The sequence below is a fragment of the Aeromonas sp. 84A genome (assembly GCF_051919345.1).
GTDB classification, from domain to species: Bacteria; Pseudomonadota; Gammaproteobacteria; order Enterobacterales; family Aeromonadaceae; genus Aeromonas; species Aeromonas veronii.
Window position 1 is genome coordinate 4530001 of record NZ_JBQBEW010000001.1, and the last position, 115343, is coordinate 4645343.

At 58.4% G+C, this 115343-nt stretch carries 103 protein-coding genes, 6 tRNA genes and 1 riboswitch (2 of these 110 only partly in view); of the genes, 43 read left to right on the top strand and 66 right to left on the bottom strand.

Annotated elements, in window-relative coordinates:
* Both rapA and rluA read left to right on the top strand, forming a co-directional pair.
* On the top strand, nucleotides 1–2013 hold the 3' portion of the coding sequence (gene rapA, locus ACTG20_RS20570; RefSeq protein WP_194494480.1) for an RNA polymerase-associated protein RapA. The gene continues 855 nt to the left of window position 1, outside the view; the window shows 2013 of its 2868 coding nt (coding positions 856–2868); its start codon lies off the left edge, out of view; it ends in the stop codon at nucleotides 2011–2013.
* Nucleotides 2014–2128: 115 nt separating this feature from the next.
* Complete coding sequence (gene rluA / locus ACTG20_RS20575; protein ID WP_194494481.1) at nucleotides 2129–2785, top strand: bifunctional tRNA pseudouridine(32) synthase/23S rRNA pseudouridine(746) synthase RluA; 657 nt, start codon at nucleotides 2129–2131, stop codon at nucleotides 2783–2785.
* A gap of 72 nt (nucleotides 2786–2857) precedes the next feature.
* Here rluA and ACTG20_RS20580 read toward each other — a convergent pair whose 3' ends face one another.
* The 5 genes from ACTG20_RS20580 to treR all read right to left on the bottom strand — a co-directional run bounded on the left by ACTG20_RS20580 (nucleotide 2858) and on the right by treR (nucleotide 8068).
* Nucleotides 2858–3046, bottom strand: a complete 189-nt coding sequence (locus ACTG20_RS20580) for a hypothetical protein (RefSeq protein ID WP_005336040.1) — start codon at nucleotides 3044–3046, stop codon at nucleotides 2858–2860.
* Between the two features lie 120 nt (nucleotides 3047–3166).
* Nucleotides 3167–3766 carry a sugar O-acetyltransferase gene (locus tag ACTG20_RS20585; RefSeq protein WP_194494482.1) on the bottom strand — a complete coding sequence of 200 codons (600 nt, stop codon included), beginning with the start codon at nucleotides 3764–3766 and terminating at the stop codon, nucleotides 3167–3169.
* A 3-nt stretch (nucleotides 3767–3769) separates the two neighbouring features.
* On the bottom strand, nucleotides 3770–5431 hold the full coding sequence (gene treC / locus ACTG20_RS20590; protein ID WP_439987377.1) for an alpha,alpha-phosphotrehalase: 1662 nt from the start codon (nucleotides 5429–5431) through the stop codon (nucleotides 3770–3772).
* A gap of 66 nt (nucleotides 5432–5497) precedes the next feature.
* The gene (treB, locus tag ACTG20_RS20595) at nucleotides 5498–6928 is read right to left on the bottom strand and encodes a PTS trehalose transporter subunit IIBC (RefSeq protein ID WP_058059860.1); all 1431 of its coding nucleotides are present in this window, start codon (nucleotides 6926–6928) and stop codon (nucleotides 5498–5500) included.
* A gap of 192 nt (nucleotides 6929–7120) precedes the next feature.
* Complete coding sequence (treR, locus tag ACTG20_RS20600; RefSeq protein WP_194494484.1) at nucleotides 7121–8068, bottom strand: trehalose operon repressor TreR; 948 nt, start codon at nucleotides 8066–8068, stop codon at nucleotides 7121–7123.
* 137 nt (nucleotides 8069–8205) lie between these two features.
* Between treR and ACTG20_RS20605 the strand changes: the two genes are divergently transcribed.
* The 7 genes from ACTG20_RS20605 (at nucleotide 8206) to pbpG (ending at nucleotide 13911) form a co-directional block, all read left to right on the top strand.
* Complete coding sequence (locus ACTG20_RS20605) at nucleotides 8206–9156, top strand: AEC family transporter (RefSeq protein ID WP_194494485.1); 951 nt, start codon at nucleotides 8206–8208, stop codon at nucleotides 9154–9156.
* A 164-nt stretch (nucleotides 9157–9320) separates the two neighbouring features.
* A complete protein-coding gene (locus ACTG20_RS20610; protein WP_005357810.1) occupies nucleotides 9321–9515 on the top strand; it encodes a heavy-metal-associated domain-containing protein in 195 nt (64 codons plus the stop codon).
* Between the two features lie 130 nt (nucleotides 9516–9645).
* Nucleotides 9646–10704: an L-asparaginase 2 gene (gene ansB, locus ACTG20_RS20615; protein ID WP_194494486.1), complete on the top strand. Its 1059-nt coding sequence runs from the start codon at nucleotides 9646–9648 to the stop codon at nucleotides 10702–10704.
* A gap of 17 nt (nucleotides 10705–10721) precedes the next feature.
* Nucleotides 10722–10985, top strand: coding sequence for a hypothetical protein (locus ACTG20_RS20620; RefSeq protein WP_194494487.1), 264 nt, complete (start codon nucleotides 10722–10724; stop codon nucleotides 10983–10985).
* Nucleotides 10948–12240 (top strand): hemolysin family protein, encoded by a 1293-nt coding sequence (locus tag ACTG20_RS20625; RefSeq protein WP_194494488.1) that lies wholly within the window; start codon nucleotides 10948–10950, stop codon nucleotides 12238–12240. Before ACTG20_RS20620 ends, ACTG20_RS20625 begins: the two co-directional genes overlap by 38 nt.
* Nucleotides 12241–12258: 18 nt before the next feature.
* Complete coding sequence (locus ACTG20_RS20630; RefSeq protein ID WP_194494489.1) at nucleotides 12259–12924, top strand: DedA family protein; 666 nt, start codon at nucleotides 12259–12261, stop codon at nucleotides 12922–12924.
* 159 nt (nucleotides 12925–13083) lie between these two features.
* On the top strand, nucleotides 13084–13911 hold the full coding sequence (gene pbpG / locus ACTG20_RS20635) for a D-alanyl-D-alanine endopeptidase (protein WP_194494490.1): 828 nt from the start codon (nucleotides 13084–13086) through the stop codon (nucleotides 13909–13911).
* A 343-nt stretch (nucleotides 13912–14254) separates the two neighbouring features.
* Here pbpG and ACTG20_RS20640 read toward each other — a convergent pair.
* The 12 genes from ACTG20_RS20640 to pncC form a co-directional block, all read right to left on the bottom strand.
* Nucleotides 14255–14331 (bottom strand) — tRNA-Arg (locus tag ACTG20_RS20640).
* A gap of 28 nt (nucleotides 14332–14359) precedes the next feature.
* Nucleotides 14360–14436 (bottom strand) — tRNA-Arg (locus ACTG20_RS20645).
* A gap of 28 nt (nucleotides 14437–14464) precedes the next feature.
* Nucleotides 14465–14541: transfer RNA gene (locus ACTG20_RS20650), tRNA-Arg, on the bottom strand.
* A 28-nt stretch (nucleotides 14542–14569) separates the two neighbouring features.
* Nucleotides 14570–14646 (bottom strand) — tRNA-Arg (locus ACTG20_RS20655).
* A 100-nt stretch (nucleotides 14647–14746) separates the two neighbouring features.
* Nucleotides 14747–14823, bottom strand: a tRNA-Arg gene (locus ACTG20_RS20660).
* 3 nt (nucleotides 14824–14826) lie between these two features.
* A tRNA-Ser gene (locus ACTG20_RS20665) sits at nucleotides 14827–14919 on the bottom strand.
* A gap of 213 nt (nucleotides 14920–15132) precedes the next feature.
* Nucleotides 15133–15321, bottom strand: coding sequence for a carbon storage regulator CsrA (gene csrA / locus ACTG20_RS20670; protein WP_005336053.1), 189 nt, complete (start codon nucleotides 15319–15321; stop codon nucleotides 15133–15135).
* Nucleotides 15322–15424: 103 nt separating this feature from the next.
* Nucleotides 15425–16663, bottom strand: coding sequence for an aspartate kinase (locus tag ACTG20_RS20675; RefSeq protein ID WP_194494491.1), 1239 nt, complete (start codon nucleotides 16661–16663; stop codon nucleotides 15425–15427).
* Between the two features lie 16 nt (nucleotides 16664–16679).
* On the bottom strand, nucleotides 16680–19304 hold the full coding sequence (gene alaS, locus ACTG20_RS20680) for an alanine--tRNA ligase (protein ID WP_005336056.1): 2625 nt from the start codon (nucleotides 19302–19304) through the stop codon (nucleotides 16680–16682).
* A gap of 294 nt (nucleotides 19305–19598) precedes the next feature.
* Nucleotides 19599–20108: a regulatory protein RecX gene (locus ACTG20_RS20685; RefSeq protein WP_139742581.1), complete on the bottom strand. Its 510-nt coding sequence runs from the start codon at nucleotides 20106–20108 to the stop codon at nucleotides 19599–19601.
* Nucleotides 20109–20152: 44 nt separating this feature from the next.
* Entirely contained in the window at nucleotides 20153–21217 is a 1065-nt protein-coding gene (gene recA, locus ACTG20_RS20690; RefSeq protein ID WP_005348744.1) for a recombinase RecA, read from the bottom strand.
* 80 nt (nucleotides 21218–21297) lie between these two features.
* Entirely contained in the window at nucleotides 21298–21789 is a 492-nt protein-coding gene (gene pncC / locus ACTG20_RS20695) for a nicotinamide-nucleotide amidase (RefSeq protein ID WP_088868355.1), read from the bottom strand.
* A gap of 250 nt (nucleotides 21790–22039) precedes the next feature.
* On the opposite strand from pncC, the gene mutS reads away from it, so the two are divergent.
* Nucleotides 22040–24631, top strand: a complete 2592-nt coding sequence (gene mutS, locus ACTG20_RS20700; RefSeq protein ID WP_376787902.1) for a DNA mismatch repair protein MutS — start codon at nucleotides 22040–22042, stop codon at nucleotides 24629–24631.
* A 90-nt stretch (nucleotides 24632–24721) separates the two neighbouring features.
* Here mutS and ACTG20_RS20705 read toward each other — a convergent pair whose 3' ends face one another.
* The 4 genes from ACTG20_RS20705 to ACTG20_RS20720 form a co-directional block, all read right to left on the bottom strand.
* Entirely contained in the window at nucleotides 24722–25585 is an 864-nt protein-coding gene (locus tag ACTG20_RS20705; RefSeq protein WP_194494492.1) for a patatin-like phospholipase family protein, read from the bottom strand.
* Nucleotides 25586–25862: 277 nt separating this feature from the next.
* Nucleotides 25863–26762: a hypothetical protein gene (locus tag ACTG20_RS20710; protein WP_058058661.1), complete on the bottom strand. Its 900-nt coding sequence runs from the start codon at nucleotides 26760–26762 to the stop codon at nucleotides 25863–25865.
* Nucleotides 26763–26836: 74 nt separating this feature from the next.
* A complete protein-coding gene (locus ACTG20_RS20715; RefSeq protein WP_005341581.1) occupies nucleotides 26837–27526 on the bottom strand; it encodes an LrgB family protein in 690 nt (229 codons plus the stop codon).
* A complete protein-coding gene (locus tag ACTG20_RS20720; RefSeq protein ID WP_040069042.1) occupies nucleotides 27519–27920 on the bottom strand; it encodes a CidA/LrgA family protein in 402 nt (133 codons plus the stop codon). The genes ACTG20_RS20715 and ACTG20_RS20720 overlap by 8 nt, the downstream gene beginning before the upstream one ends.
* 134 nt (nucleotides 27921–28054) lie before the next feature.
* Here ACTG20_RS20720 and ACTG20_RS20725 point away from each other — a divergent pair, with 134 nt between their 5' ends.
* A complete protein-coding gene (locus ACTG20_RS20725) occupies nucleotides 28055–28939 on the top strand; it encodes a LysR family transcriptional regulator (protein ID WP_194494493.1) in 885 nt (294 codons plus the stop codon).
* Here ACTG20_RS20725 and ACTG20_RS20730 read toward each other — a convergent pair.
* Both ACTG20_RS20730 and ybaK read right to left on the bottom strand, forming a co-directional pair.
* A complete protein-coding gene (locus ACTG20_RS20730; protein ID WP_194494494.1) occupies nucleotides 28933–29817 on the bottom strand; it encodes an ABC transporter substrate-binding protein in 885 nt (294 codons plus the stop codon). The genes ACTG20_RS20725 and ACTG20_RS20730 overlap by 7 nt on opposite strands.
* A gap of 183 nt (nucleotides 29818–30000) precedes the next feature.
* On the bottom strand, nucleotides 30001–30465 hold the full coding sequence (gene ybaK, locus ACTG20_RS20735) for a Cys-tRNA(Pro) deacylase (RefSeq protein WP_005336092.1): 465 nt from the start codon (nucleotides 30463–30465) through the stop codon (nucleotides 30001–30003).
* 215 nt (nucleotides 30466–30680) lie between these two features.
* Between ybaK and ACTG20_RS20740 the strand changes: the two genes are divergently transcribed.
* The 3 genes from ACTG20_RS20740 (at nucleotide 30681) to ACTG20_RS20750 (ending at nucleotide 33275) form a co-directional block, all read left to right on the top strand.
* Nucleotides 30681–31109 carry a GNAT family N-acetyltransferase gene (locus ACTG20_RS20740; RefSeq protein WP_194494495.1) on the top strand — a complete coding sequence of 143 codons (429 nt, stop codon included), beginning with the start codon at nucleotides 30681–30683 and terminating at the stop codon, nucleotides 31107–31109.
* The gene (locus tag ACTG20_RS20745) at nucleotides 31109–31651 is read left to right on the top strand and encodes a GNAT family N-acetyltransferase (protein ID WP_194494496.1); all 543 of its coding nucleotides are present in this window, start codon (nucleotides 31109–31111) and stop codon (nucleotides 31649–31651) included. Before ACTG20_RS20740 ends, ACTG20_RS20745 begins: the two co-directional genes overlap by 1 nt.
* 688 nt (nucleotides 31652–32339) lie before the next feature.
* Complete coding sequence (locus ACTG20_RS20750) at nucleotides 32340–33275, top strand: FRG domain-containing protein (protein WP_440008075.1); 936 nt, start codon at nucleotides 32340–32342, stop codon at nucleotides 33273–33275.
* A gap of 736 nt (nucleotides 33276–34011) precedes the next feature.
* Here ACTG20_RS20750 and thiH read toward each other — a convergent pair.
* The 9 genes from thiH to ACTG20_RS20795 form a co-directional block, all read right to left on the bottom strand.
* Complete coding sequence (gene thiH / locus ACTG20_RS20755; protein ID WP_194494509.1) at nucleotides 34012–35232, bottom strand: 2-iminoacetate synthase ThiH; 1221 nt, start codon at nucleotides 35230–35232, stop codon at nucleotides 34012–34014.
* A gap of 20 nt (nucleotides 35233–35252) precedes the next feature.
* Nucleotides 35253–36020 (bottom strand): thiazole synthase, encoded by a 768-nt coding sequence (locus tag ACTG20_RS20760; protein ID WP_194494497.1) that lies wholly within the window; start codon nucleotides 36018–36020, stop codon nucleotides 35253–35255.
* A 1-nt stretch (nucleotide 36021) separates the two neighbouring features.
* The gene (thiS, locus tag ACTG20_RS20765; protein WP_194494498.1) at nucleotides 36022–36228 is read right to left on the bottom strand and encodes a sulfur carrier protein ThiS; all 207 of its coding nucleotides are present in this window, start codon (nucleotides 36226–36228) and stop codon (nucleotides 36022–36024) included.
* Nucleotides 36225–37001 (bottom strand): HesA/MoeB/ThiF family protein, encoded by a 777-nt coding sequence (locus ACTG20_RS20770; RefSeq protein WP_194494499.1) that lies wholly within the window; start codon nucleotides 36999–37001, stop codon nucleotides 36225–36227. Before ACTG20_RS20770 ends, thiS begins: the two co-directional genes overlap by 4 nt.
* A complete protein-coding gene (thiE, locus tag ACTG20_RS20775; protein WP_439987380.1) occupies nucleotides 36991–38598 on the bottom strand; it encodes a thiamine phosphate synthase in 1608 nt (535 codons plus the stop codon). Before thiE ends, ACTG20_RS20770 begins: the two co-directional genes overlap by 11 nt.
* A complete protein-coding gene (gene thiC / locus ACTG20_RS20780) occupies nucleotides 38595–40586 on the bottom strand; it encodes a phosphomethylpyrimidine synthase ThiC (RefSeq protein ID WP_111900301.1) in 1992 nt (663 codons plus the stop codon). Before thiC ends, thiE begins: the two co-directional genes overlap by 4 nt.
* 280 nt (nucleotides 40587–40866) lie before the next feature.
* Nucleotides 40867–40979, bottom strand: a riboswitch (TPP riboswitch).
* A 270-nt stretch (nucleotides 40980–41249) separates the two neighbouring features.
* A complete protein-coding gene (gene aerA, locus ACTG20_RS20785) occupies nucleotides 41250–42713 on the bottom strand; it encodes an aerolysin AerA (RefSeq protein ID WP_194494510.1) in 1464 nt (487 codons plus the stop codon).
* A 260-nt stretch (nucleotides 42714–42973) separates the two neighbouring features.
* Nucleotides 42974–43459, bottom strand: coding sequence for a hypothetical protein (locus ACTG20_RS20790; protein WP_194494501.1), 486 nt, complete (start codon nucleotides 43457–43459; stop codon nucleotides 42974–42976).
* Nucleotides 43460–43545: 86 nt separating this feature from the next.
* Complete coding sequence (locus tag ACTG20_RS20795; protein WP_005340092.1) at nucleotides 43546–43968, bottom strand: hypothetical protein; 423 nt, start codon at nucleotides 43966–43968, stop codon at nucleotides 43546–43548.
* A gap of 88 nt (nucleotides 43969–44056) precedes the next feature.
* Here ACTG20_RS20795 and ACTG20_RS20800 point away from each other — a divergent pair, with 88 nt between their 5' ends.
* Together ACTG20_RS20800 and ACTG20_RS20805 are read left to right on the top strand one after the other, a co-directional pair.
* The gene (locus ACTG20_RS20800) at nucleotides 44057–44725 is read left to right on the top strand and encodes a response regulator transcription factor (RefSeq protein ID WP_194494502.1); all 669 of its coding nucleotides are present in this window, start codon (nucleotides 44057–44059) and stop codon (nucleotides 44723–44725) included.
* A complete protein-coding gene (locus ACTG20_RS20805) occupies nucleotides 44722–45966 on the top strand; it encodes a sensor histidine kinase (protein ID WP_019446510.1) in 1245 nt (414 codons plus the stop codon). The genes ACTG20_RS20800 and ACTG20_RS20805 overlap by 4 nt, the downstream gene beginning before the upstream one ends.
* Nucleotides 45967–46061: 95 nt before the next feature.
* Here ACTG20_RS20805 and rimK read toward each other — a convergent pair whose 3' ends face one another.
* Nucleotides 46062–46958 (bottom strand): 30S ribosomal protein S6--L-glutamate ligase, encoded by an 897-nt coding sequence (gene rimK / locus ACTG20_RS20810; RefSeq protein WP_005340088.1) that lies wholly within the window; start codon nucleotides 46956–46958, stop codon nucleotides 46062–46064.
* A gap of 231 nt (nucleotides 46959–47189) precedes the next feature.
* A complete protein-coding gene (metH, locus tag ACTG20_RS20815; RefSeq protein ID WP_439987866.1) occupies nucleotides 47190–50885 on the bottom strand; it encodes a methionine synthase in 3696 nt (1231 codons plus the stop codon).
* Between the two features lie 216 nt (nucleotides 50886–51101).
* Between metH and ACTG20_RS20820 the strand changes: the two genes are divergently transcribed.
* From ACTG20_RS20820 to ACTG20_RS20915, 20 genes are all read left to right on the top strand, one after another.
* On the top strand, nucleotides 51102–52379 hold the full coding sequence (locus ACTG20_RS20820; RefSeq protein WP_194494504.1) for a cation:proton antiporter: 1278 nt from the start codon (nucleotides 51102–51104) through the stop codon (nucleotides 52377–52379).
* 506 nt (nucleotides 52380–52885) lie between these two features.
* Nucleotides 52886–53062, top strand: a complete 177-nt coding sequence (locus tag ACTG20_RS20825) for a hypothetical protein (protein ID WP_005340085.1) — start codon at nucleotides 52886–52888, stop codon at nucleotides 53060–53062.
* A gap of 154 nt (nucleotides 53063–53216) precedes the next feature.
* On the top strand, nucleotides 53217–54338 hold the full coding sequence (locus tag ACTG20_RS20830; protein WP_234915260.1) for a tyrosine-type recombinase/integrase: 1122 nt from the start codon (nucleotides 53217–53219) through the stop codon (nucleotides 54336–54338).
* A 168-nt stretch (nucleotides 54339–54506) separates the two neighbouring features.
* Nucleotides 54507–55322: a DUF6387 family protein gene (locus ACTG20_RS20835; protein ID WP_155728536.1), complete on the top strand. Its 816-nt coding sequence runs from the start codon at nucleotides 54507–54509 to the stop codon at nucleotides 55320–55322.
* A gap of 132 nt (nucleotides 55323–55454) precedes the next feature.
* Nucleotides 55455–55640, top strand: coding sequence for a helix-turn-helix transcriptional regulator (locus ACTG20_RS20840; protein WP_081050801.1), 186 nt, complete (start codon nucleotides 55455–55457; stop codon nucleotides 55638–55640).
* Nucleotides 55640–55864, top strand: coding sequence for a helix-turn-helix transcriptional regulator (locus tag ACTG20_RS20845; RefSeq protein ID WP_158508560.1), 225 nt, complete (start codon nucleotides 55640–55642; stop codon nucleotides 55862–55864). Before ACTG20_RS20840 ends, ACTG20_RS20845 begins: the two co-directional genes overlap by 1 nt.
* 276 nt (nucleotides 55865–56140) lie before the next feature.
* Nucleotides 56141–56611 carry a YagK/YfjJ domain-containing protein gene (locus ACTG20_RS20850; RefSeq protein WP_234915261.1) on the top strand — a complete coding sequence of 157 codons (471 nt, stop codon included), beginning with the start codon at nucleotides 56141–56143 and terminating at the stop codon, nucleotides 56609–56611.
* Between the two features lie 75 nt (nucleotides 56612–56686).
* Nucleotides 56687–57001: a hypothetical protein gene (locus ACTG20_RS20855; protein ID WP_194494506.1), complete on the top strand. Its 315-nt coding sequence runs from the start codon at nucleotides 56687–56689 to the stop codon at nucleotides 56999–57001.
* Complete coding sequence (locus tag ACTG20_RS20860) at nucleotides 56925–57524, top strand: hypothetical protein (RefSeq protein WP_194494507.1); 600 nt, start codon at nucleotides 56925–56927, stop codon at nucleotides 57522–57524. The genes ACTG20_RS20855 and ACTG20_RS20860 overlap by 77 nt, the downstream gene beginning before the upstream one ends.
* A 63-nt stretch (nucleotides 57525–57587) precedes the next feature.
* Nucleotides 57588–58750, top strand: a protein-coding gene (locus tag ACTG20_RS20865; RefSeq protein WP_194494941.1) for an IS3 family transposase whose coding sequence is annotated in 2 segments (ribosomal slippage) — nucleotides 57588–57843 and nucleotides 57843–58750 — 1164 coding nt in all. Because the reading frame shifts where the segments join, the coding sequence is not laid out codon by codon here.
* Between the two features lie 7 nt (nucleotides 58751–58757).
* Nucleotides 58758–59156 (top strand): hypothetical protein, encoded by a 399-nt coding sequence (locus ACTG20_RS20870; protein ID WP_439987381.1) that lies wholly within the window; start codon nucleotides 58758–58760, stop codon nucleotides 59154–59156.
* A 190-nt stretch (nucleotides 59157–59346) separates the two neighbouring features.
* On the top strand, nucleotides 59347–60285 hold the full coding sequence (locus tag ACTG20_RS20875) for a restriction endonuclease (protein WP_194494889.1): 939 nt from the start codon (nucleotides 59347–59349) through the stop codon (nucleotides 60283–60285).
* Between the two features lie 5 nt (nucleotides 60286–60290).
* Nucleotides 60291–63695 (top strand): DEAD/DEAH box helicase family protein, encoded by a 3405-nt coding sequence (locus tag ACTG20_RS20880; RefSeq protein ID WP_194494890.1) that lies wholly within the window; start codon nucleotides 60291–60293, stop codon nucleotides 63693–63695.
* A 160-nt stretch (nucleotides 63696–63855) separates the two neighbouring features.
* The gene (locus ACTG20_RS20885; protein WP_194494891.1) at nucleotides 63856–65496 is read left to right on the top strand and encodes a type I restriction-modification system subunit M; all 1641 of its coding nucleotides are present in this window, start codon (nucleotides 63856–63858) and stop codon (nucleotides 65494–65496) included.
* Nucleotides 65493–66695, top strand: coding sequence for a restriction endonuclease subunit S (locus ACTG20_RS20890; RefSeq protein WP_194494892.1), 1203 nt, complete (start codon nucleotides 65493–65495; stop codon nucleotides 66693–66695). The genes ACTG20_RS20885 and ACTG20_RS20890 overlap by 4 nt, the downstream gene beginning before the upstream one ends.
* 18 nt (nucleotides 66696–66713) lie before the next feature.
* Complete coding sequence (locus ACTG20_RS20895) at nucleotides 66714–68186, top strand: AAA family ATPase (protein ID WP_194494893.1); 1473 nt, start codon at nucleotides 66714–66716, stop codon at nucleotides 68184–68186.
* The gene (locus ACTG20_RS20900; RefSeq protein WP_194494894.1) at nucleotides 68186–68911 is read left to right on the top strand and encodes a hypothetical protein; all 726 of its coding nucleotides are present in this window, start codon (nucleotides 68186–68188) and stop codon (nucleotides 68909–68911) included. The genes ACTG20_RS20895 and ACTG20_RS20900 overlap by 1 nt, the downstream gene beginning before the upstream one ends.
* A 762-nt stretch (nucleotides 68912–69673) precedes the next feature.
* A complete protein-coding gene (locus ACTG20_RS20905) occupies nucleotides 69674–71218 on the top strand; it encodes a hypothetical protein (protein ID WP_194494895.1) in 1545 nt (514 codons plus the stop codon).
* Between the two features lie 158 nt (nucleotides 71219–71376).
* A protein-coding gene (locus tag ACTG20_RS20910; RefSeq protein ID WP_226327130.1) for an IS3 family transposase occupies nucleotides 71377–72539 on the top strand; the annotation gives its coding sequence in 2 pieces (ribosomal slippage) (nucleotides 71377–71632 and nucleotides 71632–72539; 1164 coding nt in all).
* A gap of 174 nt (nucleotides 72540–72713) precedes the next feature.
* Nucleotides 72714–72956: a helix-turn-helix domain-containing protein gene (locus tag ACTG20_RS20915; protein WP_194494896.1), complete on the top strand. Its 243-nt coding sequence runs from the start codon at nucleotides 72714–72716 to the stop codon at nucleotides 72954–72956.
* Between the two features lie 321 nt (nucleotides 72957–73277).
* On the opposite strand, the gene ACTG20_RS20920 is transcribed toward ACTG20_RS20915, so the two are convergent.
* The gene (locus tag ACTG20_RS20920; RefSeq protein ID WP_194494897.1) at nucleotides 73278–73775 is read right to left on the bottom strand and encodes a GNAT family N-acetyltransferase; all 498 of its coding nucleotides are present in this window, start codon (nucleotides 73773–73775) and stop codon (nucleotides 73278–73280) included.
* A gap of 128 nt (nucleotides 73776–73903) precedes the next feature.
* Nucleotides 73904–74725: an HDOD domain-containing protein gene (locus ACTG20_RS20925; protein WP_005357745.1), complete on the bottom strand. Its 822-nt coding sequence runs from the start codon at nucleotides 74723–74725 to the stop codon at nucleotides 73904–73906.
* Between the two features lie 169 nt (nucleotides 74726–74894).
* On the opposite strand from ACTG20_RS20925, the gene ACTG20_RS20930 reads away from it, so the two are divergent.
* Complete coding sequence (locus ACTG20_RS20930) at nucleotides 74895–75161, top strand: hypothetical protein (protein ID WP_005348674.1); 267 nt, start codon at nucleotides 74895–74897, stop codon at nucleotides 75159–75161.
* Nucleotides 75162–75233: 72 nt separating this feature from the next.
* Here ACTG20_RS20930 and aphA read toward each other — a convergent pair whose 3' ends face one another.
* Entirely contained in the window at nucleotides 75234–75953 is a 720-nt protein-coding gene (gene aphA / locus ACTG20_RS20935) for an acid phosphatase AphA (protein ID WP_005342927.1), read from the bottom strand.
* Between the two features lie 106 nt (nucleotides 75954–76059).
* Nucleotides 76060–76734, bottom strand: coding sequence for an adenine nucleotide alpha hydrolase (locus ACTG20_RS20940; protein ID WP_194494937.1), 675 nt, complete (start codon nucleotides 76732–76734; stop codon nucleotides 76060–76062).
* Between the two features lie 166 nt (nucleotides 76735–76900).
* Between ACTG20_RS20940 and ACTG20_RS20945 the strand changes: the two genes are divergently transcribed.
* The 3 genes from ACTG20_RS20945 (at nucleotide 76901) to ACTG20_RS20955 (ending at nucleotide 79444) form a co-directional block, all read left to right on the top strand.
* Nucleotides 76901–78220, top strand: coding sequence for an MFS transporter (locus tag ACTG20_RS20945; RefSeq protein WP_439987384.1), 1320 nt, complete (start codon nucleotides 76901–76903; stop codon nucleotides 78218–78220).
* Nucleotides 78221–78358: 138 nt separating this feature from the next.
* Nucleotides 78359–79081: a MarC family NAAT transporter gene (locus tag ACTG20_RS20950; RefSeq protein WP_164537829.1), complete on the top strand. Its 723-nt coding sequence runs from the start codon at nucleotides 78359–78361 to the stop codon at nucleotides 79079–79081.
* A 159-nt stretch (nucleotides 79082–79240) separates the two neighbouring features.
* Nucleotides 79241–79444, top strand: coding sequence for a hypothetical protein (locus ACTG20_RS20955; protein WP_005340062.1), 204 nt, complete (start codon nucleotides 79241–79243; stop codon nucleotides 79442–79444).
* A gap of 131 nt (nucleotides 79445–79575) precedes the next feature.
* Here the strand turns inward: ACTG20_RS20955 and tldD are convergent, their stop codons facing one another.
* The 27 genes from tldD to ACTG20_RS21090 all read right to left on the bottom strand — a co-directional run bounded on the left by tldD (nucleotide 79576) and on the right by ACTG20_RS21090 (nucleotide 109069).
* Nucleotides 79576–81024 carry a metalloprotease TldD gene (gene tldD, locus ACTG20_RS20960; RefSeq protein WP_026035085.1) on the bottom strand — a complete coding sequence of 483 codons (1449 nt, stop codon included), beginning with the start codon at nucleotides 81022–81024 and terminating at the stop codon, nucleotides 79576–79578.
* Between the two features lie 133 nt (nucleotides 81025–81157).
* Entirely contained in the window at nucleotides 81158–81991 is an 834-nt protein-coding gene (locus tag ACTG20_RS20965) for a carbon-nitrogen hydrolase family protein (RefSeq protein ID WP_194494899.1), read from the bottom strand.
* 19 nt (nucleotides 81992–82010) lie between these two features.
* Nucleotides 82011–82598 (bottom strand): nucleotidyltransferase domain-containing protein, encoded by a 588-nt coding sequence (locus ACTG20_RS20970; protein WP_194494900.1) that lies wholly within the window; start codon nucleotides 82596–82598, stop codon nucleotides 82011–82013.
* On the bottom strand, nucleotides 82595–82927 hold the full coding sequence (locus ACTG20_RS20975) for a Dabb family protein (protein ID WP_194494901.1): 333 nt from the start codon (nucleotides 82925–82927) through the stop codon (nucleotides 82595–82597). The genes ACTG20_RS20970 and ACTG20_RS20975 overlap by 4 nt, the downstream gene beginning before the upstream one ends.
* Before the next feature lie 34 nt (nucleotides 82928–82961).
* A complete protein-coding gene (locus tag ACTG20_RS20980) occupies nucleotides 82962–86855 on the bottom strand; it encodes a YhdP family protein (RefSeq protein ID WP_194494902.1) in 3894 nt (1297 codons plus the stop codon).
* Nucleotides 86856–88325, bottom strand: coding sequence for a ribonuclease G (rng, locus tag ACTG20_RS20985; RefSeq protein WP_005340056.1), 1470 nt, complete (start codon nucleotides 88323–88325; stop codon nucleotides 86856–86858).
* A gap of 95 nt (nucleotides 88326–88420) precedes the next feature.
* Nucleotides 88421–89008, bottom strand: a complete 588-nt coding sequence (locus ACTG20_RS20990) for a Maf family protein (RefSeq protein WP_005340055.1) — start codon at nucleotides 89006–89008, stop codon at nucleotides 88421–88423.
* Between the two features lie 2 nt (nucleotides 89009–89010).
* Nucleotides 89011–89496 (bottom strand): rod shape-determining protein MreD, encoded by a 486-nt coding sequence (gene mreD, locus ACTG20_RS20995; protein ID WP_005340054.1) that lies wholly within the window; start codon nucleotides 89494–89496, stop codon nucleotides 89011–89013.
* Nucleotides 89496–90386, bottom strand: coding sequence for a rod shape-determining protein MreC (gene mreC / locus ACTG20_RS21000; protein ID WP_005340053.1), 891 nt, complete (start codon nucleotides 90384–90386; stop codon nucleotides 89496–89498). Before mreC ends, mreD begins: the two co-directional genes overlap by 1 nt.
* A gap of 42 nt (nucleotides 90387–90428) precedes the next feature.
* A complete protein-coding gene (locus tag ACTG20_RS21005; protein ID WP_005340051.1) occupies nucleotides 90429–91469 on the bottom strand; it encodes a rod shape-determining protein in 1041 nt (346 codons plus the stop codon).
* A gap of 204 nt (nucleotides 91470–91673) precedes the next feature.
* Nucleotides 91674–95474 (bottom strand): DUF6701 domain-containing protein, encoded by a 3801-nt coding sequence (locus ACTG20_RS21010; RefSeq protein ID WP_234915286.1) that lies wholly within the window; start codon nucleotides 95472–95474, stop codon nucleotides 91674–91676.
* Nucleotides 95474–95899: an MSHA biogenesis protein MshP gene (locus ACTG20_RS21015; protein ID WP_194494903.1), complete on the bottom strand. Its 426-nt coding sequence runs from the start codon at nucleotides 95897–95899 to the stop codon at nucleotides 95474–95476. Before ACTG20_RS21015 ends, ACTG20_RS21010 begins: the two co-directional genes overlap by 1 nt.
* A gap of 37 nt (nucleotides 95900–95936) precedes the next feature.
* Nucleotides 95937–96866 carry a type II secretion system protein gene (locus ACTG20_RS21020; protein WP_194494904.1) on the bottom strand — a complete coding sequence of 310 codons (930 nt, stop codon included), beginning with the start codon at nucleotides 96864–96866 and terminating at the stop codon, nucleotides 95937–95939.
* Nucleotides 96866–97426 carry a prepilin-type N-terminal cleavage/methylation domain-containing protein gene (locus ACTG20_RS21025; protein ID WP_194494905.1) on the bottom strand — a complete coding sequence of 187 codons (561 nt, stop codon included), beginning with the start codon at nucleotides 97424–97426 and terminating at the stop codon, nucleotides 96866–96868. The genes ACTG20_RS21020 and ACTG20_RS21025 overlap by 1 nt, the downstream gene beginning before the upstream one ends.
* Nucleotides 97413–97901, bottom strand: coding sequence for a prepilin-type N-terminal cleavage/methylation domain-containing protein (locus tag ACTG20_RS21030; RefSeq protein WP_139735893.1), 489 nt, complete (start codon nucleotides 97899–97901; stop codon nucleotides 97413–97415). Before ACTG20_RS21030 ends, ACTG20_RS21025 begins: the two co-directional genes overlap by 14 nt.
* 60 nt (nucleotides 97902–97961) lie before the next feature.
* The gene (locus ACTG20_RS21035; RefSeq protein WP_100654690.1) at nucleotides 97962–98435 is read right to left on the bottom strand and encodes a prepilin-type N-terminal cleavage/methylation domain-containing protein; all 474 of its coding nucleotides are present in this window, start codon (nucleotides 98433–98435) and stop codon (nucleotides 97962–97964) included.
* A 14-nt stretch (nucleotides 98436–98449) separates the two neighbouring features.
* Nucleotides 98450–99121: a prepilin-type N-terminal cleavage/methylation domain-containing protein gene (locus ACTG20_RS21040; RefSeq protein WP_194494906.1), complete on the bottom strand. Its 672-nt coding sequence runs from the start codon at nucleotides 99119–99121 to the stop codon at nucleotides 98450–98452.
* A 77-nt stretch (nucleotides 99122–99198) separates the two neighbouring features.
* Entirely contained in the window at nucleotides 99199–99660 is a 462-nt protein-coding gene (locus tag ACTG20_RS21045; RefSeq protein ID WP_194494907.1) for a hypothetical protein, read from the bottom strand.
* Nucleotides 99661–99737: 77 nt separating this feature from the next.
* Nucleotides 99738–100958: a type II secretion system F family protein gene (locus ACTG20_RS21050; protein WP_194494908.1), complete on the bottom strand. Its 1221-nt coding sequence runs from the start codon at nucleotides 100956–100958 to the stop codon at nucleotides 99738–99740.
* A 3-nt stretch (nucleotides 100959–100961) separates the two neighbouring features.
* Nucleotides 100962–102671, bottom strand: coding sequence for an MSHA fimbrial ATPase MshE (gene mshE / locus ACTG20_RS21055; protein ID WP_005340025.1), 1710 nt, complete (start codon nucleotides 102669–102671; stop codon nucleotides 100962–100964).
* Between the two features lie 74 nt (nucleotides 102672–102745).
* On the bottom strand, nucleotides 102746–103825 hold the full coding sequence (locus ACTG20_RS21060; RefSeq protein ID WP_194494909.1) for a tetratricopeptide repeat protein: 1080 nt from the start codon (nucleotides 103823–103825) through the stop codon (nucleotides 102746–102748).
* Nucleotides 103822–104712: an MSHA fimbrial biogenesis protein MshM gene (gene mshM / locus ACTG20_RS21065; protein WP_194494910.1), complete on the bottom strand. Its 891-nt coding sequence runs from the start codon at nucleotides 104710–104712 to the stop codon at nucleotides 103822–103824. The genes ACTG20_RS21060 and mshM overlap by 4 nt, the downstream gene beginning before the upstream one ends.
* Nucleotides 104713–104804: 92 nt before the next feature.
* Nucleotides 104805–106472: a pilus (MSHA type) biogenesis protein MshL gene (gene mshL / locus ACTG20_RS21070; protein ID WP_043826241.1), complete on the bottom strand. Its 1668-nt coding sequence runs from the start codon at nucleotides 106470–106472 to the stop codon at nucleotides 104805–104807.
* Between the two features lie 70 nt (nucleotides 106473–106542).
* On the bottom strand, nucleotides 106543–106872 hold the full coding sequence (locus ACTG20_RS21075; protein ID WP_005342886.1) for a SctD/MshK family protein: 330 nt from the start codon (nucleotides 106870–106872) through the stop codon (nucleotides 106543–106545).
* Nucleotides 106865–107512 carry an MSHA biogenesis protein MshJ gene (locus tag ACTG20_RS21080; RefSeq protein WP_144715980.1) on the bottom strand — a complete coding sequence of 216 codons (648 nt, stop codon included), beginning with the start codon at nucleotides 107510–107512 and terminating at the stop codon, nucleotides 106865–106867. The genes ACTG20_RS21075 and ACTG20_RS21080 overlap by 8 nt, the downstream gene beginning before the upstream one ends.
* Nucleotides 107512–108105 (bottom strand): PilN domain-containing protein, encoded by a 594-nt coding sequence (locus ACTG20_RS21085; RefSeq protein WP_005348605.1) that lies wholly within the window; start codon nucleotides 108103–108105, stop codon nucleotides 107512–107514. Before ACTG20_RS21085 ends, ACTG20_RS21080 begins: the two co-directional genes overlap by 1 nt.
* 100 nt (nucleotides 108106–108205) lie before the next feature.
* Nucleotides 108206–109069, bottom strand: coding sequence for an MSHA biogenesis protein MshI (locus ACTG20_RS21090; protein ID WP_167565636.1), 864 nt, complete (start codon nucleotides 109067–109069; stop codon nucleotides 108206–108208).
* 87 nt (nucleotides 109070–109156) lie between these two features.
* Here ACTG20_RS21090 and ACTG20_RS21095 point away from each other — a divergent pair, with 87 nt between their 5' ends.
* Nucleotides 109157–110080, top strand: a complete 924-nt coding sequence (locus tag ACTG20_RS21095; RefSeq protein WP_194494911.1) for a 1-aminocyclopropane-1-carboxylate deaminase/D-cysteine desulfhydrase — start codon at nucleotides 109157–109159, stop codon at nucleotides 110078–110080.
* Between the two features lie 76 nt (nucleotides 110081–110156).
* On the opposite strand, the gene ACTG20_RS21100 is transcribed toward ACTG20_RS21095, so the two are convergent.
* Complete coding sequence (locus tag ACTG20_RS21100; RefSeq protein WP_042081406.1) at nucleotides 110157–112085, bottom strand: EAL domain-containing protein; 1929 nt, start codon at nucleotides 112083–112085, stop codon at nucleotides 110157–110159.
* A 504-nt stretch (nucleotides 112086–112589) separates the two neighbouring features.
* On the opposite strand from ACTG20_RS21100, the gene ACTG20_RS21105 reads away from it, so the two are divergent.
* On the top strand, nucleotides 112590–114116 hold the full coding sequence (locus tag ACTG20_RS21105; protein WP_439987387.1) for an EAL domain-containing protein: 1527 nt from the start codon (nucleotides 112590–112592) through the stop codon (nucleotides 114114–114116).
* Between the two features lie 306 nt (nucleotides 114117–114422).
* Nucleotides 114423–115343 carry the 5' portion of a calcium:proton antiporter gene (locus tag ACTG20_RS21110; RefSeq protein ID WP_040069504.1) on the top strand. The gene runs 177 nt beyond the window's last position, so 921 of the gene's 1098 nt are visible here — the first part of the coding sequence; the start codon lies at nucleotides 114423–114425; its stop codon lies off the right edge, out of view.

A 115343-nucleotide genomic window follows, 5' to 3' on the forward strand; every position in this document is an offset into this window, starting at 1 on the left:
TGGAGTGAAGAGGCGCCGAGCCGGGCCTATGAGATGGTGGAAGCGCTGGCCGAACAGGTGCCGGGCGTGCTGCTGCTGACTGCGACCCCGGATCAGCTGGGACACCAGAGCCACTTTGCCCGTCTGCGCCTGCTCGATCCCGAGCGTTTCTACGACTACGAGGCCTTCCTCGCCGAGGAGCAGGCCTATGGTCAGGTCGCCAGCGCAGCGCAAGAGCTGCTGGATGGCGAGACCCTGAGCGATGAAGCCAGACAGACCCTCGCCAGCCAGCTGGAAGGGTTGGACTTGAGCGATGCCGCCGCCCGCCAGCAGGCGGTCGCCAAGCTGCTGGACCAGCATGGCACCGGCCGGGTGCTGTTCCGCAACAGCCGCGCCAATATTCAGGGCTTCCCCGAGCGTCACCTCAACGTCTACCCCATGCCGCTGCCGGAGCAGTACAAGACTGCCATCAAGGTGATGGGCATGATGGGTGGCAACGGTGGCGAGCTGCAGACCCGCGCCCTGCGCTACCTCTATCCCGAGAAGATCTTCCAGCAGTTCGAAGGCGACAACGCCACCTGGACCCAGTTCGACCCACGCGTTGAATGGTTGCTGGAGCTGCTGCTCTCTGCCCGTCAGCAGAAGGTGCTGGTGATCTGCTCCGAAGCAGCGACCGCCATCGCGCTGGAAGAGGCGCTGCGTACCCGTGAAGGGATCCGTGGTGCCGTGTTCCACGAAGGGATGTCGATCCTTGAGCGGGACAAGGCCTCCGCCTATTTCGCCCAGCAAGAGGGTGGCGCCCAGGTGCTGCTCTGCTCCGAGATCGGCTCAGAAGGGCGCAACTTCCAGTTTGCCAGCCATCTGGTGCTGTTCGATCTGCCCCTCAACCCGGACCTGCTGGAGCAACGTATCGGCCGACTGGATCGTATCGGTCAGCAGAATACCGTCGAGATCCACGTTCCCTACCTGGAAGGGACTGCCCAGCGCGCCCTGCAGCTCTGGTATCACGATGGTCTGGACGCGTTCGAGCAGACCTGCCCGACAGCTCGCCCGGTATTCGAAGCGGTACGTGAGGAGCTATTCGAACTGCTGGCCGCCAACACCGGCGATCAGGCAGCCCTCGAGGCCCTGCTGGTAAAGACCCGCGAACTGCACGAGCCGCTCAAGGCCCGACTGGAGCAGGGTCGCGATCGCCTGCTGGAGATCCACTCCAGCGGTGGCGCCGCCGCCCAGCAGCTGGTCGACAAGCTGGCCGCCGAAGATGACGACACCGGCATGATCTCCTTTGCTCTCAAGATGTTCGACGAGATCGGCGTCAATCAGGATGACCGTGGCGAGAACGCGCTGGTGCTGACCCCCGGGGATCACATGCTGGTCTCCAGCTTCCCGGGCCTGCCGCAAGACGGCATGACCATCACCTTCGATCGCAACACAGCCCTGTCGCGGGATGACATGGCGCTGCTCTCCTGGGATCACCCCATGATGCGCGGCGGTATCGACCTGATCCTGGGCTCCGAGATCGGTGCCACCTCGGTCGCACTGCTCAAGAACAAGGCGCTGCCCATCGGCTCCATCCTGCTTGAGCTGATCTTCGTTGCCGAGTCTGCGGCCCATCCCCAGCTCTACCGCTTCATGCCGCCGACGCCGATCCGTCTGCTGATGGACAAGAACGGCCAGAATCTGGGTGAGAAAGTGGCGTTCGATGCCTTCAACCGCCAGCTGACGCCAGTCAATCGCCACCTCGGCAGCAAGCTCGTGACAGCATCCCAGCCGGTGATCCACGGTCTGATTGGCAAGGGGCAAGCCATTGCCGAAGAGCTGAAAGCCGGGATTGTCGACAAGGCCCGCGCCCAGATGGCGCAGACCCTGCAGCAGGATCTGGATCGTCTGGAAGCGCTCAAGGCAGTCAACCCGAACGTGCGCGACAGCGAACTGGATTATCTGCGCAATCTGCAGGCAGAATTGCACCACCTGATCGATCAGACCCAACTCAAGCTGGATGCCATCCGCTTTATCGTGGTCACCCATAACTGACAAGGTACCGACCGACAGCGGCCAGACCCAGCTCAAACTGGATACCCAAGGCCGCTTTGTCGTGGTTACCCATAACTGATGGGGGCTTGCCCCCACCTTCTGATGCGAGACATTTATGTTTGAATACTCACCGCCTCTGGAACCCTGGCTCGATATCCTGTTCAAGGACAAGGACATCATGGTGGTCAACAAGCCCACTGGCCTGCTAAGCGTCCCCGGGCGCGGCCCCGAGAATGAAGACAGCGTCCTGCATCGGGTAAAACAGCAGCACCCCAAGGCGGCGGCAGCTCATCGCCTCGACATGTCCACCACTGGCGTCATTGTCATTCCCCTCAATCCCAACTCTCATCGGGAGCTGAGCCGACAATTTCGCGAGCGGGAGACCGAGAAGCACTACCTCGCCTGGGTGTGGGGTGAGCCGGAAGCAGAGTCGGGACAGGTTGACCTGCCGCTCTGCGTCGACTGGCCCAACCGCCCGAAACAGAAGGTGGATCACGAGGAGGGGCGTCACGCTCTGACCCTGTGGGAAAAACTGAAAGTGGAGAACGGCAACAGCCTGATCAAGCTGACCCCCATCACAGGTCGCTCACACCAGTTGCGCGTCCATATGCTGGAGCTGGGGCATCCGATCCTGGGTGACAACCTCTATGCTCATCCGGATGCGCTGGCGGCGGCACCCCATCTCTACCTGCATGCTGCCATGCTGACCATCAGTCACCCCCGTAGCGGCGAGCGGATAACCTTCGAGGCGCCAGCCCCCTTCCCGCTCTGAGCGGAAGAGGCTCGCGCCAAATTGCAGAGATAAAAAAGCCCCCATCGCGAGATGGGGGCTTTTTCATTAGGGTCAGACGCGAATATCGATCTTGCTTCCCAAAGAAGCGCTGGCCGATGTCGGTGCAACCGGCGCTGATTGCGCTGCGTTTTGCAGCAGCTTCAGCGCAGCTTCGCCCTCTTGGGTCTGCTGTTTCTTGGCCAGACTGGCCGTCATCAGAGCAGAACCAAACGACGCATTTGCAGAACTTGATATATCCATAGGGTTCCTCCTGCACTCAACAGTATCGACCAAGCGGCCCCGAACATAAGCACTGAATGCAAAACAATCTGAAAGTCGCTTTGCTATCAATCAGATAGCAATAGCATTCATGGCCCCTATTCACCGCTGGATGACGCCTTCCAGCTCCTGTGCCGTCATCGGCCGAAGCACCTTGCAAGGGTTGCCAGCCGCCACCACGTTGGCGGGCACATCTTTGGTCACCACCGAACCGGCACCGATGACGCTGTTGTCACCGATGGTGACGCCGGGGCAGATGACGACGCTGCCGCCAATCCAGACGTTGTGACCGATCCGCACCGGCTTGCCGAACTCGACACCCTTGATACGTGGCACCACCGCCACCGGGTGAGCGGCGGTGTAGATCTGCACCCCGGGCGCCAGCAGCACGTTGTCGCCGATATGCACCTCGCAGACGTCGAGGATGGTGCAGCCTACGTTGGCGTAGAAGTTCTCGCCGACGAAGATGTTGGCACCATAGTCGCAGAAGAATGGCGGATTGATGGCACACTCCTGGCCGCGGCCACCGAGCAGGTCGTGCAACAAAGCATCCCGCGCCGGTTTCTCCTGCCAGCTGGTGTTGAAGGTGTGATAGAGCCTTCGGCAGCGCTCACGTGCCGCTTTGAGCTCGGGATCGCCCGCGTCATAAGGCTCCCCCGCCACCATCTTCTGCCACTCGGCACCGCGCACCACTTTCGTCATCGCCTACTCCATCAGCCAGATCAGGGATTCATAAGGGCGCAACATACCCGATTGCGGTTGGGCCGGGCTATCGGGGTAGTTGCCGAGCAGCAGCCGACCTTGCCCGCTTTGCAGCTCGGCAGGCAAGGCAAACTCCACCGGCTCGCCGTAGAAGTTGCTCACCACCAGCAGGGTCTGACCGTTGGCACGGCGGGCATAGGCCCAGATCTGCGGGTGCCCCGTCAGCAGCTCCTGATAATCCCCCTGGGTGAAGATGGAGTGCGCCTTGCGAAGGGCGATGAGATCCCGATAGTGCCAGAACACCGAGTTCTGGTCGGCCAGCGCCGCCTCGGCGTTGATCTCGGGATAGTTGGCGGCAGGCTTGAGCCAGGGCGTCCCGCTGGTGAAACCTGCATTGGCCGCAGCGCTCCACTGCATCGGGGTACGCGAGTTGTCACGGGACTTGGCACCCAGAATCGCGAGGATCTCGGCCTCGCTCATCCCTTCCGCCTGCTTGATGGCGAAGATATTGCGGCTCTCCACATCCTGATAGTCATCGATGCGCTGATAGCCGGGGTTTGTCATGCCGATCTCCTCCCCCTGATAGATGTAAGGGGTGCCTTGCAGGCCGTGCAGCGTGCTGGCCAGCATCTTGGCGGCTACAACTCTATGCTCGCCCTCATCGCCGAAACGGGAGACGATGCGCGGCTGATCGTGGTTGCACCAGAACAGCGCCGACCACCCCTTGCCATGCATGCCGCTCTGCCAGTGGTTGAAGATGCGCTTGAGTTCGAGGAAATCGAACGGCGCCTTGGTCCACTTGTCGCCGTTGGGGTAATCCACCTTCAGATGGTGGAAGTTGAACACCATGGAGAGCTCGGAGCCATCGAGGGCGCCATAGCGCTGGCAGTGCTCCAGCGAAGTAGAGGACATCTCCCCCACCGTCATGGCGCCGACAGGAGCAAACACGTCGCGGCTCACGTCCTGCAAAAATTCGTGGATGCGCGGCCCATCGGTATAGAAACGGCGGCCATCGCCAATCTCGTCGTTCGGGAACGCCTGCTCCTTGGAGATAAGGTTGATGACGTCGAGGCGGAAACCGTCCACCCCCTTCTTGGCCCAGAAGTGGATGATGTTTTTGACCTCGGCGCGCACCGCCGGATTTTCCCAGTTGAGATCCGCCTGCTCACGGGCAAACAGGTGCAGGTAGTACTGGCCGGTGGCTGCATCCAGCTCCCATGCACTGCCACCAAACTTGGATTGCCAGTTGTTGGGCACGCCGCCATCCACCGGATCGCGCCAGATGTAGTAGTCGCGGTAGGGGCTGTTATTGTTCCCCAGTGCCGACTTGAACCAGGCGTGCTCGGTGGAGGTGTGGTTGACCACGATATCCATCACAATGCGGATATCGCGCGCGTGGGCGGCGGCCAGCAGCGCCTCGAAATCTGCCATGGTGCCGTAGGCGGGGTCGATGGCAAGGTAGTCGGCGATGTCGTAGCCGTTGTCCACCTGCGGAGAAACATAAACCGGGGTCAGCCAGAGGGCATCGACGCCCAAGGTCTTGAGATAGTCGAGGCGGGCCATGATCCCCTTGAGATCGCCGGTGCCACGGGCAGCGGAATCCTGAAAGCTCTTGGGGTAAATCTGGTAAATCACGGCACTCTGCCACCAGGGTGTTTGGCTCATGGGTCTTTCTCTTGTCTCGAATATGAAATGGAGAGGGCGACCCGCGGGTCGCCCTGATAATCAGTGTCAGGCGCTGGCTTGGGCCAACTTGCCAGCGGCTTGCTGGCGCTTGTAGACCAGCAAGGTCAGCACCACCGGCACCACGATGGCGACCAGCATGGCGATGGCGAACACCGCCCAGTATTGCGGCTGGATGGAGAGGATGCCCGGCAGGCCGCCTACCCCGATGCCGTTGGCCATCACCCCGGCGAAACCGCAGATGAGGGCGGCAAGGCTGGACCCCACCATGGCGCACAACATGGGGAACTTGTACTTGAGGTTGATACCGTACATGGCCGGTTCGGTCACCCCGAGGTAGGCGGAAATGGCGGCAGGTACCGAGATCTCCCGCTCGTTCTCCTTGCGGCTAATCAGAATGATGCCGACGACCGCAGACGCCTGGGCGATGTTGGAGAGGGCGATCAGCGGCCAAATCGGGGTGCCACCCATGCTCTGCATCAACTGCAGATCCACCGCGTTGGTGGTGTGGTGGATACCGGTAATGACCAGCGGCGCGTAGAGGAAACCGAACAGGGCAGCACCGATGGGAGCGAAGGAGCCGGTCATGGCAGCCTTGGCCGCGAAACCGACGCCATCACCAATCCAGCGACCGAACGGGCCGATAAAGGCGTGGGCCACGATCACTGCCAGCAGCAGCGAGACAAACGGCACAATCACCAGATAGAGGTAAGCCGGAATGATCCGCTTGAGGTTGGTCTCAACCCAGGCGAGGAAGACACCCGCCAGCAGCGCCGGAATGACCTGGGCCTGATAACCCACCTTCTGGATCACGAACAGGCCGAAGTCCCACACCTCCGGGGTCTGCTGACCGATGCCGTAGGCGTTCATCAACTGCGGCGACACCAGCGTGATACCGAGCACGATACCCAAGATCTCGGAGCCGCCCATCTTCTTAACTGCAGACCAGCAGACACCTACCGGCAGGAAGTGGAAAATCGCCTCGCCCAGCAGCCAAAGGAAGGCGTGTACCTGAGCCCAGAACTGGCTGATCTCGGTGAGGGTGTGAGTGCCATCGTCAAACATCTTGATGTCGCCGATGACGTTGCGAAAGCCCAGGATCAGACCGCCGGTGATGATGGCAGGCAGCAACGGTACGAAGATCTCCGCCAGATGGGAGATGCCCCGCTCCAGCGGGTTCATGTTCTGGCGAGCCGCCTGCTTGGCGGTCTCCTTGCTGCCACCGCTGACGCCGAGCTGCTCGGTCAGCGCCTTGTACCACTGCTCTACCTCGTTGCCGATCACCACCTGGAACTGACCGCCCTGGGTGAAGCTTCCCTTCACCGCCGGGATGGTTTCGATGGCCTTGCTGTCGGCCTTGGCCGGATCGTTCAGGACGAAGCGCAACCGGGTCAGGCAGTGGCTGACAGTGGCGATGTTCTCCTTGCCGCCGATCTTGTCGATCAGGGTGGCAAGCTGCTGTGCGTTGATCTTGGACATGGGTCTTCCCTCTGTGACGCCATTGAATAGTGGTCTGTATCGCCCTTTTGAGCCAGTCTGTCGGCCGGAGCGTTTTTGGTATCGTTCCCATTTAGCATGCCGACAATCTTGCCAGATCGAAATGGGAACGTTCCCAATTCGTGGCGAGCGTCACAAAAAGCGCACTTTTTGTTCAGTCGGAAGTGATGGGGCTCACAGGGTTCGACAGGGGGCGATTGTCACCTGCGGGGGTTTCTCCTGCTCAATCTGGCCGAGCAGCTGACGCGCCGCCTGCTCCCCCGCCCCCTTGTAACCCAAATCGAGACTGAGGGCGTTGGGGAAGAGGAAACTGAGCATGGGGTTGTTGCCAAGGCCGGTCACCAGCACCTCGCTACGCCCTTGTTCTTGCAGATATTTTGCCGCACCGATGGCGAGGGTGTCGCTGGCGCAGACCAACGCCTGGGTGGAGGGGGTCAGCAGCTCGGCCGCCAGCCGATAGCCGCTCTGCAGGCTGAGATCACCGAGGGCGCTGCGCGGGCGCAACCCTTGCTCTGCGCAGTAAGCGAGATAGGCGTCGAGGCGGCGCTGGCCGGTGGTGAGATCCGAGGCATCCACCCCCAGATAGGCGATGTCGCGGGCGCCACGGCTTGCCAGTTGCGCCAGCATGGTGCGCACCGCACCGACGTCGTCAAAGCAGACCGAGGAGAAACCGGGATATTCACGAGCGACCAGCACCAGCTTCTCTTTCAGCGGCGTCATGGCGGCATAGTCCAAGTCATTGAAGGCGAACAGGATGATGCCATCCACTCCGCGCCGCTCCAGCACCGCCAGATGCTCCTGTACCTTGGCGGGGGAGAACTTGCTCTCCATCAGCACAGCATCATAGCCGCGCTGGTAGAGGGTCTCCAGCATGCCGCGCACCGCCTGATTCTCCGAGCTGGAGTCGAGCCGCGAGACGATGATCCCCACCACCTGCTGGCTCTGGCTGCGCATGGCCCGCGCCGATTTGCTCGGCACAAAGCCGTGCTCGGCGATGATCTGCTCCACCCGCTCGCGGGTCTCCTGCTTCACCTTGGGATCCTGATTGAGCACCCGGGAGACGGTCGACTTGCCGACGCCACTCAGTCTGGCGATATCGAGGATGGTCAGTTTCTTGTCCATGAATTGGCTCACAGGAGGCTAGGCGGTGGAATTGCCCACATTGTTGTGATTAACCCCTGTGAATACAAGCCCATGGCGTTAGAATGCCCTTTTTGCCCCGCCGTCAGGGTGTGTGGGCACAGCACAGGATGCCCATCATGGATCTGCTGGCCAGTCTGCTCTTCTCCCTCTCCATCACAGGCCCCATCTGCGTGGTGCTGCTGCTCGGCATCTTGCTCAAGCGGTTGGGGCTGCTGCCGGATCCCTTTACCGAATCCGCCTCGCGACTGGTGTTTCAGGTCACCCTGCCCGCTCTGCTCTTTCTCAGTATTCTGGGTACCAACTTCGCCACCATGCCGAGCCTCTGGTTTATCGGCTATGGCCTGCTCGCCACCGTTATCAGCTATCTGGTGCTGGAGCTGCTGGCCGGACGTTTTATCGAGGAGCAGCGGCTGCGCGGCATCTTCGTGCAGGGGAGCTTTCGCGGCAACAGCGCCATTATCGGGCTCGCCTATGTGCAGAACGCCTACGGCCACGAGGGGTTGGGGGCGGCGGCCTTCTATGTCGGCGCGGTGACCGTGCTCTACAACATTCTCGCGGTGATCACCCTCACCCGCAGTCTCGGCGGTGCCACCGGCATTCGCCCCATTCTGCTCGGCATCATCAAGAATCCGTTGATCATCGCCATTGTGGCGGCGCTGCCCTTTACCCTGCTCGGTATCAAGATGCCGCAACTGCTGCTCACCACCGGCAGCTACTTCGCCAACATGACGTTGCCGCTGGCGCTGCTCTGCACCGGCGCCTCTCTCAGCCTCGATGCCCTGCGTGGTGGTGCAGCCATTGCGGGCTGGGCCAGCATCATGCGGCTCTGTCTCATTCCGGCTGCGTTCACTCTGGGGGCGACCCTGCTCGGCTTCAGCCATCTGGAGCTGGGCATTCTGTTTCTCATCAGCGCTACCCCGACTGCCGCCGCCAGCTATGTGATGACCCGTGCCATGGGGGGCGACAGCGTGCTGGCCGCAAACATCATCGCCACCACCACCCTCGGTTCGCTGGTCACTACCAGCCTCGGGGCAACTCTGATGAATTATCTCGGTCTTATGTACTGACCCTGCCCGAGAAAACTGCCAACCTCATCGCCACCACGAACCTTGGCTCCCATACACCGGCAGGGAGCCATCCTGATGAACTATCTGGGTCTTATGTACTGACGGCTTGACCTTGCCGGAGGCGGCAGCTTTAGGCTGGCGCTCATCAACAGAGGAGATATCCCATGACCATCGAACTCACAGTGTCCGGCATGTCCTGTGGTGGCTGCGCCGCCAGTCTGCAAAAAGCGCTGCTGGCCCAGCCTGCGGTCACCACCGCAACCGTCGATTTCGCCAGCAGCAAGGCCGTCATTGAGAGCGAGCTGAGCAAGGCCGAGCTGATCGCCCTGATCGAAGCCAAGGGTTTCTCTGCGAGTTAAATTATCTCCATAGAGGTATAAAACAGGTTAAAAATCTGTACTCACCTGTCTTTTGGTGAGTTTTATCACAGACCCGGGTTATTAAACGGGCAAACTTGCTGCGATTATTCCAACCACAAGGATTTGCAGCATGACCCTACCGATCCGCAAGACCCTGCTCGCCGCCGTCGTCGGCCTGACCCTCTCCCCCATGGCAATGGCCCTGCCCAACGTCCATATTCTGGCAACCGGCGGCACCATTGCCGGAGCTGGCCAGTCCGCTACCCAGTCCAACTACGAGGCTGGCAAGGTGGCCATCGAAACCCTGATCGCCGCCGTGCCCGAGATGAAGAACGTGGCCGATGTGCAGGGTGAGCAGGTGGTGAAGATCGGCTCCCAAGACATGAACGACGAGGTGTGGCTCAAGCTGGCCAAACGGGTCAACGAGCTGCTGGCCAAGGATGATGTGGATGGCATTGTCATCACCCACGGCACCGACACAATGGAAGAGACCGCCTACTTCCTCAATCTGACCGTCAAGAGCGACAAGCCGGTGGTACTGGTTGGCGCCATGCGCCCCTCCACCGCCATGAGTGCTGATGGCCCGCTCAACCTCTACAACGCCGTGGTGACCGCCTCCGACCCCACCTCCAAGGGACGTGGCGTCATGGTGGCGATGAACGACACCGTGCTCGATGCCCGCGACGTCACCAAGACCAACACCACAGGCGTGCAGACCTTTGCCTCCCCCAACTTTGGCCCGCTGGGTTACATCCACAACGGCAAGATCGACTATCAGCGCAGCCCGGCCCGTCTGCACACCAGCAAGACGCCGTTTGACGTGAGCAAGCTCGACAAGCTGCCGCAAGTGGGCATCGTCTACAGCTACGCCAACGCCACCGACTTGCCGGCCAAGGCGATGGTGGATGCCAAGTTCGACGGCATCGTCAGCGCCGGGGTGGGCAACGGCAACCTCTACCACACCCTGTTCGATACCCTGGCCAAGGCGAGCAAGGACGGTATCCGTGTCGTGCGCTCCGCCCGCGTACCGACCGGCGCCACCACCCTGGATGCCGAGATCGATGATGCCAAGTACGGCTTCGTGGCCTCCGGCACTCTCAACCCGCAGAAAGCGCGGGTGCTGCTGATGCTCTCCCTGACCCAGAGCAAGGATCCGGCCCAGATCCAGCGCTGGTTCCAACAGTTCTGATAACGGTTGTCTGAACCATGACAAGCAAGGGCGGGACTTCCCGCCCTTTTCCCTCCTGCAATGCTGCCTCGCCCATTACGCCGTTTGGCGTGGTCATCCTTCCCTTTTCCGGCCATCTTTTTCAGCCATCCCAGAGCGCGGTCATCAAATTAGCGAGCCGGATCACCCGCTTTCACAAGCGCATCGCCGCCAAATTCATTACACTGCCAGCGATCTTATCCACTCAAGGAGTGCTGTTGCTGTATGGAAATATTGATCCTGCTGGGATTGATTTTGCTTAATGGCGTCTTCGCCATGTCAGAAATCGCCATCGTCACCGCACGCAAGGCTCGCCTCGGCAAGCTTGCCTCTGAAGGCAACCGCTCCGCCGCCATTGCCCTCAAACTGGGCGAAGACCCGACCCATTTTCTCTCTGCCGTCCAAATCGGCATTACCAGCATAGGTCTGCTCAACGGTATCTACGGCGAATCCCTGCTGGCCCAGCCCTTCTCCCTCTGGTTGCAGGAGTGGGGACTCCCGGCCAAGAGCAGTGGCCTGATCGCCACCATCACCGTGGTGGTGGTGGTTACTTACCTCTCCATCGTGGTGGGGGAGCTGGTGCCCAAGCGGCTCGGCCAGCTCAATGCCGAGCGCATCGCCTGTCTGGTGGCCCGCCCCATGCACTGGCTCGCCACCCTGACCCGCCCCTTCGTCTGGCTGCTGTCGGCCTCCACCAATGCCAGCCTGCGGCTGCTGCGGGTCAACCAGAACGGCAGCGCCAACGTCACCGAGGAGGAGATCCACGCCATGCTGGTGGAAGGATCGGAAGCCGGAGTGATCGAGGATCATGAACACACCATGCTGCGCAACGTCTTCCGTCTCGACGAGCGCAGCCTCTCCTCCCTGATGGTGCCGCGCAGCGATATCCGCTATCTGGATCTGGCACTGCCGCTGGAGACCAACCTGCAGCGACTGGTGGAGTATCGCCACAGCTATTTTCCGGTCTGCGACGGCAACCTGTCAGAATTGGTGGGTATCATCAATGTCAGCAAGGTGCTGCACGCCTATATCAAGGGGGAGCCCATCGATCTGGCTGCCCTGACCCAGGAGGGCAGCCTGCTGCCCGAGACCCTCAACGGCGTTGAGCTGCTCAACCACTTCCGCACCCACAGCGAACAGATGGCGCTGGTGGTGGACGAATATGGCGAGTTGCAGGGACTGGTCACCCAGCAGGATCTGCTGGAGGCGCTGGCGGGGGATTTCCAGCAGGAGGATGGCGAGGACAACTGGGCCTTCCGGCGCGCCGACGGCAGCTGGCTGCTCGATGGCCTGATCCCGCTGCCGGAGTTGAAGGACTGTCTGGAGTTGGTTCGTCTGCCAGAAGAAGAAAAACATCACTATCACACCCTCGGAGGGCTTATCATGCTGCTCCTTGGTCGTGTTCCACAAACCGGAGACCTGGTGACACTGGAACAGTGGCAACTGGAAATTGTTGACATGGATGGCCTGCGCATCGACAAGGTGCTCGCCATGCCCTTGACCGATCAACCCAGCTAACCTGTGGAGTTTGCAAGTATGGAGCAGTTTTACCAACTGGCTCACGCCTTTATGAATCACGATCTGAACACACTTTCCGATCCCAAGATGGCCTTCATGATCTGTGGTGTGATTCTGACGTTTCTGGTACTGGAAAACGGATTCATCCCTACCGCCTTTCTGCCCGGTGACAGCCTGCTGATCCTCACCGGCGTGCTCATCTATCAGGATGTATTGTCTCTCGGGGTGATCCCGCTGTTGATCATGGCTACCTTTGTCGGCACCTGGCTCGGTTACATGCAGGGGCGCTTCCTTGGCCACACCCAGCTCTACCATCGGCTGATGTCCCACGTGGAAGAGCGACACCAGCAGAAGGTCTACCACCTGCTGGACAAGTACGGGATCATCACCCTGATCACCGCGCGCTATATCGCCTTCGTGCGCACCGCCTACCCCTACATCGTCGGTGCCACCGAGCTGCCCCAGGGGCGCTTTCTCATCGTCAATCTGATCAGCTCCATCATGTGGATCTGCCCGCTGGTCGGGTTTGGTTACTACCTGAGCCACACCAAGCTGGCCGCCGAATACCAGACCCAGTTCTTCAATATCATCATCTATCTGCCGGTGGCCCTGCTGCTGGGTGGCATGGTGGCGCTGGTCTGGCGCTGGATCAGCAAACGCAGGGCTTCGCAGCCGCGGGATTGACCCCTCGCCCAACGCCCGACCCGAAAGCCCTCGCCAGAGGGCTTTTTTGATCGCCAATTTCGCGCAAATAGCAGAAATAGTCCCGCTCGGCCCTTGTAAAGCCGGGGTAAAAATGAGTGAATCTAGCGCCTTTTTTTGGATGGGAACGGAGTCGGTTGTATGTGGTGTCGGATTCGCGCAGCAGCGCTGGTTGTCGGGTTGATGGGAATGCTGGGATTGCCTGCGGTCAACGCGGCACCCAACCCAGCCAAACTGGAAGTACGCTCGAGCAGCGCCCTGGTCGTGGATGTAAAAACGGGCAAGACGCTCTACCAGAAGAATGCCACCAAGGTGCGTCCCATCGCCTCTCTCACCAAGCTGATGACAGCGCTGGTGGTGCTGGATGCCAAGCAGAATCTCAACCAGACCATTACGGTCGACAAGAACGATCTGGATCGGGTCAAACACACTCACTCCCGCATCCGCATGGGCACCAAGGTGACCCGCCGCGACGCCCTGCATCTGGCGCTGATGTCCTCCGAAAACCGGATGGCCTCGGCACTGGCGCGTCACTATCCGGGCGGTCGCAGCGCCTTCGTGCGGGCCATGAACAACAAGGCCAGACAGCTGGGTATGCGAAATACCCACTTCTACGACTCCACCGGCCTCTCCACCCGCAACGTCTCCACCGCCCAGGATCTCGGCAAGCTGGCCGCCGCCGCCTATCGTCAGCCGCTGATCCGTCAGTTCACTCAGGATGAGAACCGGGAGATGCGCTTCAGCGCCCCCGCCTACAGCCTGATGTTCAACAACACCAACCCGCTGGTGAAAAACCCGGATTGGGACGTACGCCTCTCCAAGACCGGCTTCACTGACGAAGCGGGGCGCTGTCTGGTAATGCGCGCCAAACCGGACAGCCGCGAGCTTGCCATCGTGCTGCTCAACTCGGTGGGCAAACGCACCCCTATAGGCGATGCCAACCGCATTCGCAAATGGCTGAAAAGCTGAGTAAATATCTCGACACAAAAGGATGCTGCGGCATCCTTTTTTATTGCCTGCAGAACGCCTCTGCAGGCCTTGCAGGATGTTGATGAGCGAACCCTTAGTGATGGCTGCGCGGCATCTGCCGTTACAACAGCAGGCATACAAGGCGCCTATAGATGAGGCAAAGGGTGGTGAGGCGGGGCAACGATCAGAAGAACTGTGCGCAATCACAGAAAGGGGAAGAAATAAGGACAAGAACAGCCAGGTAAACGGGCGATCCACCCGCAACAGCGCACGGGGATCCGCACCAAAAAGTTAAATATCGCCCATAAAAAAACAGCCCCGACCGAAGTCGAGGCTGTCTGTATGGTGCGCCCGAGAGGATTCGAACCTCTGACCACCTGGTTCGTAGCCAGGTACTCTATCCAGCTGAGCTACGGGCGCTCATAAACTTTTGGTACTGCTTGAAATATGGTGCGCCCGAGAGGATTCGAACCTCTGACCACCTGGTTCGTAGCCAGGTACTCTATCCAGCTGAGCTACGGGCGCTCATAAACTTTTGGTACTGCTTGAAATATGGTGCGCCCGAGAGGATTCGAACCTCTGACCACCTGGTTCGTAGCCAGGTACTCTATCCAGCTGAGCTACGGGCGCTCACAAACTTTTGGTACTGCTTGAAATATGGTGCGCCCGAGAGGATTCGAACCTCTGACCACCTGGTTCGTAGCCAGGTACTCTATCCAGCTGAGCTACGGGCGCCCTGTTTTAAAACGATAAAAAAAGCTTACTTATCAGTAAGCCTTTTCCAAAGTGTCGACTTGCTGATGGTCAACACATGACTCTTGCTTGAGTCGTAATATGGTGCGCCCGAGAGGATTCGAACCTCTGACCACCTGGTTCGTAGCCAGGTACTCTATCCAGCTGAGCTACGGGCGCAAATGGCGGAGAAGGGGGGATTCGAACCCCCGATGCGGGTATAAGCCGCATACTCCCTTAGCAGGGGAGCGCCTTCAGCCTCTCGGCCACCTCTCCGTTTGCGGGGCTGATAATACTTCACAGGGATTTTTAGTCAAACACTTTTTTGGAGAAAAAAGTGCGTTCGCTCAGCATTTGGTCAAAGCGTGGAATATTCAAACAATATCGGCACTTATCCCGCAGTTTCGCGCCCTGCAGGGCGATTTTAGGGGGCCGGAAAAACAAAAGGCGACACATGAGGTGTCGCCTTGTCACAGCCATGAAAGTGGCTTAGAAGCCCGGTTGGCCCGGAACTTTCTCGGCCTGGATGCGCTGGTAGATCTCTTCGCGGTGTACGGAGACCTCTTTCGGCGCGTTAACACCGATACGGACCTGGTTGCCTTTAACGCCCAGTACGGTGACAGTCACTTCATCACCAATCATCAGGGTTTCCCCAACACGACGAGTCAAAATAAGCATTCGCTTGCTCCTGTATCCTGTTTTGTTTTTATATCGATATGCGACATTATCTAACAAAGATACCGATATGGTAAATGGTTGAAACTAAATCAATCAGAGATTGTTAGCCCAAGGGCTGCTCTTGCGGTGCCTGATCCAACCCGAAAGCCGCGTGCAGGGCTCGCACCGCCAGTTCCAGATACTTCTCGTCAATCACCACAGAGATTTTGATTTCAGAGGTCGAGATCAACTGCATGTTGATCCCCTCCTCGCCCAATACCTTGAACATGGTGCGCGCAACACCGGGATGGTTCCACATGCCGACACCGACAATGGAGACCTTGGCAATCTCGCCATTTCCCTGCACGCAGGAGGCGCCAAGTTCGGTGGCGGTCTCCTCCAGCAGTGCCCGGGCGCGGCGATAGTCGTCACGATTCACCGTGAAGGTGAAGTCGGCTGTGCCATCTCCCAGGGTGTTCTGCACAATCATGTCGACATCAATGTTGGCGTCGCTGATCGGATTCAGGATCTGCGCGGCAACGGTCGGTCTGTCCGGCACGCCCAGAATGGTCAGGCTGGCCTCGTTGCGGTTAAAAGCGATCCCGGATACCAGGGGAGCTTCCATCCTATCACCTCCATATGTGATTAAGGTTCCCTCTCCATCGATAAAGCTCGACAGCACCCGCAGCGGGACGCGGTACTTGCCCGCAAACTCCACCGAGCGGATCTGCAGCACCTTGGCGCCAAGACTGGCCATCTCCAGCATCTCCTCGAAGGTGATGGTGTCGAGACGACGCGCCTTGGGTTCGATGCGCGGATCCGTGGTGTATACCCCATCCACATCGGTAAAGATCTGGCACTCATCGGCCTTGATGGCCGCCGCCACGGCAACCGCCGTGGTATCCGAACCGCCGCGGCCCAGCGTCGTGATGGCGTTATGCTCGTCACGGCCCTGGAAACCGGCGATCACCACCACCTTGCCCGCAGCCAGTTCGGAATGAACCAGCTCGGTGTCGATGTGGGTGATGCGCGCCTTGCCATAGGCGGAATCGGTGTGAATCCGTACCTGATCACCGGTCATTGAGACCGCAGGACAACCGCGTTTGTTCAACGCGATCGCCAGCAGCGCTATGGTGACCTGCTCACCGGTGGAGACCAGTACATCCATCTCCCGCCGGTTGGCATCAGGATCCAGTTGCTGGGCCATGCCCAGCAACCGGTTGGTTTCGCCCGACATGGCGGAGACAACCACCACCACGTCGTGTCCCTGGGCGCGGGTCTGCTCTACCCGCTCAGCTACCGCCTCGATCCGCTCCAGTGTGCCGACCGAGGTGCCGCCGTACTTCTGTACATAGAGTGCCACAGATCACCTCGCCCGATTACAGGCGCTCTTCCAGCCAGGAGTGAACGGATTGCAGCGCTGCCGGCACCGCCTCAGGCTGGGTACCACCCGCCTGTGCCATGTCCGGACGGCCACCGCCCTTGCCACCCACCTGCTGGGCAACCAGATTGACCAGCTCACCGGCCTTGACCTTGCCGGTCAGGTCGTTGGTGACACCCGCGATCAGGTTGACCTTGCCATCGGCACAGGTGGCCAGCAGCACGACACCGGACTTCATCTGGTTCTTCAGCTCGTCCAGCATGCCGCGCAGGGATTTCGGATCGGCCCCTTCCAGCGCTGCAACCAGCACCTTCTGACCGTTGATCTCGATTACCTGGCCTAGCAGGTCGTTACCGGCCTGAGCGGCCAGCTTGGCCTTAAGCTGCTCCAGCTCGCGCTCCATCATCTTGGCCTTGTCCAGCATCTGGCGAACCTTGTCGGCGATGCAGAACTGGTCACCTTTCACCAGAGCGGCAGCCTCTTCGATCTGCTCGCCAACCTGATGCATGAAGTCGATGGCCGCTTTGCCGGTCACCGCTTCGATACGGCGCACGCCAGCTGCGATGCCGCTCTCGGCGATGATCTTGAAGAAGCCGATATCACCGGTGCGCTTGGCGTGAGTACCGCCGCACAGCTCGGTGGAGTAGTCGCCCATGCGCACGACACGCACGTCGTCTTCATATTTTTCACCAAACAGCGCCATGGCGCCGGCGGACTTGGCCGCTTCCAGATCCATCAGCTGGGTGGTGATTTCATGGTTGGCGCGGATCTGGTTGTTTACCAGCTCCTCGACCCGGCGAATGGTCGCCATGGTCAGCCCCTCGAAGTGGGAGAAGTCAAAGCGCATGCGCTCGGCCCCAACCAGAGAACCTTTCTGGGTGACATGCTCGCCCAGTGCCTGACGCAGGGCAGCGTGCAGCAGGTGAGTCACGGAGTGGTTCAGGGCGATGGCCTGACGACGGTCAGCATCCACCACGGCCTCGACCTCGGCCCCTTTCTCCAGAGTTCCCAACTCCATGTAACCCTTGTGGATGATCGCCTTGCCCGCTTTCAGGGTGTCGGTCACGGCAAAGATACCGTCATCCACTTTCAGGGTACCGCTGTCGCCGATCTGGCCGCCGGACTCGGCGTAGAAGGGAGTCTCTTCCAGCACGATGACCGCTTCGTCACCGGCGATAAGACCGCTCACCTCTTCTACACCCTTGTAGATACCGACCACGCGGGTACGCTCGGTCAGGGTCTTGTAACCAGTGAAGGGGGTCTCGAAGTCGAGCTTGAGCATCTCGTTGTAGTTCACACCGAAGCTAGAGGCCTCTTTGGCGCGAGCACGCTGCTTTTCCATCTCGGCCTTGAAGCCCTCTTCGTCGATGCCGATCTCGCGCTCGCGCACCACGTCGGCAGTCAGGTCGGCCGGGAAGCCGTAAGTGTCGTAGAGCTTGAACACCACTTCGCCCGGAATAACCTTGGCATCACCCAGGTTGGCCAGAGCGTCTTCCAGCAGCAGCAGACCGCGATCCAGGGTGCGGACGAACTGCTCCTCTTCGATGCGCAGCACGCGCTCGACCAGCGGCAGCTGGGCGATCAGCTCGGCAGCGACATCCTTCATCTGCACTGCCAGCTCGGCAGCCAGTTTGTAGAAGAAGACATCGGTCGCGCCCAGCTTGCGACCGTGACGCACGGCGCGGCGGATGATGCGACGCAGCACATAGCCACGACCTTCGTTGGAGGGCATCACGCCATCTGCCACCAGGAAGGCGCAGGAGCGGATGTGGTCAGCGATGACGCGCAGGGACTGGTTGCTCAGATCGGTGGTGCCGACAATCTCGGCCGCTTTCTTGATCAGCGCCTGGAAGATGTCGATTTCGTAGTTGGAATGGACACCCTGCATGATGGCGGAGATACGCTCCAGACCCATGCCGGTATCTACGGACGGACGTGGCAGCGGCTCCATGGTGCCGTCAGCCTGACGGTTGAACTGCATGAAGACCACGTTCCAGATCTCGATGAAACGGTCACCATCCTCTTCCGGTGAGCCGGGACGACCGCCCCAGATGTGATCGCCGTGATCATAGAAGATCTCGGTGCAGGGACCGCACGGGCCGGTATCGCCCATGGCCCAGAAGTTGTCGGAAGCGTAAGGGGCACCCTTGTTGTCACCGATGCGGACGATGCGATCGGCCGGGACACCGACCTCTTTTTCCCAGATATCGAAAGCTTCATCGTCAGTCGCGTAGACGGTCACCAGCAGGCGATCTTTCGGCAACTGCAGCACCTCGGTCAGGAAGCCCCATGCAAACTTGATGGCATCCTGTTTGAAGTAGTCGCCGAAGCTGAAGTTGCCCAGCATTTCGAAGAAGGTGTGGTGACGAGCGGTATAGCCGACGTTTTCCAGATCGTTGTGCTTACCACCGGCACGCACGCAACGCTGGGAAGTCGTCGCGCGATTGTAGGCACGCTTGTCTGCGCCAAGGAACACGTCCTTGAACTGGTTCATACCCGCGTTGGTAAACAACAGGGTCGGGTCGTTATGCGGTACCAGCGAGCTGGAGGAGACAACCTGGTGCCCCTGGGAACGGAAATACTCGAGAAACGCAGCGCGAATCTCTGACGTGGACATATACATGGAAAATCCTGCTTGATTCGAATACGGACTTTTAACCGCATTAATGTAAGTTTTCTGCGGGGTAAAGTAAAACGGACAGGGCCGCCACGGGCGAAAAAGCGCACATAAACGGGCCAGATAAGAGCGCCGCAGCCCACAGTGGCTTTTTTCACTGTCGAGAGGCAAAAAGCAGCGCATAAAGAGGGATGATATAAACAAAAGGCCGCTTTTTCGGGATTGTGCGCGCAAGCTACTGAACGGGAAGGAAAAACCTGCCGCAAGGAGAGGTGAAACGACGTTTGCCACGCAGTGGCGTTACTCTTCCCGCTCCTGCAGGGCAGAGATGGCATAACGGGCCTGATCCTGGGTAAAGCCGCGCCCCAGCAGATACTTGAGCCACTTCATCCGCAGCTTGAAATCCGCCAGATCGGCCACCCGGGCGCGCCGTTCGAGCAGGGCAAACGCCAGTTCGAACCAGTCCAGCTCCGGCTGATCGAATGCGGCATCAATCTGCATATCGTCGAGCCCCTTGCGGCGCAGATCGAAGCGGATCTTGATGGGGCCATGGCCCTTGGCGGCACCGGCCCGTACAGCCATACCACCGTAACGTTCGTCATTGACCCAGTTGTAACCGCGGCAGTAGTCGACCACCGCCTCGATCACCTCTTCATTGAAACCCTGCTGGCGCAGCCGGTTGGCCAGCTCCGACTCGGCACTCTCGCGGCGGGCCAGACTGCGCATGGCAAAGGCGCGGGCAGCGGTAAGCTGCTCTGCAAAGGTCGGTTCGGCAGGCTCGACCGGTTCGGTAACGGATTCATCAACCATCATAAATAACAAGGCCGGGTATCTACCCGGCCTTCCTTTGTTCCTTATTCGAACTCTTGTTCGCTTTCGGCATCGAACTCGTCTGCCTCAACCGGTGCTGCCTTGTCATCGACTGGCACGGCACCGGAGAGCAGCAGCTCGCGCAGGCGAGCTTCCACTTCGCCAGCCATCACCTTGTTCTCGGCGAACAGCTTCATCACGTTGGCCTTGCCCTGACCGATCTTCTCGCCGTTGTAGCTGTACCAGGCACCGGCCTTGTCGATCAGCTTGTGCTTGACACCGAGATCCACCAGCTCGCCCTCTTTGGAGATACCGGCGCCGTAGAAGATCTGGAATTCAGCCTGCTTGAAGGGCGGGGCCACCTTGTTCTTGACCACTTTGACGCGGGTCTCGTTACCGACCACTTCGTCGCCTTCCTTGATGGCGCCGATACGACGGATATCCAGACGCACGGAGGCGTAGAACTTGAGCGCGTTACCACCAGTGGTGGTCTCCGGGCTACCGAACATGACGCCGATCTTCATCCGGATCTGGTTGATGAAGATGCACAGGCAGTTGGCGTTCTTGATGTTGGCGGTCAGCTTGCGCAGTGCCTGGGACATCAGACGGGCCTGCAGACCAACGTGGGAGTCACCCATCTCCCCTTCGATTTCCGCTTTCGGGGTCAGGGCTGCCACGGAGTCGACGATGATGACGTCAACCGCGTTGGAGCGAACCAACATGTCGCAGATCTCCAGCGCCTGTTCACCGGTATCCGGCTGAGAGATGAGCAGGTCGTCGACGTTGACGCCCAGCTTGGCAGCATAGATAGGGTCGAGGGCGTGTTCCGCATCGACGAAGGCACAGGTTTTGCCCTTCTTCTGGGCTTCGGCGATCACCTGCAGGGTGAGGGTAGTTTTACCGGAAGATTCCGGGCCGTAGATTTCGACGATACGGCCACACGGCAGACCGCCGATCCCCAGCGCCACGTCCAGCGAGAGGGAACCGGTAGAGATGGCTTCGATATCCATGGTCTTGCTGTCGCCCAGACGCATGATGGAACCTTTGCCGAACTGCTTTTCAATCTGACCCAGCGCAGCCGCCAGTGCCTTCTGTTTGTTCTGATCCATGCCAATCTCCGCTGGAAATCGTGAGTAAGAAGTGAAGTTGGGCTAAGTATACTGTCTATTCATACAGTATCAAGCCCAATTTATCTGAGCAGGGCCAACAGACCCGACAAGGCCTGTCTCACCGCCTGCTGGCGCACCTGCCGGCGATCCCCGTCGAAGCGGGCGAGCAGGGAGTGGTGACGGCCATTGCGGTCGGCCCAGGCAAACCAGACGGTGCCGACCGGCTTGCCTTCGGTGGCGCCGCCGGGGCCGGCAATGCCACTGATAGCAACGCTGATGGAGGCAGACGAGTGGGCCAGCGCGCCGCGGGCCATCTCCAGCACCACAGCTTCGCTCACTGCACCGTGCTGTTCAAGGCTCTCGCTGCTCACCCCCAACATCTGCTGCTTGGCCTCGTTGGTGTAGGTGACAAATCCGCGATCGAACCAGCCGGAGCTGCCCGCGATGTCGGTGATGGCGCTGGCCACCCCGCCGCCGGTGCAGGATTCGGCGGTCGTCGCCAGCCAGCCCCGCTGACCGAGGGCCCGCCCCAGCTCGATGGCAAGGTGCTCTATCTCTGCATCCAGTTTCATCACGACTCCTTCTGATCCGCTCAAGAGGCACATTATGCGATCCCGCTAGCGCCGCCCGCAACCACGGCTGACCGCCCTTGCCTGCCGCAATGTGAGGTGCCGCACCTGTGTCATGCCTTCAATAGCGCAGAGCAGCTGCGCCCGGAACACCCGCTCCCCCGTCGCGGCGCTTATGTGTAGAATGGCGCCATCAAGCTCAAGGCTCATCACCGCAGACACTGGCCCGCAGAGGCCCCTTCTGGAACAGAACATGACCGCACAACACCAAGCCAGCGGCGCCACAAGCTCCGCTTCCGGCGCCAATCTGAGCGCCCACACGCCCATGATGCAGCAGTACCTTGGCCTCAAGGCCGAGAACCCGGAGATCCTGCTGTTCTACCGGATGGGCGACTTCTACGAGCTGTTCTATGACGATGCCCGCAAGGCCTCCCAACTGCTCGACATCTCCCTGACCAAGCGCGGCCAGTCGGCTGGCAGCCCCATCCCGATGGCGGGGGTGCCCTATCACGCCATCGAAGGGTATCTGGCCAAGCTGGTGCAGCTCGGCGAATCCGCCGCCATCTGCGAACAGGTGGGGGATCCCGCCACCAGCAAGGGGCCGGTCGAGCGCAAGGTCATTCGCATCATCACCCCGGGCACCGTCTCCGACGAGGCGCTGCTCAGCGAGCGCCAAGACAACCTGATCGCCGCCGTCTACCACGATGGCCGCCGCTTCGGCTATGGCACCATGGACATCGGCTCCGGCCGCTTCTTCATCAACCAGTTCGAGAAAGAAGAGACCCTGCTGGCTGAGCTGCAGCGCACCAATCCGGCCGAACTGCTCTACCCGGAATCGTTCGAATTCCTGCACCATATCGAGGGTCGCCGCGGCCTGCGTCGCCGCCCGGAGTGGGAGTTCGAGCTGGGCACCGCTCGCAAGCTGCTCTGCCAGCAGTTCGGCACCCAGGATCTGGTGGGATTTGGCGTCGACAAGAGCGAGACCGCCCTGTGCGCAGCTGGCTGCCTGATGCAGTATGTGAAAGATACCCAGCGCACCGCCCTGCCCCACATCCGCAACGTGCGCCTCGAGCAGCCGGATCACGCCGTCATCATGGATGCCGCCACCCGCCGCAATCTGGAGCTTACCCAGAACCTGGCCGGTGGCTATGAAAATACCCTGGCCGAGGTGCTGGATCGCACCGCTACCCCCATGGGCAGCCGCCTGCTCAAGCGCTGGATCCACCAGCCGATCCGCGATCGGGTGATCCTGAAAGGTCGCCAGAGCACCATCAAGGAGCTCATCGAGCAGAACCTCTATGACGAGCTGGGCAACCTGCTGCGTCAGGTGGGGGATGTGGAGCGGGTGCTGGCTCGTTTGGCCCTGCGCTCGGCCCGCCCGCGCGACCTCACCCGCCTGCGTCAGGCCTTCGCCCAGCTGCCCGAGTTGCAGCGTCTGCTGGCGGACAACGAACACGAAGCGGTACAACAGCTGGCCGAGCGGGCCAGCACCTTCCCCGAGCTGCTCGACCTGCTGGAGCGCGCGGTGATGGAGGTGCCGCCGGTGCTGATCCGCGATGGTGGTGTCATCCGTGATGGCTTCAATCAGGAGCTGGACGAGCTACGGGATCTCGCCAACGGCGCCACCGCCAGCCTCGCCCGCATCGAAGAGCGGGAAAAACTGCTGACCGGCATCAACACCCTCAAGGTGGGTTACAACAAGGTGCACGGCTTCTATATCGAGGTGAGCCGCGCCAACAGCCATCTGGTGCCGGCCCACTACATCCGCCGTCAAACCCTCAAGAACAACGAACGCTACATCATCGATGAGCTGAAGAAATACGAGGACAAGGTACTCACCGCCCAGTCCCAGGCGCTGGCGCTGGAGAAACGGCTCTACGAAGAGCTGCTCGATACTCTGCTGCCCCACCTCGGCGATCTGCAGGATTCCGCCGCCGCACTGGCGGAGCTGGACGTGCTGGCCAACCTGGCCGAGCGGGCCGAGACCCTCGACTATCGCTGCCCGACCCTCATCGATGAGGATCAGATCCTGATCGAAGCGGGCCGCCATCCGGTGGTTGAGCAGGTGATGACAGATCCCTTTATCGCCAACCCTATCCGGCTGGAGCGGGAGCGGCGGATGCTGATCATCACGGGTCCCAACATGGGCGGTAAATCGACCTACATGCGCCAGACCGCGCTGATCGTGCTGCTGGCCCATATCGGCGCCTTCGTGCCCGCCGACAGCGCCCGCATCGGCCCCATCGACCGCATCTTCACCCGCATCGGAGCGTCAGACGATCTCGCCTCCGGCCGCTCCACCTTTATGGTGGAGATGACCGAGACCGCCAACATCCTCAACAACGCCACCGCCCGCAGTCTGGTGCTGATGGACGAAATTGGCCGCGGCACCAGCACCTACGACGGCCTCTCGCTGGCGTGGGCCTGTGCCGAACAGCTAGCGAGCAAGATTGGCGCCTACACCCTGTTCGCTACCCACTACTTCGAGCTGACCCGCTTGCCCGAGCTGATGAGCGGGCTGGCCAACGTCCACCTCGATGCGGTGGAGCACGGCGACACCATCGCCTTTATGCACGCAGTGCAGGAAGGGGCGGCCAGCCGCTCCTACGGTCTGCAAGTGGCAGCGTTGGCCGGGGTGCCGAAATCGGTGATCCAGCAGGCCCGCCACAAACTGCATGAGCTGGAGAGTGCCACTCCGGTCGCCGCTGGTGAAAACCGCCCGGCTCCGGTGACTCTCGCCCCGCAGTCTCATCCGGTGGTGGAAGAGCTGGAAGCGGTGCGCCCCGACGAGCTCACTCCCCGTCAGGCGCTGGACCTGCTCTATCGCCTCAAGCAGATGCTGTAAGCACTGGCTGCCGTGCAAGCATGCAAAAGGGGAACCGCGAGGTTCCCCTTTTTATATTCAGCGCATCATATTCAGCACCTAGCAAACCAGTCAGGCCACCGCTCGCGCCTCTCCACTGGCCCGTAACAGACTCTGGCGCCCCTGCCAGTAACCCTGCAGATAGCCGGACTCCAGCTTGACCGGATCCTGGGTAAAACGGGAAACCATGAAATCGGCCGGTGGCGCGATCACCTCGATGTCGCAATCGGCAGGGGGATTGGCGATGAAATCGAGTGCTCGGTTGTAGGCGCGATCCCGCTCCAGCATGGCTTGTGCCAGTGCAGGCTGGGTTTTCAGCAAGGCTTTGACCATCCAGCAGAAACGGGCCGGCTTCTTGCGATATCCCCAGGGTTCCGACAGCACCACCGTCATCCGCCGCGCCCCGCGCCGATAGGCCTCTATCACCGGAATGGAGTCGCTGATGCCGCCATCGGCCATCGGGCGACCATCGACGCAGGGGGTATCGTGCTGCACCACCGGCAGAGCGCAGGTAGCGGTCAGCACCTCATCCATGTTGTCGGGCCGCACCGGCAGATAGATGGCCTTGCCGCTCGCCACATCGGTCGCCACCGCGTAAAAGGGAATGCCGCGGGCGCAGAAGGTCTCGAGATCGAGCGGGAAGCGATGGCGACTGGCTTGCCACAGCCAGCAGATGTCCACCAGATCGCCCCCTTTGACGAAACGCAGGGGATCGAGAAACCGGGAGCTGCAAGCCAGCTCGGTGATGATGTGGTGACTGCGGCGCGGCTGCTCGCTTAGATAAGAGACCAGATTGGTGGCACCGGCCGAGACGCCCATGACGAAATCGAACGGGTAGTGGTGACTTTCGACAAACACATCGAGCACGCCGCTGGCAAAGATGCCGCGCATCGCGCCCCCTTCGACAATCAGGGCGCAAGGGTGGGGATTAAACATAACAAGGCTCCGTCAGCTGTAATACCTGCCGGGATCGATCCCGGCCCAGTGATGGACGCCTTCATGCAGAACATCAAGACGCCGCAGCAGGACGATTCAAGCCACTTGCGCAAGCCAGAAGCAGTGCAAGGGCAAACCTGAACCGTGAAGCGACCACCAGTATATGCAGCTCACCAACCTTCAAAAAATGAATTTAAATAATAAAAAACATGCCTTGTTGGCATGATTTAGCACATCGGCAGAGACGGCCCTTTATCCGGGAACAGCACCATCAGGATCAAGGCAGCCCGGGCCCGAACGTCCCGTCGACGGGGTTGTAGTGGTAGGCCCGATAATCAAAGTCCACCTTATCCAAGCGCGGATTGGCCAACTCGAACAACAGGCGCTTGGGGAGCTGCGCCTGCTCGAGGGAAGGTTTGAAGTGGCGCAGCCAGAGCTGTTGCAGCGAGCCATCCCGCCACGCCAGCTTGAGCCCGACCGAGAGGCGGCGGATGGCGGCCTGATTATCCTTGTGGGTGTAGAAGAGGTGGAGGAAGGGATAGTGCAGCGCCACTCGCCGATCCACGGTGAGACCGGGCAGATCACTGTGCTGTTCCTGCTCGATAAAGAGCTCGTTGGCACCGCGGCAGAAGAGGTCGATGCGACCGCGAGCCACCAGCTTGAACAGCCGCTCGTAACCATCGATCTCCTGCACCTTGAATCCCCCATGACGCAGGATCTCCGCATCCTGCCAGCCACGGCCCTGCCCGTGCAAAAACTGCTGCAGCTCGGTCAGGGTATTGACCCTTGCCACCGCATCGGCCTGCTGCGGACTGACAAAACAGATGCGATAACCGAGGATGCCCAGCTCCACCGGAAAACGGACGTAATCCAGCGCTTCGCTCTCCGCGGCCGGACGCAGACTGTCGGCCACAAACAGGTTGGGGTATTGCTGAGTCTGCACAATCTGTCGCATCCGGATACGGTTCATCGGTGGCGCGGTTCGCAGCTCGTAGTCACCGAAGCTATCGCGGGTCTTCTCCAGCGCCAGCTGCAACAGATCGCGAAAATAGAGGGTACGCAAGTCCCGATCGCTCTCGGGGCTGATATGAGTGATGACGTCGCTCGCCCGCAGGGGGGCGGCAAGGAGGGAAAGACTGCACAGCAGCAAGCAGGAAGCGAGGTGATGAAAGGTCATACTGCTCATCCCGGAAATACAGGCTCACTAGAGTGTAGCGCCGGGACGAGCCGCCTTCTAAAGGGAAGCCCGGCCTACCAGAACATCCGGCCCAGCAGGGGCGCCAGCAGCACGGTCACCATACCGGCGATCATCATCACCATGCTTGAGACCACTCCCTCCTCATTACCCATCTGATAAGCCCTGGCAGTACCGGCACCGTGGGCCGAGGCGCCAAACCCCGCCCCCTTGCCGAGGCGACTGCGAATGGCCAGCACGGTGAGCACGCTCTCCCCCACCGCCATGCCGATGACACCGGTCAGCACAACAAACAGCGCAGTGAGATCGCTCTGACCACCGATGGCGCGGGTCGCCTCCACCGCAAACGGCGTGGTGATGGATCGCATCGCCAGACTGCGTTGCAACATGTCGGAGAGATCCAGCCAGCGGGCCAGCAGCACGGTACTCCCCACCGCCATGATGACCGATGCGACCACCCCTACCGACAGCGACAACCAGTGGCGACGAATGAGCTGGCGGTTCTCGTAGACCGGCACCGCGAAGGCGACGGTGGCGGGGCCCAGCAGCCAGAGCAGCCAGTGGGATTCCGCCATGTAATCCTGATAGGGGATGTGGAACAGCAGCACCACGGCCACCAGCAGGGTCGGCGCCAGCAGCAGCGGCATCAGCGGCAGAATGCGTTTCTTGCCGTAGAGCCATTTGCTGGCGTAGTAGAAAAGCAGGGTAAGGGCGAAACAGATCAGCCCGAGCAGGGTATCAGACATGACGACGACTCCGGCGGGCCAGTTTCAGTTCAAGGCGGTAGACCCGGTCTACCACCAGCGCGGTAGTGCCGAGCACTAACGTAGTGCTCACCAGCAGCACCACCATGATGCGCCACCCCTCTTGCAGCAGCAGATCCTGATAGTTGACCACCGCCACCACGGCGGGCACGAAGAAGAGCAGCATCTCGGCCAGCAGCCAGCGAGCACCCGCGCTGAACCACTCGGCCTTAACCACCCCGAGCAGGATGCAGGCCAGCAGCAACAGCATGCCGGTGAGGTTGGCGGGCAGCGGCAGATGGAGGGTACGCACCGCGGTATCGGCCAGCAGCCAGATGGCTGCCAGCAACACAATCTGGAAGGGAGTCTGTAACCAGCGCAAGCAGAGGGCTTTCATGATCATCGTCTTTCTGTGAACCGGCTCACAGTATAGGGTTGAGCAAAACCTGCCAGAAATGAATTAAAATTATCGAATTCATGCCGCATAGGCATACTTTATCCCACACCCGCCAACACGAGTCGAGAGAGTCCATGGATATTCGCGCCCTGCGCTATTTTGTCGAACTGGTGCGGGAAAAAAGCTTCACCCGCGCCTCTGAAAAGCTGTTTGTCACCCAGCCAACCATCAGCAAGATGATCCGCAATATCGAAGAGGAGCTGGGCCAGCCCCTGCTCAACCGGGAAGGGCGCCGCTTCACCCTGACTGACAGCGGCCAGGTGCTGTTCAACCGTGCCCAGACCATCTTGGCGGAGATGCAGCAGCTGGAGGCCGAACTGGCGGATCTGCAGAGCCTGCAACATGGTCGCCTCACCCTCGGCATTCCCCCCATGGTGGGTCACGTCTATGCGGACCTGATCCGCGCCTACCGCAGCCGCTATCCCAAGGTGGAGCTGACCCTGGTGGAGTACGGCGGTCGCCGCATCGAACAGGCGGTGCTGGAGGGGGAGCTGGATCTCGCCATCACCATGCTGCCGACCAAAGAGGGGGGGGCCCTCAGCGCGCTGGAGCTGGATCAATACCCGATCCGGGTAGTGTTGCCTGATCAACCCCGCTGGCATGGCGAGGCGCCGCTGCGGCTGGAGTCCCTGCAGGAGGAGCCCTTCCTGCTCTATACCCGGGCGTTTACCCTGAGCGAGCGGTTGGAGCAGGCGTGTCAGGAGGCGGGCTTTGTGCCACAGGTGGCGGCGCGCAGCAGCCAGTGGGATTTTCTCACCGCCATGGTACGCAGCGGCATGGGGGTCGCCTTCTTGCCGGAGCCGGTCTGCAACCGGCTGACCCCGGATGGTCTGGTGCTGCGGCCGCTGGAGCCCGAATTGAGCTGGCGACTCGGGGTGATCTGGCCGAGCGAGCGCTATCTGTCGCGCACCGCCGAAGCCTGGCTGGCCCTCTGCCGCCAGCGGCAGGCACCTCAGTAATCGCCGAAGCGATCGGTCTGCGGATTGTAGAAGTAGGGGCGGTAATCGAAGCTGATCCCGTCGAGGAAGGGATTATCCAGCCGCAACAGTCGGCGCTGGGAGAGCTTGGCAAAGGCGATGGCCGGGCCAAAGCTCTTGCGCCACAGCGCCTGTAGCGAGCCATCCTGCCACGCCAGCTGCAACCCCCGCTCGACCCGCTGCAGCGCCTCGCGATTGTTGGGATTGGTGTAGAAAACCCGTGGCAGCGGGTAGTAGATCAATAGCGCGTCATCCACCAGCAGATCCGTCATTTCCTTGTGGGTAAGCTGCTCGCTGCGCAGCTCGCTCACCCCACGGCAAAAGAGATCGAAGCGGCCCCGCGCCACCATTTTGAACAGCTTTTCGTACCCCTCCACTTCCACCACCTCCATCCCGGCGTAGCGCAGGATATCCACATCCAGCCACCCCTTGCCCTGACCAAAGGTGAACTGCCGCAGCCCCTTGAGGTCGGTCACTTTGCTCACCGCCGCCTTTTGCTGCGGGCTGACAAAACAGATGCGGTAGCTGACGATCCCCAGATGGATGGGAAAACGGACATAGGCGAGCCCCAGATCCTCGCGGGTGCTGCTGTAGCTGTCCATTACAAAGAGGTTGGGATAGCTGTCGAGCTGCATGCTGACCCGCTCGCGCGCCTTGGTCATGGGCGGCGCAGGCTCCAGCAGATAGTCGCCAAACTGGTCGCGGGTCTTGTCGAGGGCGAGCCGCAACAACTCCCGATCATAAGTGGTGCGCGGGTCCCGCTCGCTCTCCGGGCTGATATGGGTAAACCGGGTGGCCGCCTTTCCGGTCAGCGACAACATACAGAACAGAGCTGCGGCCAGCAGATGCAGGGATGACATAAACCGCGCCTTGGCTGAAAGGGTACTTTCAGTGTAGCCCTGAGCGTGGGTGCCCAACCATGGCGCGGCCTGTGCGAGGATAAGCAACACGACAAACAGGGGGACGCGGGCAGATATCCTCACGAGACACATCGCCCTCGGGCCACCACAGGCCCGGAGGGCAGGTTCACACCGTGCCCGGCACTACTCTTCGCCGATGGGAGCGGCGATCCACTTCATCAGCGTCAGCATATCCTGCGGCGCCACCCCTACCGAGAGACCGCGCTTGCCGCCGCTCACCAGGATCTCGTCAAACTGCAGCGCCGACTCGTCGAGCACAGTGGGCAGCAGTTTCTTCTGGGCCAGCGGGCTGATGCCGCCCACCTTGTAGCCAGTCAGCTTCTCCGCTTCCGCCGGTTTCATCATCTCCACCTTCTTGAGACCAGTCGCCTTGGCCAGCTGCTTCAGACTGCACATGCCGGATGAGGGAACGATGGCCACCACCGCCTGCTTGTCGTGATGGGCAACCAGAGTCTTGAACACCTGCGCCTCCGGCAACCCGAGCTGGGTCGCGGCATGCTTGCCGAAATCATCGTGGGCTTCGCACTCATAGGGGTAGAGCTTGTGGGGGATTTTGAGCTTCTTCAGCAGGTTGATGGCAGGAGTCATGATGGTTGCCTTGAATCGAATCGCATAAAAACAAGGCCAAACAGTCTGCGCCTCACTCTGGGGTGATGCAAGGGGGATGGAAGTTGCAAGGGCCATTGACTGGCCGCCATACCATGCACGCTTGGTGGCGAGCGACCAGAGCACTTGACCAGACAGAGTCCAAACGGGTATTGCTTTAACCCTTTGCCGCCACAACCCATACCGCAGGAGCCCATATGCAACTCACCCCACCCCAACCGCCTCAGGACGATGATGTTGAAGCGCTGCGCATTGGCCTGACGGGCTACAACGTAAGCCAGGCAGGCCCTCAACTGTACGAACTTCGGCGCGAGCGGATCGCCAGCTTTATCAAGGATAAAGAGGGCAGGGTACACGGCGGCATCATCGCCGATATCAAGTGGGGCTGGCTGCACGTCGACTGGCTCTGGATCGACGAAAGCATCCGCCGCGACGGCTGGGGCGGCCGCCTGCTCGGCGCCATGGAGCAGTACGCCCAAAGCAAAGGCATCAGCAACTACCATCTGGAAACCACCAGCTTTCAGGCCCTCCCCTTCTACCAGAAGCAGGGCTACGAAGTCTTTGGCCAGCTGCCCGATATGCCGCCGGGGCATATCAGTTACTTCCTGAAAAAGCAGGATAAGTGATGACTCTCCCGCGCCTTGCCAATGCCAATATCGTGATCCGCCCGTTCGAAGCGGACGATGCCGACGAGTTTGTCCGCGCGGCCCACGAATCGATCGAGACGGTCGGTAAATGGATGAGCTGGTGCTCCCATTCATTTACTCGGGAGAGCGCGCTGGAGTGGTTTACCAGCTGCGAGCAGGATTGTGCGGCGAGACGCGCCTTTGACATGGGCATCTTCTGCGCCACCACCGGCCAGCTCTTGGGTGGCGCAGGAATCAACCAGCTGTCGCCCCATCATCGCTACGGCAATATTGGCTATTGGGTACGCCAATCCCGCCAAGGATTCGGTATAGCCCGACAGGCGGTCGCCCTGTTGCGTGACTTTGGCTTTCAGCAGTTGGGTCTATTTCGGCTGGAGATCGTGATGGGGGTTGGCAACACCGCCAGCGAAGCCGTCGCCATCTCCGCCGGGGCTACCTTTGAGTGCCGGGCAAGAAACCGCATCTTCCTACATGGTCAGCCTCTTGATGCGAATATCTATTCTCTTACGCCATCAAACTAAATCCTGTGCAGATTAATCCAAAGCACAGGGTCAATTATCACCGCGGTCTCCCTGAAAATACCTCACACAAGCTGATCGTCGGCTCTGCAAGGGTTGAGTTACCATATTCTTGTTGTGCCAAGAGAATGCGTGCTCTGTAGCATCTCACACTTTTAACAAAAAAAGATTCATATAGCCCTCCATAGATCGTACCCTGATAAGTGACTTAAAAACTACTCAAACATGAAAACTTTACGATTCCATTTCAAAAGATAGCGAAAAAATTATGTTCAACTTTATTATGAGCGTTGAGTCACCAACATGGAATATGCATTATGATATGCATGGCTCGTCATCTTTCCCCTTATCTAGGTTTCTAGAGTCCACTCAAACAGACATTACAAACAGACTGTATCCAATAACTGAAAATTCATTATCATTCGTTGAAAACCTTCCAGCTTTATTCATGACTGAAATGGAATCGGAACTGAGTGAAGAGGGAACTAAAAACTTCGTCAAAGTTAGAGTGGGAAAGATTTTCAATCTTAAAATTGAAGATTGAGATATCACTTTCAGCTTCGAAATAGAAAACGACTTTGGCAAAGTATACATTGAGTCTGCAAAAACTTATGAGAAAATATTAGGAACAGGTTCTTTTGGGCTACACAGAACCCATTGGTCCGTTAAAGATAAAGGGCTGTCAGATGTTTTGAATGAACTGGGATTAGAAGAACTCAAGTCTAATTTAGAAATTATTCCTCCTCCACCAGTACAAACCTCAAATACAATCTTCGTAGATAGTGTAGAATCATTTCTCAGTATCGTTTTCTCTACACAAGAAGATGACAACAACGATGATTTATCCGAAGTTTTCTATCGAGGTCACTCTAATTCCAATTATAAGTTAGAGCCATCACTCTTCAGGAAAAACAGAGATGGAATTTATCGATACCTCTCGAATGAAGATAAGATGACAAGAGAGTTGTTAACGGTACAAGCTGCTGAATTTCTATCCGACAAGTACATGCTAGATAAATTAGTTAGAATGCAACATTATGGTTTACCGACACGACTACTGGACGTTACATCGAACCCACTTGTTGCATTGTATTTTGCTTGTTCTGAAGAACATAAAGACAAAGATGGCTGTGATATAGATGGACAAGTAATAATATTAAGAACAGGAAAAGAAAACATTAAGTTCTTTGACTCTGACACAGTGAGCTGTATATCTAACCTTGCACTTCTTGCTACCCCTATGAAAGATGCTCTGAATACAGCGATGTTACCAAATGAATTTAATGAATCCCCCCCTTGCTCTCAGTTGGTTCATCTAATAAAAGATGAGAAGTCATATTTCGAAAACAAAATAAATCCTAATGACATTGAAAAAATACTACTTGTTAAAGGACGGATTTTAAACGACAGGATCTCTTCCCAGTCAGGTTCATTTCTTATATTTGGTCATAACTCCATTCTCCCCGAGACAGGTTTGAGCAACATTGCCATACAGAAAATAAATATAAGAAACAAAGAGGTCATATTAAAACAATTAAACAAGCTAAACATAAACGAGAGCACTGTATACCCTGGAATAGAAAAGGCAGCCAAGGAAATTGCCAAAAAATATGATGAAAAATATTAAGACAAATGATGCATGTGTTATTAATCATGTTGTAGCCATAATATATTTAACCTCTACATTTACTACCGCAGTGCATTACGCTTCGCTTATTATTCCTACAGTTTCCTTGACGTGACGGTGGGCACAATCTTGATTCCTCCTCCAATCCGCCGAGGGGAAGGTGCAAGGTAAGGAGCGCCATCAGGGATGATGGCGCAGACGCAGCCAGCACAGGGATGTGCCGTCTGCGGCGGTCCGTCCGACCTTGCACCTAACCCGAGGGAAACCGCGTAGCGGTCGGGTTGGCGGGGGTGGCCGCTCGATTGGTGACTTTTCTTTGGCCACACAAAGAAAAGTTACTCGCCCAAGCCCGAAGGGCGGGCAAAACCCCTTCGAGGCCAACAGCCTCGCGTCCTGCTCGGCGCAGCCGAGCCATCCATCAGACACACCACAAAGCGGACGATTACGCCTGACGGCTAATCGACCCTACAACTGCTCGCATAGATACGCTCTGCCCTGCATAGCGGCAACCGGCCCATCCATTAACCCCAAATCGGCCACTGCTTATGGTCGCAATGACCCATTCGATAAGCTGAGCAGCAGCCACGATTTTTGCACTGGCGAAACGATATCAAGAATCATCGTCACACCAACGAAACAATCCTGTTGGAGCAAACAAAGCAAAGCGGCAAGCAGTGGTGGGGATCAGCCCCTCCGATCTGCTTGCCGCTGTCTGTTACCACAGGTGTAAACGTCGTTAACGACCCAAAAATGGCTCCCAATCTTTAAACACCGGCTGCAACCCCGCCTGCCGCACGGCGGCGGCCACTTCCCCCACCGGGCGATCGTCGTGGATGGCGAACTGCTCCAGCTCCTCTTTATCCCCCTCGGCATAGCCCCCCGGCTGGGTGCGCGACTCGGCAGACATCTGGGTGATGCCAAGGCGCACCGCGCCGTTGCGAAAGGTGGCCGACTCGCGTGTCGAGAGCGACAAGTCCAGCGTGGGCGAGAAGAGGCGCCAGGCACAGATAAGCTGGGCCAATTGGCGATCCGACATGATGACGGCAGGCTCCAGCCCGCCGGTGCAGGGGCGCAGGCGCGGGAAGGAGAGCGAGTAGCGGCTCTGCCAGTGGTGGCGCTCAAGCCAGCTCAGATGCTCGGCGACAAAGTAGCTGTCGGCGCGCCAGTCCGAAGAGAGGCCGATGAGCGCCCCCAACCCTATCTTGTCGATACCGGCGCGGCCCAGCCGATCCGGCGTCGCGAGGCGCCATGCGATGTCCCGCTTGTTGCCGCGCAGGTGGTGGCGGGCGTAGGTGGGGGCGTGGTAGGTCTCCTGATAGACCATGACGGCGTCGAGGCCGAGGCTTTTCAGCTCGGCATATTCGGCCTGCGAGAGGGGCTGCACCTCCATCCCCACCGTGCTGAAGTGGCGGCGGATGATGGGCAACACCTGCCGAAAATAGGCGAGCCCCACCTTGTGCTCGTGCTCGCCGGTCACCAGCAGCACGCTGTCAAAACCACGCGCCTTGATGGCCAGACACTCTCGCTCAATCTCCTCTGCATTCAAAGTCTTGCGCTTGAGGCGGTTGCTCATGGAGAAGCCGCAGTAGGTGCAGTCGTTGGCACAGAGGTTCGACAGATAGAGCGGCACATAGAAGCCGATGGTGTTGCCAAAACGCTGGCGGGTCAGCCGCTCGGCCTCGGCCGCCATCTGTGGCAGGTACGCCTCGGCGGCTGGGGAGATCAGCGCCATAAAATCGGTCAGAGTGCGGCGGGGTGAACCCAGCGCCCGCGCTACATCGGCGGCGGTCTTGGCGCGGATCTGCATGCCGATATCGTCCCACTCCAGCTCCTGCCATCGGTCGAGAAAGGTAGGCCCCTTAGCCCTCACCCCCGGCGCCCTCACCCCCAGCCCCTCTCCCAGAGGGAGAGGGGGGCAAACCTCTGGCTGCCCTTGGGGCAAGGGGGAGATGTTCATGATCGCCCCTGTTTCATGACTCATAACGCCCCCAGAAAATCGGTGAGCGGGCTGGAGGCTTGCGCCTGCAGGGCACGGGCGCCGAGACCGGCTTCATAGGCGCTGCGACCGGCGGTGCAGGCCAGTGCAAAGGCGCGGCCCATGGCGACCGGGTCGCCGCTCACCGCGATGGCGGTGTTGACCAGCACGGCATCGGCCCCTAGTTCAAAGGCGGCAGCGGCGTGGCTCGGCGCACCTATGCCCGCATCCACCACCACCGGCACATTGGCCTGCTCGACGATGATGGAGAGAAACTCCCGGGTCACCAGCCCCTGATTGGAACCGATGGGCGCGCCAAGCGGCATCACGGCGGCGCAGCCCACCTCTTCAAGCCGCTTGCAGAGCACGGGGTCGGCGCCACAGTAGGGCAGCACCACAAAGCCCTCTTTCACCAGCTGCTCGGCGGCTTTCAGCGTCTCGATGGGATCGGGCAAGAGGTAACGAGGATCGGGGTGGATCTCCAGCTTCAGCCAGTTCGTCCCCAGCGCCTCGCGGGCGAGATGGGCGGCAAACACCGCCTCGGCGGCGGTCTTGGCGCCGGAGGTGTTGGGCAGCAGCTTGACCCCGAGCTGCAGCAAGGGACTCAGGATATCGTCGTGGGCCTTGCCCGGTTCGAGCCGCTTGATGGCCATGGTGACCAGCTGGGAGCCACTCGCCTCGATGGCGGCGGCCATCAGATCCGGACGGGCAAACTTGCCGGTGCCGGTAAAGAGACGCGATGAGAAGGAGTGATCGGCAATTTTCAGCATGTCAGCCTCCCGCAATGGCGGTAAAGAGGTGAATTTCGTCCCCGTCATTGAGACGGGTCTCGGCCCAGCGGCCACGGGGCAGCACGGCGCCGTTAAGGGCCACCGCCACTCCCTGTGGATTAACTTCTTGCGCCGCCAGCAGGTCGGCCACACTCTGCCCTGCCGCCAGCGGCTGGGCTTTATCGTTGAGTCGAATGGTCAAGGTCATGGGGTGATCTCCTTGTTCAAGCCACAAACCGGGCAATCGGGATCGGGGGCCAGAGTGAGGGTCTGCCACTGATGGGTCAAAGCATCGAAGCGGCGCAATGTGCCAGCGACCGGACTCGGTATCCCGAGCAGCAGTTTCAATGCCTCCAGCGCCTGCAAGGAGCCCATCACCCCGACCAGCGGACCGGTGACGCCGCTGGTCTCGCAGCTCTGGCTCACCTTGGTATCCAGCGGATAGAGGCAGGCGTAGCAGGCGTGCTCACTGCTGGTGCGCGCCATCAGCTGCCCCTGCCACCCCACTGCGGCGGCGGAGATCCAGGGCTTGCCCTGAGCCACGCAGGCGGCGTTGATGGCATGGCGGGTGGCGAGGTTGTCGCAGCAGTCGATCACCAGATCCACCTCGGCCACAAACTCCGGCAGGCTGGCGGCATCGAGCCGCTGGTTGATGGCAATCAGCTCCACCAGCGGGTTGTGGGCAGCCAGGCGCTCGCGGGCCAGCTCGGCCTTGGAGTGGTTGACCGCCTCGCTATCGAACAGGATCTGGCGCGGCAAGTTGCTGGAGTCGACCGTGTCGCCATCGGCCAGCCACAAGGTGCCCACCCCGGCCCCGGCCAGATAGAGGGCCAGCGGCGAGCCGAGCCCGCCAAGGCCAACGATCAGCACGGACTTATCTTTCAGCCGTGCCTGCCCTTCTTCACCCACTTCCGCCAGCATCAGCTGGCGGCCGTATCTCAGGTACTCTTTGTCACTAAGAGACGCCTCATCAGAGTGCATGTTCCACCTCCCTTATGGCAGTGGCCGAGCTCGGCTCATCCCCTGCCCCCACGGCCGCCAGCAGCCGCTCGGTCGCCCCCTGCCAGTCGTCGCTGGCAGTGATGGCCGAGACCAGCGCGATACTGCCGACCCCGCTTGCCTTGACCGCCGCCACCCGCTCCTCGCTGATGCCACCGATGGCCACCGTCGGCCACTCCGCCATCAGGGCGCGGTAGCGATGCAGCCGCACCAGCCCCTGCGGACGCGAAGGCATCGCCTTGGTGTTGGTCGGGAAGATATGGCCCAGCGCGATATAGGAGGGGGCCAGCTCGCGGGCCCGCATCAGCTCGAAGTAGCCGTGGGTGGAGATGCCAAGGCGCAGTCCGGCGGCCTGAATGGTGGCAAGATCGGCGGTCTCCATATCCTCCTGACCCAGATGCACGCCCCAGGCACCCGCCTCGATGGCCTGCTGCCAGTAGTCGTTGATAAAGAGTCGTGCCCCATGGCGGCGACCGAGCGCTACCGCATCGCGAATGGCCGGTGCTACCTGAGCGGCGGGCAGATTCTTGATCCGCAGCTGGATGGTCTTGACCCCCTGCCCCAGCAGGCGGCGCAGCCACTTGACCGAGTCCACCACCGGATAGAGACCGAGGCTGTGTTCAGTCGGCGCGAAGGGGCCCTGCGGCAGGCGGGCGCTGCTTGTCTCATAAAGCCCGAAGCGGCGATCGAGGGTTGAACCCGCCAATACGGCGCGGGGGAAGTGAGCCAGATCGGCGGGCCAGCCGAGATGGGCGATGGGCCCCGGGCCTGCCCCTACTCCTTGCGCCACAGCCAGCCCCTGTTGCAAGTAGGCGCGAGCGAGGGTGATGGCGTCCTCCACCGGATAATCCTGCGCCACCACGGCGGCGATGGCGCTGGCGTAACAGCAGCCGGTGCCATGGCCGTGGCGGGTATTCAGGCGCGGCGCGGCGAGCCAAAATTCACGCTGCTCATCCTGGTAGTAGTCGAGACAGAGATCGCCGCTCCACTCCAGATGCCCCCCCTTCACTAGCACGGCGCGGGCACCGAGTTCGCGCAGACGGCGGGCGGCGAGGCGCACCAGCACAGGGCTGGTCGCGGGAATGCCGGTCAGGGCTTCCAGTTCGGGGCCGTTGGGGGTGATCAAGGAGAGGCGCGGCAATAGCTGTTCGCGCACCGCCTCCAGCATATTGGGCTCCGCCATCGGGGTGCCGCTGCTGGCGATGGCCACCGGGTCGTAGACCACGAAGGGAGCCTCTATGGCCGCCAGTCGACGGGCCAGCACCTCGACGTGAAGCCGGGTCGGCAGCAGACCGATCTTGATGGCGGCGGGCGGCAGATCGACGCCGAGGGCGTCGATCTGGGCGGTGAAGGTCTGCATCAGCACGGGGTCGACCATCTTCACCGCCACCGAGTTCTGGGCGGTAATGGCAGAGATGACGGAGCAGCCGTGCACGCCAAGATCGTGCAATGTGTGCAAGTCGGCCTGAATGCCGGCGCCGCCGCCGGAGTCGGAACCGGCGATGGTCCAGACAACTGGGCGGGAGTCGGTCACGGGCGACAGGTCGACGGGGCTGACAGCCCCGCTTGCGCTGCTCACGCCTCCTCCCCTGCGGCCTGTTTCAGCGCCGCTGCCTGATGGTAGATCTCGCCGCCAGTCTCCTTGAAGGTCTCGGCCATGCGAGCCATGCCGCTCTCCACCTGAGCCACCACCTGCTCCTGCTGGCCATCCATGCCGACCAGCTTGATCTCCACCGCTTCAAGCTTGGCTGCGTAGTCGCGCACGTCCTGGGTGATCTTCATGGAGCAGAACTTGGGCCCGCACATGGAGCAGAAGTGGGCCACCTTGCCGGACTCCTGCGGCAGGGTCTCGTCGTGGTAGGCACGAGCGGTATCGGGATCCAGCGCCAGATTGAACTGATCCTCCCAGCGAAACTCGAAGCGCGCCTTGGACATGGCGTTGTCGCGGATCTGGGCACCCGGGTGCCCCTTGGCCAGATCGGCGGCGTGAGCGGCGATCTTGTAGGTAATCAGCCCCTGCTTCACATCCTCCTTGTTGGGCAGCCCCAGATGCTCCTTGGGGGTGACGTAGCAGAGCATGGCGCAGCCATACCAGCCGATGAGCGCGGCACCGATGCCGGAGGTGAAGTGATCGTAACCCGGCGCGATGTCGGTGGTGAGCGGGCCCAGCGTATAGAAGGGCGCCTCGTGGCAGTGCTCTAGCTGCTCGGTCATGTTGCGCTCGATCATGTGCATCGGCACATGACCCGGCCCCTCGATCATCACCTGTACGTCGTACTCCCACGCGATTTTGGTCAGCTCGCCCAGTGTGCGCAGCTCGGCGAACTGGGCCTCGTCGTTGGCGTCATAGACGGAGCCCGGACGCAGACCGTCGCCCAGCGACAGGGCAACGTCATAGGCGGCGCAGATCTCGCAGATTTCGCGGAAGTGCTGATAGAGGAAGTTCTCTTTATGGTGGGAGAGGCACCACTTGGCCATGATGCTGCCACCGCGCGACACGATGCCGGTGAGGCGCTTGGCGGTCATCGGCACGAAGCGCAGCAGGACGCCGGCATGGATGGTGAAGTAGTCCACCCCCTGCTCGGCTTGTTCGAGCAGGGTGTCGCGGAACAGCTCCCAGGTGAGGTCTTCGGCGATGCCGTTGGTCTTCTCCAGCGCCTGATAGATGGGCACGGTACCGATGGGCACAGGGCTGTTGCGCAGGATCCACTCGCGGGTCTCGTGGATGTAGCGGCCGGTGGAGAGATCCATCACGGTGTCAGCGCCCCAGCGGGTCGACCAGACCAGCTTCTCCACCTCCTCTTCGATGCTGGAGGTGACCGCCGAGTTGCCGATGTTGGCGTTGATCTTCACCAGAAAATTGCGGCCGATGATCATCGGCTCCGCTTCCGGGTGGTTGATGTTGCTGGGGATGATGGCGCGACCGGCGGCCACCTCATCGCGCACAAATTCGGGGGTGATGTTCTGGGGCAAACGGGCACCGAAATCGCGGCCCGGATGCTGGGTGCGCAGGAGCTCGGAGCGCACCCGCTCGCGCCCCATGTTCTCGCGAATGGCGATAAATTCCATCTCAGGGGTGACGATACCGGCCCGGGCGTAGTGGAGCTGGGTGACCCGGCGACCCGGCTTGGCGCGGCGCGGCTTTGGCAAGTGCTCGAAGCGCAGGTGATCCAGCCCCTCGTCGGCCAGCCGTTCCTGAGTGAAGGTGGAGCTGAGCCCCGGCAGTTCGTCGGTGTCATCGCGCTCCAGCACCCAGTTCTCCCGCAGGCGCGGCAGGCCACGGCGCACGTCGATGGCGACCCCCTCCTCCCCGTAACGGCCCGAGGTGTCGTAGACCGGGATCGGTTCGTTGGGTTCGAACTTGGGATCGTCTTTGGTGCCGCCGACGAAGGTATCGGCCAGCTGGATCTCCCGCAGGGGAACACGAATATCGGCGCGGGAGCCTTCGATAAAGATGCGGCGGGAGTTGGGGTGAGCCATCCCCTTGAGGCTGTCGATAAAGGCCTGAGCGCTGGAGCGCTGCTCGCGGCGGCTGGATTTGGTGGTATCAGATACAGAAGTAGACATAGCAAAACTCACATTAACTGGTTGAAGTTATGGGTGTTTGCTTGTCTGGAGTTCGAGGAGAAGATGAACTTGCGGCGGGGTGTTTATCTCGGGAGGGAGTGCGTGCGGGATGGATCTCCGCGCTGCTGTTCTGCCACTTCCCGCTCTCTGCACGCTGTGGGCAAGGCGCCCCACGTGCAGGAAAACCGGACGGGACAGACTCCCTCCTGTGCGCCCTGACCCATCAAGGGTGAGCCCTTCGATGAGCAGAAGAGGCTTGTTCCTCCTCCGGCGCGGTAACCCGCAAGTTACCCTTGTTCCCTTCGCAGGTTTTAACCTGATCAGGTTCCACGGATCCCGAATTAACGGTCTCAGCTTCGCGTCGTTCGACGGTCAGCACTCCGACAAGATGGCGCCAGTATAAGGGGGAAAATCTAAAGCACAAGCCGTTAACAATCTGGCCAACACGCCTCTTGCAACAAATGAGTGAACGATGCTCGCTCACGGGGCCACCCCAAACAGAGGTCAAACCTGCGTTGGCATCACCTTGGCACACCACAGGTTCCCGCTGTGCTCACTCAGGGACAAGAGGAGAAAAAGAGGGAAAATCGAGGGGCGCAGGGCAAGTGCATCGTCTTGCGCGGAACAGAAACAGGCCCCTATGAAAGGGGCCTGCGAGGGAGGTTATTGAACCGGAACTATGGTCAGGGATACGTTGCCAAACCCTTCGTTAGCAAGCGCCTCGCTGTCCAGATCCACACCGGTAAGCGCCACCTCATCGGCAGAGGCACTGCGCAACTGGGCAGACTTCGCGGAACGGGTCTGGGGCTGACCGATTTCGATATCGCCGGCAAACTGGCTCTCGGCATAGAAGTCACCGGTCACCGCCGAACGGATCGGGCGCAGCACACGACCCAGGTTATTCTGCATGGTCGACAAACCATACTCACTGATGGTCCAGTTCCAGTCCCACCACTTCACTTCACCCGGGATATAACGCTTGTCCCACTGGTAGCGAATGCTGCTTGCCTTGTCGCGGAACGGGCCGACGGCAAAGGTGTGCTCCCAGGTCGGACGATTCTCCGGATGGGTATACCAGGCATTGCCGCCCCAACGCAGGAAGCCCTTCATGGTCAGGTCATAATTGACCTCGGCCTTGAACTCGTAGGGGTAGGAGATGTTGGACTTGTAGAGGGCAACCCGCACCGGCAGGCTGGAGTGAGGCGGCACCGTGGGGCGTGCTTCAACCGAGACGGTCTCGGTCGTCGAGCCCCCTTTCTGGGAGGCCCAGCTCTGGCTCGCCGCGATCTCGATGGCCAGTTCGGTTTCCCCCACCAGCGGCCACTGAAACTTGTTCTTGGTGGTCACCTTCTCGCTCAGGCTGTAGGTGTCGGTCTTCGACCAGTTGGTGGCCTTGTCGTACTTCAGGGTCACCACCACCTGCTGGGGCAGATCCGTGTAGTTGGTCGCATTGGCCGTGATGGTCTTGACCAGCTGCTTGCCGCTCTCGGTGACCTGACCATGGCTGAAGGAGTCGGGTTCCAGGGTATATGAGAAGTTGCTTACCTTGATGGAGCTCTTCTCCCCGCAACGATATCCGGAGCAGCCGCCGTCATTATTTCCCTTTATCAACCAGCCATCGCCAACCCGGGTAACATCCATATCTTCCCCGACATAGGGGCTATGATTTCCACCCACCCAGGCGTATCCCAAATAATGGGCGAGATAACTGACTGGCTTGATAAAATAATCATTGTCGTGGACAAGCCGCCATTGCACATCGACCTCATCACCCGCCGGAATATTCCAGTCAGAGAGTGTTGGTATTTCTCCGGAAACCGGTGAATTGGGATAGCACCAGGTTTCTCCGGCAGTGCCCTGTTTGATTTCGCCATTATATCCCGACCCCATAATCACCCAGCGATCAGCCAGCCCGGTGATCTGCCACTGCCCCATGCGGCTGACCAGATTACCCTTGATACTCATGGCTTCATCGCGGGTCAGAGGACGGTAACCACTGGCACAGACGCCCGTGCCAAGCCCCGCCCACTTGACCTGATCAGGGTAGACAGGTTCAGCCGCCTGCACCTGAGCGAGCATCAATGAAGACGCCAAAAACGCCAGATTGGCGGTAATTATTCTATTCATCATTTATCCCTCTTTCAGACATACGATAATTGTTATTGTGTAGAAATATCCTTTTTCATTTGACAGGTATGGACTCCGACAAAACCTGACACAAATAAAATAAACCACCAAAAAACATCCATGACAAACAAAATAATGGTGGTATAAGAAAATAATTAGAGCGATGACTTTATTGAGGAATAAATCATAAATATTGTGGCAGCCATTATTTAATGGCTGCCACAATATGGTGAAACCATATTAAATAAGAAGATGCTGAATTACTCTTCCGGATTGATCACTTCAATTCCCTGCAATATTCCATCCGCCGAACGGATCAATACCAGCTCGCTCCCGGCATGCAGATCGGCGGCCGAACCGTTGACCCAGCGCACCTGTGGATTGAGTCGCACAGTGCCCAGGGTAGCCAGCGTGAGCTGCCGATCATCAAAGGATTGCAGGCGATCTTGCGCCCGCTGCCAGGGCTGATTGGCCAGCGGAGCTCTGGCGGCCAGCAGCTCAATGCGGGTGGCAACGCCATCAGCCACCAGCAGAGCGAGCTGGTCGCCGGGTTTGAGTGGCTGCGGCCAAATCTCCCCCTGCCGCCAGACGGCGGCACTGCCCTGCTCCACTTCGGCCCCCTGAAATTGCAGGCGGATGCCGTCGCTGTGCTCCAGCTCCACCAGCCACAATTCGTCGGCTCCCGCCTGCGCCGCCCAGAGCGGCACACCCAGCATCCATGCACACCACTTTCTCGATTGTTCCATCTTCGTTCGTCCCTGAACAAAAAGCCCATGCTGGACAAGCATGGGCTTCATTCGGGAGCATTTCTAATCGGAACGCAGAGATCGGATCAGTCATCCTCGCGGCAGCGGCTCAGGCGCATGCCGTCAAACTTGCACTCCAGCTCGAGCCAGCGCCCTTCGAATGGCGCCAGACTGTTGTCCGAGGTGGTGTAGCCCCAGATCCGCCCCCCTTCGACCGGCCCTTCCAGATCCATCTCGTCCTTGTCATCTTCGTCGAGGGCTTCGACCTTGCGTACATAGCGCACTCCGTTCTCCACCACCCCCTTCATCTCGACCCAGGTACCGCCGAGGTCATCCTCGTTGAGCCAATCCTTGAAACGAGTCTGGTCGTCGATCACGAACGGCATGCCGTTGACCATCAACTGGCCAAGCTGCCAGGTGGTGCGGCCGGTCAGTTTGAATTCGGTCGCCTGTGCGGTGCCAAGTGGCAACAAGATCAGCAACAGGAGGGCGCAGAGAGACTTCTTCATCAGGGATCCTCGGGGTTACACTGGCAAACAGGATGCCGAATCCGGTGTGAAAAGAGCGTGAAACGCTCGCCAACCAGGAGAGCAAAGCATGAAGATTTTGGTAGTGGAAGACAATCCTCAGGTGGCGGAAACCATCATGGATTATCTGGAGCTGGCCGGTCACCGCCTCGATTGTGCCTATCACGGTCAGGCGGCGCTGCAACTGCTGGAGGATCAGCGTTTCGACGTCATCATCATGGATGTGATGATGCCGCGCCTCGATGGCCTCAGCACGGTGGCGCGCCTGCGCGAGCAGGGGATTGCCACTCCCGTACTGTTTCTCACCGCCCGCGACAGCCTGGAAGACAAGCTGGCAGGCTTCAAGGCGGGAGGGGATGACTATCTGGTCAAGCCGTTCGCCATGGAGGAGCTGGAGGTGCGGCTGCAAGCCCTCAGTCTGCGCGGCCCGCGCGGCGATGTGGGGGTCATCAGCTTTGGCGATCTGACGGTCGATGTCGCCAGCGGCCGCGCCACCCGCGCCGGTGAGCCCCTCAAGCTCGGCAAGATCCCGTTCCAAATCCTCGCGCTGCTGGCTCGCCGCGCCCCCGCCATCGTCAGCCGTCAGGAGGTGCTCGACACCGTCTGGGGCGATGAGGAGCCCGACTCCGATGCCCTGCGCAGCCACATTTACGCCCTGCGCAACGCGCTGGACAAACCCTTCCCCACACCCATGCTGGAGACCCTGCACGGTCAGGGCTACCGACTGGTGAGCGCATGAGCCTGCCGAGCCTGCGTCGCCGCCTGATCATGGCGCTCGGCGGCGCCGGGGTGGTGCTGCTGATCCTGCTCTCCGGCTTGATGCTGGTGGCCGAAGACAAGATGGAGGAGCTGAGCCTGCGCCACTGGCTGGAAGCCGAAGTAACCCGCTATAGCGATGACTGGCTGCGACTCGGCCCGGCCGCCGCTGCCCCGAGCCCCAGACAGTTCTCCAGCTACTGGACCGAGGCGGGCCGCCTGCCGAAATGGCTGAAGCCCTACCAGACCCCCGGCTTTTTCGAGCACCAGCTGGGCAAGGAGGACAAACACTTTCTGGTGGCCCGTCACCCCTCCGGCGAGGGACTGCTCTATCTGGTGTTCAACGACGACGCCGACGACTACCTGGACCCCTACGAAGACAAGCTGCATCTGGCCACCCGACTGATCGGGGTGACCCTGCTGCTGGGCTGCCTCGGCTTCGGCATCTGGCTGGTACGCCATATCACAGGGCCGCTGCAACGGCTGCAACAGAGGGTCGCCCACCTCACCCCGGATCAGGCGGATTTCGAACCCGACGCCCCCTGGCAGGAGCTGCGGGACATCGAGCTGGCGCTGCTAGCCGGCAAGCAGGAGGTGAGCGCCGTATTCGCTCGCGAGCAGGAGTTCAGTCGCTTCGCCAGCCACGAGCTACGCACCCCCAACATGGTGATCCAGGGCTCGGCGGCCCTGCTCGGCAAGGTGACGGATCTGCCCGCACCGGCCGCACGCGCCACCACCCGCATCCGCGCCGCCGCCGACGAGATGGCGCTGCTCACCGAGACCTTCCTGCTACTGGGCCGCAAGGAGGCTGTGGAGCGACCACTGCAACAGGTGACCCCACTGATCCGTCAGGAGCTGGCCCGCCTCGCTCCGCTGTTGCAGCGGGAGGCACTCGATATCCGGCTTAATCTGGACGAGAGCAGCGAAGTAAATGCCCCCCTCTCCCTGCTCGCCATTGCCCTCGGCAACCTGCTGAAAAATGCCCTGAGCTATGCCGAGGGACATATCGACATCGAGCTGTGCGGCCCGATGCTCACCATCAGCAACCCGACGGCGGCGGCGCCGGATCAGATCCTCGGCTACGGCTGTGGCCTCACCATCATCCAGCGCATCTGCGAGAAGCTGGGCTGGCAGATCGATACCCGGCTGGAGGATGGCGTATTCAGCGCCCGGCTGGCGATGATCACTGCCGAACAGTTCCCTCTCCCTTTGGGAGAGGGTTAGGGTGAGAGCGCAGTGGCACCGCCAACCCACCAGCCAGATAGCAACAAGGCGCCCGAGGGCGCCCTGTTTTTATCTGGCAGATGCAAGCCTGAGGCTCACTCCGCCGGTTTGTTCTTGCGGCTCGCCTTGAGTTCGAGGAACTCGATGATCTTGCCGGCCACATCTTTGCCGGAAGCCGCCTCCACCCCCTGCAGACCGGGAGAGGAGTTGACCTCCAGCACCAGCGGGCCGCGGGCACTGCGCAGGATATCCACCCCCGCCACATCCAGCCCCATGATCTTGGCGGCCTGCACCGCGGTTGCGCGCTCTTCCGGGGTGATCTTGATCGCCTCGGCGGTACCGCCACGGTGCAGGTTGGAGCGAAACTCCCCCGGCTGGGCCTGACGGCGCATGGCGGCAACCACCTTGCCGTTGACCACCAGACAGCGGATATCGGCGCCATTGGCCTCGCGGATATACTCCTGCACCAGAATGTTGTTGTTGGTCTGGATGAAGGCTTCGATCACGCTCTCGGCGGCTTTCTGGGTCTCGCAGAGCACCACGCCAATCCCCTGGGTTCCCTCCAGCAGTTTCACCACCAGCGGCGCCCCGCCCACCATGGTGATGAGGTCGGGCACGTCGTGGGTGCTGTGGGCATAGCCGGTGATGGGCAGGCCGATACCGTGGCGGGAGAGCAGCTGCATCGCCCGCAGCTTGTCGCGGGAACGGCTGATGGCCACCGAGCTGTTGAGGGCCATGGTGTTCATCATCTCGAACTGGCGCAGCACGGCGGTGCCGTAGGCGGTGATGCTGGCCCCGATCCGCGGGATCACGGCGTCATAGCTTCCCAGCTCCCCACCCTCGTAGTGAATGGAGGGGTTGTGGGAAGCGATATTCATATAGCAGCGCAGGGTGTCGAGCACCTCTACCTGATGACCGCGCGCCTGTGCCACCTCGACCAGACGGCGGGTGGAGTAGTTTTTCGGCTCACGGGATAAAATGGCGATCTTCATGACAATTCCGCTAGAAGGCTGTGCCTGGGCAGGATGGGGCGGGAGAGTATAAGGTGCCACAGCGCCAAGACAACGCCAATTGTTTATCCTGACAACAAGACAAACCACACCAAACCGCACGCTACCACATCACTGTGACCAACAGGTTAAACGGCGGCTCTGCGCAGGTTGTTCAACCCGTGCAAGGATGCCGCCGTTTCTCGTTAAAGATCAACCGGTGTCACGCGGGAGTCAGTTCAGGTTTGGCCCCAGCCAGCGCTCGGCCTCGGCCAGCGTCATCCCCTTGCGAACGGCGTAATCTTCCACCTGATCTTGCTGGATCTGCGCCACCGCGAAGTATTTGCTCTCGGGATGGGAGAAGTACCAGCCCGACACCGCCGCCCCCGGCCACATGGCGTAGGATTCGGTGAGCTGCATGCCGATAGCCTGCTCCACCTCCAGCAGTTCCCAGATGCTCCCCTTCTCGGTGTGCTCCGGGCAGGCCGGATAACCGGGGGCCGGGCGGATACCCTGATAGTTCTCGCGAATGAGCTCCTCGTTGCTGAGGGCCTCGTCCGGGGCATAACCCCAGTGCACCTTGCGCACCTGTTCGTGCAGGTACTCGGCAAAGGCCTCGGCCAGACGGTCGCACACCGCCTGAATAAGGATGGCGTTGTAGTCATCGTGCTGCGCCTTGTAGGCCTTGGCGATGGCCTCCTCACCGATACCGCCGGTCACCGCGAAGGCGCCGATCCAGTCGGGCTTGCCGCTCTCTTTCGGCGCCACATAGTCCGCCAGACAGTAGTTGGGGAAGCCCTGCTTCTCGCTCTGCTGGCGCAGATGATGCAGCACCTTGCGCACTTCGCTGCGCGACTCGTCGCTGTAGACCTCGATGCTGTCCCCTACCGCGTTGGCCGGGAACAGGCCGACCACCCCGGCGCAGCGCACGCTCTGATCTTTTTCCAGCTGGTCCAGCATGGCGTTGGCGTCGGCAAACAGCTTGGTCGCCTCCTCGCCGATGATCTCGTCCTCGAGGATGCGCGGGAATTTGCCCGCCAGCTCCCAGCTGAGGAAGAACGGTGTCCAGTCGATGTAGGGGCGCAACACCGAAATGGGCACATCTTCGAACTTCTGCACCCCGAGCTCGTTGGGCTTCGGCGGCTGGTAGCCAACCCAGTCCAGCTGATGCCGGTTAGCGCGGGCATGGGCCAGACTGACCGGGCGGGAGCGCGGCTGCTTGCGGGCATGCTGATCCCGGGCGATCTCGTACTCCTTGTCGATGCGGGCGACAAACGCCTCCTTGAGATCCGGACTAAGCAGGCTCTGGGCCACCCCGACCGCACGGGAGGCGTTGGAGACATAGACCACGGGCTCCGAGTAGTTCTGTTCGATCTTCACCGCAGTGTGCGCCTTGGAGGTGGTAGCACCGCCGATCAGCAGCGGCAGCTTGAAGCCCTGACGCTCCATCTCTTTGGCCACGTGCACCATCTCGTCCAGCGACGGGGTGATGAGACCCGACAGCCCGATGATATCGGCGCCGACCTCCCGCGCAGTCTTGAGAATCATCTCGCAGGAGACCATGACCCCGAGGTCGACAATCTCGAAGTTGTTGCACTGCAGCACCACCCCGACGATGTTCTTGCCGATGTCGTGCACATCACCCTTGACGGTGGCCAGCACGATTTTGCCATTGCTGGAGCCGCCCGATTTTTCCGCCTCGATATAGGGCTGCAGATAGGCCACAGCCCGCTTCATCACCCGCGCCGATTTCACCACCTGCGGCAGGAACATCTTGCCCGCCCCGAACAGGTCGCCGACCACGTTCATGCCATCCATCAGCGGCCCTTCGATGACATGCAGCGGCTTCTCGGCGCCAGCGCGCGCCTCTTCGGTATCCTCTTCGATAAAGTCGGTGATCCCCTTGACCAGTGCGTGCTCCAGCCGCTTGCCCACCGGCCAGCTGCGCCACTCCTGATCCCGCGGATCCTCAGCCTGTGCACCGGCACCGCGATACTTCTCGGCGATGGCCAGCAGCTCCTCGGTGGCGTTGTCATTGAGGTTGAGCACCACCGCCTCGACCTTCTCTTTCAGCTCCGCCGGAATGTCTTCATAGATGGCGAGCTGACCGGCGTTGACGATCCCCATATCCATACCGTTCTTGATGGCGTGGTAGAGGAAGACGGCGTGAATGGCTTCCCGCACCGGCTCGTTGCCACGAAACGAAAACGAGACGTTGGAGACGCCGCCGGAGATCATGGCGTGGGGCAGGTGCGTTTTGATGTCCTTCACCGCCTCGATGAAGTCCACCGCGTAGTTGTTGTGCTCATCGATGCCGGTCGCCACCGCGAAGATGTTGGGGTCGAAGATGATGTCTTCCGGCGGGAAACCGACCTGATCCACCAGGATCCGGTAGGCACGCTGGCAGATCTCGAACTTGCGGGCGCGGGTATCGGCCTGACCCGCTTCATCGAACGCCATCACGATGACGGCTGCGCCGTAGCGGCGCAGCAGTTTAGCCTGCTGAATGAACTTCTCCTCCCCCTCTTTCATGGAGATGGAGTTGACCACCGGCTTGCCCTGCACGCACTTGAGGCCCGCTTCCAGCACCTCCCACTTGGAGGAGTCGATCATCACAGGCACCCGGGCGATATCCGGCTCACCGGCGATGAGGTTGAGGAAGCGCACCATGGCCGCTTCGGCGTCCAGCATCCCCTCGTCCATGTTGATGTCGATGATCTGGGCGCCGTTCTCTACCTGCTGCTTGGCAACATCGAGCGCCTCGTCGTAGAGCCCCTCCTTGATCAGCCGCTTGAACTTGGCTGAACCGGTAACGTTGGTGCGCTCCCCCACGTTCACGAACATGGACTCGGGGGTGATGATCAGCGGCTCGAGACCCGACAGGCGGCAGGCTACCGGCAGCTCGGGCAGCACGCGCGGCTTGATGCCCGCCACGGCGTCGGCCATGGCGCGGATATGGGTCGGGGTGGTGCCGCAGCAGCCACCGACCAAGTTGAGGAAGCCGCTTTGGGCCCACTCGCGGATATGCTCCGCCATCTCGACGGCATCGAGATCGTACTCGCCAAACGCATTGGGCAGACCGGCGTTGGGGTGGGCGCTGACGCAGGATTCGCTGATGCGAGACAGCTCCTCCACATATTGGCGCAGCTCATCGGGCCCCAACGCACAGTTGAGGCCGAACGACACCGGCTTTACGTGACGCAGCGAGTGGTAGAAGGCTTCGGTGGTCTGACCGGAGAGGGTTCGGCCGGAGGCATCGGTAATGGTGCCGGAGATCATCACCGGCAGGCTGTAACCCAGCTCCTCGAACACCCCTTCCACCGCGAAGGCGGCCGCCTTGGCGTTGAGGGTATCGAAGATGGTCTCGATCAGAATGATGTCGGCGCCACCCTCGATCAGGGCATGGGTCGATTCGGTGTAGGCGGCCACCAGCTGGTCATAGGTGACGTTGCGCTTGCCGGGATCGTTCACATCCGGCGAGATGGAGGCGGTGCGGTTGGTGGGGCCCAACACCCCTGCTACAAAACGCGGCTTGGCGGGGTCTTTTGCCGTCCACTCGTCTGCCACGGCGCGAGCCAGACGGGCGGCTTCACGGTTGATCTCGGCGGAAAACTCTTCCATCTCGTAATCGGCCATGGCGATGCGAGTGGCGTTGAAGGTGTTGGTCTCGAGAATGTCGGCCCCGGCAGCACAATACTGCTCGTGGATCTCGCGGATCACCGCCGGACGGGTCAGCACCAGCAGATCGTTGTTGCCCTTGATGTCGGTATGCCAGTCGGCAAACCGCTCACCCCGATAATCGGCCTCCCCCAGCTTGTAGCCCTGGATCATGGTGCCCATGGCCCCGTCGATGATCAGGATCCGCTCCCTGAGGCAGGCTTCCAGCTTCTTTGTTACGTCCGACTGCTTGCTCGGCTCTCTGCTCGACATTACGTTCGACACCGCGTGTTCCTCTTACATCCATGCAACTGCGTAAACAGCATCCTAACAGCAAACAAATAAAATGGAAATCTAGCCGTCTATCAGTCCAAACACACCACCATATACTCATTTATGGGTAATGAGTAACATAGGGCCCGAGAGTAACCTATGCCCGTCCTGCATAGGGATACGTGCTTGCTGTCTACCAACGAGAAAAAAATAACTATGAGCGTCTACTACACACTCTGTTTTCTGGCAGCGTTGGCGATTTTTATCGCCTTTGCCAACCAGTATGTTGTGAAGATCCAGACCACCATCGCCATTACTGCGGGCTCCATGCTGATCTCCGCACTGCTGGTGCTGTTTGGCAAACTGGGCTGGTTCAATCTGGAACCTCTGGCCGTCAAGACCATGGAGAGCATCGACTTCCAGAACTTCCTGCTGAAAGGGATTCTGGGCTTCCTGCTGTTCGCCGGTGGTCTTGGCATCAACCTCAAGGCGTTGCGTAGCCAGAAGTGGGAGATCACTATTCTCTCTATCGTGGCCACCCTGCTTTCGACCTTCCTTATCGGCTACGGCTTCTGGTTTATCGCCAAGCTGCTGGGCTGGGAGTTGCCGCTGGTCTACTGCATGCTGTTCGGTGCGCTGATCTCCCCCACTGACCCGATTGCCGTACTGGCCATCGTCAAGAAGATGAAAGCGCCACCCCAGATTGCCATCCAGATCGAAGGGGAATCCCTTTTCAACGACGGTGTTGGCCTCGTCATCTTCGCTACCGTGTTTGCCGTCGCCTTTGGCGGTGTCGAGCCCACCTTCGGTAGCGTGGCCGGTCTGTTCCTGCACGAAGCCCTCGGTGGCATCCTGTTCGGCGCCGTGCTGGGCCTCATCGCCCACGTGATGATCAGCGCCACCGATGACGGTTCATTGGAGCTGCTGCTGACCCTCTGCATCCCGACTGCCGGCTTCGCCTTTGCCAACATGATCGGCGTCTCCGGCGCACTGGCCATGGTGGTCACCGGCATCATGATCGGCAACTGGACCCGTCACTCCGGCTTCTCCGAGCAGAGCAGCCATCACCTGGATCACTTCTGGGAGTTGATGGACCAGTTCCTCAACGCCCTGCTGTTCCTGCTGATCGGTCTGGCGCTGGTACTGCTGGATCTCGCCTGGCGTGACTGGATCCTGCTGGTCATCGCGGTGCCGCTCTGCCTGGGTGCCCGCTTTATCAGCGTGTCGCTGCCCTATGTGGCTTTCCGCCGATTCCGCAATTACAACACCTTCTCGGTGCGGATCCTCACCTGGGGTGGCCTGCGCGGTGGTCTGGCGATGGCGATGGCACTGGCACTCCCCTCCGGCGTCATGATGATCCCGGAACATGGCGTTGACCTGCGTCAGGTCATCCTGGTGATGACCTACTCGGTGGTGATGTTCTCCATCGTGGTGCAAGGCATGACCATCACCCCGATGATCACGGCTGCCAAGAAGGCCTGTGGCGACTACTGAGTCGGCCCACTGTGCTGATTGCAGAATGAGAGAGGGCTCCCGTCGGGAGCCCTCTTGTTATGGCGGATAGTTGCGAATATTTGCTGCTGATAGCGCCTTGATTACACAGAGGAAAAGCGTACTGACTTCAACATCGGCAAATTATTGTTTGCTTTTTATTCATTTCGAGGAGAGAATGCGCGTCGGCTAGTTAATCAGCCCTGTTTATGTTTACCCTGCAATGCTTCACCTCACGATGAATCCTGCCAGTACCCGCATAACCTTCTTCTGATTTACTCGCCTTGAGAACCGTCAGGCTGTCTGCCTGCGTTGCCCGGCTCTCACGGTGCAGACCCGATCTGCCCACCCAATTTGATTTATGCATCAGCATATTCCTTGAAAGTGCAGACGCCCCTTAACCGGGCTGGGTATTCCTGCGCGCTTGTCGTTCACCCAATCGACCGCGCCCATTGACCTGACATTTGCCAATACAAGGAGCAAACACTTAATTTATATAGAGAAATACCATGATGAAAGCAGTACAAACACACAAGCCCCTGCGTCGCAGCAAGCCCATCAACCTGCCTGTGCAAGAGCACGACAATGATGCGTTTCTGATCCAGTTCAGCACCCGCTTCAGCGGCGGTTTCGCCATCTCCTGTGATGGTATCGCTGGCGAGTTCTCCATCGAAGACCTCAACTGACGTTTCACCTCGTCCAAAGAAAACCCGCCTTGCCTCCTAAAGCCCCATGATATATAAGGCCCAGTGAGAATCATCGTCCTATCTTGTGATGGGTTGTGATATCAGTTAGGGATACATATGTGGGGTTTTTTATGGGGTTTAGTGGGGTTTTGAAATGGCACTAGGGATCACCTCGCTCAGAAAAATGCTTGGCACCAAGCATGATGGCTCCAAGCCAATCCGGAAGGTTGACCGCGGAGATGGGTTAAATGCGTTCTGGCATCCGAGCGGAAAGGTAAGCTTTGTCTTTCGCTATCGCTTCGATGGCAAAAATCTGGAAGTCACCCTGGGGAAGTTCACCAACAACAACGCAGGGATCGACCTTGAAGAAGCTCGTCGAAAGACAGAACAGTGCAAAGGATGGTTAGCCGCAGGCCACAATCCAGCACTGATGCTCAAACTGGCCAAAGAAGAACGGCTAAAACCAGTGACGGTAAAAGATGCGATTTGTTACTGGCTTGATAACTACGCTGCCCAGAACAGGAAGAACGCCCCAAAAATCAGGCAACTGTTCCAAAAGTGGCTCTTTCCCAAGATAGGCGATCTCCCCCTAGTCGATTGTGAAGCCAGACACTGGCTGGTGGTCTTTGATGCATGCAACAAGCAGGCGCCTGTTTCTGCTGGCATGCTCTTCCAGATCTCAAAACAAGCACTGAAGTATTGCCGTGTTCGGCGCTACGCATTCTCTGACGCACTCAATGACCTGACCATTGCGGATGTAGGTAAACGAGGTGGGAAAAAGGATCGTGTTCTAAGCCTCACGGAAATCCACACTCTCATGGAGTGGATAAAAAGCCCCTCCTCCAACTCCTACTATCGTGCACTATCGCTCTTGCTACTGACTTTTGGCGCGAGAACGGGAGAAGTACGGGAATCTCATATCACGGAGTGGGACTTGTCCGCTGGGATATGGACTGTTCCAATCGAACACTCAAAAACAAATCACAAGATTGTTCGCGCCATACCAGAACAGATCAAACCAGTGATAGCCGAACTAATCGCTCAAGCGAAACAGAACAAAACCCACTATCTCCTCGGCTCGCTGAAGAAACTGAATACTGTGTCCACCTATGGCCATAAATTATCCGTGCGGCTTGGTCACACCCCCTTTTGGACCTTTCACGACCTGCGACGCTCTCTAGCCACCCATCTCACTGCAGCAGGCATTGCGCCCCATGTTATCGAGATCATCTCGGGCCATAGCCTTATAAGGTGTAATGAGCCACTACATCCATGATCATCGCCTGTCAGAACAGAAAGTTGCGCTGGAACTATGGCAGTCAATGATCTGGGATTGTCCCACCTGCGATAATGTCACCCCCCTTCGCCATGCAGGTAGACAATAATCAACTGTATGTAAATCCAACAACTTTTTATCGCACTATTTATATTCAAGGGCTCATCCATGGCGACAAGAAAAGAACGAACCCGCCCCCCCCCAACTTGGTTCAAACTAGATTCATACGCGGTTTTACTGGAAGTAACGAACAACCAACTATGTGAAGAAGCCTTTTACAGAGCCTATAAGTTGACGCATTTTTGCGATCTATCAAACCTGATTACACGACTAGCTTCTGGTCAGATTTGTTTGTTTCATGAACCACGAAACCGTGTTTTAGAGGCACAATCCGATGCTCAATTGCCACCGTCTCAATCCATTCGGCCCATCTCGATTATGGAGTTGGACAACATACATCAACTGATAGAAAAGCAGTTTCCTGCAACGATTCAGGACGAAAAAGATAGGTTTGCTAACGGGGAGCCAGCTTTGGTTAACCTGCATGCCAGTGTCGCGGCGGCAATGCCACATCATGTAACACAAGTGCTGAATAATATTGATCTCAGCGCTGCAGATGAGGATATTCTTGCCGACCTGAAGGCATTACTCCCTATATGGCGGGAACAACTTGGTTATCCACAGCCAAATCAATCTAAGCGCAACAGCATCATCAAGAACATCATTGAACAAAACATCATTCCAATGCTGGATTTGATGCTCTGGGCTCGCCATAAAGGCTTCCAATACACGGATGAGCAATTAGCTGACATCCTGTACCCCAGCCACCTGGGCAATCCAGACAATCCGATAACAGCCAAGCACATCAGTGATACTCGGCGGCCAAATGCACTTAAATTTGCCGAACACGACTATCAAGATGCCATCAGAAGATGGTGTGATCTGGGACATGGAACTAAGATTGTCAAACATGAATTGAGTTAAATCAGTAAGTTACAAATTCGCCGCTCACTTTTAAACCAACTTTCCGAAATTTTATCTGTCTGTTTTTCGGAGGTGTAAAAAATCCGTCTCGCTAACATTGCCTCTATCAAATCAAACGAGACGAGGTGAGCAATGATTTCTCAAAAAATCCTATCCATTACAGCAGTTTGTGAACTTGTCGGACGCAATCGTCGAACCCTGTGGGCATGGGTTCGCGATGGCGTGTTTCCTGAACCGATTAAGGTTCACGGTAAAACCGTAGGGTGGCCTGAATCGGTTTACCAGAAATGGGTAGCAGAGCTGATGGAGGGGCAATAATGGCTAGAGCTCCATTTAGCTATCGCAGTCTAGCCGCTGCAGATAGCGGCACGCTGCAACCAATACTCAAGCATAAAGACCTGCAACGAGTACTGGGATGCTCAAGAACGACGATCTATCGCTGGATCGAATTATCCAAACTTCCCGCACCGCTTAAGCATAACAACGGGCGGGTCATGGGATGGACCAGGCAGCAGATTGAAGCTTGGTTAACGGCACACTGAAGCCACAATAGGAGGCAATCGCCTCCTTTATTTGGCACCTAATGTAACAAACTGGAACATTAAAGCCGTTTTTTCTGAATCAGAAAACTCCACAGAAAAGCCGTCCGACCATCAATGACGGGGGGTAGCTGTCTTCGGTATTCACCCGAACCGCTAGGATATTAATAATATATGCCCAATATTAATAATAACTCGTCTTTAACATTGCCCCTCAACTATGAGTATCAAGGCCATGCTTGGGCCGTAATCAATCACATCCATATCAGGCGAGAGATCATGGATGGCATTTTTCAATTACTAGAAAAGTTCTTCAGCAAAACCAGCAAGCTTACCGCCATTCGTATGGAGCTAAAAATGAAGCAGGGGACAATAGACAACCTGCCAATCAGCCATTTCTTCAAACAGCTTAAACCCAAACTGATCCGACATTATGGTCCCTGCTACCACGGCTATATCTGGGTCAGAGAGAAAGCAAGGTCAAAAGTCCAGCACTACCACCTGGCACTGCTACTTGATGGGCAAAAGGTTAAACACTCAGACAATGTTTACCGTTTAGCCAAAGCGGAATGGACATATGGTTATCTTTCACTACCTGAAAACCCGTTTTATCACGTTCACCATGACCGTCTAGACGAGCATCGGCTGCTGATCTACCGCTTGAGCTATTTGGCCAAGGCAGAAACAAAAGGAGATCGGCCACCAGCCGTCAAGGACTACCAGATCAGCCGCAGCATCAGGATGCATTAAATGCCGCAAGTGTAAAAGATACGACGCCCCCAACTACGCGGGGTATTGAAATTGAGTAATGAGCGAGGATCTTGGATGACAAAGCATGATTGGGAAGAACACAAAAAGCGGTATCTAGAGGAGTACCCAGAACTCACGTTGGCCGCCTATGCAGCCCTATTTGGCTTAAACCCCTCTACAGCTCGCCGGGCCATGCGTGGAGTAAAAAGCGCAGTTAAAGGTAACGTGGCGCAGCAATCCAAGAGTCAGCGACAAAGTGATCATTCTACAGGGAATGATCACTTACCAAGCGCTCTCACCGCCACAGAGCCCTATGCATCAGTCGGTACAGAAAAAGAATCAAAAACAACAAAATCAAGAAGATACAGAAAAAAAAGCACTCCGAAATGAAGAGGCTTATACACACAACAGCGATCACTCACACACAACAATACCCTTGGTCGAAAATACAGAAAATGATCACCATGAATGGATAACCGATTTCGGAAACAAGATGGCCCAGTATATGGAGCCTTTGACAGCACAAAACCATACTGGTGGGTATGTATCATCCATAAATCTGGATGATGACCTTCTGAAAGCAGCGATCGAATTAGCTGGGGATGATGGAGAGCTGGTACTGGCTTGCGGTCGCTATCTTCAGCTTTATCGATGCAAGGACAATACCGTTCAGCAAGTTAAGGACGACTACGCCAATGGGGAGGTGTGGTACTACCCCGGCACCGAAACGCCGATGCCACTCTCAATGGCCATCATGCAGGCTGAAATGGCCCCGGCACAGCGACTGTCGGAACTGGAGCGGATTATTGGAAATCGTAAGAGCGCTATATGGAGACGCAGGCAAGCCGAACATGAGCGGCATCCTTACAATAAAAATGAACGGATGTACTTAACCATCAAGATACTGGTGTAGTGGTCTAATCATCCCGGACATCATTTTAGGTGGTACAGTCGCCACCATGACCTGAGGTGTTCAATGACAAGATTACGTCGCTCATTTACTGCCGAATTCAAACTCGAAGCCGCATCCCTGGTGCTCGACCAGGGATATTCAGTCCCCGAAGCCAGCCGTTCACTGGATGTCGGTGAAACCGTACTGCGCCGCTGGGTTCAGCAGCTCCAATCCGAACGCTGCGGCACAACCCCGATTAGTAAAGCTCTGACCCCGGAACAGCAGAAAATCCAGGAGCTAGAAGCCCGTATCAATCGACTCGAACGTGAAAAGGACATTCTAAAAAAGGCTACTGCTCTCTTGATGACGGACGAGTTCACACGTACGCGCTGATAGACCGATTAAGGGAGCAAGCCCCCATCACTCTGGTCTGCTGCGCCTTCGATGTTCCCACCTCCTGTTTTTACGATTATCTGGCTCGCAGGCGGACGATTAACCGTGAGCGCATGCAACAGCGCTGTGAGTTGCGCCGTTTGTTCAAAGAAAGCCAGAACTCAGCGGGCAGCCGCGCCTTGATGTCGATGATGCGGGAGTTGGGGTATCAGATTGGTCGATTCAAAGTACGTAACCTGATGAAGGAAGCCGGGCTGGTATCCAAGCAACCGGGCGCTCATCGCTATCAGGTCGCTCGGTCTGAACGACCGGACATTCCCAATCTGCTGGCCCGCGAATTTGATGTCCAGCAGCCCAATCAGGTGTGGTGTGGCGATATCACCTACGTCTGGGCCGGTGGTCGTTGGCATTACCTAGCCGCAGTGCTCGACCTGCATACCCGGCGGGTCGTAGGCTGGGCGATGTCTGATAAGCCTGATGCAGAGCTGGCCATCAAAGCACTGGAGATGGCCTATCAGCAGCGGGGTTGCCCATCCGGTGTGCTATTTCACTCCGACCAGGGCAGCCAATATGGCAGTCGGGCATTTCGGCAACGACTGTGGCGCTATCGCATGACCCAGAGTATGAGTCGGCGTGGCAACTGCTGGGATAACGCCCCGATGGAACGGTTGTTCAGAAGCCTGAAGTCAGAGTGGCTCCCGGCTATGGGATATATGAGCTTGCGAGAGGCAAAACGAGATATCAGTTATTACCTGATGAATTACTACAACTGGCGGCGTCCACATCAACACAATGACGGGATACCGCCAGCAAAAGCCGAAGAACGGCCTAACCAAGTGTCCGGATTTAGTTGACCACTACATGGAGAACCGGAAAAAGAACGCTTGGAGCGCTTTAGAAACAGCTCAAGAACTGGAGTTAAAAGGGTTGAAGTTACCCCGATTCCTAGAACTGGAGGTTGCGAGGGAAGTTGGCTTTATCGAACCGGTCACCGATACCGATGGTGGAATATCTGAGGCCGAGCTGGAAGCGCAAGCCCAAGCTTACATGCTCAAGCAGAAAGAGATCATTGAGGACTGGCTACCCACTCGACGAGCAGAGGTTGCAGCGGCATTGGCTGCCGAAATTGCCCAACAGAGCAGTGAGCAGATCGATGAAGATGACTTCAATCCACAGCATGACGATGAGATGTCAGCCTGCAGCTCTGATAACGAAAGAAGGGGAGAGCCTTTAGCTGAAGTTACTGAGGCCTGGACCTGATGAGGTATATCAAGAGCGACTCGGTATTTTAAACCTCTCTATTGGTAACTCAAAAAGAAAGCGCTGGTGGCTAAGTCCACCAGCAATCCTCTATTAAATGACCTCCCGCACACTCCAGATGCCATCCACTGGCCCCAAGCAGGTCGCTGTGACAAGATAACCCCCTGTTTTTTCTTGCTCCGATCGCCCGATGAAAGAAACCCTGCCCAGCTATGAAGCCATGATGCCTGCCGTGCTCAAGGTATTGTCCGATGGTGTCGCCCGCCCTCTACGTGAGGTATTCGAGCGGGTTTGCCAGCACTATGCCTTTACCCCGGAGCAGTTGGCCGACACCTTGCCCAGTGGCCGCCAAACCACGCTGCGCAGCCGGGTCGGCTGGGCCAAGACCTATCTGGTCAAGGCAGGGCTCATCGAACAACCCAAGCGGGGCATTTGCCTTATCACCGAACGGGGTAAGGTGGCACTGGTATCGGGACAGTCAATCGACAACCGCTATCTGGCCCAATTCAACGAGTTCGTGGCGTTTGCCAACGCTGCCAGTGAGGGTGCCGGGAATGAGCAACCAGCCGTGGCCACCCCAGCAGACACGTCCGTCCCCGAGCAGACCAGCACACCACAAGAGCAAATTGAACAAGCGCTGGCTGCCATCAACCGCTCCCTTGCCGACGATCTGTTGGCCGAGATCCTGGGCCTTTCCCCTCGCTTTTTTGAACAGCTGGTGGTCGATCTGATGGTGGCCATGGGCTATGGCGGCAGCCAGCAGGATGCGGCCCGCACCACTCGCTACAGCAGCGATGGCGGGATCGATGGCATCATCAAGGAAGATAGGTTGGGGCTCGACTCCATCTACCTGCAGGCCAAGCGCTACACCGATAAAACCGTTGGGCGTCCCGAGATCCAGTCCTTCGCGGGTGCGCTGGATCTGCACAAGGCCCGCAAGGGGGTCTTTATTACCACCTCCAGCTTTAGCCGTGAGGCGCAGGACTATGTCGGGCTGATTGAGAAACGCATTGTGCTGATCGACGGTGACCGTCTTGCCGCCCTGATGATCGAATACGGCGTTGGCGTCACCACACGCCAGACCCTCACCATCAAGACCCTGGATTCGGATTACTTTCTGGAAGATTGACGACCATGCCAAACAAGTCACTGAACTTCGAAATGCTGCGCCGCAAATGGCCCGAGATAGCCGATCTGGGGGCGATGGCGGAGAGATATGTCTACAACGACCCGGAGACCTCACTGGTAAAACTGCGCAACATGGTCGAGTTGATCGTGCGTTGGATTTACCGGGAAGAGCGTTTGCCCCAAGGCTATCGACCCAACCTGTTCGATCTCATCAAGGACGATGTATTTGTCGACCTGATGCCAAAGCCCATTCACGGGAAACTCGATATCCTGCGCCAATACGGCAACAAAGCCGCTCACGGCGAGAAGTGCGAGCAGAAGCACTCGGTCTGGCTGCTCAAAGAGGGGTGGCTGATCGCCGCCTGGCTCTATATCCGCTACGACAACGGCAATCAGCAGGAATGTGGCAGTTTTACCCAGCCAGCGCAGCAACCCGTTGAACTTACAACGGATGCGTTGAAGATAAAGGCGCATGAGCTGGAAAAAGCCTGTGCCGCCCTCAAGGCTGCCGAAGAGCGTGAGATCGCTATTCTGCGTGACCTGCAGCAAGCCAAAGAGCAGGCCGACGAGCTCAAAGCTCGCCTAGAACAATCCCGTCTGAAGAACCAGCAAGCGGTCAGCCTGCTCGACATGAACGAGGCCGAGACTCGCCGCCGCCTTATCGATGCCCGCCTGCTCGATGCCAACTGGGATATCTCGGATGATGGCAGCGATACCGAACAAGTCAGTCAGGAAGAAGCCACCCTCAAGCAGCCCACCAAGACAGGTAAGGGGCGCGCTGACTATGTGTTGTGGGATGACAACCACCAGCCGCTGGCGGTGATTGAAGCGAAAAGCACTCAGGTCGATGCCGAAGCAGGACGCCAACAAGCCAAGCTCTATGCCGACTGGCTGGAGGAGAAATACGGTCAGCGCCCGGTCATCTTCTACACCAATGGCTACGACATCTTTATCTGGGATGATCATCCCTCTCATGGCTATCCACCGCGCCGCCTGTTCGGCTTCTACAGCAAGGCGAGCCTGCAACACCTGATCCAGCAGCGCACCAGCAAAAAGGATCTGTTGCAAACCCCCATCGACACCAATATTGCCGGGGGCGGCACTCGCCTCTATCAGTTGGAGTCCATTCGTCGCGTGGCGGAGTCATTCAGCAATAAAAAGCGCAGCGCCCTGATCGTGCAGGCCACCGGCACCGGCAAGACCCGCGTCTCCATCGCCCTGACCAAGTTGCTGCTCGATGCCCGCTGGGTGAAACGGGTGCTCTTTCTATGCGACCGTAAGGAGCTGCGCAAACAGGCCCGCAACGCCTTCAACGAATTTATCAGCGACCCTCTCTGCGTAGTCGGTTCCAGTGACAAGGCGACCCAGCAGACCGCCCGCATCTTTATCGCCACCTATCCCGGCATGCTCAATATCATGGAGCAGTTTGATGTGGGCTATTTCGATCTCATCGTGGCCGATGAATCCCACCGCTCCATCTACAACGTCTACGGGGATCTGTTCAAATACTTCGACTGCCTGCAAGTGGGCCTGACCGCGACGCCAGTCGAGATGGTTAGCCGCTCCACCTGCCAGCTATTCGGTTGTGACTACAAGATGCCCACCGCCGAATACTCGCTGGAAAAGGCCATCGAAGATGATCATCTGGTGCCCTACGAGGTGGTGACTCACACCACCAAATTCCTGCGCGAGGGGATCAAACGCGACAACCTGACCGATGAGCAAGTAGCTCAACTGGAAGATGACGGCATCGACCCCAACGAGCTCGATTTTGATGCCCAGAGCATCGACAAGGCCATCTACAACAAGCCGACCAATGCCGCCATCATGCGCAACTTGATGGAGAACGGCATCAAGGACAAGGATGGCCAGTTGCCGGGCAAGACCATCATCTTCGCCCGCAACCACCAGCATGCCCTCTTGCTGCAAGCCGTGTTCGATGAGCAATACCCCCAGTTTGCGGGTAAGTTCTGCCAGGTGATCGACAACTACGACCCCCGTGCCGAGCAGTTGATCGACGACTTCAAGGGCGATGGCAAAAACCACGACCTTACCATCGCCATCTCGGTAGACATGCTCGATACCGGCATCGACGTACCCGAAGTGGTCAATCTGGTCTTTGCCAAACCGCTGCGATCCAAGGTGAAGTTCTGGCAGATGATCGGGCGCGGCACCCGCCTGTGCAAAGATCTGTTCGGGCCGGGCAAGCACAAGGAGAAGTTCCGCATCTTCGATCACTGGGGCGTGTTCGACTACTTCGAGCAGGAGCCCGAAGAGGTGGAGCCTGCGGTCAGCAAATCCCTCGCTCAGCAACGCTTCGAGGCCTGGTTGCAACTAGGGCGAAGCGCCTTGAAGAAATTTGACCGGGATGCGCTCGACAAGGTGGCCCTGCTACTGCGCTCCCAACTCGATGCGCTGGATGACAGATCCATCTCGGTACAAGAGCGCTGGAAAGAGAAGGCACGCTTGAGCGATCCCAAGGTGCTGCGGCAATTTTCACCGGCTACCCAGCAGGCGTTGCTCACCGAAATGGCCCCCTTGATGCAGTGGCTCGATGTACGCGGCCAAGGTGATGCTCTGCGCTTTGATATGGACATGATCGCCGCCCAGCTGGCGCTCTATGACAACCCGGAGCAGTTGATGCAGAGCTACCACAAGGTGGCGGAAAAGGTGGAACTGCTGCCGCCCCATTTGGCGCAGGTACAGCAACACGGCGAACTGATCAATCAGTTGCGCGAGCTGCTCTGGTGGCAGCAGGCTGATTTCGATCAGCTGGAACACGCTCGCATCACCCTGCGCGACATCATGCACTTGATGGAGAAAACCCCCACTCCTTCAAGCCCGCCGCTGGTCACCAACATCAAGGAAGACGAGGGGGAGTATCAGACCGGTCAGCGCAAGACCAATATCAAATCAGTGGATTTCAAACTCTACCGCAAGCAGGTACAGGGCGTGCTGGAACCCCTGTTTGACAGCAACCGGGTGCTGCAAAAAATCCGTCGTGGTCAGCCGGTTACCGACCAGGAACTGGACGAACTGCGCAAACTGGTGCTGGTGCAAAACCCCAACGTCGATATCAAGGTACTGACCGACTTCTATCCCGAAGCCAGTGCAGGGCTCGACAAGATCCTGCGTACCCTGGTGGGGATGGATGGAGAGGCGGTGGCCGCGCGTTTCACCGCCTTCGCCGCTGAACATCACCTCAGTGCGGTTCAGATGCGCTTCCTCGATCTGCTGAAAAACCATATCCGCACCTTTGGCACCATCGAGATGAAACAACTATTCGAGCAACCTTTCACCTCGGTCAACAGTCAGGGGGTGGCCGGGGTTTTCCCCGATATGGCACAAGTCATGGCCCTCAAGGCCATCGTCGACGGGTTTGCCGTCGAAACCGGAAAGGCGGTGCCCTAAAAAGCGGAAGGGGCATCAATGCCCATCCTGCCAAAAATCGCGGTACAATCGCGGCCATTCCAATCTGGCACTGATGGCCCGCCCTGTGCGGGCCGCTTATTCTAGTCTGTTGGCCGCCCACTGACGCGCCAGCAGCCTCTCAATCTTGTATGGAACAATCATGATCACCGGCGAACTGAAAAGTAATATCGACAAGCTGTGGGAAGCCTTCTGGGTCGGTGGCATCACCAACCCGCTGACCGTGATCGAGCAGATCACCTTCCTGATGTACTCCCGCATGCTCGACATGCAGGAGAGCAAGGACGAGCAGCGGGAGATGCTGGCGGGCATTCCTTTCAAGCACCGCTTTGCCGAGTTCGAGCAGGATTATCGCTTCTCCCGCTACGCCAACCTAGGGGCGGACGAGATGTTGGAAACGGTACGCGATGGCGTCTTCGATCACTTCCGCAGCCTCAACCACGAGGGTTCCATCCTCAGCCACTTTATGAAGAATGCCCGGCTGGAGATCATCAACCCGAGACTACTGGTCAGCGCGGTGGAGATGCTCAAGTCCCTCCCCATTGACCAAGGTGACACCAAGGGCGATCTCTACGAATACCTGCTCTCCAAACTCACCACCGCCGGGATCAACGGCCAGTTCCGTACCCCGCGCCACCTCATTCGCGCCATGGTTGAGATGATGGAGCCCAACCCAGCTCGCCATGAACGGATCTGCGATCCTGCCTGCGGTACGGCGGGCTTCCTCTCCAACAGTTACGAATACATCGTCGAGCGCTACACCAGTGCCGACAACGTCCACAGTCAGGTCGTTGCCAACGAACGCGGCGAGCTGGAAGAGCAAAAAGTCTTCGCCGGGGATCTGCTCGCCGACTATCGCCACCACGTCGATACCGACATGTTCCACGGCTACGACTTCGACGCCACCATGCTGCGTATCGCCGCCATGAACCTCATCATGCACGGAGTCGAACAACCCGATATCCACTATCAAGACACCTTGAGCCAGGGCTTTAGCGAACGTTACCCAAACGCCAGCAACGAAGGCTTTCATCTGATCCTCGCCAACCCGCCCTTTACCGGCACTCTGGATGAAGAGGACATCGACCCCAAGCTGCTCGGCAAGGTCAAGACCAAGAAGACCGAACTGCTGTTTATCGCCCGCATCCTGCAAATGCTCAAAATCGGCGGGCGCAGCGCCACCGTCGTGCCGCAGGGGGTACTGTTCGGCTCATCCAAGGCCCATGTGCAACTGCGCGAGCTGCTGGTGGAGCACAACCAGTTGGAGGCGGTGATCAACCTCCCCTCCGGCGTGTTCAAGCCCTACGCCGGGGTCGCCACCGCAATCCTCATCTTCACCAAGGGCGGCGCCACCAGCAATGTCTGGTTCTATGACCTGCAAAACGACGGCTACAGCCTCGATGACAAGCGGAGCCCAATAAGCCAGAACGATCTGCCCCATCTGGTCTCAAGCTGGCAGCACTACCGCAAGCAGGCTCATATGCCGGTCGGCAACTTTATCGGCCACCAGCTCAGCCGCCAGCTCGCCGAGCAGTTCCCCAATAACGAGCATCTGAAAGACGAGAGGGGCGTTGAACGGGACTATCAGGATCGCACCCAGAAAGCCTTTATCGTGCCCAAGGCCGAGATAGCCGCCCAGAAATACGATCTCTCCATCAACCGTTATAAAGAGGTGGTCTATCAGGAGGAGAGCTATGAAGATCCCAAGATGATTTTGGGAAAATTAAAGGCACTGGAAGCAGAAATTCTGGCTGATTTGAATGAGCTGGAGAACATGCTATGAAGTGGCCGATGGTGAAATTGGGCGAGCTTGCGACTCATATCAGAAACGGAGTGTCTATAAAACAGTCTCCTGATGCTGGTGGGTTAAAAATAACTCGCATAGAAACGATTGCCGAACGTAAAGTGAATTTAAATAAGTGTGGCTATGCGGATCTAACTGAAAATGATTATATAGATTTTCGCCTCAAGAAAGGTGATATATTAATTAGCCATATTAACAGTGAAAGCCATTTAGGTAAGTGCGCCATATTTGAAGAGGAAAGAAATGATATCATTCATGGTATGAATTTACTTTCTTTTCGTCCTAATCGTAAAATAGAGCCTAAATATCTATATTATGCGTTGTCTAGTGACAGCTTCTTGATGAAGTTAAAGAAAATAACAAAAAAATCAGTAAATCAAGCAAGTTTCAATGTTACCTCTTTTAAAGAGCTGGAGATTCCACTCCCCCCACTCGAGGAGCAAAAGCGTATTGCTGCGATTCTGGATAAGGCCGACGCCATCCGCCAGAAGCGCCAACAAGCCATCGCCCTCGCCGATGACTTTCTGCGTAGCGTCTTCCTCGATATGTTTGGCGATCCCGTCACCAATCCGAAGGGATGGGATGTAAAGCCATTAGACTTTTTCTCACCAAATAAAGGCGACATTGTTGACGGCCCTTTTGGGTCAAGCGTCAACACAAAAGTAGATTATATTGAAGAAGGTGAAATCCCTGTCATTAGAACAAAAAACGTATCTGAAAATGGAACATTTATTAGTAACGATCTAAAATTTATGAATAGAGAAAAGTACCTAACTATCAGGAGAAGCGCTGTTGTTCCTGGCGATATAATCTTAACCAAAGTTGGTACTATTGGAAATGTTTGTATATTTCCCTCAAAATATCCAGAGGCCGTTTTGTCCACCACAGGAAGTTGCAGGATAAGATTAGATGAGTCTCGGATTAATAAGACGTACTTCTATTATTTTCTTCGCTACTACAAACCTAAAATGTTGGAAGTGGCATCCGCTGGCGTTCAACCTTTTTTAAACATGACACACATTAAGAGTTTTTTAGTGCCTACCCCGGATTTAGCCATGCAAAAACAATTCGAGGGAATAACAAAAAAGATAGAGTCTATGTCTAAAAAACTTAGCGACTCAGTCAAATTACCAATTGTCGATTCACTTTATCAAAAAGCCTTCTCCGGACAGTTATAACGGCATTGGGAGTATAGGATGAAAATTAACGCACTGACCCTAGGCGGGTTTAAGGGAATTGCCCAGCAGGCCCATATTCCCTTGGCCCCAATCACCCTGCTATTTGGAGCCAATAGTACCGGCAAGAGCACCGTGCTACAGGCGCTACTCTATCTCTATGAAATCATTGTCGAGCGCAATTTTGATCCGCAATACAGCTCCATTACCGGTGAGCAGCTCTGGCTGGGCGGCTTTCATAATCTGGTGCATGGAAAAGATCTCACCAATACCATCACCCTTGGTGCAACGCTGGACTTCCGGGATGGTGTCGCAGATATCTGGCACGATTTTCTTACCCCCCCAGAAGATTGGCTGCTTGAAACCAACTTACACTACGGGCCAGAGGCGACCGCGGACATCATCTCATTTGAGCTGGATATCAGCTGGGATGACTTCAAACACAGGGCTTTCGTCAGCCGCTTCGAGTGCTCAAGCCAAGGGCAAACCTACCTACGGTTTGAGGTGCAAGCGGGCAAACCCGATGTGGCTATTACTCACTATGCTCCACTTCCCCATTGGTACATCGATGAGGCCTTTGAGTTAGGAAATGTTTTTGCTTCCGGCCAGTGGGAAACCGTATATATCCGAGGCCAAGATGCCCTCCCCCCCGTTACCAGACGAATTGACTTGTCTGGAGCCCAAGTCGCATGGGAAGAAATTTACCCTGATCATCCGTTGGCAGCTCGTCTGTTTGTCGAAGCAGCACTATCGCAAGCCGCACTGGCACCACTTCGACTCCTGGGCCAAAAGCTGCTCCACTTGCTCCATATCGGCCCATTGAGAATTGTGCCTGGAAGAGGAACTGTGCTTGAAAGCAGGCCCAAGAGTAGCCGCTGGTACGATGGCACGGCAGGCTGGGATCACTTTGCTTTTGGTTCTGATGGGTATCGCAAGCAGGTTAATCAGTGCTTCAACCATGTGGATTTGCTCAATTCCAGTTATCACTTCAAAGCCAGCTTTCAAGGAGAGGCTCCGCTACAACAGCGTCAGGTGCAATTAACCGAAGCTAATGCCAATACACCGCTGCGCCCTTGTGATGTCGGTGTCGGAGTATCTCAAGTATTCCCCTTTATTGCCGCCACCAGTCTGGAACAATCTGGCGTGATGGTCTCTTGCGAACAACCCGAGCTGCATATCCACCCCAGATGGCAGCTCAGCCTCGCCGATATGATGCTGAACGCCTGCCGCAAGGATCCAGAACGGATGTTTTTGGTAGAAACCCATAGCGAGCACCTGATGTTAAGGCTGCTTAAGCGACGCCGCCAATCCGCAGAGGGTGACATCACTGATAATCACAGCTGTTATTGCCGCAAAGAAGATATCCAGATTATTTTCTGCGAGCAGGAGAACGGAAAAACGCGCCTGCTGCCGATCAAGACAACTGACGAAGGGGAATTTGATGCCCCTTGGCCAAATGGTTTCTTTGCTGAACGCCGGGGGGAGCTGTTCTAATGCTGCATCTCGAATTTGCTATCTCCCCGAACCAAATCCGAAATATGGCCGACCTCAACCTGTTAGAGGCCCGTTTGGGATTTGATAAAGGAGCGGTTCTCTCGCGCTTCCCTGAAAACTGGCTTAAAGAGGTATCAGACCACCTTGCCACTGCGTTAAATGCCCAGCAGATAGATAAAGCAACAGAGAAACTCCTCAGGATCAAAGAGTCACGCTTGGTTAGCTTTAACCGTGAATACGCGGGAGCGCCATGGCGTGAAGCTGCAGTGGACAGCCATCAAGCCCAACCTTTCCACCGTGTTGTTGACGGAACGACAGATAATCGCCCGCACTACATCGCTAACTGGCAAGACCTTGATGATGACGATTTTGATTTCAATACTCAGTTTAATCGTGACGCGACATCACTTGCTGGAGCGGCCAAGGCCTTATTACTGAATGCCGAAAAGGTAACTATCTATGACAACTACATTTGCCCAACACGCCCTGGCTGTCGAAAAACTCTGCTAGAAATAATGCGTTTTTGCCTGAAGCCTGTTGAGCTCCATGTATTTTCCGAGGAAGAGAGAAAGCCAGGTAGAACACAACGAGAGCAAGCATTGGCGCACTTCCAAAGAGATTTACCTGCAAATGTCTCTCTATTCTGGTACTGGTTGGGCGATGCTGGAGACGGTCTTTTGCATCAACGCGGCTTATTCACGGGCAAGGGGGGGGGTTATCTATGATAGAGGCTTCGAGGAGCCTCGAGATCTAGACCAACGAAGAACACCAACCACGATCACCCCGATGCCTCGCGATCTGCTAGAAGACCGTTCTCGCCTATTTAATCCTGCGCAGCTTGGTGCTGGGCTATCTCTTGTTGGGTCTGCATGGCAATCACATCCATAGCACGTACAGTCACCAACTGAAGCGGCCGACCATTTCGTTCGATTGAGTGGTCAGGTGATTTAGATCATTACAAACCTAGGCACCATCTGGGTTGATCCGGTTGCCACCGCTTCCGAAGCGTTGCCCTCAGGGTTGGCTGCGCACAGTTGTTCATGCTTAGATCAAGAAAATGGATTACCTCATCTGTGTCGAATTGCGTGCGCCAAGCCTAGGTCGGTGCACGGTTACTATACACCTAGCATTGTGACTCAGTTGTCGAACACGCCATATCCCTTTGCTCAGCGAGGAAAAATCAACCTAACACGAGATGGACGGTTGAAAATCTTCGTCGCCAACTCTCCGAAAGACAGAGTATCGAGCCCTAGATAGACTCAAGGCTCCACTGAAACAAGCAGGAGCATCTTATGTCAAAGTCGGGAAAAGGCGTTCAACATCCACACAATGCCAACCATCACGCCAATCAGCTAAACCCCAACAAGGGGAGCAATGGCACCAATCAGGCCAATACTAAGGTACACGGAAACCGTGGCAAACAACTGAACCCCAACCAGAAATAAAAGTGGCGCCTGGCAAGCCAGGCGCTTATCAGGAGATTCAATATGACGGCCGGTTTTCCAACCCTGGGGGAAGTTGTCAAGTATTCCTTCAAGGCTACAGGGATCATTCCAAGCAAGTATGAACATGCTCACTCATTAAGTGACAAAGAGAAAAAGAAATATCAGAAAGCGCTGGAAAGGCTTACTGCAGAAGAGGGAAATATCAATAAGAGTTTTCAAGAGCTGGGCGATGTATTTATTCAAATCCTCTCTGCCAGCATAAAAAATCGCAAGGTATTGCAGGTTATTTCAGATGTTATCGGAGACCTTGTTCTGGTTTATGGTAATGTCATTACCGATGATGGCACCTATCAGGACACAAAAGGCAGCCTGCGCTGGATATTATCTTCATATTTTATTCCCAGATTGGTAGTCTCCCTTCACAAACATCCGGCACGCATCAATCTTGCCAGTGAGGCTCTTAGTTCCCCTGCGGAGCCATACTGGTTTTTGCCCACGACTGACGATAACTCGGTCACTTGGCCACTCGGCAAGGCAATGACATGGGTATATCAGCTAAGCGGCGTAAATCAGACCCAGTTTCACTATCCCTCCGAGGGGGCTAAGAGCAATGATCACTTGAAGGCTAATCAACTGGATAGTGCCCAGAACTGGATCACCGGCAAACATATTCCCAGCTGGGAGGCGTTGCAGCGCAATTTCATGCAAGCGCTGGAAGCTTATCCCCATCTGGCCGAGCAGAAAGAGAGCATATTGTTGACCCTGTTTGTGGCAAGGGTCGCCACCATCATTAGTCAGGACATTGATGAGCTCTATGGTCGAGATTATCTGAATGAGTTACTTGCTCAATTCAAACAACATACCGACTGGCTCAAAGGTCCAATGGCGACGCTTTCTCATTTTTTTGACGAGATGGCACATCACCCCCAAATCCCGTCTGAAATGCTGGACAGTATCCATGCTAACTACACAGAGCGTTTCTGGCGTGAAAGAGCCGATGTCATGGTTGATGCCGCTAATCACATTCAGTCCATTATTATGGAAGCCCCCTATAACTTGTCCGCAGAACAACAGGCGTGGTTTTTGATCCACTATGGTGAAGATGTAGTGGGGCCTGTCTTCGATTTTTTTGATAGGCAACAACAGCAAAGAAAACATATCCCGGAAGGATTCATCGAGTGCCTTGCCGAATTTCTTGAGCTTAAAAAAACCAACTGCGAGCCATCCGAGGTGGACAGGTTTATCGCAAAGCTAGAGAGCTACCAGTTATCATCTGTCTGTGCCTGGATGGTGCCCTGGTTGCGAGCCGAGACCCTTTTTCATGCCAACGATTGGCCCGGCATTTATCGGGAACTGTCGAGCGCATTTGATGCAGCGAAATATGCAGCAGGCCAAAATCAGCGCCCTCTGCTCAATCACTATCTGGAGGCATGTGCCAAAAATAATAAATGGCGTGAATTTAAAAAGGGGGTCGCCTGGGCTCAATATCTGGGTATCAAGGTGCGCTTTCTGGGGCAGGATGAACCTAGCGATGACAATATGCGTTATGTCTTCGGCTTGATGCGGAACGGTTATATTGCTTGGTGAGACGAGCGGTTAGCTTGAGCCTCCGCCCCCTCTGCGGGGGCTATAAGCTCCCCACATAAGGGTAAGAGCTCCACATATATGGGCTGGAACTGTAGTGGTCTAATCATCCCGGACACCATTTTAGGTGGTACAGTCGCCACCATGACCTGAGGTGTTCAATGACAAGATTACGTCGCTCATTTACTGCCGAATTCAAACTCGAAGCCGCATCCCTGGTGCTCGACCAGGGATATTCTGTCCCTGAAGCCAGCCGTTCACTGGATGTCGGTGAAACAGTGCTCCGTCGCTGGGTTCAGCAACTGCAATCCGAACGCAGTGGCACAACCCCAACTAATAAAGCGCTGACACCAGAGCAGCAGAAAATTCAGGAGCTGGAAGCCCGTATCAACCGGCTCGAACGTGAAAAGGACATTCTAAAAAAGGCTACTGCTCTCTTGATGGCGGACGAGTTCACACGTACGCGCTGATAGACCAATTAAGAGAGCAAGCCCCCATCACCTTGGTCTGCTGCGCTTTCGATGTTCCAACATCCTGCTTTTACGACTATCTGGCTCGCAGGCGGACGATTAACCGTGAACGTATGCAACAGCGCTGTGAGTTGCGCCGGTTGTTCAAAGCGAGCCGGAACTCAGCGGGCAGCCGCGCCTTGATGTCGATGATGCGGGAGTTGGGGTATCAGATTGGTCGATTCAAAGTACGTAACCTGATGAAGGAAGCCGGGCTGGTATCCAAGCAACCGGGCGCTCATCGCTATCAGGTTGCTCGGTCTGAACGACCGGACATTCCCAATCTGCTGGCCCGCGAATTTGATGTCCAGCAACCCAATCAGGTGTGGTGTGGCGATATCACCTACGTCTGGGCAGGTGGTCGCTGGCATTATCTGGCAGCGGTTCTTGACCTGTATACCCGGCGGGTCGTGGGCTGGGCGATGTCAGATAAACCAGATGCCGAGCTGGCCATCAAAGCACTTGAGATGGCGTATCAGCAACGAGGTTGCCCTTCTGGTGTGCTATTTCACTCTGACCAGGGCTGCCAATATGGTAGCCGGGCATTTCGGCAACGACTGTGGCGCTATCGCATGACCCAGAGTATGAGTCGGCGTGGCAACTGCTGGGATAACGCCCCGATGGAACGGTTGTTCAGAAGCCTGAAGTCAGAGTGGCTCCCGGCTATGGGATATATGAGCTTGCGGGAAGCAAAGCGGGATATCAGTTATTACCTGATGGATTACTACAACTGGCGGCGTCCACATCAACACAATGACGGGATGACGCCAGCAAAAGCCGAGGTTCGGCCTAACCAAGTGTCCGGATTTAGTTGACAACTACAAACTCCACATATAGTCATCCTGTGATAGCTGATCGGGGACAGGCGGGCCCAGTCAGCCTTGGGTTGTATCTCAGCAAATCCACCCATTGAGCGATGTCTGGTATGACCCATGGGAGGAGTACTCCACCAATGTGTTATCAGTACCCCCATTAAAGAAGAAACAACCATGAGCAATGACAAAATCTACTTTCCCCATGAGGTGATCGTACTGCAATTCGAGCAGGGTCTTTCACTGCTGGCGGCCTGGCGCAACTACCGGGGCCTGAGTCAGACTGATTTGGCTGAGCTGGTGGGTATTTCGCTGAGTGAGCTGGTGGCCTTGGAGCAACCTGACTACCAACTCACCCGCCAGCAGCTCGCACTACTGGCAGAGGCTCTCAACATTCAGCACGAACACCTGACCGATTAGCAAAGCAGTTTGGTCCTGCTTTACCGAGACTATAACTAGCTTGAGTTTTTAGTTGCGGGGTTTAGCGTGGGGTTTAAAAGAAATACGAGACAAAAATAAAAAACAATAACCATTAAAATCATTTAGTTATAGAAAGTGACAGAGTTCTCCATCGAAGACCTCAACTGATCCTGCCTGCCCTCCGGCAGCGCCCGATGCAGACAGGCCGCAACTCACGGCGGCCTCTTTGCTTCTCTCAAGCCTTTAGCCAGACCCGGCCTCTTGCTTGTCACTCAGCCTGACAGCTACCTCGCCATTCGCTTTTCTGCTCTCTGACCTTGATCACTGCTCCAGCAGCAGGCACTCATCTGCATCTTCGCTCAACTTGACCAGTCGACTGCGCACCAGCCCCAGCTTGGCCAGCAGGCCGATGGATCGCTCGTTGCCCGGAGTGACGATGGCGACCACCTGCCCGATCCCCAACCGGCTTTTGCCATCGGCAAGGGCGGCCTGCGCCGCTTCAATGGCGTAGCCATGCCCACGATATTGCGGCAGGAAGGCGTAACCGATATCGACCAGCTCCAGGGTGTCGCGCTTGATCAAACCGCAGATACCGAGGCTGGCACCGTCCTCCTTGCGCTCCACCAGATAGAGTCCGTGACCATAGCGGGCATAGCTGACCGCCGGCCCCTGCTGGATATACTCCTGCGCCTGTTCGAGGGTACGAATGCCCCGATCACCGATGTAACGATAAAAGTCGCCGTCATTGAGCAGCTCAAGGATGAAGGGGGCGTCGGTGGCGATCATTTCGCGCAGGATCAGGCGGGCGGAGGCAATCATGGCACGGGCTCTCAAACGGAAAGTGAAGGGCAAAGAGTGCCCCGTCACTCCCGGGCTGGCAAGCCTGTGGCATCATCGGCCATGAAAAAGGGGCCATGTTGGCCCCTGATGAGATGGGATAAACGGGCTCAGGCAGCCAGCAATCCGGCATAGCCATTACCCTGCTCGCGCAGTGCAGTGAACTGGGCGGCGCAATCGGCCCAGCTCAGCCCCAACGCGTCTGCCACCTTGTGGGGCCACTCGGGCGGCGCCTCTTCCCCCACATCAGATTGCGCAGCCAGCACGATCGCCAGATGGATCAACCCTGCCTCGGCGGAGAACTCCTTGGCCAGCATGGGGTTGTAGTGATACTCCACTGCATTGCTGATGGTCTCGGGGAACTTCCAGTATCGCGCCATGGCGGCACCGACCTGGGCATAGTTGAAGCCAACCACCAGCTCTTCCGCCTTGGCCCGCCCCTTGTGCAACTCCAGATCGTGAATGTGGTGGACAGTGTTTTCCGGCAAGCCTACGTGCATCACCAAGCGGCCGAGATCGTAGAGCAGGGCGCAGGTAAAGACCTCATCCCCCTTCATCCCCTTCTTCACCGCCAGACGACGCGCCAGCTCCGCCACGTTGAAGACGCAGCCCCAGAAATGTTTGAGGTCAATGCCGGGCACCGCAGTGACCGATTCGGTGAGCCCGCAGGCCAGCACCATGTTGCGCACCATCGCCAGTCCAAGCCGCACCGCGGCTTCATTGACGGTGCCGATCTGACGACTGCTGCCGAATTTGGCCGAGTTGGCCAGCCGCAGCAACTTGGCGGAGATGACAGGGTCCTTGTTGATCAACTTGCTGATCTTGAGCAGATCCGGATCCTTTTCATTGAAGGTCTGGATCAAATCCCGCATCACTTCCGGGATCTGGGGCAGTAGCTTGGGCTCGGCCAGCAGGGAATCTATCGTGGGCATAGGCGTGTCCATCCATGTTATCTGTGTTCCAACCTGTTTGCCTTGGCAAACTCCTCCTAATTATGGGTAACAAATGGCCTCCCCATCGGATTGTTTATTCGCTGGCCATTCAAAGTGTTAGCCCCATTCAGGCTATACTGGCCGCCACATTCACTGTTGCGGATATCCCATGAACGACACTCAGGAATTTTTTGACGAAGACGCGCTGCTGGAGATGGTGGAGAACCAGCTCAACGATGGTCACCCGCCCCATGTGAAGGCGACCCTGATGCGGTTGGTGATGAAGGGCACCCCGCGGGAAGAGGCGCTGCAATATATCGCCTGCGCCCTCGGGGCCGAGCTGATGGCGATGGAGGCCGATCAGGGCCCCTTCAATCTGACCCGTTACGGCGAGTTCCTCGACAGCCTGCCCGAGATGCCGTGGGCAGACGATTGACCCGAGCAGGATGACGGATGCAAAAGGGCGGGTGCCAATGGCCCCGCCCTTGTTGCATGGATCCTCTCCGGATCAGAACTGGGAGTTGATGATCACCTCTTCCCCCAGCGCCCCTGCCAACGGCAGTGGCCGATAGCTGGAGTTGGCGGCCCGCAGCAGACGAATGCCGCGAATGCCGACCTCCTGCGCCGCCTTGATATCCCCATCGGCGTCGCCGTAGAAGAGCTTCATCTGCTTATCCTTGAGCCACTGCACCTTGGTGTTCTGGCCCGGCTGATCACCGGCGAAGATCACCGGATTAAGCTGGTCGGCCGGAATATTCATGGTCTGCTGCAAGGTCTGGCTCACGGTTTCGGTCTTGGTGGCCGAGCGGCCGGTGACGAAATAGATGTGGTCTCCGCGCTTGAGATGCATGGCGATAAGCGCCTTGCCCACCTCTTTCGGCATGCTGAACGCATCCCAGCCGTTATTCATCTTCTCCCAGAAGGCGGGGTTCTTCAGATAGCTCTCGTCGTTGGGGGAGAACTCCTGTTTGCCGCGATAAAAACCCGGGCTGGAGAAGAGCAGGGTATCGTCGATATCAAACCCGACCGCCATCGGGGGCAGGCCATCCAGACTCTTGGCAATCTGCTCCACCGATACCCAGTGGATCGGTGCCTGCTGGGCCAAGGTGACGGTGGTGACACCGGCAGGGATAGGCTGAACGGTAGCGGCTTGACCCGCCACAGCAGGCAGAGAGAGGGCGGCAGCCAGCAAGGAGGCAAGCAGCGCCGGACGAGAGATGTGTTTCATAAGGCAGGTTGTCATCTTGAATCAAAAGAGGGGGCACATAGTGTCCCCATTCCGCCTCTCAAATCTGTGAATGCTCCTGCAAAAGGGAGCATTTGACCCCCGATAATTAATCTTCGATTGGCAGCAGATCGGTAAAGACAAAGCCGTCGCGCAGCACTGTCTCGCCGACCCGAATGCCGAGCGGGCGAGAGAACATGGGGCCATCATAGGCCAGGGTGTGAAACTCGCCGTTCTCGCCGCACGGATCGACCCCCGCCGGCAACGCCGCCAGCAGCACCTCGTCAAAGTCGTGGCCACCCAGGCTGGCATCCAGCTTGTTCGGGTCGAGAGCACTGATCCGCGCCTTCAACCCAGCGGCTACCATCTGCGGCGCCAGTTCACGGGTATTGCTGCCCCAGAGCGGGAACAGTGGTTCGATGCCTGTGCCTGCCAGCTGCTTTTCACGGTAGGCTCGCACATCCTCGAGGAACAAGTCGCCAAAGGCCATATGGCGGATCCCCTGTGCCACCACATCGGCGATAAAGCCGGTCATGATGCGGGCGTAATCCTCGTTGCTGCAGGGCCAGGGCAGATCGATGGTGATGAGGGGCAGCCCGACGCAGGCGGCCTGCTCGGTCAACAGCTGCTTGCGCACCCCGTGCATCGCCACCCGCTCGAATGCCTGATTGAGGGTGGTAAACAGCCCCACCACCTCAATGGCGGGATCTTGCCGCAACTGATGCAGTGCCCATGCGCAATCCTTGCCGCTGCTCCAGGAGAGCAGTACCCGTTTCTTTTCCATCATTCCTCCGCCAGCGGGGCACTCGGATTGCCCCAAAAAGATGCAAGACAGTGTTGCGAATTGCGCGATTTACACACAAGAGGCAGGCAGCATACTCTCGATCACCTGTATATGCCCCTTATCCGGGGCGACAATAACTAAAAAAACCGATGGGAAACATACGGATATGACCACAAGCACACAACAACATGATCACGCCCGCCCCCTCAATCGACAGGATTACAAAACCCTGAGTCTGGCTGCCCTCGGCGGCGCGCTGGAGTTTTACGACTTCATCATCTTCGTCTTCTTCGCCGTGGTCATCGGCGAGCTGTTCTTCCCGGCAGATATTCCCGAGTGGCTGCGCCAGTTTCAGACCTTCGGCATCTTCGCCGCCGGTTATCTGGCCCGCCCGCTTGGCGGCATCATCATGGCCCACTTTGGCGATCTCATCGGTCGCAAGCGGATGTTCACCCTCAGCATCATCATGATGGCGCTGCCAACCCTGTTGATCGGTCTGCTGCCCACCTATGGGGTGCTCGGCATCGGCGCCCCCATCGCCCTGCTGGGACTGCGGATCCTGCAAGGCGCCGCCATCGGCGGTGAAGTGCCGGGCGCCTGGGTATTTGTCGCCGAGCACGTGCCCGCCCGGCGGGTCGGGGTTGCCTGCGGCACGCTCACGGCGGGATTGACGGCCGGCATCCTGCTCGGCTCCCTGATCGCCACTGCGGTCAACAAGAGCCTGACCCCGGCCGAAGTGAGTGACTGGGGCTGGCGAGTGCCCTTCCTGCTCGGCGGTATCTTCGGCATCGTCGCCATGTACCTGCGTCGCTGGTTGCACGAAACCCCGGTCTTCGCCGAGATGCAAGCCAACAAGACCCTGGCCGATGAGCTCCCCCTCAAGTCGGTGCTGCGCAACCACAAGAGCAGCGTGGTGGTCTCCATGCTGCTCACCTGGCTGCTCTCCGCCGGTATCGTGGTGGTGATCCTGATGACCCCCACCTATCTGCAGAAGGTCTATGGCATCAGCCCGGCTGACGCCCTGACCGCCAACTCGCTGGCGATCGTGGCCCTGACCCTCGGCTGCATCGTTTATGGTCGACTGATCGACCTGCTGGGCAGCGGTCTCACCTTCATGTTCGGCTCCCTGCTGCTGGCGGGCTCCAGCTACGCCTTCTATCACGGTCTGGCGGCTGGTACGAGCCAGCTGGTGCCGCTCTACATGCTGGCAGGCTTTGCGGTCGGGATTGTCGGCGCCGTGCCTTACGTGATGGTCAACGCCTTCCCACCGGTGGTGCGCTTCTCCGGTCTGTCATTCTCCTACAACGTGGCCTACGCCATCTTCGGCGGCCTCACCCCGATGGCGGTGACCCTCTGGATGAAGAGCGACATGCTGGCCCCCTCCCACTATGTGGTAAGCCTGTCGGTGCTGGGTTTCGCCATCGGTCTCTGGCTCTGGTTCCAGCAACGGGCCATCCGGCAGCAGCAAGCGCCGCAAGCGGCCTGACCCGAACAACAAGCCCCGGTATCTGCCGGGGCTTTTTTGTACTGCTTATGTTCAGTTTCGCCAGCATAAGATAGCCTCCCTCTGGGGCCTGCCACCCGCATCGCCCCATGACGTCCAACTCTTTATCCGAGGCTCAAGATGTTCTTTCAGGTCGTATTACTCACCTTGCTGGCGCTGCTGCCCATGGTCAACCCGCCCACCACGGCCACCCTGCTGCTGGGACTGAGCAAGGGGATGTCGCGCGAACACGTGCGCCGTCAGGTCAATCTGGCCGCCATCTATCTGTTCTGCACCCTCTGCATCACCTTCTTTATCGGATCCTCGATCCTGGATCTGTTCGGGATCTCCATTCCGGGCTTGCGCCTGGCCGGTGGCCTCATCATCGGCTTTATCGGCTTTCGCATGCTGTTCCCCGCCCCCAGCCAGCAGAGCGGGGTCGATATAAACCAGAGCATTGCCTTCGTACCGCTCACCATGCCCAGCATGTGCGGGCCGGGTACCATGGCGCTGGTAATAAGCGGGGCAGCCCAGATTGCCGAGCTGCCTGACGAGTACAACCGCCTCACCATCTACGCCGGTGTGGTAACGGCGTTTGCCCTGATGAGCCTGATCAGCTGGGGAGTATTGAAGCTGGCGGATCCGGTCTGCAAGATCCTGGGCGCCACCGGCATCGATGCCATGACCCGCATCATGGGCTTCCTGCTGGTCTGCATGGGTATGCAGTTTTGCATCAACGGCATCAAGGAAGTGGCACAGGATCCGGTCTTCCACGGCGGCCAGGCTGTGCAAACCGCACCGGCGCAACCAAAGGCTGCCGGCACGTTTGATCAGTTGCCGCAGAAGCCCACCGGCCCTGATTGAAAACGGTATCAAAAAGTCCCTGACGATCTGCACTGATCTTGTCCCTGATCATGTTATTGACACACAAATGAGTTAGTTTGTTTTTCATACAGACTTTATTCAGATGGACGCTGATAGGTTTGTTGATGAATACCCACTCAACTTCAGGAGAGTATGCAGATGGACAAGATGCTGACCGAAATAGGGAGCCATAGCCTGTTTCACGAGTACCTGAACGTGGTTGGGATTGCGAGCCCATCCCTCGCCAAGATCGAGCAACGCTGGGAATATAAAGATCAAGAGCAGCTGGTTGCCAAAATCCAGATCGACAAACAGGGTAACGCTCGCTATTTCATCGACGCCCGCGCCATATCCGTCAACTGATACCGAATAACCCGCCAGCCCCGGTCCAACGACCGGGGCTTTTTGTTGTCTGTGGTTCCCTGAATAGCAAAACCCCGGCAAGGGCCGGGGTTTGAATACATCGGGTTACGCCGCTGCGCGGCTAACCCAACCTACGACGTGCCACCCACGGTGAGCTGGTCCAGTTTGAGGGTGGGTTGACCGACACCGACCGGCACGCTCTGCCCCTCCTTGCCGCAGATGCCGACACCGCGATCCAGCGCAAGGTCGCTACCCACCATGGAGACCTGGCTCATCGCCTCGGGGCCGTTGCCGATCAGGGTTGCGCCCTTGATGGGAGCGGTAATCTTGCCATCCTCGATGAGGTAAGCCTCGGAGGCGGAGAAGACAAACTTGCCGGAGGTGATGTCCACCTGACCGCCGCCGAAGTTGGGGGCATAAATGCCCTTCTTCACCGAGGCGATGATCTCGGCCGGATCGTACTGACCCGCCAGCATGTAGGTGTTGGTCATGCGCGGCATCGGCATGGCAGCGTAGGATTCGCGGCGCCCGTTGCCGGTGAGTGGCACGCCCATCAGGCGAGCGTTCTGCTTATCTTGCAGATAACCCTTGAGGATACCGTTCTCGATCAGCACGTTGTAGCCACCCGGCGTCCCCTCGTCATCGATGGAGACGGAACCACGGCGACCCGGCAAAGTGCCATCATCGACGATGGTACAGTGTTTGGAAGCCACCTGCTCGCCGATGCGGCCAGCAAATGCGGAAGATCCCTTGCGGTTGAAATCCCCCTCCAGACCATGACCCACCGCTTCGTGCAGCAGCACGCCGGGCCAGCCGGAGCCCAACACCACCGGCATGGTACCGGCTGGCGCGTCGATGGCTTCGAGGTTGACCAGCGCCTGACGCACCGCTTCACGCACATAGCCAAAGGCGCGGCTCTCCAGCCCGTCCAGTTCGAGGAACCAGTCGTAACCAAAGCGCCCGCCGCCACCGGCACTGCCACGCTCGCGGCGATCGCCCTTCTCGGCAATCACAGTCACCGACAGACGCACCAGCGGACGCACATCGGCGGCCAGGGTGCCGTCGGTCGCGGCCACCAGCACCTCTTCGTAGACGCCGCTGATGGAGGCCATCACCTGATTGATGGCGGGATCCAGACTCCTGGCGAACTTGTCCATCTGCTCCAGCAGGGCAATCTTCTGGTGCTTGTCGAGGGTCTGCAGCGGATCCATGGCCGGATAGAGCAGGTTCGCTTCGGTGCGCGCCCATGCCTTCACCTTGCCGTGAGCACCGGCAGCGGCGATGCCGCGGGCGGCAGTCACCGACTGTTGCAGCGCCAGCAGGCTCAGCTCGTCCGAGTAGGCGAAGCCAGTCTTCTCGCCGCTGACGGCGCGCACCCCCACACCCTGATCGATGTTGTAGCTGCCATCCTTGACGATGCCATCTTCCAGCATCCAGGACTCGTGCCAGCTGCGCTGGAAATAGAGATCGCCGAACTCCACCTGATGGCTCATCAGGCTGCCGAGCAGCTGCTGCAGGCGCCCTTCGTCGAGGTCGTTCGGGGCCAACAGGGAGGCACTAACCTGGCTCAATAGACTCAATCTTCTTCTCCACTCTCGTAACGAGCTGTTTTAAATCGTCTTGCCGACGGGTTGGCGACAAGCCACACCATCACAACAAACGGGTATGCTCCAGCACGGGCAAACGGCTGCGTTTCAATTTTTCACCACACCATCAGAGCAAACGGGCGTGTTGCAGCACTGGCATGGTGCGATGCAATTCGTCGATAAGCCCGGGCTCCATCTTCGCCAGCACTGTGCCGCGCCCGGACTCTTTGCTCGCCAGCACCCGGCCCCAAGGATCGATCACCATGCTGTGGCCCCAGGTCTGGCGCCCCGTCTCGTGAGTGCCGCCCTGATTGGCCGCGACTACGTAGCACTGGTTTTCGATGGCGCGGGCCCGCAGCAGCGGCTCCCAGTGCGCCTCGCCGGTCACGGCGGTAAAGGCGGCAGGCACCAGCAGCACGCGGGCACCGGCACGGGCCAACTGGCGGTAGAGCTCGGGAAAGCGCAGATCATAACAGATCGAGAGGCCGAGGGGACCAAAGGGGGAGTCCACCAACACAGGCGACTCGCCGGGGCTGAAGGTCTCCGACTCCCGATAGCGGCCGTGATTATCCGCCACATCTACGTCGAACAGGTGGATCTTGTGGTAGTGGCCCCTGAGCTCACCGCTTGGATCAAACACCAGCGAGCTGGTGTGGATATGGTCTGAACCGGCGATGGTGGTCGGCATGGCTCCGGCCACCAGCCAGATGCCGTAATCGCGGGCCCATTCAGCCAGTTGCTGCTGGATGGGCGCGGCTCCGCCCAGATCGGGGCTGGGGTCGGGGCCAATTGCCTCGGCACCATCCAGATAGCCCTGCCGTTCGCCAAACAGGGCAAAGTTCTCCGGCAGCAGCACCAGCAGCGGCCGCTCTTTGGGCAAGGCCGCCAGTTCAGTGGCGATCTGCTGCCGGTTATCCTGCCAGTGACGGCCAGATACCAGCTGTATTGCGGCTAACCACATGACGTTCTCCTTGTCCGCATTAATCGCGATCCACAATATTCGGGTCTTTATCCATCTCGGCCAGCAGCTTGCGAAGATGATGCCGGACCAATCCCCGCTGCCCCCGCTCAGCCCATTTGAGGCAATCAAACAACTCCCACACCAGGCCATCCCCTTCGGCCATATAGGCAGGAAAGTCCCAATGGCTTGGGGCAAGGCCAGATACCTCAAGCGCACCAAGGGAGGAAGTTTTATCGAACAGTGGCAAATAAGGTTTGGCAAGGGGGAACTCAGCCCCCCGATCAAGGATGTGGATCTCGATGCTGGACATATCGAGGAATATGAAGCGCCAGTATGAACAGACCTCTTCATGTCTTCCTTGCCAGCAGTGAAAGATGGGCCGCCCCCCCACAATGGTGCGCACCAGTTCGTCTCCCTGCTTATGGAAGCCCGGCTCGGCCAGCAACAAGAGATCGACATCGGATACCCGGTCTGCCTTGCCCTTGGCGAGCGACCCAACCACTACCCCGGCATCAATCGCAGGATGGGCTGCGCCATGTTGCATAACCGACTCCAGCAGTGCGCGCTGCAGTGGCGGGATGGCAGCCCAGTGCTCATCCACCATCATAACGGCCCCTCTGACACAACCCGATCCCCCGCCTGCAGGGTGTAATCCAGCACTATGATGCGCTCCAGCACCGGACGGAAGATAGCCTTGAGGGCATCGTGATCCGGATGGGGCAGATAGCGTTGGCGAGCCGCTTCGTCGGCGAAGGTCATCAGTACGCTGTGGGTAAACCCCTCGGCCCGCCCCTCCGGGCTGTCATTCTCCCCCCACTCCACGGCGGTCACGCCGCTGACCTGATGGGGAATGGCGAGAAAGGCGGTACGCACCGCATCTATCTGGGCAGGCTGGGTGCCCGGCTTGAAGGCGATCAGCAGGATATGTCGGATCATGGCTCACTCCTTGTGATGATGCCGGGCCGCTCGTTTAGCGCTGAGCCGGCCCTGCGTGTTTGGGGCTCAGCAGGAAAGGGGTCACCTCTTGGGTCGGCAAGCTGGGAGCAACGGCGTCAACCGCCTCTTTCTGCTGCTGGTTGAGCTTGATGCGCGCGCGATCTCGTCCCGCCTCGATCAGCTTGGGTGCGTCGAGCGGGCCCGAGATGCGAAAATCGATGCGGGTCACCACATCCACCACCGGCTCCAGCAGTTTGGAGAGGGCCAGCACATAGAGCCCCGTGACCGGCGTGATGGAGAAGGCCGCCACCACCGGCAGGGTGCCCCCCAGATTGGGGGAGAAGCTCAGCTCGTAGTCGAGCTGCCAGCGCACCAGATCGGCGATCCCCTCGCCGCGCAGGTTGCCTGCCGCCCCCTTCATATAGAAATCATCGTTGCTTACCTGCCCCTGCTTGATGGTGGCAGAGGCGGACATGGATTCGAAGTAGAAGCCCTTGTCGAACACATCGCGAAAATCGAGCCGTAGCTTGCGCAGCAGGGAATCGAGGCTGAGCAGGGAGAGCAGCCGTGCCCCCTTGTCGTTGACCTCCCGCAGGGTGCCCCCCTCCAGCTGATAGTTGGCACTCCCCCCCAGAGTCGACAGACTCGGGCGATAGGGCACATCCTGCCAGTTGAGATCAAAGGCGAGGGAGCCGGGGGCATCACCGATGGGCGAGGTGTAGCCGAGCCGCTTGAGCAGCAGCTCGCTGTTGTTGCTGGTCAGCTTGCCACGGGCCCGCGTCTCCATCCGGTTGCCATCGCCCAGCCAGTCGACGCTGCCGGCAAGCTGACTGCCTGCCAACCGCATATCCAGCCCCTTGAGAGTCACCTTGTTGGCGCCCGGCAGCAGCTCGCCTTTCACTTCGCCAAGCGGCAACTCGCCAAAGCGGCAATCGACACAGCTGAATGTCAGCCAGGGGATCGAAGCCATGATGGCGTTATCCTGCTTCGCATCGGGATCCGGGCTGAGATCCGAACTCTTGCCGGACCAGTAGATGCGGGCAAACTTGGCATCCACCGGACGGTTGGCCACTGCGGGCAGGCGGATCACCCCCATCACATCGGGGCTATCGATCATCACTTCGGTCGCCTGATTGGTCGGTCCCACGGTGAAACGCGCCGCCTTGAGGGTGGCACTGCCGATATAGGCACGGGCCAGCTGCCCATCCACCCACCACTCCTGTGGCAGGAAGGCAGGGCCGACTACCGCATTACCGGTCTGGTTCTGCGCTGGCAGCCATTGCTTGAGTCGCGTCAGCCAGCCGCCCACATCGGCCTCCTGCTGGTTGATGGCAAGCAACATGGGGGCATCGCGCATTACCCGGGCACCCGGTTGGCCTATATCAACCCGCACCCGACTGAGATAAGGCACCCCCTCGCCGTAGACCAGCCGGGTCTGCATATCCACATCAGCCCCCAGCACGGCGCGAATGTCGGCGCTGCCATCCCGGCCACGGGCGATCACCTTGAGCGGCAGCCGGCTGGCGCTGCTCTTGGCCAGCGGCAGCGGCAGATCCAGCGCCATCCCCTGCAGGTTGGAGTCGAGCGCCAGCTGGAAGCTGAACGGCTTGCTCTCGGGCAAGATCAACTCGAGCTTGCCGCCCCAGTTGCTGCGACCGTTGAGAATGCCGAATGAAGAGATGGCGACGGGCTGACGGCGACTATCCCACTGCCCCTTGAAATCGAGGTCGACCTGATAGTGATCCGGATGCTGGCGCCCCTGATAATCGAGGGTCAGCGGCTGGTTCCACAAACTCGCCTTGAGGTTACTGAAACGGGTCTGTTCGTTGTCATATTCGAGGCGCCCCTGCACCTTCTCCAGTGGCAGATCCAGACTGGCGACCCGCACCTTGTTGTTGCTGAAGGTGGCATCGCCACTCGCCTTTACCTCGCTCTCGCCATCGAGAGGAATATCGAGCTTGACCGAACCGGCCATCGGGCCGCGGATCTCGATCTCCCGCAGCACCTGTCCCACCGAACTACCCAGCGGGGAGTCCTGCAGGTAGTCGCTGATGGCCTTGCCCTCCCCCTGCACCTTGGCATCCACATAGAGATGGGCGCCGGGGGAGAGATCCGGGATCCAGGCATGCACCGAGTCGGAGCTCGCTTTGCCGAGTTTGGTGGATCGGCTGCGCATATCGAGACCGGCATTCTGGAACAACAGGTCAATCTGCAGGTCGGTGAGCGGTTGCCAACCGGGGAAGAACTCGTAGGTGGCCTGCTCCAGCGGCACCGCCACCTGGAAGATGCCCTTGCCGTTGTCGTAGGGAAAGTCCCTGAACTCGCCATACCAGAGCAGGTCGGCCCCCTTGGCCTTGCCCCCCTTGATGGCGCCGCTCAGGTAATCCACCAGCCCCTTATCCATCGCCTGCAGCGGGAAGTAGCGATCCGCATGGCCCGCATTCTTCACATCGATGCGACCGGTCAGGGCGAGGAAAGGATGCTCGAACAGATCGAGGCGGAAACGGCTGGCCAGGGTCAGATCCGGGTTATCCAGCGCGATATCCTGCCCGTAGAGCACCCAGCCCTGTTCCTCGCGCCACCAATCGAGGCGGGCCGAGAAGTTGTCGACCGGGATCGGCTCCTTGAAGTGACGGGCGGGATCCACCTTGTCGTTCGCCAGCGCCAATCTTGCGATACCGCCGGTCGGGGTAAGCCAGAACTCGCCGTTGAGATCCTGCATCCCGGGTATATCCTGCCAGGCCTTGAGGCGCACCTTGCTGAAGCGGCCACTGAGGGAGAGACCCTGCCAGTCGGCGTTGGCCAGCAGCGTCAGATCCTGTACCGAACCCTGCGGATTGGTCTGGCGCAGGGTCTCGCAGAGTGTGGGGTAGAGCGCCGAGACCAGCTGACTGATCTGGGTGATCTTGTCGAACTCAATGCTGGGCAGATAGCCCTGCACCCGATCCCCGATCCGCTCCAGCTGCAAGCGGCTCTGCAACCAGGGTTTGCCGTCCAGCTTGAAGTTGACGTTGTGGCTGGCCAGTTGCCAGTCGGTGCCCTCACGGCGCAGCTGGATCTTGCCACCATCGAGGCCGAAACGGTGCATCTCCCCTTTCTTGGGATCCTTCCAGATCAGGTAGTTGTTGCCAAACGCCAGCAGGGTATTGCCCAGCTTGCCGCTGTCAAACTCGCTCCAGAGCTGGAAGTCGAGCTGACCGGCAACCTTGGGTTCACCCGCATGGATCTTGGCCAGGGTCGGGGTGATATCGAGCTGGCGAGCCCCCAGATAAAGCTGACCCTTGAGGCGATCGAGCCGGGCAGTCGGGGCGTCCACATCCAGAATCAGATCGATGGTGCTCTCGCCCACCCCGTTGATGAGGTAAGCCTTGCCGACCCCTTGATGGCGCTTGCCACGGTTCTGCCAGCGCAGTTGGGCGATGTCGAGGGCGCGCAGATCACCGAGGGAGGTGGTGACGCTGAGGCGGGTGTTGTGCACATCGAAGGTAGAGAGCTGGGTCAGCAGAAAGCGCAGCAGGGCGCCCTGCTGGGGATCGCCGGAGGGGCTCTCGTCAGCCGGTTGGCGCAAGTCGATGGTGATATCGCCATCGCTCAGGATCAGCTCGCCAAACACCGGCTTGAGCTCGTTAATGGTGCGCCAGAAGTCGAGATGCACCCAGGCTTTGCCGAGCTGTACGGCAAAACGCCCCGAATCCGGGGCGATGGCGAGTTGCTGCAGTTCGAGGGCGGGCCCGGACTGTGTCCAGTCCAGCCCCACTTGCTCCACGCTGACCTTGAGTTGTGAATCGCCCAGCAGAGTGTGGATCAGACTCTCCCGGTATTGATTCAGCAAAGGGCCCCCGACCCGTACCAAGGTGACCAGCATGGCCATCAGTACGAACAGGACCCCCAGGGCCAACCAGCCCCGACTCAGCCAGCGATAGACCAATTACATCATCACCACGTCGAACTGTTCCTGACCACAGAGGGGTTCGCTCACTACCCGCACCTGCTTGCCGATGAACACTTCCAGCTCCGCCAGACTGTGGGACTCCTCGCCATGGAGGTAGTCGGCCACGGCCGGGGCCGCGTAGACGGTGAACTGATCCGCATCATAGGCACGATTGACCCGGATGATCTCCCGCAGGATCTCGAAGCAGACCGACTCCACCGTCTTGACCCGGCCGCGCCCCTTGCACTCGGGGCACTCGGAGCAGAGCACATGCTCCAGACTCTCGCGGGTGCGCTTGCGGGTCATCTCCACCAGACCGAGCTGGGAGAAGCCGTTGACGTTGGTCTTGGCGCGGTCTTTCGACAACGCCTGCTCCAGACTGTGCAGCACCCGACGACGGTGATCTTCCGACTGCATGTCGATGAAGTCGATGATGATGATGCCGCCGAGGTTGCGCAGGCGCAGGTGACGGGCGATGGCCGCCGTCGCCTCGACGTTGGTATTGAAGATGGTCTCTTCCAGATTGCGATGGCCGACAAAGGCGCCGGTGTTGATATCCACCGTGGTCATGGCTTCGGTCTGGTCGATGATGAGGTAGCCGCCGGATTTGAGCTCCACCTTGCGCTCCAGCGCCCGCTGGATCTCGTTCTCCACGTCGTAGAGATCGAAGATCGGCGACTCGCCAGGATAGTACTCCAGCTTGCTGGCCAACTCAGGCACGTACTCTTCGGTGAAGCGCTTGAGCTGATCGAAGCTCTGGCGCGAGTCAACGCGGATCTTGTCGAGCTCGGCACCGACGAAGTCGCGTACTACCCGGAATGCCAGACTGGGATCCTCGTAGAGGATCTTGCAGGGTGGATACTTCTGCTTGCGCTCGAGGATCTTGCGCCACAGACGCTTCAGGAAGGCGGCATCCTGCTCCAGCTCCTGCTCCCCCACCCCTTCGGCGGCGGTGCGGATGATGTAGCCACCCAGCTCGTCCACATAACCGGCCACGGTGCGCTTGAGGCGCTCCCGCTCCGCTTCGGACTCGATACGCTGGGAGACACCGACGTGGGCGCTGCCCGGCATAAAGACCAGATAGCGGGATGGCAGGGTGATATCGGTAGTGAGACGGGCACCCTTGGTACCCAGTGGATCTTTCACCACCTGCACCATGATGTCCTGCCCCTGACGCACCAGCTCGGCGATGTTGCCGACCTGAAACTGCTCCTTCTCCTTCACCGCCACACACTCGGTGTGAGGGACGATATCAGAGGCGTGCAAAAAAGCTGCCTTGTCCATGCCGATATCGACGAAGGCCGCCTGCATCCCCGGGAGTACCCGGCTGATCTTGCCTTTGTAGATATTGCCGACAATGCCGCGCTTGGCCTGACGCTCTACATGCACTTCCTGCAGCAGACCGTTTTCGACCAGAGCGACCCGGGTTTCGGAGGGGGTAACGTTAACCAGCAGTTCTACCGACATAAGTAACCTTGCCTGTTCCAGTTTTGAATTCTATAGAGCCAATCCGGTACAACGCGCGCAAGGGAGAAACGCAGCAGAGCACAGCTGACGGGAAATTATTTGAGCTGTTCCAGATGATGCTTGATCAGCAAGTCTGTCTCCAGCAGGGGCAGGCCGACCACGGCGCTATAGCTCCCTTCGATGCGGCTGACAAACTTGCCGGCAATACCCTGAATGCCATAAGCCCCGGCCTTGTCACAGGGCTCACCGGTCTGCCAGTAGGCCTCGATCTCGGCCTCGTCCAGCTTGCGAAACGCCACGTTGGTGGTGACCAGACGCACGTCACAACGATCCTTGCTGGCCAGCGCCACCGCCGTCATCACCTGATGCACCTTGCCGGAGAGGGACTCCAGCATATCTTTGGCATCCAGCAGATCGGACGGTTTCTCCAGTACCCGGTCGCCCAGCACCACTATGGTGTCGGCACCCAGCACCGGCAACGCCGTCGGCGCACACGCCACGCCCGCCATCGCCTTGTCACGGGCGAGACGGCAGACATAATCCTGCGCCTTTTCACCCTCTTCCCGCTGCTCGGGCACATCCAGTTTCAGCACCTCGAAGCGGTAGCCAATCTGGGTCAGCAGTTCACGGCGACGGGGAGAAGCCGAGGCGAGATAGAGTTGTGGTTCGTTGTTTTTGTTCATATTTACCTGATATTGAAGCGGCGCCGCACCTTGCGCAGCACCAGAAACACCCAGGGCCATATTAGCATCGTCGTCAACGTCGACCAAAAGTAGGAGAAGTTTAGACTGGCCTGGCTGAACAGATGCTCGGCCCAGAATACCGTCATTTTACCCACCAGCGAGAGGCCACCGATGATCAGTGCCTGCTGCCAGAGGGAGAAGTTGCGGATCTTCTGGAACTGGAAGGCCGCCAGATAGGTGGTGATGGCCATCGCCATCGCCCGCACGCCGAGGGTGCTGCCAAGCAGCACATCCAGCAGCAGGCCAGCCACCCAAGCTGTGCCAACGTTGGTCCGGTGCGGCAAGGCCAGTGCCCAGTAGATGAGCACCATGGCCAGCCAGTCCGGGCGGAAGGGGTCAAATTCGAAAGGAAGCGGCAGGATCGACAGGCTCAAGGCCAGCAGGATCGAGATCCAGATCCAGATCCTGCCGCTGGCGGGTTCTAGCATTAGCGGGTGGCTCCTGCGGCGGACGCAGCGGGAGCCGCCCGTTCGCCATCCTCATCATGTACTTCAGGCTTCTTGTCGGTCCACAGCAGCAGCAGATAGCGCAGTCTGTCCAGCTCCACCAGCGGCTTGGCCTCGACCTGGGCAAAGGGCTTGCCCTCCACATACTCGGAGCGGGTCACAGTCGCCACCGGATAACCTTCCGGGAAGCGGCCACCCAGACCCGAGGTGACCAGCAGATCACCCACCTGAATATCGGTGTTGCGCGGCAGGTTGCGCAGCTCCAGCTTGTCGAGCTCACCACTGCCGGAAGCAATGGCGCGCAAGTCGTTGCGCAGCACCCGCACCGGAATACCGTGGCTGGAGTCGGTGATCAGCAGCACGCGACTGGTGGTGGAGCCCACGTGGAGCACCTGACCAATCACACCCTGATCGTTGATCACCGCCTGACCGTTGTAGACACCATCCAGCGCCCCCTTGTTGATCAGCACCTGATGGCTGAAGGGGTCGGAATCCACCGACAGCAGCTCGGCCACCATCTTGCGGGACTCCTTGTGCACCGGCGAGCCCAGCAGCTCACGCAGCCGCTGATTCTCGTGCTCCAGCTGATCCATTTTGAGCAGACGGGCACGCAGGGTAAACAGCTGTTGCTCCTGCTGTTTGGTCTGCTCGATGAGATCGGCGCGGGTCTGCACCTGGGTCGACATGGTGTCGAGCAGGGTACCCGGCGCATTGGCCATGTATTGCAGGGGACTGACTAACGAACTGAGGTAGACGCGGACATGGGTAAACACACCGAAGCGGGAATCCGCGACGATGGCAGCGATGGAGATGATGACGGCGAGAAACAACCGTAACTGAAGCGAAGGGCCTCTACCAAAAATGGGTTTCATGGGTCGTCAAAAAAGAGCCGGCACGCTGGCCGGCTTTGGGTCTTATTCGTAGTGGAACAGATCGCCACCGTGCATATCGATCAGCTCCAGCGCCTTGCCGCCGCCACGGGCCACACAGGTGAGGGGATCTTCGGCGACGACGACAGGAATGCCGGTCTCTTCCATCAGCAGACGGTCGATATCTTTCAGCAGTGCGCCACCACCGGTCAGCACCATGCCGCGCTCGGAGATGTCGGAAGCCAGTTCCGGCGGAGACTGCTCCAGCGCCACCATGACGGCAGCCACGATACCGGACAGCGGCTCTTGCAGCGCTTCCAGGATCTCGTTGGAGTTGAGCGTGAAGCTGCGCGGTACACCTTCAGCCAGGTTGCGACCACGGACTTCAATCTCGCGCACCTCTTCGCCCGGATAGGCGGAGCCGATCTCGTGCTTGATGCGCTCGGCAGTCGCTTCACCGATCAGGCTGCCGTAGTTGCGACGAACGTAGCTGATGATCGCTTCGTCAAACTTGTCGCCACCGATACGGACAGACTGGGAGTAAACCACACCGTTCAGGGAGATGATGGCCACTTCGGTAGTACCACCACCGATATCAACCACCATGGAACCGGTCGCTTCGGAGACCGGCAGGCCGGCACCGATAGCAGCGGCCATAGGCTCGTCGATCAGGTAAACCTCGCGGGCACCGGCGCCCAGTGCGGACTCCTTGATGGCGCGACGCTCAACCTGGGTTGAACCGCACGGTACACACACCAGCACACGTGGGCTGGGGCGGAAATAGTTGTTGTCGTGAACCTGCTTGATGAAGTGCTGCAGCATCTTCTCGGTCACGTAGAAATCGGCGATCACGCCGTCTTTCATCGGGCGGATTGCGGAAATGTTGCCCGGGGTACGGCCCAGCATCTGCTTGGCGGCATGACCGACAGCAGCGACCGATTTGGCGTTCCCGCGCTCTTGGCGAATGGCGACAACTGAGGGTTCGTTAAGGACGATCCCTTGATCTTTTACATAGATCAGGGTGTTGGCAGTTCCCAAATCGATCGACAGATCGTTGGAAAAGACGCCTCTGAGCTTTTTGAACATGGCTACGGGAAATCCTAAGAATTTGGAGGTGCAGAAAACCGGCTAACTTTACCAATGCCCACCCCAATGGGCAAGCGCTCAAACTGTCGCCAATCAATCAGGCGCGACAAAAATGCGAGTCATCACTCACTCGCACACGCTTGCAAACACTAATAAACAAGGATTTAGGGGGATGCTGTTGAGCCAACCCCCCTTACACATCAATTACTGCAATACTTCGCGCCGATAAATAATTCTGTCATTACCCCGGCTGGAGCCGAAAATGGCCTCACCTTGCAGGTTGCCGTCATTGGCACTCGTTGGGTCAGACAACCAGAGGGGCTGCGACGGCTGTTTTGCCAAATCGACCTTGTAGGGAATGCGCACCGAGATGTCCGGCTTGGCAAAGTGGAACAGGATCTCCCCGTCTTTCGCCAGTGCAGCATCCCCACCCGGTGCCGAACTGCCCAACCCCAGCTTGATCTTGCGACCCGCCCCCAGATTCAGCTCGCGAGTCGCCGCATCAAAGGTGTGACTCGGATTGAGGAAAATGAACCCCTGATTGGCCAAAGAGAGCTGGGTACATTGATCTTCCTTGTTTTGCAGCCAGTTGCCCCCTTCGTAATATTGCATCTGCAGTGGAATGGCCAGCGGCGCCGAGGCAAGACCCGCCGCCGTGCCCGCCTGCAGGCGGCCATAATAAGCCGTCATGGTGTTATTCACCCGCGTAGGAATCGTCAACTGCTTGGCATTGCAGTTAACCCCTTTGGTACAACCATTCTTGATGCCAGGATTCAGGTCAGCATCAGCCATGAAAGTGACTGAGGGTGACTCCTCATCAAGCACTTGCAGGCCAAAACGCAGTAACTTAAAGGGCTCTTCGGGAGTAGTCAGGCCGGGATCGCGCTCAGAAAGCCGGGCAAAGCGGCTCTGGCTGTCAATATTGGCTTCGCCTGATGCCCAGCTGGCCATCATGCTCCCCACTCGATCCGTGCGATCAATCCCATCATGATTATTGCCTGCCACCAGATAGAGCCGCCCCTTCGCGAACTCGCCACCATAGTTTTTGGTCACCCCGGCACTCTTGTTACGAGCCTGTACCGTCATCTTGACCCCGAATGGCTGACTCATATAGCTGAACTGCCCGCAAGCAGGAGTAAGCACCCCGCTCAGCAAATTGAAATCCCAAGGGACAAAACGTCCCACCGGCACGCTGCTGGCGGGAGGGATGGTATAGCCGAAATAGCCCGTAGATACAGTGCTTCCTTCTGGCGGCTTTGCCGCCGGTGGCGTCGCCGTCATCCGGAACACTCCCACCTCGCTCACGGTCTGGCTAACGCTATTGGCACTGTTGGCCGCAGCCACATGGCTATAGGTGGTAGTACCCAGCGTTGCATTGGTGCCCGGATTGGGTGCCACCAGCGTACTGCCCAGAGCAATATTGGGCAGGGCAAAGTTGGGCGTAGTCTGATTCCCTACGCAGATATCCTCATCATTGGCGGATTCCCAGGCCATCGCCTTGATATCTACCAGGAACGTTTCCCCTGCTTTTTTGAATACCGGACAACTGCTGTCACCCACCGCGCAGACCCCTTGCGGAGGGGTTATACACAAGCCGACAGGACGTGCCACAAACGTGTCGGCCCCCGTCATCACCAGACCCTCCGTCTCACCACTGCCATTATGACTGGCTGAAAGCTGCATCTGACCCGCATCCGGGTAGGTCACTTTTTTCAAGGTCGCTTTACCCTGATTATCAAAAGTCAGGTTGAGGGTGGTTGGTGTTGGTGAAGAAACACTGCCGGCATAAGTTGCAATAGCGTTGCCATCGATGGAGATCTTGCTACCAAAGCTATTGGTATTTGGATTGTTGTACGTTCCCCAAAAGCCGACAGACCTCACGCCGGTAAATCCAGGCACACATTGCTTGGTAATGTCGTCTTTTTTGACCGCACTGATAGTCACATCCTGAGGCTGGTTGGAATAGGTATCCAGCACATCAAAGATAAAACCACTGTCAGCGAAGTCGATTGTGCAAGCACCGATCGAATAGGCACCACTGCCCATCCTGCACAAAGTCGAGCTTAAAGGTCTGGTCGCGGGCGTGGATCCTTCTACTCCCAGTGTTATCTTGCCTTTAATCGGGCTGCGTAAGCGCAGATCCACTTTCCCGCCGCTGAACGTCACTTGATCATTGGCTAACACGTTGCCCTGACTGTCGCGCCACTCTCCTTGCGCAAGTTTTTTAGGTAACAGATAAGCAGTCACAGGACCTTTATATTGAACCGAACAGTCACTATTAGCACAGGCCGTTAGCGTGACATCTTGTGGATTACAGGTCAGCGGCACACGACTGTAGTCAAAACGAAAGTGATCGATCTGCACATTCAATGGCCGACTTTTTAGCGCACATACCTGAAAATTATCGAGCTCATGGAAATTGGTTAAACCGCCAGTCGAGCCCGTCAGAGAGAGCTGAAAATCATTGGGCGTCGTTACCTGACCTTTTAGCTCAAAGCGAGGAATGAGGATGGTGAATTGATTTCCGCTGGTACGGCGACTGACTTCTACAAAGGTTTTATTACTCTGGCGCGAGTCAACTTCAATCCGGTAACGATGCACTGGGTTAGCACTACCGTTCCCATCGACTCTTGGCGAGAGGCAAGAACCGGTATTCTGGGTTCCATTTATACAAGCACCTGCAAGATAACTATAACCCGAGGTACCACTACCCGAACCTCGGATCACCACAGACTGGGGGCGTCGAGCCCCAGGTCCAGCCCCCCTTGGCCCACCTTCAGTAGAAAAGTTCCCATACTCATCAAGACCGATACCTAACCAACCACCGGCAAAACCGTTGACATTGCTGCGCGCGCCATAACCGAGAGGCCCGCCAGCCGCACCTGGTTGCGCTGTCACTAAACCATCTGACAAAACAACGGCCATTCCATCAGCCCCTGATCCACCGTATGCAAAGTGATCAAATTCCAGAACAACCTGATTGTCAGCGCCAGGGAACAGCATCTTGTAAGTCGCAGCCGTAGATTGGCTGTTGTCATTAGTGGTTAATTGCAGTCGCCCATTTTTGACTGAAGGCAGTGTACTTTGGGCTGCCGCAGATAATGCCCACATAGCCAGCGAATTTGCTGAATCAAAGGTTTCTGAACTCTCACATTTAAATGGAGGCACACCACCATCGTATATAACCTTACTATTGCCCTTCAAGTTGACATTCTTCGCACTCACTCGACCAAAAAGAGTCACATCATTCTCAAAAGTAGCATTACCCTCAACATAGTAAGAGCCAGCTAAGACATTATTACCTGTGAGTGTCACTGCTCCGGATATGTAAACCTCCATATCTGAATTAGCTGACAGCTGAGTATCACTATAAGCATCAAAGTCGCCTTTAACGAAAAGGCGTGTTGGAGCACTACCTATCAGTTTGATCTCACCGGAACTCAATTTTAGGTTGCCGTCAATGACATATGTCTTACCTGAAATTAAGGTTACAACTCCCTTATTCTGTATTGTTAATCCTTTAATGACATATGTATCGTAAAAATCAGAAAAACCCAAAGATCCTGGGCGACCATCATACCCACCTATGTTTCCAGATACAGTAATCTGACCTGCATCCCAACGCGAACCAACGGCCTTACCATAGTTAGACGTTTGCCCTAGTACAACTTGGGAAGGGTTTCCCCAACTTGGTATTGAATAGGTTTTGTTATCTGTCCCACCAGGCATTATCAGACTAACCTGTTTTTTACTCGAAATACCGGTTATCTCACACTTACCTGTGCCACAAGCTAACGAATTCATCTCTTCGTTATAGGCCCTAACTTTCTTAAAACATACTTCAAATCCATTGTAGTTATCTACACGAGCACCACCTTGCATATAAAGAGTTCCGTCTGCATCATGGCTCTGAATCGGTCCAGGGAAAATACTATTACAATCAATTGCCGCCCAAACTGGTGAGACCATGATGTATAAGCAAATGAGCAGAAATAAATTGCGCATCAGGGAGTTCCTCCATCATAAGCTTCGACCATCAGGGTTCGGCTCACGGCAAAATCAGGGTTGGCATTGTTAAGGTCCGATCTGCCACAGGTTCCAACACTCTCGAGACGATAACCATTGGTCACAGCTCCGTTATAGGTCACTGGCACCGTGACGCAACGAACCACAGCCTGACAGTTGGTCAGTCCGGGAGTGCTGGCAAAGCTCAGTGGGCTGCTTGCCAGGCAGACCGCTGGGGGGGTCGGTTGGGCAAGCGTGCGCTTGGGGAACAACCGATAGAGCGCCACTTCCAGCCCGCTCTGGGCGGCCAGCAGGGCACGCACGCTGCGCACCTCCACCGTATTTTTCTCGCCGCTATCGACCAGAAAACGGCCCATGGCAGCCGCCAGCAGTGCCATCACCACAATCACAAACAGGGCGATCATCAAGGCACTGCCTCGCATCCGTCCGAAAGCCTGTGGGTCAGGGCACATTGAACACCTCTATCTTGTGGTTGAAGGTGACCGACTCCCCCTTGCGCTCGAAGACAAAGCGCATGCCAAACTCCCCTTCGGCGTTAAACGCCGAGGTTTCCCGATAGAAGGTGCCAATACGAAGGGAATCCGCCATCAACACGCCATGTGCAGGTAAGGGTGCTCCAATGGGGGCTGTGGCACGGGTCAGCGTGTTTCCTTCCACACAGTAGCGAACCTGCTGGTTGGCAAAGTAGACCCGGCTGCCTGGAGAGAGGCCAGTCAGACTCTCGGTGCTGGTATAGCGGATGGTTTGCGCTCCGGATACGGGCATCAGCACATCGGTAACCCTAGCTACACAGCGGCCATAATCGCAGCCTGCAGTAAGCGAACCGACATTTTTGTCCGGCACGGGGAATACAATCAGCTGATCGTCTTTTTTGACGGCGGTGGCATCCACATCCAGCGGATTGGCAGCAGAAGCCGGGGTCGCCATCACCAGCTCAAGGGTGGCCGTGCTCCCCGACATGGCGCGGTTAAGTGCCAGATAGCGGCTCGAGGTGCTGATGGGCCAGAACCGCAAACAGGCACCGGTGTCGTCCCATGTCCCGCCAGTCGTCTCGATCCGCTCCGATCCCGGCACCGCATCGCGCAGTTCGCGGTTAAGCCGCTCCATGGCGAAACGGGCATCACTCATCAACTGTTCACGGCTACTGGCATCGCCATAAATCTGAGTGCCGATTCCGATAAACTGGCTGGTAAAGGTCGCCATAATCCCGAGCAACAGGATGACCATCACCAGCTCGACCAGGGTAAAGCCACTGTTATCCCGAGGTTTACGGTAGGTTCGATTGGCCGCCAAGCGTGATCGGGTGCCGGAATTGGCTAAGAGTGCGAATATTCTGGCAGACAGGCAACACTCGACAGCGGAGCGCTCCATCAGTAGTTCCCCCGATAAAAAGAGAAGTCGAGCACGCTCTGATCCGGTAGCTTGATCTGCAGATCAATACGCTTGCCCACAGAGCAGGGGGCGACACAACTCTTGAAGGTGCCGTCGCTGAAATCGGCTCCACGCACCGCAATTTTCACCTGATAGTTGCGATACTCCTCGCTGCTGACTCCCACCTCAGTTTGGGTCAGGGTGTTGGCATCCACCCAGCTACCTGCGGTATCGAAATCATCCACATCGTTATAGGCATAGGATGCGGGCTCGCCATCCGGGCCATAACTGGTGGAGCAGGAAGAGATGGTCACCCCTGCCACCTGCTCGCCACAACGATAACGACCACCATTATGATCCGAATGTTCATCAAACGACTTTTGCAAGATCTCGCCGGAGAGGCGCTGGGCAAGCTGGGCGGCGCGTACCTGCTGCACCGGGTCTACCGCCTGCGGCGCCTGATTGATAAGCAACCCCAAAATGCCGGTCAAAGCCACCGCCAGCAGCACTATGCCAACGATCAGCTCAATCAGGGTGAAACCACGCTTAAGGGATCTCATGGATAAACCCCTCGGATTCAATCTTGATACGGCCACTCTCGCGACCATCGGTGACTTGCAGCTCGCAGCCACCGGCGCAGCTACCGAGCGGGCGGCCCATTTGATCAAAGCGGATAACAAAAGGAGGCGTGCCCTTGTTCGAGGAGAGGGAGATCCCGGCAGACAGGGTCACCGGACGACCACGGGTGAGCTGATTAGCGTTCCAGCTCGATATAGCCGCAGGATCGCCACAAGGGGAGAGCGTGCTGTGGCCAAACTGGCCCGCGTCAACCCGCAGTGAGGTACAACGATTGGCCGGTTCGTGCATATTGACGGTCTGTACCAACCGCAGCCGGGTAAGCAGCTCGTCACGCACGGTTTGAGTTTCAAAGCCGCCTTTGCCCAGCCATTTGGGCACGGCAAAGGCGGCCAGAATCCCGAGTAACAGGATCACCAGTACCAGTTCAATCAGGGTAAAGCCCTTGGTTGCAGGCATGGTTTTTCTCATAGGTGTAAAGAAGAAAGCGAGGCCCAAGCCTCGCTTTAACATTATGGATTATGGGGTTACAACACATGCATTGGTTGCGTCGAATTTACCCAATTCCGCTTTAGCGGGTGTAGTAGAGGTGGCTTGAGTGTAAAGAACACAATCAGACTTTTCTTTCGCATCGTTTGGTGCAAAACGGAATGTGGAAGAAGAAGCTGACACGCCTTTCCAGGAACCATCAATAGTCACAGCTTGTTCAATACCGTCTGCAGATGCCTTGGGATAACCATACACAACTTGAATAGTTGTGCCATCAGAGCTCGATACAGCACCAGAAGACGCAGTTTCCAACCCTTCCAACGCCGCTTTGCTGTATACCAGTTGAGAAGAGCTCTGTACTGCAGCCAGTACTCCGCTTGCCGCTGCAGTTTTTGCATCATCCTGCAGATTCAGGAACTTGGGTGCAGCGGTGACCGCCAGAATACCCAGAATGATGATCACGATAACCAGTTCGATCAGGGTAAAACCCGCCTGTTTTTTCATTTCACTTTCCTCTGTTAATTAATATTTGTGGTCACCTGACCGGACGCCGGACGGTAACTGAAACTCATAAATGCATCAGTCTTGCCTTGCGGATCCTGATACTTGCCATCACTGCCCTTACTCAAACTATTGACCAGATAGTAACGGCAGACCGAATCCAGTCCATTACTGCTCACTGTGGCATAGTATTTCAGGTCATTACCGCTACCGCGCACTTCATTGAAGCTGGCCGTAGCCTTGGGCGGGTTTTGCAGTAACCCCTCCCAAATATTGAGACAACGTTCGGCGGTCAGATTAGCCGGATCCACATCGGGATTACCGCTTGCAACGGTATCCATCGGATAGCCGGGCGACAGCTCGCCGTTGCTGATCTGGGTATCGGTCGGTGTGGTCAGATAGAAGCGACTACCGTCATAGAGCACGGTATTGAGGCTGTCCTGTTTGGCGCGACCTTCCGCCTCCCATTGCGCCCGCACCAGTGAAACGCCGGTAGCAAAACCGCCAGAGACCCCTTCCACGCTGGCCTTCTTCGCTTCGTCAGTCACATCGAGAAAGCGCGGCAGTGCCGTCACCGCCAGGATCCCCAGGATCACGATAACGATCACCAGCTCAATGAGGGAAAAGCCGGCAGACCGCCTCATCATCCCGTTTTCCGGCATTGTTGGTGCCATTGGTTTCATTGTCATGCTCCCTCCGTAATGCCCCACATTATTTCATGCAGGCCCAAAAAAATCATGTAGTTGGGTCATATGATTAGTTTCATTCAAGGCTTTTTCATCACCCGCCCGTCAGAAAACTGATAAACCAGCCAATAACCATCCCACCCCATCTCACAACCACTGCCATCGGGGCGGGCCAGAACCTGCAGGGGAGGCATGCCCCCCTTCGTCTCACCCATCAGTGCCAGCCACAACTGACGGCAATTTTCCGAAGGGGATTGCAGCGGCACCAGCCCCAGGGGCCAACCCCGGGCGTCAAACTGCCACCCCTTGCCGACAACATGCAGGATCTGCGGACGCCGCTCATCGAGCCAAATGCCGTGCAAACGCTGTGCCCGCTCGGCAAATTGCTCCCCCAACAAGGTGAGGGTGAGCTGCTGCGCCTCTTCCCGGTGGCCCTGATAGCTACGCACCAGGGTCGCCACGATCACCATCAGCAGGATGATCACGGCGATCCGCCGATATCCGGTCAGCCAGCGATCATCCTGCTGCGTCTGTCTGCTCATCCAGCCCTCGACTCCACCGATCACTTGCCTCTTACGGCTCGCATCATGTCCCACCACTCAAGCGTGAAGATGCCGAGTTACTTGCCGCGAACTGCGCGCATCATGTCCCACATAGGCGTGAAGATACCCAGCGCCAGGATCAACACCATTACTGCCACGATCCCGATCAGGATCGGCTCGATGCGGGCGGTGAGACTCTTGAGGTCATAATCCACCTCGCGCTCGTAATACTCGGCCGCTTCGTGCAGCAGGTCATCGACCTGACCGGTCTCCTCACCCACGGCGATCATCTGCATCACCAGCGGGGTGAACAGGCCGCTGCTGCTGGCAGTGCGAAGCAGGCTCTCGCCCCGCTCGATACCGGCGCGCATATCCCGCACTCGCCCCGCCATCCAGGCGTTATCCACCGCATCGGCCACCAGGGTCAGCGCGGTGTTCAGCGGCACCCCTGCCTTGAGCATCATGGAAAAACTGCGGGCAAAACGGGCCAGCAGGGAGCGCTCTATGATGGTGCCGACGATCGGCAACTTGAGCTGCCAGCGGTGCCAGGTCAGCTTGCCCTTGGTGGTGGCGACCCAGCGGCGCCAACCGAACACCATCCCCGCCAGAATGGCGAGCAGCAGCCACCAGTAGTTGACAAAAAAGTGCGAGGTGGCGAGCAGAATGCGGGTCGCCAGCGGCAACTCCACCCCGAATTTGGCGAACATGCCGGCAAACACCGGGATCACCATGATATTGAGGATCACCATGGCGATACCGATGGCGATCATCACGAAGCTGGGGTAGCGCATGGCGGTCTTGATCCGCTTGCGGGTCTCCAGCTCAAGCTCGAAATAGTTGGAGAGCTGCAAAAAGGACTCTTCCAGCTGACCTGTGTTCTCACCCACATGGATGATGGCGACAAACAGGCTGCTGAACACCTTGGGGTGCGCCTGCATCGAGCTGGAGAGCGGGCGACCGTTGCCAAGATCTTCCCCCAGCGAGTGAAGCGCCCGCTTAAGCGGCTTGCTATGGGTGCCCTCCTCCAGCCCGGCGATGGCACGCAGGATCGGGATCCCGGCCCGAGTGAGGGCATACATCTGGCGGCTGAAGATCACCAGCTCATCCAGCTTGACGCCCCCTTCCAGCAACAGTGACCAGTCGATGGCGGCGGACTTGGCCTTGCCCGGTTTGAGCTCGGTAGGCATCACGCCACGGCGCATCAGCTGCTCGGCGGCCGCCATCTCGTTGGCCGCTTCGACCACGCCACTGGTGGCGTTGCCCTGGCTGTCACGCCCCTTGTAGGCAAAGTTAGCCATCGCTTACCCCAAATCCTCGGCCAGTCGCAGCACCTCATCCACCGAGGTGATCCCCTGACGGGCATAATCGAGGGCAGTGAGGGCCAGCGGCCGATAATGTTCGTGTTGACGGGCCGCCTTGGCGAACCCTTCCGCATCGTTGCGGCGCAGGGCATCCATCATCGGCTGATCCAGCTCCAGCAGCTCGTAGACCCCGATCCGGCCGGAATAACCGGTAAAGTTGCAGCTCTGGCAACCCCGGCCCTTGTGATAGGTGTGTTGGCCAGGCGCCTCGCCGGAGAGCACAGTGAGCCAGGTGGCCTGCCCTTCGTCGGGCGCCTTCTCCTCGACGCAGTGCTCACATACCCGCCGCACCAGCCGCTGGGCGACCACCGCCCGCAGGGCACTCGCCACCAGATAGCCGGGCGCCCCCATGTCGATAAGGCGCAAAGCACTGGTCACCGCATCGTTGGTGTGCAGTGTGGTCAGCACCAGGTGACCTGTGATGGCGCCACGCAAGCCGATCTCCACCGTCTCGTTGTCCCGCATCTCCCCCACCAGCAGGATGTCCGGATCCTGACGCAGGGTGGAGCGCAGCACGTTGGAGAAGGTGAGGCCGATCTTGGGGTTGACCTGCACCTGATTGACGCGGGAGAGACGGTATTCCACCGGGTCTTCTACCGTGATGATCTTGTTGCTGGACTGATTGAGCTCGGAGAGGGCGCCATAGAGGGTGGTAGTCTTGCCGCTCCCGGTCGGGCCGGTCACCAGGATCATGCCGTGCGGGCGTTTGAGCTGACGGCGGAAACGGGTCAGGATCTCCGGCGGCATGCCGGTCTCGGTCAGCGACAGAATGCCGGAGGATTGATCCAGCAGACGCATCACCACCGACTCGCCATACTGCACCGGCATGGTGGACATCCGCACATCCACATCGCGTCCGCGTACCTTCATGTTGAAACGGCCATCCTGCGGCAAGCGCTTCTCGGAGATATCGAGCCCCGCCACCAGCTTGAGGCGCAGCACCAGCGCCTGGGCGATGCGCACCTCGTTGAGGATGTTCTCGTGGAGGATACCGTCGATCCGCTGGCGAATGCGCAGCACTTTCTCGTCCGGCTCGATGTGGATATCCGACGCCCCCACCTGCACCGCATCCTCAAACAAGGAGCGCAGCAGCTTGGCCACCGTCGCCTCCCCCTCGTCATTGGCTCCCAGATTGCTGGAGCCTAGCTCGAAGCCGGAGTCCTGATACTCTTCTTGCAGCTGTTCGGCGAAACTCTCAATCTCGCGGGTACGGCGATAGAGGCGGTCGAAATACTCCAGCAGTTGCCCTTCCCGCGCCACCGCCAGCACCATGATGCGCGGGCTGAGCAGGGCGGCGATGGCATCCAGTGCGCTCAGATCAGCCGGATCCGACATGGCCACCGTCACCTTGTCGTCGGTGAGGTTGACCGCCAGCGCCCGATAACGGCGCGCCTGCACTTCGGGCAGCAGCGGCACCGCGGCGGCGTCGATGGTCAGGTTGTTGAGATCAAAGAAGGGCACATCCAGCTGGCGGGCGAGGAACTGCAACAGCTGCACCTCGCTGATAAAGCCGAGGTCGATGAGAGTGGTGCCCAGCTTGCGGCCGGTCTGACGCTGCTGCTGCAGGGCAAGCTGCAGCTGATCATCAGAGATGATCTGCTCTTGTACCAGCAGGTCGCCGAGGCGCATTTTCAGTCTGGGTTGTGCCATGTTTGCTCCGATCTCTGTTACTTCACACCCGTTGCAGCATCCGATTAGGCTTTGCTAATCGAACCTGCTGTTTATCAAGGGGTTAGTTGGCCAATTCGTTGTTCCAGCCAATTGGTCGACGCCTCGCCGAGGTTGCCGTGCAGCAGGGCGTTGCGATAGGCATCGAGCGCCCGCTGGCTGTGGCCCTGACCATCCTCGGCCACGCCGAGGCCAAGCCACCAGCGGCCCTGATCCGGCTGCTGACGCAGCAGCTTCACATAGAGCGCCGCCGCATCGGCATTCTGGCCCAGCTCCTGAGTCAGCCCGGCCCAGGTCGCGTAATAGTCCATGTTGCTGGCGAGATCCGGCTGATAGCCGGACAGCCAGCCAAGCGCTTGCTGCTGCTGCCCCTCGCTGATGGCAAGGCGGGCCAGTAGCAGACGAAAATCGGCCTGTTGGGGATCGAGCCGGATCCCCTCTTCCAGCAGTTGACGCGCCTCGGTCAGGCGGCCCTCGCCGTAGAGCAGCCCCGCCAGCTGCTCGCGCGCCCCCTGATTGTAGGGATCGTGGGCCAGCACTTGATAGTAGTTGTCCTGCGCATCCCGCAGGCTTCCCTTGGCCATGGCGGTGGTCGCCTTGCGCTCCGCCAGTGCCGCCAGCTCCTTGACCGACAGCTCGACCGTCTCGATCTTCAATACGCTCGGTTTGCGCGGCGCGCTGGCGACTGCCTGCTGCTCTGCCGCCAGTTCGGCGTAAAGCTCGGGCTGCAGCTCTTCATCGGTCGGCTCCGTCTCGTCAACATCGCTGGAGGCATCAAAGGGCGCACCGTCGGCCATGCCATCCGAGTCACTCTCGCCTGCCTCATCATTCACCTCATCCTGACTTGGCAGCGGCAGCGCGGCCGCCACCTCGACCGGCTCGGGCTGGCTGACTGGCGAGGCGGCCCTTGCCACCACATCAGGGGCGATCACTTCACTGGCAGCCGTCACGGTATGGGTCTGCTGCCAGTAGATCCAGGTTCGCCAACCGAGGATCCCCAGTGCCAGACCGCAGATCAGGGTCAGCAGCAACATCCACCATCCCTGCTGACGAGCAGGGGCAATATAGACGGCAGCACCTTCGGATCCTTGCTGACGCTGATCCAGATCTTTCAGCATCTGGTTGATAACGCTCATGGCCAGACTCCATAAGCCAGGGCGCACCCCAGCAACAGTAACAGGGGCCACCAGCGCCGTGGCGCAAAGCGGCGGGCATCGTCGGTATCGCGAATGGCGAGCCGTACCAGACGGCTATCGACCTGACGCACACCCTGACCATAGGCCAGCATCAGGCACTTCTGCGCCAGGATATTGATCAGTCTCGGGATCCCTCGCGATGCACGCCACAACAGACGCATGGCTCGACCTGCAAACAGCGGTGCCCCGCGGTAACCGGAGACCTGTAATCTGTGCTCCAGATAGGCGCGAGTCTCGTCAAAACGCAGCGGCCGCAGGCAGTAGGAGAAGCCAATCCGCTGGCGCAGTTGGCGCAGATGCGGCTTGGCCAGTCTGGTATCCAGCTCCGGCTGGCCGAACAGCACGATCTGCAGCAGCTTGCTCGATTCGGTCTCGAGATTGCCGAACAGGCGGATCGCCTCCAGGGTCTCGTCCGGCAGCGCTTGCGCCTCGTCGATCAGCACCACCACCCGACTGCCCTGCTGGTGCAGGCTGATCAGGTGACGATGGAGACGATCGGTCAGATCCAGTTCGCTCTGATCCCGTACCGCCAACCCCAGCTCCAGCGCCAGCGCGATGCGCAGCTCGGCCGGAGTGAGGTGGGGATTGGGCAACCAGGCAAGCCGCACCGGACGCGCTTCCGAACCCAGCTCGCTGAGCAGCTTGCGGCAGAGCAGGGTCTTGCCGGTACCCACCTCGCCGGTCACCTTGATAAAGCCCTCCCCCTGCGCCAGCGCCCAGTTGAGCACCTGCAGCGCCTCTTCGTGAGGCGGCAGGCCGTAGTAGAAGCCGGTATTGGGAGTGAGGCTGAACGGTGCCTCCTGCAGGCCGAAGTGGGTCAGGTACATGAGACCTCACCTGCCACGGCAAGCAAGCAGCCTGTGCAGTCAAGACTGCACAGGCCGTTTGGAATAAGGGTGACCGTATCTGGTGTCATGGGTCAGCCCTTGGCCGGATACCACTTGTCGAGCAGCTCGGAGGAGCGTTGCAGCTCGTTTTGCCAGGTATCTTTCTCCACCACGGTCGGCTTGAGCATGATCACCAGCTCCACCTTCTTGGTGCTCTCGCGGCGGTTGGTAAAGGCTTCACCCACCCAGGGAATATCCCCCAGCAGCGGCACCTTGCTGACGATCTCCTGCTTGTCGGTCTTCATCAGGCCGCCGATCACGATGATGTCACCGTTATTGGCCTGCACCACGGTATCGGATTCGCGGATCGAGCTTTTCGCCAACGGCAACACCAGCGTATCGCTGTCTGTCACCTTTATGGTCTTGGTTTGCTCTTCAGTATCGATAACGGAGGGATGGATATGCAGCAACACCTTCCCCTCTTCATCGATCTGTGGTGTTACATCCAAAGAGATACCTGAGAAGAAAGGGGTCAACTCTACATTGGGCGTTGTTCGGTCACCGCTCGTCGTGCTCACGGTTGTTGTCGATGCATTGGTGACGAAATATTCGTCCGTCCCCACCTTGATCACCGCCTTCTGGTTGTTGGTCGCGGTGACACGGGGGCTGGAGAGGGTATTCACATCGCCCTGAGTCTTGAGCAGATTGACCGCTACATTGAAGTTGCCGTCAGAGACCTTGAAACCGGCGCCGCCACCCAGTGCAGTGAAGATCTGATTAGGGGTGGTGGGTAACTGGGTATTGGCCAGTGAACCGCCACCGGTAATCCCCTTGTTGCCATCCCAGCTGGCGGAGAGACCGCTCCAGTCCACTCCCTGCTCATACCCTTCGTTGAGGGCAACTTCGATGATCCGCGCCTCCAGCACCACCTGCCGCTTGAGGTGACTATCGGATTGATTCAGGAATTCACGCACTGCCTTGAGCTCTTTCGGGTAGGCGCGAATGGTGACCAGACCCGCCTGCGGGCTGGTGATCACCGCGCGACCATCACCCGTGCCAATCAGGGTCTGCAGAGAGTCGCGCAGATCGGTCCAGTAGTCGCTGTTGGTATCGGTCTCGATACGGGTGCCATTGCTGCTGTTGCCGTTCGAGTTGTTGCCGGAGGAGTTATTGGTGCTGTTGTTGTTCGATGCACTGTCAAAACTGCTGTCGCTGCTGTTATTGCTGTCATTGGCCGTCACCCCGCCGGTGCTGACCGAGGTGCGAGAGAGACCACGACGGGACATCATCAGATAGTTGACCGGGATGGTTTCGGTACGCAGACCCGCCGGATAGATATGGAAGACATTGCCCTTGCGCTGCACGTCGAAGCCGTACATGTCGCCCACCACCGCCAGCACCTCTGGCAGAGTCACATCCTTGAGCTCGACGGAGACCAGCCCGGCCACCCCGGGGTGAACCGCCACGCTGTAGCGGGAGCCCTTGAACAGGGAACCGAAAAACTCTACCGCCTCCACATCGTGAGCCGCGATACGCAGCCGCTTCTCCGGCATGCCGACCGGCATCTGCGGCCGGTTCAGCTGCAGCAATTCACTTTGCACCGATTTGGGCAACGCGGTCAGAGGGGCAGCCTGTTTCTGCTGTTCGTTCATGGCCTGTTTGAGGGCATCCTTCGCCTGGGTCGGCTCGGGGTGCTGATACGTGGTACAGCCTGCAGCCATCATGGCCACGGTGATCAGACAGAGACGGTGTTTTTTCATGTAATTAGGGCACCCTGACTTGCAATTAAACTCGATAAAGCCGATTCACCTCTCGAGAGGCAAGCACGACTCAAACCCGGATCTTGCTGGCAAACAGTGTTACCGCATGGCGTTTTCCCGCCTTTTCCAGCACCACGGCATCGGCATTGATGGCCACCAGCGTATAGCCGTCCACCTGTTGTCCGACCCGATAACTCTTGCCATTGAGTACCGCCAGTGCCGGGCCATTGCCCAGCACCACACTCTGCAGCTTCGGCAAACCGGCGCTGCTCTCGCCGGTCGCACGGGCGCCAACCGCCACATCAGCCAGCGGCGCGGTGGGATCCTGCAATACCTCGACCTGCTCCGCCTGTACCAGCAAGCTGAACAGGCAACAGCACAACGCAAACACTCTAGCCACGGATAAACTCCTTGCTGGTACTCAGGGTGTAGATCTCCATCTCCACCACCGCGCCGGGATAGGCTTTGACCTGATAGTCGAACTGCTTCCAGTAGAAGTGGCGCGGCAAGGCTTCCAGCGCTTTAAGATATTGATACACATCGAAATAGCCGCCTTCAAGCTGAAGCCGGATACCATGCTTGTAGAGATTGACCTTCTGCTCCCCCGCCATCAGCGGGGTCGGCTCCAGCGAACTGAGGGCCAGCATGTGAAGGTTGGCGGAGCGGGAGAGCAGCGCCTCCAGCACCAGCGGCATCTCGTGCGCCGGGATCAGATCGACGGTCTGTGCCTTCAGCTCATCGTCGATTCGGGCCAGATCCGCTTCGATCTGCGCCAGCTGGTCGCGAACTCCCTGATTGGGATCCCGCTTGAGCCGTGCCTGTTTGCCGAGGTTTTCCAACTCCATGATCTCGAGGTCACGCTCGGCGGCACTCAGGGCCATGCGATCCTGCTGCAGGCGGGTATCGGCGCCATCGATCCAGCCGTAGAGTCCGGCCGCGCCCAGCAACACCAAACCAGTCAGCAGGATCAACACCCGCTCCCGCTGGCTCAACACGGCGATACGCTGGCCCCATGCCTGCCATTGTGCTTTCAGGTTCATCAGGGTTTCTCCCGCGCAATGCCGCTCAACTGGAAGGTCAAACGACCCTCCTTGTCACGGCCGAGGGTCAGTTCACCAAACTCCTTGCCTACCAGACTCGGGGTCTGCTTGAAGCGGTTGACCCAGGCCGGCACATCCTGACTGCGTCCGGCAAAGCCGGAGAGGTTGATCCGCCCTTCGTTGATCTCGATGCGCTGCAACGAGAGGTTGCTGTTGCGAATGCGGGAGAGATCCGCCATCACGCTGGCGTAGCCCTGGGATTTTTGCAGGGTCAGGCTGCCCAATTGGCGCATCAGCCCCTGCTTGGCCGTCAGCTCATCCTGCTTGTTGACCAGTTGCTGTTGCAGCCTGGGATCTGCCTGATGGCGCGCCAGCTCGGCATCAAGCCGCTGCGCCTCGCTGCGCTTGAGTTCCAGCTCGGCAGAGCGCTGCGCCAGCGCCCGGCTGACCTGCTGCTGCTGCCAGCTGTAACCAACACCCGTCAACAGGATCAGCAGCAGCGCAAAGCCCCATACCAGCGCCATCTGGTTGAGGCTGGCCCACTGCCGCTTGGGGCGAAACTCGGCGCCATAGAGGTTTATCTGACGTTTCATCACGCATCCTCCCCGATGGCGGCTGCGTAGGCCGAGAGGTATTCGACGCCGGCCAGCAATATTGTCTTGTTGGCCATGGCAGCAAGGGGGATTAACACACTCATTGATCATCCCCCAATGCGGCGGCATAGGCCGAGAGGTATTCGACGCCGGCCAGGACCGCCTTGTTGGCCATGGCGGAGACGGCAAAGCCGAAGGTCTGCTCCATGTGACGCACCAGGGTACCGATAAAGGGCGAGGCGACGGCAAACTGCATCTGCCCCAGCTCAGGCAATTTCAGCTGGCCCGCCAGATAGTCGAGGGAGCGCTGGATCTCCAGCGCCAGTGAATCGAGCAGCATGCTGTCCGGCTCATGTTCGCCAGTCAGGCTGGTAAAACCGCGCAGTTGGCGGGAGAAGCAGAGCCCGCCCTGATGGAAGACCAGCAGTTGCAGATCCTGCCCCTTGGGCTGCCACAGCAGCATGCGCACCGTGTCATCCGCGTCATAGAGAGAGGTCAGCGCCAATTCGTCGCTGATGATGGATTGCAGGGTGGCGATGCCGTTGATGGCATCGGCCAGCTGTTGCACCCGGCTCTTGGGCAGGCAAATCACATTGATGCGAGGACGACCGGCCGGCGGGGTGGGCAAGTCCACATAATCCATCGCCAGTTGCAGCACGGGTTCGCTGACATAATCCTTGATGGCCCAAGGGAGCGCCCCCGCCATCTCGGCGTCAGGCACGGCAGGCTTGTCGATCTGGATCTGTTGATAAAGGCTGGCGGCGAGGGCCACCCGCACCGTAGACTTGGCCAGCCCATGACGGCTGAACAGCTCGTTCATGGCCACTGCCCACTCCTGTGGGCCGTTGATGGTGCGCGTCGCGAAGACGGGGGGATTGCCCACCGCAGCCAGCATGATCCTGTCATTGGCCAGCAAGAGCCCGACCTGGCGGCTTGGCGTCGACCGTCTGAACAGTTGTTTCATGTAAGCCCGCCCATCAATAGTGATTAAATGTATGAAATATTAACATAAACAGCAGATTAGCCTCCAGATTAAAAGACGGACTCACCATTGCAAGCCAACCTTTCCGCCGAGTCAGAGGGTCAAGCCATCCTCCCTTCCCCCCTGCAACGCCTCCACCATCCGTTGCTGACCCGCTATGGCGTCGAGCTGTGGTGCAAGCGGGATGATCTGATCCATCCGGCCATCTCCGGCAACAAGTGGCGCAAGCTCAAGTACCACCTGCTGCATGCCAAAGAGCACGGCAAACGGCATCTGCTCTCGTTTGGCGGCGCCTACTCCAATCATATCCACGCGCTGGCGGCAGCGGGGTGCCAATCTGGTCTTCGTACTACCGGTATCATACGGGGCGAATATGACGCCGTCAGTAACTCTACCCTGCGGGATGCCCAGCGCTGGGGCATGGATCTCGTTTTTGTCGACCGCCAGAGTTACCGGCGACGGCAGGATCCCGACTGGCTGGCCCAATTCGATGCCCCCGATACCCTGATCGTGCCGGAAGGGGGTAGCAGCCCGCTGGCCATCCCCGGTGTGGCGGAACTGGTCGGCGAAGTGCCCTTCTCGCCGGATCTCTGGGTACTGCCCTGCGCCAGCGGCGGCACTCTGGCGGGCCTGATCGCCGGCAAACGGGATCGGGAGCAGATCCTCGCCATTGCGGTACTGAAAGGAGGCGGCTTTATCGCTGACGAGGTGTGTCGCCTCCATCCCGCGGCAGCCAGCATCCCCGGTTGGCGCATCGCGCTCGATCACCACGATGGTGGCTACGCCAAATTCAGCCCGGCCCTCTGGCAGTGGGTGCAGAATTTCAGCACCACGACCGATCTGCCCCTTGAGCCCATCTACAGTGGCAAGGCAATGTGGGGGCTGTTTCGCGAACTGGCGGCGGGCCGCATCGCCCCCGGCAGCAAAATCGTCTTTATCCACACCGGCGGCATGCAGGGGCTCACCGGGCTGCGGGAGCAGGGGCGACTGTGATCCCCGCCTGACGGCAACCGCAAACAGCACCGCAAACAACAGAGGGTCGCCCCAAGGCGACCCTCTCTCGTTTATCTCAATCACCAGCCGGTTCCAGCACCAGGCGCTGGGGCTCGGCAAACCAGGGGCCCTGCCCGGCATGCACCCCGAGGTGGCGCAGCATCTTCCACTCGTCGCCACTCTCCACCCCCACTGCCAGCACCCGGGTGCGGGTATTGGCGCAGCCGCCTACCAGACTGCGTACCGCCATCTGGTTGACCTGACGGGCATGGATCTCCCGCACCAGACTTGGGTGCAGCTTGAGGAAGTTGATCTCGAACTCCTTGATGTACTGGGTGCTCACCACATCCTGACCGGCATGATCGATGGCCAGCTGGCAGCCCAGCATCCGCAGGGAGCGCAGCGGCCGCTTGAGCGCCTCGAAGTGGCGGGTCACCTGGGATTCGGAGAGTTGCAGGATCAACCGCTCGTTGGTGCTGCGCGGCAGCTGGAACAGGGCGAAGAAGAGCCAGCGCTGGAACTCGCGGTTGAGCAGGCTCTGGGCACTGAGGGTCAGGCTGATGGGGCAGCTCTGCTCGGAGCGCTGGCGCAGCAGGGCGAGGGTCTGCTCCGCCACCAGCCGATCCAGTTGCAGCAACAAGCCCACCTTCTCCGCCATCGGCATGAAGATCCCCGCCTGCAGGGCACGCCCCTGCTCATCGTGCAGATAGGTGAGCAACTCCTGCTGCAGCACCACCTGCCCCCGATCCTGCTGGATCGGCTGGGTATAAAATTCGATGCCGTGCTCTTCGAGACGGCGGCTGATCAGGGTGCGCCAGCGTACCGTCCCCTTGCTGCTCTGCTCCTCATCCAGCTGCTTCTCGTAGAGGAACCAGCCGTTGTGGCCCTGCAGACGAGCGCTCTTGAGGGCCAGCTCCGCCTCCTCCTGCACCTTGAGCAGGCTGTCTTGTGCCTGATAACAGACTGCGCCGAGATAGACCGCCGTCTCCGGGTTGACCTCCTGCGGCCAGTGCAGCCGTTGCAGGCTCTTGAGCAGCTGGCTGGCGCTATCCACCATCTCGCTCTCGGACATATTGGGCAGCAGCACCGCAAAGACCTGACCGGCGTAGCGGGCCTGCAGGGCACCGTTGTGTTTGCGCACGAAGGCACCTATGGTGGCGCTCGCCTCCATCATCAAATCGTGTCCCAGCAACTCGAACTGATCGGCCTCCAGCTCCTCCAGACAGGCGAGATCGATCAGCAGCACGCCGCCGCTCATCACGCTCGCCTCCATGATGGCGCTCTCCAGCCGGTTGTCGAAAAACAGCCGGTTGCCGATGCCGGTCATCTTGTCGACGAAGGCGTTGCTTCGAATGAAGTTGTCGAAGCGGCTGCGTTCCTTGCGGGCATCCGCCAGCTCGGCGAGCAGATGATCGAGGGCCTGACTGGCGGCCACCGGCCACTCTTCGGCGGGGTCATGACTCAGTTTGGAGAGCTTGTCATCGAGGATCAGCTGGGCGCGAATGCCCAGCAGCTCGGCCCCGCGCAACTGCTGGCGCAGCCAGCGGATGGAGTACCAGAGACCGAACACCACGATAAAGATGCCCAGCGAGATGCCGGACATCGCCTTGATAGAGTATTCCGCCTCCTTGAAGGGGCGCTCCAGTTTGAAGTTGGCCTGCATGCCGGCCTGATGGGGCAGCGGGTGGCTGTATGGCACCAGCAGCTGCTCGTCGACCGGATTGCGCACATCGCGGAACCAGTAGACCCGCTGGTTATTCTGGCGCACCTCCAGCTCTACCACATGGGCAGCCCGCAGCAGGGTAGGCAGCCAGTGGCTCATATCTTCCATGTCGTGAGCAACATCGAGCTGCTTGTCGATCACTTCGACCAGCGCATCGACCTTCTTTTGCTGCAACTCCATGCCCAGCTCGCGAAAGCTGAACACCCCGCCAATCAGCACGGTCGCCATGGCTGCGATCACGCAAAGGGTGATAAATGAGACAAGCTGTGTAGTGAGTTTCATGCGCCTTTCCGTATGCCCAGCATCATCCATGTCGCCTCATGGTAGCAGCGGCGATCGGGCCACAGCTATGGATGAAGATCCCGCTTCTGCAATTTAAGCGGGCAAGCATAACCCAAAGCAGAGGGAGAATACCAAGGATGACGGGCTACAGATGCGGGACAGGGCGGGATGACAGACAGAAAAATGGTCCCTCAAAGGGGACCAAAAGGAACACTCATATCAAAACTAACACTCTGTGCTACTGACAAAAAACAGATACAGGAGTATTGAACACACGGTGAGTCAAACCGCAGGGCTACTCTAATGCAGTTCGGATAAGCTGAGCAATTGTCATTTATGACAGGTCAGCGATTGAATCTAGCCAAAGTTAATAATAAACACATTTAAAATCATGCAGTTAAAAAATCAATCAACAAGTGTGACAACTCGGACTCAAATTGATTGCACTAATGCTCTATGATGGCTAAGTCCATTTGTGTCTCATGAAACTGGCAGGTACTTCCTTTGCGTAAATCACCCGTCTGGATCGCTCTGTTGCTGTTCGTCCTGCCTGTCGTGGGCAGCCAGTTTCTCGGCCTGTGGTTTGCCAAGCCGATGGCCTTTCATCTGCTGGAAGAGAAGGTTGTCGAGCTCAAGGGAGCCATGGCCGTACGCCACCGGGAGCTGGATGCCGCCATCAACAAACAGCTGGCACAATTTGAGTTCAACTGCGGCGCCAAAGACATGGAGCTGCTGCGCGATCCGCGCTTCTACAGCGCTCATATCCGCCTGCAAGGGTTGGAGCTCGCTTCCGGCAACAGCTGCTCCAGCCTGGGGGTGGAGATCCCGCTGATCAAAGAGCTCCAGAATAGCGGGCAGAAGTTCGGCAAACTGGGGATCACCGCCACCGTGGCCAAATACAATACCGAACAGGAGCTGGTGGCCTTTTACCGATCCGGTGACAACCTCGCCTACTGGGTGCTGGATAACAGCTGGAGCCACGACCTGCTGCAACACCCCTGCAGCCACTGCTTCTATCTGGAGTTCAGCCGACAGGATAACGATGCAAGCACAGTCCACTTCCCCCGTGGCGACAAGGAGATCAAACAGGAAGAGAGCAATATCAGCCTCAGTTTCTTCGATCCCAATGAACTCACCAAACAGACGGTCTGGGCGGGAAAAGCGCTGGAGCAATATGCCCATGATCAACTCAATCACTACGGTCTCTGGTTCGGTATCGCGCTCGGCGCCCTGTTAAGCGTCACATACTGGCTGCTGCGCAGCTATCGGCGCTCCCTCAAGGGACTGCTGCAAACAGGGTTGATACGCAAGGAATTTATTCCCCTCTACCAGCCGATAGTGGATGCCCGTACCCACCAAGTGGTGGGATTCGAGGCGCTGCTGCGCTGGCAGCGGGGAAACGAGCTGATCCCCCCGGGTACCTTTATCGAATATGCAGAGGAGCAGGGACTGATCCTGCCGATGACCGAACAGTTGCTGGAGCAGGTGATCACTGACCTGCCGCAGCTGGCACCGGAGCAGTGGGTCAGCGTCAATCTGGTGGCGGCCCATATCGAGCAACCCCTGCTGCGCACCCTGCTCGCTCACAGCCAAAACCCCTCACCCACCCGGCTCACCTTCGAGCTGACGGAGCGCAAGCCGATCCTCGACATCAAGGCGGCCACCGAGGAGATCACCCTGCTGCAACAGATGGGGTATCACTTCAAGCTGGATGATTTCGGTACCGGCTACGGCGGCTTTGCCTACCTGCAGAGCCTGGGGATCCGCCAAATCAAGATCGACAAGATGTTCGTCGATACCATAGGTACCAACGACCTCAAGCGCAGCGTACTGGATGCCATCATCGTCTTCGGTCGGGAATCGGGCATGGAGATGATCGCCGAAGGGGTCGAAAGTCAGCTGCAGGTCGACTATCTGAGCCAGCACGGCGTCTATCTGATCCAGGGCTACTTCTTCGGCAAACCCATGCCGCTGAAGATGTTGCCCCTCTGGCAACGGGAGTGGCAGCAGCAATACCAGAAGGCCAGCTAGCGCAAATATTGCAGGGTCTGACCGCAAAATAGCTTGGCTATTAGCTCGACATCACCAAACAGATGCCGATGGCCGGTAGCCAAACCCGGCCATCAGGCGGGTAAATCCCCCTGCAGGCCCGGGCCCGGCTCAGTGGTGAAGTCGAACAACCTCCTGCCACCCCTTATTTACATTCAGCAACAAAATGATCTGCCCTGACGGGGATAACAACCTTTATCATAAGGAGCCGGTTATTGCGCAACCGATAACCGTGCAGCCTGTTTATGTCATCCGGTCGTCAAGACCCCCAATAGAGAACCATTGCCTATGAAGACAGTTATCCGGCAAGAGATTGCCCTGCCCGTTGGCCTGCTGACCCTGCTCTTTTTCAAGACCCTGGGCAGTGACCTGCTGACAGAGACAACTCCGCTCGGGATCTATCTTCCGGTTTCGGCGGCACTACTGGCCATCGTCACCTGGGCCATCTTCTCGGTCGTGCGCCACTCCGATGCCCTCGCCATCAAGCTGGGCGAACCCTTCGGCACCCTGATCCTCACCCTCTCGGTCATCTCGCTGGAGGTGGTGATGATCTCTTCGGTGATGCTGACCGGCGAGCCCAACCCCACCATGGCCCGCGATACCATGTTTGCGGTAGTGATGCTGGTGAGTACCGGTCTGGTGGGCTTCACCCTGCTGTTTGGCGGCTGGCGCTACCACACCCAGAGCTTCAATCTGGACGGAGTGAAATCCTATCTGGTGGCCATCATCCCGCTGGCCCTGCTCTGTCTGGTGCTGCCCAACTTCACCGAGGGTGGTGCAATCGGCAGTATGTCGCGCGCCATGTCGTGGATGCTGATCATCATCTCGATCCTGCTCTACGGGGTCTTTCTGCTGATCCAGACCCGCAGCCACAGCCACTTCTTCGTCGACAGCGATCACGAGGATTACGAGGAGCACCACGGCCCGCTGCAGAGCAACGTCTATCACACCATCCTGCTGCTCGCCTACCTGCTGGTAGTGATCCTGCTGGCCAAGACCCTGGCCATCCCCATCAACTACGGGGTGCATGTGATGGAAGCACCCGCCGCACTGGGCGGCTTTATCGTCGCCTGCATCGTGCTGGCTCCCGAAGCAGTCGGCGCCATCAAGGCCGCCTTCAACAACCAGTTGCAGCGAGCAATGAACCTCTACTTCGGCTCGGTGCTGGCCACCATCGCCCTCACCGTGCCTGCCGTGCTCTTTATCGGC

Bases quoted from the DNA above. Each gene is read 5' to 3' on its own strand.
- thiH (WP_194494509.1), bottom strand. From the start codon at position 35,232: ATGAACATCTCCCCCTTGCCCCAAGGGCAGCCAGAGGTTTGCCCCCCT.
- ACTG20_RS20800 (WP_194494502.1), top strand. From the start codon at position 44,057: ATGAAGATTTTGGTAGTGGAAGACAATCCTCAGGTGGCGGAAACCATC.
- ACTG20_RS20925 (WP_005357745.1), bottom strand. From the start codon at position 74,725: ATGCCCACGATAGATTCCCTGCTGGCCGAGCCCAAGCTACTGCCCCAG.
- ACTG20_RS20860 (WP_194494507.1), top strand. From the start codon at position 56,925: ATGCATCAGTCGGTACAGAAAAAGAATCAAAAACAACAAAATCAAGAA.
- ACTG20_RS21085 (WP_005348605.1), bottom strand. From the start codon at position 108,105: ATGAAACGTCAGATAAACCTCTATGGCGCCGAGTTTCGCCCCAAGCGG.
- rimK (WP_005340088.1), bottom strand. From the start codon at position 46,958: ATGAAGATCGCCATTTTATCCCGTGAGCCGAAAAACTACTCCACCCGC.
- ACTG20_RS20630 (WP_194494489.1), top strand. From the start codon at position 12,259: ATGGAGCAGTTTTACCAACTGGCTCACGCCTTTATGAATCACGATCTG.
- ACTG20_RS20825 (WP_005340085.1), top strand. From the start codon at position 52,886: ATGATGAAAGCAGTACAAACACACAAGCCCCTGCGTCGCAGCAAGCCC.
- ACTG20_RS21020 (WP_194494904.1), bottom strand. From the start codon at position 96,866: ATGGAGCGCTCCGCTGTCGAGTGTTGCCTGTCTGCCAGAATATTCGCA.
- ACTG20_RS20620 (WP_194494487.1), top strand. From the start codon at position 10,722: ATGACAAGCAAGGGCGGGACTTCCCGCCCTTTTCCCTCCTGCAATGCT.
- ACTG20_RS20585 (WP_194494482.1), bottom strand. From the start codon at position 3,766: ATGACGAAAGTGGTGCGCGGTGCCGAGTGGCAGAAGATGGTGGCGGGG.
- ansB (WP_194494486.1), top strand. From the start codon at position 9,646: ATGACCCTACCGATCCGCAAGACCCTGCTCGCCGCCGTCGTCGGCCTG.
- metH (WP_439987866.1), bottom strand. From the start codon at position 50,885: ATGTCGAGCAGAGAGCCGAGCAAGCAGTCGGACGTAACAAAGAAGCTG.
- ybaK (WP_005336092.1), bottom strand. From the start codon at position 30,465: ATGACTCCTGCCATCAACCTGCTGAAGAAGCTCAAAATCCCCCACAAG.
- mutS (WP_376787902.1), top strand. From the start codon at position 22,040: ATGACCGCACAACACCAAGCCAGCGGCGCCACAAGCTCCGCTTCCGGC.
- ACTG20_RS20890 (WP_194494892.1), top strand. From the start codon at position 65,493: ATGAAGTGGCCGATGGTGAAATTGGGCGAGCTTGCGACTCATATCAGA.
- pbpG (WP_194494490.1), top strand. From the start codon at position 13,084: ATGTGGTGTCGGATTCGCGCAGCAGCGCTGGTTGTCGGGTTGATGGGA.
- ACTG20_RS21035 (WP_100654690.1), bottom strand. From the start codon at position 98,435: ATGAAAAAACAGGCGGGTTTTACCCTGATCGAACTGGTTATCGTGATC.
- ACTG20_RS20830 (WP_234915260.1), top strand. From the start codon at position 53,217: ATGGCACTAGGGATCACCTCGCTCAGAAAAATGCTTGGCACCAAGCAT.
- treB (WP_058059860.1), bottom strand. From the start codon at position 6,928: ATGTCCAAGATCAACGCACAGCAGCTTGCCACCCTGATCGACAAGATC.
- ACTG20_RS21025 (WP_194494905.1), bottom strand. From the start codon at position 97,426: ATGAGATCCCTTAAGCGTGGTTTCACCCTGATTGAGCTGATCGTTGGC.
- ACTG20_RS21005 (WP_005340051.1), bottom strand. From the start codon at position 91,469: ATGTTCAAAAAGCTCAGAGGCGTCTTTTCCAACGATCTGTCGATCGAT.
- ACTG20_RS21090 (WP_167565636.1), bottom strand. From the start codon at position 109,069: ATGAAACAACTGTTCAGACGGTCGACGCCAAGCCGCCAGGTCGGGCTC.
- ACTG20_RS20740 (WP_194494495.1), top strand. From the start codon at position 30,681: ATGCAACTCACCCCACCCCAACCGCCTCAGGACGATGATGTTGAAGCG.
- ACTG20_RS20770 (WP_194494499.1), bottom strand. From the start codon at position 37,001: ATGCACTCTGATGAGGCGTCTCTTAGTGACAAAGAGTACCTGAGATAC.
- ACTG20_RS20905 (WP_194494895.1), top strand. From the start codon at position 69,674: ATGACGGCCGGTTTTCCAACCCTGGGGGAAGTTGTCAAGTATTCCTTC.
- ACTG20_RS20920 (WP_194494897.1), bottom strand. From the start codon at position 73,775: ATGATTGCCTCCGCCCGCCTGATCCTGCGCGAAATGATCGCCACCGAC.
- ACTG20_RS20820 (WP_194494504.1), top strand. From the start codon at position 51,102: ATGAGCGTCTACTACACACTCTGTTTTCTGGCAGCGTTGGCGATTTTT.
- treC (WP_439987377.1), bottom strand. From the start codon at position 5,431: ATGAGCCAAACACCCTGGTGGCAGAGTGCCGTGATTTACCAGATTTAC.
- rluA (WP_194494481.1), top strand. From the start codon at position 2,129: ATGTTTGAATACTCACCGCCTCTGGAACCCTGGCTCGATATCCTGTTC.
- ACTG20_RS20850 (WP_234915261.1), top strand. From the start codon at position 56,141: ATGGATGGCATTTTTCAATTACTAGAAAAGTTCTTCAGCAAAACCAGC.
- ACTG20_RS20880 (WP_194494890.1), top strand. From the start codon at position 60,291: ATGCCAAACAAGTCACTGAACTTCGAAATGCTGCGCCGCAAATGGCCC.
- ACTG20_RS20970 (WP_194494900.1), bottom strand. From the start codon at position 82,598: ATGATGGTGGATGAGCACTGGGCTGCCATCCCGCCACTGCAGCGCGCA.
- ACTG20_RS20990 (WP_005340055.1), bottom strand. From the start codon at position 89,008: ATGAACAAAAACAACGAACCACAACTCTATCTCGCCTCGGCTTCTCCC.
- ACTG20_RS20805 (WP_019446510.1), top strand. From the start codon at position 44,722: ATGAGCCTGCCGAGCCTGCGTCGCCGCCTGATCATGGCGCTCGGCGGC.
- ACTG20_RS20710 (WP_058058661.1), bottom strand. From the start codon at position 26,762: ATGACCTTTCATCACCTCGCTTCCTGCTTGCTGCTGTGCAGTCTTTCC.
- rng (WP_005340056.1), bottom strand. From the start codon at position 88,325: ATGTCGGTAGAACTGCTGGTTAACGTTACCCCCTCCGAAACCCGGGTC.
- thiC (WP_111900301.1), bottom strand. From the start codon at position 40,586: ATGTCTACTTCTGTATCTGATACCACCAAATCCAGCCGCCGCGAGCAG.
- ACTG20_RS20730 (WP_194494494.1), bottom strand. From the start codon at position 29,817: ATGTCATCCCTGCATCTGCTGGCCGCAGCTCTGTTCTGTATGTTGTCG.
- ACTG20_RS20930 (WP_005348674.1), top strand. From the start codon at position 74,895: ATGAACGACACTCAGGAATTTTTTGACGAAGACGCGCTGCTGGAGATG.
- recA (WP_005348744.1), bottom strand. From the start codon at position 21,217: ATGGATCAGAACAAACAGAAGGCACTGGCGGCTGCGCTGGGTCAGATT.
- alaS (WP_005336056.1), bottom strand. From the start codon at position 19,304: ATGTATATGTCCACGTCAGAGATTCGCGCTGCGTTTCTCGAGTATTTC.
- ACTG20_RS21100 (WP_042081406.1), bottom strand. From the start codon at position 112,085: ATGAAACTCACTACACAGCTTGTCTCATTTATCACCCTTTGCGTGATC.
- ACTG20_RS20835 (WP_155728536.1), top strand. From the start codon at position 54,507: ATGGCGACAAGAAAAGAACGAACCCGCCCCCCCCCAACTTGGTTCAAA.
- ACTG20_RS20975 (WP_194494901.1), bottom strand. From the start codon at position 82,927: ATGATCCGACATATCCTGCTGATCGCCTTCAAGCCGGGCACCCAGCCT.
- ACTG20_RS20725 (WP_194494493.1), top strand. From the start codon at position 28,055: ATGGATATTCGCGCCCTGCGCTATTTTGTCGAACTGGTGCGGGAAAAA.
- ACTG20_RS20885 (WP_194494891.1), top strand. From the start codon at position 63,856: ATGATCACCGGCGAACTGAAAAGTAATATCGACAAGCTGTGGGAAGCC.
- ACTG20_RS20940 (WP_194494937.1), bottom strand. From the start codon at position 76,734: ATGGAAAAGAAACGGGTACTGCTCTCCTGGAGCAGCGGCAAGGATTGC.
- ACTG20_RS21050 (WP_194494908.1), bottom strand. From the start codon at position 100,958: ATGGCTAACTTTGCCTACAAGGGGCGTGACAGCCAGGGCAACGCCACC.
- ACTG20_RS21015 (WP_194494903.1), bottom strand. From the start codon at position 95,899: ATGATCGCCCTGTTTGTGATTGTGGTGATGGCACTGCTGGCGGCTGCC.
- mshM (WP_194494910.1), bottom strand. From the start codon at position 104,712: ATGTACCTGACCCACTTCGGCCTGCAGGAGGCACCGTTCAGCCTCACT.
- treR (WP_194494484.1), bottom strand. From the start codon at position 8,068: ATGGACAAGAAACTGACCATCCTCGATATCGCCAGACTGAGTGGCGTC.
- ACTG20_RS20745 (WP_194494496.1), top strand. From the start codon at position 31,109: ATGACTCTCCCGCGCCTTGCCAATGCCAATATCGTGATCCGCCCGTTC.
- ACTG20_RS20610 (WP_005357810.1), top strand. From the start codon at position 9,321: ATGACCATCGAACTCACAGTGTCCGGCATGTCCTGTGGTGGCTGCGCC.
- ACTG20_RS20965 (WP_194494899.1), bottom strand. From the start codon at position 81,991: ATGTGGTTAGCCGCAATACAGCTGGTATCTGGCCGTCACTGGCAGGAT.
- mshE (WP_005340025.1), bottom strand. From the start codon at position 102,671: ATGGCACAACCCAGACTGAAAATGCGCCTCGGCGACCTGCTGGTACAA.
- ACTG20_RS20870 (WP_439987381.1), top strand. From the start codon at position 58,758: ATGGAGAACCGGAAAAAGAACGCTTGGAGCGCTTTAGAAACAGCTCAA.
- ACTG20_RS21040 (WP_194494906.1), bottom strand. From the start codon at position 99,121: ATGACAATGAAACCAATGGCACCAACAATGCCGGAAAACGGGATGATG.
- aerA (WP_194494510.1), bottom strand. From the start codon at position 42,713: ATGAATAGAATAATTACCGCCAATCTGGCGTTTTTGGCGTCTTCATTG.
- ACTG20_RS20950 (WP_164537829.1), top strand. From the start codon at position 78,359: ATGTTCTTTCAGGTCGTATTACTCACCTTGCTGGCGCTGCTGCCCATG.
- mreC (WP_005340053.1), bottom strand. From the start codon at position 90,386: ATGAAACCCATTTTTGGTAGAGGCCCTTCGCTTCAGTTACGGTTGTTT.
- ACTG20_RS20855 (WP_194494506.1), top strand. From the start codon at position 56,687: ATGACAAAGCATGATTGGGAAGAACACAAAAAGCGGTATCTAGAGGAG.
- ACTG20_RS20845 (WP_158508560.1), top strand. From the start codon at position 55,640: ATGGCTAGAGCTCCATTTAGCTATCGCAGTCTAGCCGCTGCAGATAGC.
- ACTG20_RS20760 (WP_194494497.1), bottom strand. From the start codon at position 36,020: ATGCTGAAAATTGCCGATCACTCCTTCTCATCGCGTCTCTTTACCGGC.
- ACTG20_RS20900 (WP_194494894.1), top strand. From the start codon at position 68,186: ATGCTGCATCTCGAATTTGCTATCTCCCCGAACCAAATCCGAAATATG.
- ACTG20_RS20715 (WP_005341581.1), bottom strand. From the start codon at position 27,526: ATGTCTGATACCCTGCTCGGGCTGATCTGTTTCGCCCTTACCCTGCTT.
- aphA (WP_005342927.1), bottom strand. From the start codon at position 75,953: ATGAAACACATCTCTCGTCCGGCGCTGCTTGCCTCCTTGCTGGCTGCC.
- ACTG20_RS21080 (WP_144715980.1), bottom strand. From the start codon at position 107,512: ATGAACCTGAAAGCACAATGGCAGGCATGGGGCCAGCGTATCGCCGTG.
- ACTG20_RS20895 (WP_194494893.1), top strand. From the start codon at position 66,714: ATGAAAATTAACGCACTGACCCTAGGCGGGTTTAAGGGAATTGCCCAG.
- ACTG20_RS20580 (WP_005336040.1), bottom strand. From the start codon at position 3,046: ATGGATATATCAAGTTCTGCAAATGCGTCGTTTGGTTCTGCTCTGATG.
- mreD (WP_005340054.1), bottom strand. From the start codon at position 89,496: ATGCTAGAACCCGCCAGCGGCAGGATCTGGATCTGGATCTCGATCCTG.
- ACTG20_RS21030 (WP_139735893.1), bottom strand. From the start codon at position 97,901: ATGCCTGCAACCAAGGGCTTTACCCTGATTGAACTGGTACTGGTGATC.
- thiS (WP_194494498.1), bottom strand. From the start codon at position 36,228: ATGACCTTGACCATTCGACTCAACGATAAAGCCCAGCCGCTGGCGGCA.
- ACTG20_RS20605 (WP_194494485.1), top strand. From the start codon at position 8,206: ATGGATCTGCTGGCCAGTCTGCTCTTCTCCCTCTCCATCACAGGCCCC.
- ACTG20_RS20795 (WP_005340092.1), bottom strand. From the start codon at position 43,968: ATGAAGAAGTCTCTCTGCGCCCTCCTGTTGCTGATCTTGTTGCCACTT.
- ACTG20_RS21045 (WP_194494907.1), bottom strand. From the start codon at position 99,660: ATGAGCAGACAGACGCAGCAGGATGATCGCTGGCTGACCGGATATCGG.
- ACTG20_RS21060 (WP_194494909.1), bottom strand. From the start codon at position 103,825: ATGAGCGTTATCAACCAGATGCTGAAAGATCTGGATCAGCGTCAGCAA.
- ACTG20_RS20955 (WP_005340062.1), top strand. From the start codon at position 79,241: ATGGACAAGATGCTGACCGAAATAGGGAGCCATAGCCTGTTTCACGAG.
- ACTG20_RS20915 (WP_194494896.1), top strand. From the start codon at position 72,714: ATGAGCAATGACAAAATCTACTTTCCCCATGAGGTGATCGTACTGCAA.
- ACTG20_RS20720 (WP_040069042.1), bottom strand. From the start codon at position 27,920: ATGAAAGCCCTCTGCTTGCGCTGGTTACAGACTCCCTTCCAGATTGTG.
- ACTG20_RS20945 (WP_439987384.1), top strand. From the start codon at position 76,901: ATGACCACAAGCACACAACAACATGATCACGCCCGCCCCCTCAATCGA.
- pncC (WP_088868355.1), bottom strand. From the start codon at position 21,789: ATGAAACTGGATGCAGAGATAGAGCACCTTGCCATCGAGCTGGGGCGG.
- mshL (WP_043826241.1), bottom strand. From the start codon at position 106,472: ATGAAAAAACACCGTCTCTGTCTGATCACCGTGGCCATGATGGCTGCA.
- ACTG20_RS21010 (WP_234915286.1), bottom strand. From the start codon at position 95,474: ATGCGCAATTTATTTCTGCTCATTTGCTTATACATCATGGTCTCACCA.
- ACTG20_RS20705 (WP_194494492.1), bottom strand. From the start codon at position 25,585: ATGTTTAATCCCCACCCTTGCGCCCTGATTGTCGAAGGGGGCGCGATG.
- ACTG20_RS20875 (WP_194494889.1), top strand. From the start codon at position 59,347: ATGAAAGAAACCCTGCCCAGCTATGAAGCCATGATGCCTGCCGTGCTC.
- ACTG20_RS20685 (WP_139742581.1), bottom strand. From the start codon at position 20,108: ATGGTTGATGAATCCGTTACCGAACCGGTCGAGCCTGCCGAACCGACC.
- ACTG20_RS20840 (WP_081050801.1), top strand. From the start codon at position 55,455: ATGATTTCTCAAAAAATCCTATCCATTACAGCAGTTTGTGAACTTGTC.
- ACTG20_RS20790 (WP_194494501.1), bottom strand. From the start codon at position 43,459: ATGGAACAATCGAGAAAGTGGTGTGCATGGATGCTGGGTGTGCCGCTC.
- csrA (WP_005336053.1), bottom strand. From the start codon at position 15,321: ATGCTTATTTTGACTCGTCGTGTTGGGGAAACCCTGATGATTGGTGAT.
- ACTG20_RS20625 (WP_194494488.1), top strand. From the start codon at position 10,948: ATGGAAATATTGATCCTGCTGGGATTGATTTTGCTTAATGGCGTCTTC.